The 96,795-nt window shown below is 58.6% G+C and carries 79 protein-coding genes and 1 other RNA gene; 40 read left to right on the top strand and 40 right to left on the bottom strand.

Annotated features, from left to right (window positions below; genetic code table 11):
• A partial coding sequence (locus LAT62_RS01950; protein WP_293378114.1) for an ATP-binding cassette domain-containing protein occupies nt 1-1,549 on the bottom strand: 1,549 nt, incomplete at its 3' end.
• A gap of 108 nt (nt 1,550-1,657) precedes the next feature.
• On the opposite strand from LAT62_RS01950, the gene LAT62_RS01945 reads away from it, so the two are divergent.
• Together LAT62_RS01945 and LAT62_RS01940 are read left to right on the top strand one after the other, a co-directional pair.
• Nucleotides 1,658-2,716 (top strand): efflux RND transporter periplasmic adaptor subunit, encoded by a 1,059-nt coding sequence (locus LAT62_RS01945; RefSeq protein ID WP_293378111.1) that lies wholly within the window; start codon nt 1,658-1,660, stop codon nt 2,714-2,716.
• 2 nt (nt 2,717-2,718) lie between these two features.
• On the top strand, nt 2,719-5,883 hold the full coding sequence (locus tag LAT62_RS01940) for an efflux RND transporter permease subunit (RefSeq protein ID WP_293378108.1): 3,165 nt from the start codon (nt 2,719-2,721) through the stop codon (nt 5,881-5,883).
• On the opposite strand, the gene LAT62_RS01935 is transcribed toward LAT62_RS01940, so the two are convergent.
• From LAT62_RS01935 to LAT62_RS01915, 5 genes are read right to left on the bottom strand one after another with little or no spacing between them, the layout of a single operon-like run.
• Nucleotides 5,837-6,658, bottom strand: coding sequence for an MOSC N-terminal beta barrel domain-containing protein (locus LAT62_RS01935; protein ID WP_293378105.1), 822 nt, complete (start codon nt 6,656-6,658; stop codon nt 5,837-5,839). The genes LAT62_RS01940 and LAT62_RS01935 overlap by 47 nt on opposite strands.
• Nucleotides 6,659-6,694: 36 nt before the next feature.
• The gene (locus LAT62_RS01930) at nt 6,695-7,627 is read right to left on the bottom strand and encodes a chemotaxis protein CheV (protein ID WP_293378103.1); all 933 of its coding nucleotides are present in this window, start codon (nt 7,625-7,627) and stop codon (nt 6,695-6,697) included.
• Between the two features lie 25 nt (nt 7,628-7,652).
• Entirely contained in the window at nt 7,653-8,345 is a 693-nt protein-coding gene (locus LAT62_RS01925; protein ID WP_293378100.1) for a hypothetical protein, read from the bottom strand.
• Between the two features lie 43 nt (nt 8,346-8,388).
• Nucleotides 8,389-8,688 (bottom strand): glutaredoxin family protein, encoded by a 300-nt coding sequence (locus LAT62_RS01920; protein ID WP_293378097.1) that lies wholly within the window; start codon nt 8,686-8,688, stop codon nt 8,389-8,391.
• Nucleotides 8,689-8,746: 58 nt separating this feature from the next.
• Nucleotides 8,747-9,868 (bottom strand): DUF5610 domain-containing protein, encoded by a 1,122-nt coding sequence (locus LAT62_RS01915; RefSeq protein WP_293378094.1) that lies wholly within the window; start codon nt 9,866-9,868, stop codon nt 8,747-8,749.
• 247 nt (nt 9,869-10,115) lie between these two features.
• On the opposite strand from LAT62_RS01915, the gene LAT62_RS01910 reads away from it, so the two are divergent.
• Complete coding sequence (locus LAT62_RS01910) at nt 10,116-11,015, top strand: LysR family transcriptional regulator (RefSeq protein WP_293378091.1); 900 nt, start codon at nt 10,116-10,118, stop codon at nt 11,013-11,015.
• A gap of 80 nt (nt 11,016-11,095) precedes the next feature.
• On the opposite strand, the gene LAT62_RS01905 is transcribed toward LAT62_RS01910, so the two are convergent.
• Together LAT62_RS01905 and yaaA are read right to left on the bottom strand one after the other, a co-directional pair.
• On the bottom strand, nt 11,096-11,671 hold the full coding sequence (locus LAT62_RS01905) for a YajG family lipoprotein (RefSeq protein ID WP_293378088.1): 576 nt from the start codon (nt 11,669-11,671) through the stop codon (nt 11,096-11,098).
• 23 nt (nt 11,672-11,694) lie between these two features.
• Complete coding sequence (gene yaaA, locus LAT62_RS01900; protein WP_293378085.1) at nt 11,695-12,471, bottom strand: peroxide stress protein YaaA; 777 nt, start codon at nt 12,469-12,471, stop codon at nt 11,695-11,697.
• Between the two features lie 77 nt (nt 12,472-12,548).
• Between yaaA and LAT62_RS01895 the strand changes: the two genes are divergently transcribed.
• Nucleotides 12,549-13,301, top strand: a complete 753-nt coding sequence (locus tag LAT62_RS01895; RefSeq protein WP_293378082.1) for a hydroxyacylglutathione hydrolase — start codon at nt 12,549-12,551, stop codon at nt 13,299-13,301.
• Between the two features lie 226 nt (nt 13,302-13,527).
• The gene (locus LAT62_RS01890) at nt 13,528-15,684 is read left to right on the top strand and encodes a methyl-accepting chemotaxis protein (RefSeq protein ID WP_293378080.1); all 2,157 of its coding nucleotides are present in this window, start codon (nt 13,528-13,530) and stop codon (nt 15,682-15,684) included.
• A 1-nt stretch (nt 15,685) separates the two neighbouring features.
• Here LAT62_RS01890 and LAT62_RS01885 read toward each other — a convergent pair whose 3' ends face one another.
• On the bottom strand, nt 15,686-16,723 hold the full coding sequence (locus tag LAT62_RS01885) for an NADP(H)-dependent aldo-keto reductase (protein WP_293378077.1): 1,038 nt from the start codon (nt 16,721-16,723) through the stop codon (nt 15,686-15,688).
• Nucleotides 16,724-16,797: 74 nt separating this feature from the next.
• Between LAT62_RS01885 and LAT62_RS01880 the strand changes: the two genes are divergently transcribed.
• Entirely contained in the window at nt 16,798-17,040 is a 243-nt protein-coding gene (locus tag LAT62_RS01880; RefSeq protein WP_293378074.1) for a hypothetical protein, read from the top strand.
• The gene (locus tag LAT62_RS01875; protein WP_293378071.1) at nt 17,037-17,789 is read left to right on the top strand and encodes a heparan-alpha-glucosaminide N-acetyltransferase; all 753 of its coding nucleotides are present in this window, start codon (nt 17,037-17,039) and stop codon (nt 17,787-17,789) included. The genes LAT62_RS01880 and LAT62_RS01875 overlap by 4 nt, the downstream gene beginning before the upstream one ends.
• On the opposite strand, the gene pepN is transcribed toward LAT62_RS01875, so the two are convergent.
• From pepN to LAT62_RS01855, 4 genes are read right to left on the bottom strand one after another with little or no spacing between them, the layout of a single operon-like run.
• Nucleotides 17,790-20,426 carry an aminopeptidase N gene (gene pepN, locus LAT62_RS01870; protein WP_293378068.1) on the bottom strand — a complete coding sequence of 879 codons (2,637 nt, stop codon included), beginning with the start codon at nt 20,424-20,426 and terminating at the stop codon, nt 17,790-17,792. It abuts the gene before it with no gap.
• A 3-nt stretch (nt 20,427-20,429) separates the two neighbouring features.
• Entirely contained in the window at nt 20,430-21,302 is an 873-nt protein-coding gene (locus tag LAT62_RS01865) for a DUF2797 domain-containing protein (RefSeq protein ID WP_293378065.1), read from the bottom strand.
• Nucleotides 21,292-21,555 (bottom strand): DUF1315 family protein, encoded by a 264-nt coding sequence (locus tag LAT62_RS01860; protein WP_293378062.1) that lies wholly within the window; start codon nt 21,553-21,555, stop codon nt 21,292-21,294. Before LAT62_RS01860 ends, LAT62_RS01865 begins: the two co-directional genes overlap by 11 nt.
• Before the next feature lie 9 nt (nt 21,556-21,564).
• Nucleotides 21,565-22,494 (bottom strand): NAD(+) kinase, encoded by a 930-nt coding sequence (locus tag LAT62_RS01855; RefSeq protein WP_293378059.1) that lies wholly within the window; start codon nt 22,492-22,494, stop codon nt 21,565-21,567.
• Nucleotides 22,495-22,541: 47 nt separating this feature from the next.
• Between LAT62_RS01855 and LAT62_RS01850 the strand changes: the two genes are divergently transcribed.
• Both LAT62_RS01850 and LAT62_RS01845 read left to right on the top strand, forming a co-directional pair.
• Complete coding sequence (locus tag LAT62_RS01850) at nt 22,542-23,450, top strand: DUF1853 family protein (RefSeq protein WP_293378056.1); 909 nt, start codon at nt 22,542-22,544, stop codon at nt 23,448-23,450.
• A complete protein-coding gene (locus LAT62_RS01845) occupies nt 23,450-24,022 on the top strand; it encodes a DNA-J related domain-containing protein (protein WP_293378053.1) in 573 nt (190 codons plus the stop codon). The genes LAT62_RS01850 and LAT62_RS01845 overlap by 1 nt, the downstream gene beginning before the upstream one ends.
• On the opposite strand, the gene ppsA is transcribed toward LAT62_RS01845, so the two are convergent.
• Nucleotides 24,023-26,404, bottom strand: coding sequence for a phosphoenolpyruvate synthase (ppsA, locus tag LAT62_RS01840; protein ID WP_293378050.1), 2,382 nt, complete (start codon nt 26,402-26,404; stop codon nt 24,023-24,025).
• A gap of 295 nt (nt 26,405-26,699) precedes the next feature.
• Between ppsA and LAT62_RS01835 the strand changes: the two genes are divergently transcribed.
• The 4 genes from LAT62_RS01835 to LAT62_RS01820 are packed head-to-tail and all read left to right on the top strand — an operon-like array spanning nt 26,700 to nt 30,762.
• Nucleotides 26,700-27,518, top strand: a complete 819-nt coding sequence (locus LAT62_RS01835) for a pyruvate, water dikinase regulatory protein (RefSeq protein ID WP_293378048.1) — start codon at nt 26,700-26,702, stop codon at nt 27,516-27,518.
• A gap of 51 nt (nt 27,519-27,569) precedes the next feature.
• On the top strand, nt 27,570-28,664 hold the full coding sequence (trmA, locus tag LAT62_RS01830; RefSeq protein ID WP_293378045.1) for a tRNA (uridine(54)-C5)-methyltransferase TrmA: 1,095 nt from the start codon (nt 27,570-27,572) through the stop codon (nt 28,662-28,664).
• Nucleotides 28,665-28,671: 7 nt separating this feature from the next.
• Nucleotides 28,672-29,826, top strand: a complete 1,155-nt coding sequence (locus tag LAT62_RS01825; RefSeq protein ID WP_293378042.1) for a DUF418 domain-containing protein — start codon at nt 28,672-28,674, stop codon at nt 29,824-29,826.
• 33 nt (nt 29,827-29,859) lie between these two features.
• Nucleotides 29,860-30,762, top strand: a complete 903-nt coding sequence (locus tag LAT62_RS01820; protein ID WP_293378039.1) for a YihY/virulence factor BrkB family protein — start codon at nt 29,860-29,862, stop codon at nt 30,760-30,762.
• Here LAT62_RS01820 and LAT62_RS01815 read toward each other — a convergent pair.
• Complete coding sequence (locus tag LAT62_RS01815) at nt 30,747-33,506, bottom strand: EAL domain-containing protein (RefSeq protein ID WP_293378037.1); 2,760 nt, start codon at nt 33,504-33,506, stop codon at nt 30,747-30,749. The genes LAT62_RS01820 and LAT62_RS01815 overlap by 16 nt on opposite strands.
• 121 nt (nt 33,507-33,627) lie before the next feature.
• Nucleotides 33,628-35,793 (bottom strand): bifunctional 23S rRNA (guanine(2069)-N(7))-methyltransferase RlmK/23S rRNA (guanine(2445)-N(2))-methyltransferase RlmL, encoded by a 2,166-nt coding sequence (gene rlmKL / locus LAT62_RS01810; RefSeq protein WP_293378034.1) that lies wholly within the window; start codon nt 35,791-35,793, stop codon nt 33,628-33,630.
• A 397-nt stretch (nt 35,794-36,190) separates the two neighbouring features.
• Between rlmKL and LAT62_RS01805 the strand changes: the two genes are divergently transcribed.
• Complete coding sequence (locus LAT62_RS01805) at nt 36,191-36,418, top strand: ribosome modulation factor (protein ID WP_293378031.1); 228 nt, start codon at nt 36,191-36,193, stop codon at nt 36,416-36,418.
• 108 nt (nt 36,419-36,526) lie between these two features.
• Here the strand turns inward: LAT62_RS01805 and LAT62_RS01800 are convergent, their stop codons facing one another.
• The 7 genes from LAT62_RS01800 to LAT62_RS01770 all read right to left on the bottom strand — a co-directional run bounded on the left by LAT62_RS01800 (nt 36,527) and on the right by LAT62_RS01770 (nt 50,000).
• Nucleotides 36,527-37,567 carry a quinone-dependent dihydroorotate dehydrogenase gene (locus LAT62_RS01800; RefSeq protein WP_293378028.1) on the bottom strand — a complete coding sequence of 347 codons (1,041 nt, stop codon included), beginning with the start codon at nt 37,565-37,567 and terminating at the stop codon, nt 36,527-36,529.
• A 95-nt stretch (nt 37,568-37,662) separates the two neighbouring features.
• Entirely contained in the window at nt 37,663-40,311 is a 2,649-nt protein-coding gene (locus LAT62_RS01795; protein WP_293378025.1) for a nitrate reductase, read from the bottom strand.
• The gene (nirD, locus tag LAT62_RS01790) at nt 40,308-40,730 is read right to left on the bottom strand and encodes a nitrite reductase small subunit NirD (RefSeq protein WP_293378022.1); all 423 of its coding nucleotides are present in this window, start codon (nt 40,728-40,730) and stop codon (nt 40,308-40,310) included. The genes LAT62_RS01795 and nirD overlap by 4 nt, the downstream gene beginning before the upstream one ends.
• Nucleotides 40,731-40,756: 26 nt before the next feature.
• A complete protein-coding gene (gene nirB, locus LAT62_RS01785) occupies nt 40,757-43,294 on the bottom strand; it encodes a nitrite reductase large subunit NirB (protein WP_293378019.1) in 2,538 nt (845 codons plus the stop codon).
• A 27-nt stretch (nt 43,295-43,321) separates the two neighbouring features.
• Nucleotides 43,322-44,581 carry an FAD-dependent oxidoreductase gene (locus tag LAT62_RS01780; protein WP_293378016.1) on the bottom strand — a complete coding sequence of 420 codons (1,260 nt, stop codon included), beginning with the start codon at nt 44,579-44,581 and terminating at the stop codon, nt 43,322-43,324.
• 314 nt (nt 44,582-44,895) lie between these two features.
• Nucleotides 44,896-45,117 (bottom strand): DUF2835 family protein, encoded by a 222-nt coding sequence (locus LAT62_RS01775; RefSeq protein WP_293378013.1) that lies wholly within the window; start codon nt 45,115-45,117, stop codon nt 44,896-44,898.
• Between the two features lie 38 nt (nt 45,118-45,155).
• On the bottom strand, nt 45,156-50,000 hold the full coding sequence (locus LAT62_RS01770; RefSeq protein ID WP_293378009.1) for an NAD-glutamate dehydrogenase: 4,845 nt from the start codon (nt 49,998-50,000) through the stop codon (nt 45,156-45,158).
• Nucleotides 50,001-50,200: 200 nt separating this feature from the next.
• On the opposite strand from LAT62_RS01770, the gene LAT62_RS01765 reads away from it, so the two are divergent.
• The 6 genes from LAT62_RS01765 to LAT62_RS01740 are packed head-to-tail and all read left to right on the top strand — an operon-like array spanning nt 50,201 to nt 56,949.
• Complete coding sequence (locus LAT62_RS01765; RefSeq protein ID WP_293378006.1) at nt 50,201-51,154, top strand: AAA family ATPase; 954 nt, start codon at nt 50,201-50,203, stop codon at nt 51,152-51,154.
• 9 nt (nt 51,155-51,163) lie between these two features.
• Nucleotides 51,164-52,111 carry a DUF58 domain-containing protein gene (locus tag LAT62_RS01760; RefSeq protein ID WP_293378003.1) on the top strand — a complete coding sequence of 316 codons (948 nt, stop codon included), beginning with the start codon at nt 51,164-51,166 and terminating at the stop codon, nt 52,109-52,111.
• 2 nt (nt 52,112-52,113) lie between these two features.
• Nucleotides 52,114-52,599: a DUF4381 domain-containing protein gene (locus LAT62_RS01755; protein ID WP_293378000.1), complete on the top strand. Its 486-nt coding sequence runs from the start codon at nt 52,114-52,116 to the stop codon at nt 52,597-52,599.
• Entirely contained in the window at nt 52,557-53,555 is a 999-nt protein-coding gene (locus LAT62_RS01750; RefSeq protein WP_293377997.1) for a VWA domain-containing protein, read from the top strand. The genes LAT62_RS01755 and LAT62_RS01750 overlap by 43 nt, the downstream gene beginning before the upstream one ends.
• Entirely contained in the window at nt 53,552-55,141 is a 1,590-nt protein-coding gene (locus LAT62_RS01745) for a VWA domain-containing protein (RefSeq protein WP_293377994.1), read from the top strand. The genes LAT62_RS01750 and LAT62_RS01745 overlap by 4 nt, the downstream gene beginning before the upstream one ends.
• The gene (locus LAT62_RS01740; RefSeq protein WP_293377991.1) at nt 55,135-56,949 is read left to right on the top strand and encodes a BatD family protein; all 1,815 of its coding nucleotides are present in this window, start codon (nt 55,135-55,137) and stop codon (nt 56,947-56,949) included. The genes LAT62_RS01745 and LAT62_RS01740 overlap by 7 nt, the downstream gene beginning before the upstream one ends.
• 10 nt (nt 56,950-56,959) lie before the next feature.
• On the opposite strand, the gene LAT62_RS01735 is transcribed toward LAT62_RS01740, so the two are convergent.
• The 3 genes from LAT62_RS01735 to LAT62_RS01725 form a co-directional block, all read right to left on the bottom strand.
• Nucleotides 56,960-57,727 carry a tRNA threonylcarbamoyladenosine dehydratase gene (locus tag LAT62_RS01735; RefSeq protein ID WP_293377988.1) on the bottom strand — a complete coding sequence of 256 codons (768 nt, stop codon included), beginning with the start codon at nt 57,725-57,727 and terminating at the stop codon, nt 56,960-56,962.
• Nucleotides 57,728-57,731: 4 nt separating this feature from the next.
• On the bottom strand, nt 57,732-59,027 hold the full coding sequence (locus LAT62_RS01730) for an HD-GYP domain-containing protein (RefSeq protein WP_293377985.1): 1,296 nt from the start codon (nt 59,025-59,027) through the stop codon (nt 57,732-57,734).
• A 119-nt stretch (nt 59,028-59,146) separates the two neighbouring features.
• Nucleotides 59,147-59,515 (bottom strand): DUF3024 domain-containing protein, encoded by a 369-nt coding sequence (locus LAT62_RS01725; protein WP_293377982.1) that lies wholly within the window; start codon nt 59,513-59,515, stop codon nt 59,147-59,149.
• 62 nt (nt 59,516-59,577) lie between these two features.
• On the opposite strand from LAT62_RS01725, the gene rapA reads away from it, so the two are divergent.
• From rapA to LAT62_RS01705, 4 genes are read left to right on the top strand one after another with little or no spacing between them, the layout of a single operon-like run.
• Nucleotides 59,578-62,448: an RNA polymerase-associated protein RapA gene (gene rapA / locus LAT62_RS01720; RefSeq protein ID WP_293377979.1), complete on the top strand. Its 2,871-nt coding sequence runs from the start codon at nt 59,578-59,580 to the stop codon at nt 62,446-62,448.
• A 1-nt stretch (nt 62,449) separates the two neighbouring features.
• Complete coding sequence (locus LAT62_RS01715) at nt 62,450-63,082, top strand: LysE family translocator (RefSeq protein WP_293377976.1); 633 nt, start codon at nt 62,450-62,452, stop codon at nt 63,080-63,082.
• Between the two features lie 36 nt (nt 63,083-63,118).
• Nucleotides 63,119-63,724, top strand: a complete 606-nt coding sequence (locus LAT62_RS01710) for a hypothetical protein (RefSeq protein WP_293377973.1) — start codon at nt 63,119-63,121, stop codon at nt 63,722-63,724.
• 1 nt (nt 63,725) lies between these two features.
• A complete protein-coding gene (locus LAT62_RS01705; RefSeq protein ID WP_293377970.1) occupies nt 63,726-64,772 on the top strand; it encodes a DUF5924 family protein in 1,047 nt (348 codons plus the stop codon).
• Between the two features lie 18 nt (nt 64,773-64,790).
• Here the strand turns inward: LAT62_RS01705 and LAT62_RS01700 are convergent, their stop codons facing one another.
• From LAT62_RS01700 to ffs, 13 genes are all read right to left on the bottom strand, one after another.
• Nucleotides 64,791-65,273, bottom strand: coding sequence for an N-acetyltransferase (locus tag LAT62_RS01700; RefSeq protein ID WP_293377967.1), 483 nt, complete (start codon nt 65,271-65,273; stop codon nt 64,791-64,793).
• 43 nt (nt 65,274-65,316) lie between these two features.
• Nucleotides 65,317-69,261, bottom strand: a complete 3,945-nt coding sequence (gene hrpA, locus LAT62_RS01695) for an ATP-dependent RNA helicase HrpA (protein ID WP_293377964.1) — start codon at nt 69,259-69,261, stop codon at nt 65,317-65,319.
• Nucleotides 69,262-69,321: 60 nt separating this feature from the next.
• Entirely contained in the window at nt 69,322-70,980 is a 1,659-nt protein-coding gene (locus LAT62_RS01690; protein WP_293377961.1) for an AMP-binding protein, read from the bottom strand.
• A 178-nt stretch (nt 70,981-71,158) separates the two neighbouring features.
• Nucleotides 71,159-73,555 (bottom strand): vWA domain-containing protein, encoded by a 2,397-nt coding sequence (locus LAT62_RS01685; protein WP_293377958.1) that lies wholly within the window; start codon nt 73,553-73,555, stop codon nt 71,159-71,161.
• A 45-nt stretch (nt 73,556-73,600) separates the two neighbouring features.
• Nucleotides 73,601-74,272: a YEATS-associated helix-containing protein gene (locus LAT62_RS01680; RefSeq protein WP_293377955.1), complete on the bottom strand. Its 672-nt coding sequence runs from the start codon at nt 74,270-74,272 to the stop codon at nt 73,601-73,603.
• A gap of 6 nt (nt 74,273-74,278) precedes the next feature.
• Nucleotides 74,279-74,683: a hypothetical protein gene (locus LAT62_RS01675; protein ID WP_293377952.1), complete on the bottom strand. Its 405-nt coding sequence runs from the start codon at nt 74,681-74,683 to the stop codon at nt 74,279-74,281.
• The gene (locus LAT62_RS01670) at nt 74,683-75,120 is read right to left on the bottom strand and encodes a YcgN family cysteine cluster protein (RefSeq protein ID WP_293378120.1); all 438 of its coding nucleotides are present in this window, start codon (nt 75,118-75,120) and stop codon (nt 74,683-74,685) included. The genes LAT62_RS01675 and LAT62_RS01670 overlap by 1 nt, the downstream gene beginning before the upstream one ends.
• Before the next feature lie 5 nt (nt 75,121-75,125).
• Nucleotides 75,126-75,428, bottom strand: a complete 303-nt coding sequence (locus LAT62_RS01665; RefSeq protein WP_293377949.1) for a YcgL domain-containing protein — start codon at nt 75,426-75,428, stop codon at nt 75,126-75,128.
• Nucleotides 75,425-76,585, bottom strand: a complete 1,161-nt coding sequence (locus LAT62_RS01660; RefSeq protein WP_293377946.1) for an HRDC domain-containing protein — start codon at nt 76,583-76,585, stop codon at nt 75,425-75,427. Before LAT62_RS01660 ends, LAT62_RS01665 begins: the two co-directional genes overlap by 4 nt.
• Complete coding sequence (gene recR, locus LAT62_RS01655) at nt 76,582-77,190, bottom strand: recombination mediator RecR (protein ID WP_367120514.1); 609 nt, start codon at nt 77,188-77,190, stop codon at nt 76,582-76,584. The genes LAT62_RS01660 and recR overlap by 4 nt, the downstream gene beginning before the upstream one ends.
• Nucleotides 77,191-77,192: 2 nt before the next feature.
• On the bottom strand, nt 77,193-77,519 hold the full coding sequence (locus LAT62_RS01650; RefSeq protein ID WP_293377943.1) for a YbaB/EbfC family nucleoid-associated protein: 327 nt from the start codon (nt 77,517-77,519) through the stop codon (nt 77,193-77,195).
• A 45-nt stretch (nt 77,520-77,564) separates the two neighbouring features.
• Complete coding sequence (gene dnaX / locus LAT62_RS01645) at nt 77,565-79,496, bottom strand: DNA polymerase III subunit gamma/tau (protein WP_293377940.1); 1,932 nt, start codon at nt 79,494-79,496, stop codon at nt 77,565-77,567.
• A gap of 149 nt (nt 79,497-79,645) precedes the next feature.
• Nucleotides 79,646-79,742: signal recognition particle sRNA small type (ffs, locus tag LAT62_RS01640), an RNA gene on the bottom strand.
• Between the two features lie 210 nt (nt 79,743-79,952).
• Between ffs and LAT62_RS01635 the strand changes: the two genes are divergently transcribed.
• The 16 genes from LAT62_RS01635 to LAT62_RS01560 all read left to right on the top strand — a co-directional run bounded on the left by LAT62_RS01635 (nt 79,953) and on the right by LAT62_RS01560 (nt 96,139).
• Entirely contained in the window at nt 79,953-80,909 is a 957-nt protein-coding gene (locus LAT62_RS01635) for a DUF523 and DUF1722 domain-containing protein (protein WP_293377937.1), read from the top strand.
• The gene (locus LAT62_RS01630) at nt 80,906-82,285 is read left to right on the top strand and encodes a deoxyribodipyrimidine photo-lyase (RefSeq protein ID WP_293377934.1); all 1,380 of its coding nucleotides are present in this window, start codon (nt 80,906-80,908) and stop codon (nt 82,283-82,285) included. The genes LAT62_RS01635 and LAT62_RS01630 overlap by 4 nt, the downstream gene beginning before the upstream one ends.
• Before the next feature lie 25 nt (nt 82,286-82,310).
• A complete protein-coding gene (locus LAT62_RS01625; RefSeq protein ID WP_293377931.1) occupies nt 82,311-82,733 on the top strand; it encodes a nuclear transport factor 2 family protein in 423 nt (140 codons plus the stop codon).
• 11 nt (nt 82,734-82,744) lie between these two features.
• Nucleotides 82,745-83,554, top strand: a complete 810-nt coding sequence (locus tag LAT62_RS01620; RefSeq protein WP_293377928.1) for an SDR family oxidoreductase — start codon at nt 82,745-82,747, stop codon at nt 83,552-83,554.
• Nucleotides 83,555-83,580: 26 nt separating this feature from the next.
• Complete coding sequence (locus tag LAT62_RS01615) at nt 83,581-84,858, top strand: NAD(P)/FAD-dependent oxidoreductase (RefSeq protein WP_293377925.1); 1,278 nt, start codon at nt 83,581-83,583, stop codon at nt 84,856-84,858.
• Complete coding sequence (locus LAT62_RS01610; RefSeq protein WP_293377922.1) at nt 84,858-85,649, top strand: DUF1365 domain-containing protein; 792 nt, start codon at nt 84,858-84,860, stop codon at nt 85,647-85,649. The genes LAT62_RS01615 and LAT62_RS01610 overlap by 1 nt, the downstream gene beginning before the upstream one ends.
• Complete coding sequence (locus LAT62_RS01605) at nt 85,646-86,887, top strand: cyclopropane-fatty-acyl-phospholipid synthase family protein (RefSeq protein ID WP_293377919.1); 1,242 nt, start codon at nt 85,646-85,648, stop codon at nt 86,885-86,887. Before LAT62_RS01610 ends, LAT62_RS01605 begins: the two co-directional genes overlap by 4 nt.
• Before the next feature lie 8 nt (nt 86,888-86,895).
• A complete protein-coding gene (locus LAT62_RS01600; protein ID WP_293377916.1) occupies nt 86,896-87,384 on the top strand; it encodes a DUF2878 family protein in 489 nt (162 codons plus the stop codon).
• Nucleotides 87,385-87,387: 3 nt separating this feature from the next.
• A complete protein-coding gene (locus LAT62_RS01595) occupies nt 87,388-88,104 on the top strand; it encodes a hypothetical protein (RefSeq protein ID WP_293377913.1) in 717 nt (238 codons plus the stop codon).
• Nucleotides 88,101-88,421 carry a hypothetical protein gene (locus LAT62_RS01590; RefSeq protein WP_293377910.1) on the top strand — a complete coding sequence of 107 codons (321 nt, stop codon included), beginning with the start codon at nt 88,101-88,103 and terminating at the stop codon, nt 88,419-88,421. Before LAT62_RS01595 ends, LAT62_RS01590 begins: the two co-directional genes overlap by 4 nt.
• Nucleotides 88,422-88,570: 149 nt before the next feature.
• Nucleotides 88,571-90,661 carry an EAL domain-containing protein gene (locus LAT62_RS01585; RefSeq protein WP_293377907.1) on the top strand — a complete coding sequence of 697 codons (2,091 nt, stop codon included), beginning with the start codon at nt 88,571-88,573 and terminating at the stop codon, nt 90,659-90,661.
• Nucleotides 90,662-90,678: 17 nt separating this feature from the next.
• Nucleotides 90,679-91,326 (top strand): 7-carboxy-7-deazaguanine synthase, encoded by a 648-nt coding sequence (queE, locus tag LAT62_RS01580; RefSeq protein ID WP_293377904.1) that lies wholly within the window; start codon nt 90,679-90,681, stop codon nt 91,324-91,326.
• A 143-nt stretch (nt 91,327-91,469) separates the two neighbouring features.
• Complete coding sequence (gene acnB, locus LAT62_RS01575; protein ID WP_293377901.1) at nt 91,470-94,061, top strand: bifunctional aconitate hydratase 2/2-methylisocitrate dehydratase; 2,592 nt, start codon at nt 91,470-91,472, stop codon at nt 94,059-94,061.
• Nucleotides 94,062-94,180: 119 nt separating this feature from the next.
• Nucleotides 94,181-94,546: a response regulator gene (locus LAT62_RS01570; protein WP_293377898.1), complete on the top strand. Its 366-nt coding sequence runs from the start codon at nt 94,181-94,183 to the stop codon at nt 94,544-94,546.
• Nucleotides 94,543-95,175, top strand: a complete 633-nt coding sequence (locus tag LAT62_RS01565; protein ID WP_293377895.1) for a histidine kinase — start codon at nt 94,543-94,545, stop codon at nt 95,173-95,175. Before LAT62_RS01570 ends, LAT62_RS01565 begins: the two co-directional genes overlap by 4 nt.
• Nucleotide 95,176: 1 nt before the next feature.
• Nucleotides 95,177-96,139, top strand: coding sequence for a diguanylate cyclase (locus tag LAT62_RS01560; protein ID WP_293377892.1), 963 nt, complete (start codon nt 95,177-95,179; stop codon nt 96,137-96,139).
• A 14-nt stretch (nt 96,140-96,153) separates the two neighbouring features.
• On the opposite strand, the gene LAT62_RS01555 is transcribed toward LAT62_RS01560, so the two are convergent.
• The gene (locus tag LAT62_RS01555) at nt 96,154-96,606 is read right to left on the bottom strand and encodes a hypothetical protein (protein WP_293377889.1); all 453 of its coding nucleotides are present in this window, start codon (nt 96,604-96,606) and stop codon (nt 96,154-96,156) included.
• Between the last annotated feature and the right edge of the window lie 189 nt (nt 96,607-96,795).

The raw sequence follows: 96,795 nt of genomic DNA, 5'->3' as shown, positions 1-96,795 counted from the left end.
AGCCACCCACCAGGTTGACCAGCTTACCGCCCCCGCTCATGCCCCAGACACGCGTTGCCACGTGGTCGATGAAGTAGCGATCGTGACTGATAACGATGACCGTTCCGGGAAAATCGACAATCAATTCTTCCAGCAACTCCAGCGTATCCAGGTCCAGATCGTTGGTGGGCTCGTCCATGATCAGCAGGTTGGCGGGCTGGCTGAACAGCTTGGCCAGCAGCAGCCTGTTGGCCTCCCCGCCACTCAGTGTGCGCACCGGACTGCGGGCCTGCTGCGACGTAAACAGAAAACGCTCCAGCCAGCTCACTACGTGGATACGCTGACCATTGATCTCGATAAACTCTCGTCCCTCGGACAGGGTGTCCATGACCGAACGATCCGGGTCCAGTTGATGCCGACCCTGATCAAAATAAGCAGACTGCAGCCGGGTACCCACCCGCACCTCGCCGCCATCCGGCTCAAGTTCTCCCAGCAGCAGACGCACCAGGGTGGTCTTGCCGACACCATTCGGCCCGAGCAGCGCAATAGTGTCACCGCGCAGCACTTCGGTACTGAAGTCCCTGACAATGCAATGTTCTCCATAGTGAAACGTCAGGTTCTGCAACTCGAAAACCAGTTTGCCGCTGCGCTCTGCCGCCTGCAGCTCCATCCGCGCCGAGCCGCCCAGCTCGCGGCGTTCAGCGCGCTGGGCGCGCAAGGCTTCGAGACGTCTGACCCGGCCCTCGTTGCGAGTCCGCCTGGCTTTGATCCCCTGTCGGATCCAAGTTTCTTCCTGGGCCAGTCTGCGATCAAAGCGGGCTTGCTGCTCGGCCTCAATACGCAACCGTTCTTCACGGGCCATCAGGAATGATTCGTAGGGTGCCGGGTAGCGATAGAGGTTGCTGCGGTCCAGTTCGACAATCGTTTCTGCCACTGCATCGATAAACTGCCGGTCATGGCTGACGAAGATCACCAGGCCTCTGAAGCCACGCAGAAACTGCTCCAGCCATTCGATACTGTCGATATCGAGATGGTTGGTTGGCTCATCGAGCAGCAGCACATTGGGCTGCGCAATCAGGGCCCGGGCGACCAGCGCCTTGCGCCGCCAGCCGCCGGACAGGTTGTTCAGTGGTGTCCCCGGTTGCAGATCGAACTGGTTGAGCACCGTGTCGACACGCTGCGCCAGACCCCAGGCCATGTTGTCATCCAGCCATTGCTGAAGGCGCCCCACCGCAGCGGACTGCGGGTCACGCAACAGTTCGTCTTCATAAGCCAAGAGTTTGGTACCCGCCTGGCCACCGCCGGCCAGCACAAAACTGCGGATGGTGCCGCTTTCGTTGGGCGGCAGCGATTGCGGCACATAACCGATCTGCGCATCTTCCGACCAGCCTATGGTGCCCTGGTCCGGTGTCTCCACTCCGGCCAGCAGGCGCAGCAGCGTGCTTTTGCCTTCCCCATTGCGACCTACCAGACAAAGCCGTTCATTCGTATTCAACTGCCATTCGACTGCATCCAGAACCGGCTCGGAGCCATAAGCATGATGCAGGGATTGTAAAGAAAGTGTCGGCATGATAAGTGTCAGAACTCCAGATACTTGCAACCTCATATACTACCGCGACTGGGGCTCCAGTGTCTGTGACAGAGGTACAATGCCCTTCATTTATAACGGACAGATCTCATGAAACGATTCCTCGGCCAGGGCGCGGCCATATTGATCATGCTGTTGCTGACGATCTGGATGTACTCCGGGCTGGATGCCGATCTGGCACCGCGCGACTCTGTACAGGCTCCCGGAGAGGATCAACTGTCACGGGTGCAGACACGAACCCTGCTGGCAGAGGACACGGCGCGCACATTGGTCGTGAATGGGGAGACCCGGGTCAACCGTGAGGTCGTGGTGCGGGCCCAGGTAGCAGGTACCATTGATCAGGTCGCAGTCAGTCAGGGACAACTCGTCAGCAGTGGAGACCTGCTGGTGGTCATTGACGAAGGCGACCTGCCGGACCAACTGATCTCAACGCGGGCACTCGAAAGTCAGCGCGAAGCGGAACTCGACGGGGTTCGCCGACTCGTGGACCGGGGTCTGCAAACGGCCTCCGACCTGCGCGCCGCGCAGGCGCAGTTTGAAGATGCTGCCGCCACTCGGCGCAGCCTTGAACGCCAACTGGAGCGCACCCGGATCCATGCGCCCTTCGGTGGTGTCATCGAGGAGCGGCTCGTTGAACAGGGCTCCTTCGTCAGCACCGGTGGAGAAGTGGTGCGAATTCTCGACTATTCACCCCTAAAGATACGGGCCCAGGTCTCCGAAAACCGGATCGGCAGCCTGGCCGTGGGCAATGATGCCGAAGTGACCCTGGTCACTGGTGACCGTTTCATGGGCAGGATCAGCCATATCGGCAGCCGCGCAAGACCGGAAACCCGCACATTTACCGTGGATATAGAGGCCACCGAGCCAGCCCCGGCGGTGGCGGGTGTGACCGCAGAAATTCGCTTTCCGCTGGCGCCGGTGAGGGCTCATTTTGTCTCCCCCGCCCTGCTCAGTCTGAACGAACAGGGTGAGCTCGCGCTCAAGCACCTCAGCGCAGATGACCGGGTAGTTGCTTCTGCCGTTGAGCTGGTGCGTTCCTCCACGGACGGCATATGGGTGACCGGGCTGCCCCCATCGGCCCGTGTGATCACTGTAGGACAGGGGTTTGTGACCGTTGGCCAGCAGGTTGAACCGGTAGAGGTCAACTGACCATGGGCAGCATCATCAATGCCGCATTGGATCGGGTAAGAACCGTATTCCTGCTGTTCGCCCTGGTCGTGGTGGCGGGCGCCTACGCGTTCAATACGATTCCGCGCGAATCGGAACCGGACATTACCGTACCCTGGATTTATGTCTCGATAGGCCTGGAAGGCATTTCGCCACAGGATGCCGACCGCATGCTGGTCAACCCGATTACCCAGGAGATTCGGGGCCTCGACGGGTTGCGGGAATACACATCGGTAGCAACCGAAGGTCATGCCTCCATCACCATGGAGTTTCGCACCGGTGTCGATATTGACCAGGCGCTGGAAGACGTGCGCCGCAAGGTGGACCGCGCCAAACCCAATCTGCCGAGCGGTGCCGACGACCCTTCAGTGAATGAGATCAATCTGGCCCTGTTCCCGATTCTCAACGTGAACCTGTTCGGCGAGCTTGATGATCGAATACTGTACACCGTTGCCGAGCGGTTGCAGGAAGAACTGGAAGCCCTGACTGGCGTATTGGAAGCCCCCATCATCGGCATTCGTGAAGAGTTGGCTGAAATCATTGTCGACCCGGCCATGATGGCCAGCTACAACCTGTCGAATGATGAACTGGTCGATCAGGTGCGGCGCAACAACCAACTGGTCACTGCCGGCAGCCTTGATACCGGTGCGGGCCGATTCTCGGTCAAGGTGCCCGGCCTGATCGAAACGGAAGATGATATCCTCAATCTGCCCATCCGCTCGACGCAGGATGCAGTGGTCCGCTTCCAGGATATCGCCATCGGGCAGCGCACCTATGCCGACGCCACCCAGTATTCCCGCGTCAACGGACAGCCGGCAGTCACCCTGGAAATCACCAAACGGGTGGGCGAAAACATCATAGAGACGGTACGTGATGTCAAAGCGATTGTAGAAGCACAGCAGAGTGAGTGGCCGGAAGGGTTGCAGGTCAGTTTTACTGCCGATCAGTCCGTCATGATCGAGCAGACTCTGTCAGACCTGTTCAACAGTGTTGGCCTGGCGACCTTGCTGGTGGTCATCGTCATGCTATGGACGCTGGGTATCCGCACATCCATTCTGGTCGGCATCTCCATTCCAGCGTCTTTTCTCTGTGGCATTCTGTTGCTGTCGATCATGGGCCATACCCTGAACATCATTGTCTTGTTCGCACTGATTCTATGCGTCGGGATACTGGTGGATGGCGCCATCGTGGTGACGGAATACGCCGATCGCCGCATGAGCGAAGGCGTGCCTCGCCTGAACGCATTCCGTGAAGCGGCCACTCGCATGTCCTGGCCGGTTATTTCGTCCACGCTGACTACCTTGGCGGTCTTTGCCCCCCTGCTGTTCTGGCCCGGTATTGTCGGCGAATTCATGAGTTTCATGCCGATAACGGTCATCCTTACTCTGGGCAGTGCTCTGGTTGTAGCCCTGATCGTCATGCCGGCTCTGGGTTCGGTTATCGGGAAACCGGCGGCCATTTCGCTGCGCAAGGCCAATAATCTGATTGCTGCAAGCCAGGGCAATGTCGAGCGGATGACCGGCGCTGCCGGCCTGTACATCAGAACCCTCAAACACCTGTTGCGCGTTCCCCTGCTGGTGCTGGCCGGCGTTGTTTTCATCATCGCCTCGCTGGGCTATTTCTATGCACAATATGGCAAAGGGGTTGAGTTTTTCCCGCAGATTGACTCGGATTTTGGCAGCATCGTAGTGCGAGCGCGGGGTAACCTGTCGCTCAATGAAAGAGACGTGCTGGTGCGCCAGGTCGAGCAACATATTCTGCAGATGCCGGAGGTGCGCTCTGTCAATACGCGCACGTCTGCCTCTGAAATGCAGAACCAGTCGGCGGACACGATCGGGGTGTTGCAACTGGAGTTGGTGTCCTGGGAGCATCGCCCAACTGCATTGCAGGTCATGGACCAGATTGTCCGCGAAACCCGGCATATTCCCGGCATTGTCGTCGAACGGCAGGCCTTTGCCATGGGTCCGACCGCAGGTGTCGATATCCAGCTCGACCTGGTTTCCAATGATCTGGCGGCGCTGACCGAGACCACGCGTGAACTGACCCGGCTGTTGCAGAGCGACAGCCGCTATGTCGAAGTGTCCAACAACCTGCCCCTGGAAGGCCTGGAATGGCGGATTGATATCGATCGTCAGGCGGCCAGTCGGTTCGATGCGGACCTGTCGGCAGTCGGTGCCGCCATGCAAATGCTGACGACCGGGCTGACCATTGGCACCTACCGTCCGGCAGATGCCGATGAAGAGCTGGATATCCGCATCCGCTACCCGTTCAGCGGTCGCGATCTGGACATGATAGACCGCCTCACCGTGACCGCCGGAGGTCAGCAGGTCCCGCTGTCCAACTTTATCGAACGACGTGCCCAGAGCCCGGAAGGTGATCTGCGCCGTACCGATGGCAACCTGACCTATCGTATTGAAGCCAATGCGGCACCCGACTATCTGGTGGCGGATCTGGTGGATGACATGGGCCGCCGCTTTGCCGACCTGCGAGCGGCAGGAGAGATTCCGGACAATGTGATCCCCCGCTTCCGGGGTGATCAGGAGGAGCAGGATGAAGCCGCACAGTTCCTGTCCATGGCGTTCATGGTGGCCATCTTCCTGATGTTTGTCATTCTGGTCACTCAGTTCAACAGCCTTTACCAGGCGCTGCTGATCATGAGTGCCATCGTGTTTTCATCGGCGGGTGTGTTACTGGGCCTGCTGTTGACCGGACAGCCCTTCGGCATCGTCATGGTGGGGGTGGCGATCATTGCCCTGGCGGGCATCGTGGTGAACAACAACATCGTCCTGATCGATACCTACAATCTGATTCGGAAACAGGGTGACAACCCCGTTGATGCTGCCATCAAGACAGCGGCACAGCGTCTGCGCCCAGTCCTGCTGACGTCCGTAACGACTGTGCTGGGACTGCTGCCGATGGCGCTGCAACTGAATATCAATCTGGTCACCCGCACAATCACGGTCGGGGCTCCGGCTTCTCAATGGTGGGCACAGTTGTCAACGGCCATTGTTGGTGGCCTTACCTTTGCGACGGTGCTGACGCTGGTGCTGACGCCCTGCCTGCTGGTGGGCGGTGATCATCTGATGGCTCGCGTGCGCACTTTCAGGTTTCGGAAACCCGTTGCGACGACCGCGACACCGGACGCATGATCTCCCCGAGCACCAGAGGTGACTCGGTCAGTTCGGCAATCGCATTGATGCCGAATACCGGATTGCCATTGACCGCATTGGTGGAGACCAGATGCTTGAGTACGGCAGGCGTACTGTCAGCGGTTCCAGGCCGAAGTGTTATGACCTTGCAGCGCACACAGGGTTTGACCAGGCGCAGCCGATGCTGTGCGCTGACCAGATACTGCCAGTCACCTTCCGCCCAGGGATCACCGCCACTGACCACAACATTGGGTCGAAAGCGCGACATTTCGAGGGGAACCGGAGCACCATTGTTGAGCGCCTGCAATGACTCCTCGTGACAGATCAGCAAGGGAAATCCATCGGCGAAACCGACATTGGCTTCGACATAACGCGGGTCAACCGCACGCGGTCTTTCCTTGCGATAACGCACCAGGCGCACCGGTTGGTCGAGGTAGTGTGATAGCCAGTTGTTGGCGTGACGGGGAGCCACCAGAACATTGACCACATCCTTCCACAGGGTGACGTCTGTGTCCTCGATGCAATCGGCCGCGTTGATATCAAGTTGTTCGCCATCAGGTGCAGTCAGTCGCAGTTGCTGTCCAAGCAGGCCTGAGCGAAAGGCGCCCAGCCGCGGCACGTTGCGCTGCGACAGAAAATGACCCTCGGCATCAACCACCATCCAGCGTCGATCATCCGTAGGCCCACACTCATCAAGTCGTAATGATGCAACCGGGTTGCCTGCCATCCCTTTGACCGGGTAGGTCCACAACCCCGTCACCAGCAACTCTCCCACCGTTGATTCCTCCGGCTTTCAACTGGCGTCAGAGTATCATAAATCGGTGACTGCGCGAATGCGCTCCTGCACCAGGTTGGCCAGATCTTCCGGCCGGAATTTGGACAAAAAGGCATCACAACCCACCTTTTTGACCATGGCCTCATTGAAGCTGCCGCTCAAGGACGTGTGCAGCACAATGAAGAGGTCCTGCAAGGCTGGATCCCGCCTGATTTCAGTGGTCAGCATATAGCCATCCATCACCGGCATCTCGGCGTCGGTGATCAACATCAGCAGCTTTTCCGATACCTTCTCGCCCGCCAGACTCCAGGACTTGAGCTTCTCGAGACCCTTGGCCCCGTCAGTCGCCTGGTGCACCACGATCCCGATACTCTCCAGAGTGGTTCGCGCCTGCGACAGCGCCGTCAGGGAGTCATCCACCATCAGAACTTCACGCCCGGCTGCCTGCGCCACTACCTCATCAGCCAGAATGCCGGAAGGAATCTCGGTCGGAGCGGGCTGCACCTCGGACAGTACCTTTTCCACATCGATGATTTCTACAATTCGACCTTCATTGTGTGTGATGGCAGTCAGAAAGTGATGCCTGCCGGAGCCGCTGGGTGGCGGCTTTATGTCTTCCCAGTTCATGTTCACGATGCGGTCAACACTGCCCACCACAAAGGCCTGAACACTGCTGTTGTATTCAGTCACGATGATGGTCGACTCTTCGGTGATGTCCAATGGACGCATGCCAATGGATCGCGACAGGTCATACACCGGAATCGACATGCCACGCAAATGGACCACACCATGAATGTTGGGATGCTGGTGAGGCAACACGGTCACCTTGGGCAATGCCAGTACTTCACGCACCTTGAACACATTGATGGCGTAGGCCTGCTGACCGCGCAGATTGAACAGCAGGAGTTCGAGACGATTCTGTCCAACCAGGTTGGTGCGGCTGTCGACACTGCTCATGAGATTGGACATAGGGTGACTCCCGATGTGCTAATGGCTAAAATATGTCGCAGCGGTTCCACTCACAGCTGACCAGTTGATAACGCCGATCGGAACATTGGGCCTCATAAATCTCCCTGGGCCAGTCCGCTTTCAGCAGCTGTATTTCAGGTTGCTGACACCCCTGTCTGCCCAGTGCCTCTTCTGCCTGGAAATAGGACCGTCCGTAGTTGTCGGACGGCAATTGCGGCTGGCGACTGCGCTCTGCGGGCTCGAGATCCAGCCCGCCTTCATTGGCCAGAGCTACCAGGGCGCTGTAATGGTCGCGATCCTGGCTGAGATCGCGGTCTCCGGCTTCGAAATCGGCCAGGTGTCGCACACAGGTGCGCTCGGCATTGCGTCCCTCCAGGCGCTCTGCTACGGCCTCCTTCTGCTGCCGATCCAGGGCGTCTCCGGCGCGCATGGTGAACAGTGCAAGCGATTCTTCACGACGTTCGTCACCGAAACTCTGCAGTTCACGGGTGAAGCCGTAATCAGCCGCACGCAACAGTTGCTCATTACGTTCCCACCAGACTCTGTCTGCATTGCGTGCCGCTGCCGCCGCTTCACCACTGACTTCGGTGCAGGCCGCCACCCAGGCGCGCAATTCGGCTTCTGTGGACAGGGCACTGGCAACAGCCTGATTGCGATACTCAGCAGTCGATGTCGCACAGCCGACCAGGGCCAGGCCTGCCAGACTCATAGCAAACATGTTGATTATTCTGCGCACAATTTACTCCAGAGTGGAAAAATGCTCATGCCAGGCTCTCGACCCGCTGTTGCAGCCAGTGATCCAGCGTCTCTGCATCGAAAGGCCAGCCGAGTTCGGTAGCGCTCTGCTCATGTCGCAAAACCGGAATGCGTTCCGCGTAGTTCGCCAGCAAACGATCTTCTTCTGCTATATCGACGAGCTCCACCTGGCAAATGCCAGCCTCGACATAGGGCAAAAGCAACTCTACCGCCGTCTCGCAGAGATGACAGTGTGACGTTTCCATCAGCTGCAGTTGAAGCGGCAAAGCCTCGGTAACAGCGTTAACATCTATCCGAACCGACAAGGGCGCGTACCTGCAGGGCTAGACTACCCTGCAAGTATAGCGCGCTACCCGGTGCGGGTCAGCCATTCAGGCGTTCCAGCATGGATTGCGCAAACTCCAGCATGCTGGATTTCTGTTTTGGATGTGCGCTCAACGTGTCCAGCAATGCGGAAGGATCAAGCAGATCGGATTGGTTGCGCTGCAGATCGCCCAGAGCCTGAGCGTATTGTTTGATCGGCATGATCCAGTCTGCCGCACCTCTGCCCTGGTCACCTGATGCCATGGCACTGTATTCTGCAACAGCCACTGTCTTCTGCGTCATGTTGAGACTCATCGATACCAGCGTACTTCCGTCGACATCAAGTCGCTCTGCTTTATCGAAGGCCGCTTCATAATTGCCGCTGTAGAATTTGTCGGCCACCTTGCCCACGTCCTTCAACAGGGCTTCAATCGCAGCCGTTTCTTCATCGTTCAGGTCGCCATCCACCGTGAAAGTGAACTGCTCACCCTGTTCATCAAGCCACTGGGCTGCCAATTGCTGTCCGTTTTCATTCTGGTTCTTGACCAGTTCCAGCGCCTGCGAGTCCCGCCGCGCCGCGTTGATGGTTACTACATCCCCTTCCGCAGTGGTTACGGAGAAGGAAAAACTGTTCTGTTGAGTCTGACTGGCCGCTATGCGACTGCTTTGCACATTGGACGCCGCCTGATTGCTGACCAGATCAGCCAGCCCCTGGGAGAAGTCATCAAGTCGGGTGCGAATGCCCTCACGGGCCTCACCGATGACGGTACCCAGTTCATCCGACATCAGACCCAGGCCCTTGATGATGTCCTGTGCGTCACTGAACCCTTTATCGATACCCTTCTGCGCAGCCTCCATCATGGACTGCAGCTCGGCCTCACTGGCACCCTGAGATGCCGCCCGCTGCATGGCGCGCTCGAGCACACTGCTGACATTATCGACCACAGCCTGTGGGTCAAAGTTTTTCAGCACCTGCTCCGGGGAATCGTACTTCGACTGTACACTGCTGCCGAGCGAAACCCGGTCTGCACTGCCTTTGCCTTCAGCCCGGTTCTGACCAGGCGCCGCTTCCCGACCTTTACCGGGTTCCGGTGAACCCTTTGCTACCTCGGGCAGCCCGCTGCCCTTGGGACCGAGTCCGGGGACACTTGCCCCCGGATTCATTGAATTGATACCCATCATGTCATTGCGCTCCGCTAATGTTCTCCTCATGCGGGTTAACGGCGGTCGCAGCAGATTCTTTAATGTTGTTTCCGGTTTTCGCACAGTGTTTTTGTTACAAACTGTTTGCCGGATAGCGGGAAATAAATTCATAACTGTATGTAGATAACCGGACACAACTGCTAACATGCCGCTTAAAATATTGTGACAACCCGTGTGCCTGCTGCCGGCAGGTGCGGACACTATTCATCAGCAGACAGAGAGTGCTATGGCCCGATTGGATTCACTGGTCATTTTTACGACCGTTGTCAAAGCCAATAATTTCACCAATGCGGCTCATTCCCTGGGGCTGACCCCTTCCGCGGTTAGCAAGCAGATCAGCCTGCTTGAAGACCGACTGGGTGTTCGCCTGCTCAATCGTACGACCCGCAGTGTCAGCCCGACAGAAGCTGGCCAGCTCTTTTTCAATCGATGCAATCGGATTCTGGAAGATCTGGAAGAAGCCGAGCACATGGTCAAGGATCTGGATACCAGCCCCAAGGGAACGCTGAAGATAACGGCCACTCCGACCTTCGGGCGTGCAATGCTGATGAAGATATTCAGTGAATTCTTGCACGAATATCCTGAGGTGAATTTTGATCTGATACTGGCCGACAAGAGCCTTGACCTCGTTCGTGAAGGCATCGACCTGTCCATTCATCTGGGCTCGCTGCAGGACAGCAGACTGGTCGCCCGCCCGGTAGCCAAGCAGAATGTGATCATGGTGGCTACCCGGCGCTACATCGAGCGACATGGTCAGCCGGCAACACTCGAGGAGCTGAACCATCATCACATGCTGATGGTCTCGGGCATCGACTATGCCGAACCACGCTGGATCAAGCGTTTCATCAAGGAGGCCAACCTGCAGGACAAGGAACGCCGCTTTACCGTGAATGATCTGGATACCATGTGTGAAGCCTGTCTGCATGATATGGGCGTTGCTGCCCTGCCCATCTACATGGTCCAGAAGGAACTCGACAACGGCACCCTGATCCATGTACTGCCGGATGTGGTCTTTCCCAAGCGGACCATCCACATCGTCTATCCGGAGAATCGTTATCTGTCCGCCAAAAGCCGCGCTTTCATAGATTTCATGGCCGACTATTTCGAGAAGAATGCGCTTCGCTGATTATTGAAAAACCGGGCAATAAAAAACCCGCCGAGCCGAGCTCGAGCGGGTTTTTTATTTCGCCAGGAGCGGAAGACTTGCTAGCGACGCAGGAAGGTGTGCACCCGATTGTCACGAATCAGACGATCCACACTGCTGTTGAGGGCCTCTTCGAGGAACATCTTGTTGTCTTCTGCAGATGGCCGGGTCACACGGGTCTGGTTGCTGGCCGAGCGATAACTGCGCTCCAGATTGCCGCGGGAATCCGAAATGCGCAAAGCCAGTTCGGCAACTACTTGCACTTCAGAGCTCATGGTTCCGGATTCGCGCGCGTAGCGCAGCTCTGACAACTGAACCGCCATGGTGAAGTCGGCACCTGACTCGGATACCGTATAGCCCGCATCCTCGAGTTTACCGCGCAACAGTGCGCGGAGATCTGCCGCAATATCATTGCTGGCGGTCAGGGTTGCCGACTCATCGTAGGTGCCGCCCAGAGTTCCGAAAGCAGATTCCGAGCGGGTATCCGTAACGCTCAGGTTGACGACAATACCGCTGCGGTCAGCCGAGGGAAATGTTTCATCTGACGCCGGATCAATGGCCACTTGCTGGGGCGAAATGGCACAAGCCGCCAGTAGGACCAGGGTGGCCAGCGAAGGCAGTATGCGTTGCAGGAACATTTATCGTTCTCCCGATAATCAAATCATGCTTCCTGCTTGCGCAGGAAGACCCATTCATCCGCTGTTGAGGATGATTCGTCGTAAGTGTAGCCACCGAAATCGAACCGTTTCAAATTTTCCACCGATTCAATTTTGTGTTCAGCCATATACCGCACCATCATGCCACGTGCCTTCTTGGCGAAAAAGCTGATTATCTTGTAGCGCCCGTTTTTCCAGTCCTTGAACACCGGTGTGACCACGGACACGTCTTTCAGATGTGGCTTGAGACTGCGGAAATATTCTTCTGAAGCGAGGTTGACGACTGTGCTGTCCCGGTGCCCTGCAGCAGCCTGCTGCACGTGCTCTGCCAAGCGGGCACCCCAGAACTGATAGAGATCATCGCCCTTTCCGGTTGTCACCTTTTTGCCCATTTCAAGCCTGTAAGGCAGCATTTCGTCGGTTGGCCGCAATACACCATACAAGCCGGACAGGATACGCAAATGGTCTTCCAGGTAGGCTATGGACTCCCGGTCCAGATTGTAGGCGTCGAGGCCAGCGTAGACATCGCCCTTGAAAGCGAACAGCGCAGCCCGTGCCTCACCTTCCGGAAACGGCCATTGCCAGTGGCTGAAACGTTCGGCATTCTGCACAGCCAGTTTCTCCGAAATACCCATCAGGGCCTGCAGATCGGAGGGGCTGTAGCGGCGCATGGTGTCGACCAGTTCAGCCGCAGCCTCCGGGAACAGCGGCTCTGAAAGTTTTACAGCAGGGGGTGTTGTCTCGTAGTCCAGCGTTTTGGCCGGAGAAATAACAGCAAGCATGAATACTCCTGAAAAAGACCGTCCTGAGAAGTTAAGCTATTATCGGGGCAAATCAAAACACCACAAGGGGCAGCCGAATGAAACATCATGTCCATCGCTATTTCGTACCGGACAGTTTGCAGAACTACAATCACCTGGTGGTGGCGGGTGATAAGGCCGCATCCATTGACCCGTTCAACTGGGACCTGGCCCTTGCCGAAGCAGAACGTCTGGGGGTTACCCTGACCGAAATCTGGTTGACGCATGGCCACGGCGACCATGTTGCGGGGGTGCCGAAGCACTTTGCCGGACCTGTGCGGGGGCATCCCGATACGGCCAGCAGGGTTAACCTGACCGATCCGCTCACCGGTGGCGAAAAACTGGCATTCAACGGCTGCCCCGTCGAAGTGCTCGCCACGCCGGGACATACCTTTGATCACCTGTGCTTTTTCCTGCCACGGATTCCCGCCCTGATCGCTGGCGACACCCTGTTCAATGCCGGTGTCGGCAATACCCGCAGCGGTGATACCGACACCCTGTTCTGCAGCATCCAGGCATTGCGCCAACTGCCGGGCGATACGCACCTGTACAACGGTCATGACTACATGCCAACCAATGTACGCTTTACCGAATCCATCATCGGGGAAACCGCGACGACTCAAGCCTGGGCAGAAGCCTGCACCACGACAGACGAGTCCACCCGACCCGTCACCACACTGGCCCAGGAAGCGGAGCTGAATCTGTTTCTGCGCACTGATGATGCGAATCTGATCAAGGCCCTTGAGTTGCCCGATGATGCGCCAGAGCAGCAGGTGTTCCGAAAATTGCGTGAACGACGGGATCAATGGTGAGCGGATCTCAACTGGCTGCCCGGTGACTCCTGTATTAAAGTTGTATCATCGATACCCGATAACAAAAAAATAACAGCGTTACATGACAGAGTGGTTGCGACCACTCGAAATCCAGGGATGGTCATTCAGTTCAGTGCCTCTGGCAGGGCAACCTGGCTGTGCTCGCCGGACGGCGAACCTGTAGCGCAATAACGCTAATTGGCCGCAAGGTAGTCCAGTGATGAAGATGACTGTTGTTCAACGCACAGGGCTTGGCTTCCTGTTGATTCTGTCCCTGATGACCGTGATTGCGGGCGCCGCTCTGCAAACCCAGCAGGCGACTGAACGCAGCATGGCCGAGATGGCCGATGAGGTGCTGCCCCTGCTGCAATCCGGCTACAGCCTGCTGATCAGCGCCCAGAATACCAACAAAGCCATCTCCCAGCATGCGGCAGAGACCAGCTCCGACACTCTGGATTCTTACGAATCGGAGTTCGAACTTGAGGTGCAGCGCTATCAGGCCCTGCTGGCAGAGGTCGAAAGTCAGCTTTCGGATATGCCTGAACTGCTCGCAACGCTGCAGGATGCTGACCGCTTTGTGCAGGAAATGATCGCTGACGGCGCCGAGCACCTGAGTGTGCATCGCGACATACTCGAGGCGCGCAGCATGTATCAGGAGGAGGTTCAGGGAGAGGCCTCCCGTTGGCTGCAGTTCCCCAATGACATGCAGATTGTGGATCGAGTTATCGAGGTGCTTGGGCAGCAGCAGGACCCGATGGCCAGCCTGATTGGTGGTGACACGAATTACGTCCGCGAGCGCCTCGACAGGATTCGCACCGATATGTCACGACTGGCCCTCGAAGATGATGTGGCAGAAGTGGAACGAATGACCGAACGCTTGCAGCGCGATGTCGCCAACAGTCAGGAACGTATCGAGCGGCTGCAGGAGAACAACCAGATCATTCACCAGCGACTGTCACCCTACGTGGGTGTCCTGGAGCGTGCCGTCAATGCCTCTGATGGCACGCTCGCGTTGCAGTTGAACCTGCTGCGCCTGGAAAATCGAAGCCGGGAACTGCTCAACCGCATCGCCAATGACATCAACGACGGTGTCGAGGGCCTGCAGATCATGACCGACTCGGTGGCCAGTCAGTCTGATCGGCTGCAGGCTGAAATGCAGACACGCAGCCAGACAGCGTCCATGACCATCATCGCCGTCTATGTGGTGTCACTGGGCTTGGCCATTCTGATTGTCATGGGGCTGATCCGCAGTATTCGCAGGCCGCTGAACCGGATCGTCAGGGCGCTGGATAATGTATCTGAAGGCGACCTGACCCAGGTTATCCACCTCCAGGGCCGGGATGAGTTTTCGGCCATTGCTGACGGCATCAACCACCTCACCCGACGGCTGGGAGAAATACTGCATAACATTGCCGATACGTCTTCCCGTGTATCCGGAGTCACCGAGCAGGTGACCGCGACTACCGAAAGCAACCGGGAACGACTTCGAGCACAGAAAGATCAGACCGACACGGTCGCCACCGCCGTCACCGAAATGGAGTCAGCCGCGACCGAAGTGGCCGCCAGTGCAGACCATACACTGGAGGAAGTGGGCAAGGTCCATGAGGAAGCGATCGGCGGGCAAAACAACATGGCGTCCAGTATTGAGGCGATCAAGGCACTGGAAAGCGACCTTGAACGGGCCAGTAAGGTCATCAATGAACTCAACCGGGAATCCGACAATATCGGCAGTATTCTCAGTGTTATCAAGGGCATCGCCGAGCAGACCAATCTGCTGGCGCTGAATGCTGCGATCGAGGCGGCCCGTGCCGGGGAACAGGGTCGCGGCTTCGCTGTGGTGGCTGATGAGGTGCGGGATCTCGCCAGCAAGACCCAGAAATCTACCGAAGAAATCTATGGCATGATCGACGCCCTGCAAAGCCGCTCCCAGGAGGCGGTCAAGATCACCGAGGCAAGCCGCCAGCAATCGCAGTCGGTGGTCAGCAAGTCGGAAGATACGCGCCAGTCCATCGAGGCCATTCTCGCGGCACTGAGTCGCATAAACGACATGACCAGTCAGATTGCCACGGCCGCTGCCGAGCAGAAAAAGGTCGCCGGAGACGTATCGGCCAACACCATCCTGATTGCGGACATGGCTGATGAAGTGGTCAGCAATGCCTCGCGCAACTCGGAAGCCTTCCAAACGCTGGCGGAACTGACACGCGAACAGGAAACTCTGGTGGCGCAATTCCGTTTTGAAGCCCCGGATGCTGACTACCCGGAGCCGGTTGAAGACGCTGAAACCGAGCCCTTCCCCGATGAAGACGGTGAAGAGCTCGACGTTTCAGACAATGAAGACGACAACGCAGAGGACGGCACAGACCACGAGCCTCAACAGCGCTGACTCAGGGACAGGGATTGGGGTGCGCCAGGTGGATCGCCTCAATGCCTGCCCGCACCTCATCGCTCAACTGCAACGAGGCCGAAGCAATATTGGCCTCCAGTTGCTCCAGTGACGTTGCCCCAATGATGTTGGCCGTTACAAAGGGCTGATCATTGACGAACGCCAGCGCCATTTGCGCGGGGTCCAGCCCATGCTCCTGCGCCAGTGCCACATACTCTGCGGAAGCCTTGTCAGCGATCGGTGAAGTATAGCGCTGAAACCGTTCAAACAGCGTCAGGCGGGCGCCCGAGGGCCGCTGTCCGTTGAGATATTTACCACTGAGCACACCGAAGGCCAGGGGTGAATAGGCCAGCAGGCCAGCCTGTTCACGGATCGACATTTCCGCCAGACCCACTTCATAGGACCGGTTCAGCAGATTGTAGGGGTTCTGAATCGATACGATACGCGGCCCCTCCCCCGCGGCGCTCAGGCGCAGGTATTCATGCACGCCCCAGGGGGTTTCATTCGACAGGCCAATATGACGGACCTTGCCGCTGCGCACCAGGTCAGCGAGTGCCGCCAGTGTTTCACTGATCGAGATGGTGTCCTCTTCCGGCTGATGCTGATAGCCCAGTTGACCAAAAAAATTGGTTTTGCGCTCCGGCCAGTGAATCTGATAGAGATCCACATAATCGGTTTGCAGACGCCTGAGGCTGGCATCCAGCGCCTCGCGCAGATGGGCCAGATTCAGACGCGGCCCCTCTCTCAGATAGGGAAAGCTGGCAGATCGCCCTGTGACCTTGGTTGCCAATACCACCTTGTCACGCTGTCCTCTGCCATGCAGCCAGGAGCCCAGATACTGCTCCGTTCTACCCTGCGTCTCTTCCCGCGGCGGTACCGGATACATTTCAGCCGCATCAATGAAGTTGACCCCCTGGTCCAGGGCACAATCGAGTTGCTGGTGGGCTTCAGCTTCGGAGTTCTGTTCTCCCCAGGTCATGGTGCCGAGGCAGATTTTTGATACGCTGATGTCAGTATTGCCCAGTGTTCTGTATTCCATACCTACTCCGGTCTCGTATTGAAATGGTACTATAATGCAGCCATTGGCCTGATAACAGGAACTGCCAGACCCCTATGTCGAGAAAAAAGAAAACACGACGCCTGAAAGATCGCCTCAGCGTCAAAACCGGCTCCAAGAAGAATTTCCTCAAGGACGGTCAGAAGGGCCAGATTCCCTCCAAGAATCGACTGGCCAAACACTCGCGTCAGAAGTCGGCTTACGAGAAACACCTGGCCGGCGAAAGCGGCAAGGAAAAAGCGGAAGAAGTCACCGAGATTGTCGAAGAGCCTGAAGAGGGAGACGATAAGGAAGAATGACCACCTTGGATTGGCGCCAGGCCGGACGCGATTACTTCACTCTGGACACACGCAGTCGTTTGCCGCTGCCGGATGCCCTGCGCGGGCTGGCCATCGTGTTGATGGCCATATTCCACGGTTGGTATGACCTGTCGGTGTTCGGCTTTGTGGAGATGGATTTTGACGACCCGTTTGTGCGCGGTTTTCGCGGCATCATCGTGGGTCTGTTTTGCCTGATGGCCGGTGCCAGTCTGTACTGGACCCACCAGCGAGGCATTCGCTGGCAATCGCTTAAAAAGCGCCAGGGACAGCTCATTGCCAGTGCCGCCCTGCTCTCCGTTTTCAGCCTGCTCGCCTACCCGGAAGCCTGGATCTATTTCGGTATACTGCACTTTTTTGTCATTGCGCTGCTGATCTCGCTGCCCATGGTCCGGATGCCGGTGGTGGCCGGGGTTCTGGGCGCCACTCTGGTTCTTGCGGAACGTCTGGGCCTGCCCTGGACCGACCCCTGGCTGCACGATTATCTGCACCCGATTCTCGGCCTGCCCGACGGCACCATCGACAGGATGTACCTGCTGCCCTGGCTGGGTGTGGTCTGGGTGGGCATCTGGCTGGCCCGGCAGCCCATCATGGCCATTTCGTTCAGCAATTCTCTAAACCGAAGCACCCACTGGCTGCGCTGGATGGGTCAGCGGCCACTGAGCCTCTACCTGATCCACCAGCCTATCCTGTTCGGACTGGCCGCTCTGCTCTGGCTGGCCTTCGGCTGACTACTGACTGCCCTGCAGCGTCTTGGACACCACCTCGTAGACGCCATCCGACAGACCCTCGTGGCTCAGGATGCGCTCGAGGTCTGCCTGCATGGCTTCCTGTACTGGTTTGGTATAGCGTCGCCACTGGGTAAATGGCGTGCACAGGCGGGCCGCAATTTGTGGGTTCTTGCTGTCCAGACGCAGTATGGTCTCGGCCAGAAAGCGATACCCGCCAAAATCGGCGGCATGAAACCCGGCTGAATTGTGTGTGCAGAATACCGAGACCACGCTGCGTATCCGATTGGGGTTCTGCCAACTGAAAGCAGGGTGTTCACAAAGCGCTTCGATATCAGCAACCGTAACGTCGGCCGCATTGGCCTGCAAGGCGAGCCACTGCTCGGTCACCTGAGCGTCTGACTGCCAGCGCTTGTAGAAAGTCTCCATGGCCGACTGCCAGGCTTCATTGGGCACTTGCGACCAGGCTTGCAAGGCCCCGTGCTGTTCTGTCATGTTGTCGGCATTTTCCCAGAGCTGAGCCGCTTCACGCCACCCTTCTCCATCGAGCACCAGATACTGCAAGGCACACAGATGCAGCGCTCTGCAGCCCGCCTGGATGTGATCAAAGCGATAGGCTTCGGTGGCGCGGGTTTCGGTAAAGAGGCTTTGCCAGTGCGGTGACAGTTCATGCGCCAGATGCCGTTTGAGGTCTCCATGGGCACTGTCCAGCGCCAGTGGATCAACGGGCGTGTACTGCTCTGCGAGATAAGCCTGAGCAGGCAACTTCAGGAGGCGGGCCTTGACCGCCGGGTCGAGCAGATTGTCCTGCAGCACCGAGCGGAACGCCTTCAGCAACAGGTTGCGCAGCTTGTCCGCGTTGTCCTGCTGCTGAACGTCTGCCAGCAGCGTGCGCGTGGCCAGCGCCTGCATGGCACTCCAGCGGTTGAAGCTGTTGTCATCGGCGACAATCAGCAGTTGCAGCTCGTCTTCCGAATAGGGGTATTCGCAAACCACGGGCGCGGAGAAGTCACGCAACAGAGATGGCACCGCCGCTTCGCTGACGCCGCTCAGCAGTAGAGTATCTTCCTCTTCACGCAGGCTAAAAACACCTGTTTCAGCATCGAAACCAGAGTGATCAGTGCTGAAACTCAAGGCGCTGCGGCTCTCCCTGCCGATCAGCCCCAAGCGAATGGGGATGTGGAAAGGCGCCTTCTGATCCTGTCCCGGAGTCGCCGGGCAGGATTGCGCAAAACGCAGCGTCAATAGCTGCCCCGAGGGATCATATTCGGAGGTGACATCAACTCTGGGTGTTCCGGCCTGCTCGTACCAGCGCTTGAACTGGGTCAGATCGATACCGGACTTTTCTTCCATGCAGGTCACAAAATCTTCCACGGTGACGGCCTGTCCGTCGAAACGGGAAAAGTACAGGTCACTGGCAGCACGAAAACGCTCCGGGCCGAGCAAGGTGTGCAGCATGCGCACGACTTCCGCCCCTTTCTCGTAGACGGTCAGGGTGTAGAAGTTGTTGATCTCGATATACCGGTCCGGGCGCACCGGATGCGCCATTGGGCCGGCGTCTTCGGCAAACTGGCGGGCCCGCAACTGGGTGACATCGTCCACGCGCTTGACTGCCCGGGAATGCATGTCGGCGGTAAACTCGCAGTCGCGGAACACGGTAAAGCCTTCCTTGAGGCTCAATTGAAACCAGTCTCGGCAGGTGACCCGATTGCCACTCCAGTTGTGAAAGTACTCGTGGGCCACGATGGCTTCAATCAGTTCAAAGCCGGCATCCGTCGTACTGCTCTCGTCGGCCAGTACACAGGCCGAATTGAAAATATTGAGGCCCTTGTTTTCCATGGCCCCCATATTGAAATGATCCACGGCGACAATCATGAACAGGTCGAGATCGTATTCGCGTCCATAAACCTGTTCATCCCAGCGCATGGATCGTTTCAGCGCCTCCAGGGCAAACCTTGTCTTGTGTGTGTTGTGTGCCTCGGTGAACAACTGCAGCGTCACGTCCCGACCGGACTGGGTGGTAAATTTATCCTCGGTACAGGCCAGATCACCCGCCACCAGGGCAAACAGATAGCTGGGTTTGGGAAAGGGATCATGCCATTCTGCAAAGTGGCGGCCCTCTTCCAGCGGCCCCTTGGCAACCGGATTACCATTGGACAGCAGGCACGGATAGTCTTCCGGCGCTTCGATACGGGTAGTAAACACGGATAGCACATCCGGGCGGTCCGGATAAGGGGTGATCCGTCGAAACCCTTCTGCCTCACATTGGGTGCAATACATCCCACCCGATCGGTAAAGCCCTTCGAGCGATGTGTTGTTGTTCGGGTCGATACGGACCCGCGTTCGTACCTCGAAACTGGGCTCGCCGATAGCGGGCAGGATGAGGTCTTCGTTTTCTCTGACGGGATCCACAACCGCAGCACCATCTATCTCCAGTGATTCCAGGGTCATGGGTTCGCCGGCATTGAGAATCAGCGCGCCGTGGCTTCCCAGTTCGGGATTCGGCCGCATCTGAAGTCGAGCCTCTACAATCGTGTAGTCGGCATGGATCTGCACAGTCAGGTGCGTTTCATCAACCAGATAGGCAGGTGGCGTATAGTCCTCGAGATAAACGGTTTGATGAGCCTCGTCGGTACGCATGATTCAGTGTGGGGCCTCTGTCTGTTCGATGATGACTTCGTAGCCGGTATGGCGCCGGATATTGATAACGCCAGTATCCAGAATAAGATACTGACCCTTGATGCCTTGCAGCACCCCTTCAACCTGGGTGGTTTTGTCGAAAGTGCAGGATTTTAGAGTGGTCGGGAAGGTGAGCACAGGATAGGTAACCGTATAAACTTCAGCCTGTTGAATCAGCTGAATCGCCTGCACTCCGTATTGGTTTTGCAGATCCTGCAATTCCTGTCGGCATTTTGCAAACAAATTGTCGCGGCAAGCCGCCAGATCAATCGACTCTGCCTTGCCTTTCAGCATCTGCCGCCAGTTGGTCTTGTCCGAGACATGCTGAGCCAGCAACACTTCCAGCAGACCCGCCAGGTATCGTGATCGCACCCTGGCAACCGGTAGTGCCTCTTCGGCGCCCTGGTCCAGCCAGCGGACAGGAATCTGCGTGCCCCGGGTAATGCCCACCTTGACCTGACCAGTATTGGCCAGATACACAAAATGGGTCTGGAAACAGTGCCGCTCACCCCACTCCGGCTCGCGACAGGTACCCTGCTCGAAATGGCACTTCTCGGGGCTCATGATGCAGCTGTCAGCCTGCGCCAGGCTCATGAAGTGCTCGTAGCAGAACCCCTGAAAGCTCTTCCGGGTTTCTGTGCCGCAATGCTGACAGAAGATCTTGCCGGTATGCTGCAGGCGCACAGGCTTGCCCAGCAATGGCGACAGTGCCACGGACTGGTCACCGGCCTGCAGCCAATAGTCCACACCAGCCTCTGTTGGCCGAGCACGCATCTTGCTCAGTGGCCCCTGCAGCACAGTATGCCAGTCATGCTGACTGAACAGATCAGTGGTCATGTCGTGTCACCGCCGGGATTCTCGAAGCTGAATCGGACTCACTGGAGCCGCAACCGGATCGGTCTATGTGGCCGGTTCTCTGCTCGGGCGGCAGATGCACCGCTTCCCAGGTCAGAACCGCTTCCATGGTGGTTTTCTTCTGGTCGGCGGTGAGTTCCCGGCCATCAGGCCAACGGCCCAGAGCCAGAGCTTCACGCATGCGATCAATCACATCGCGCGGCAGTTGCGCCGCTGTTTCATCAAAGGACGCCATGTCTTCTGTTTACTCCTCATCCTGGCCCAGCCGAGATCCCCAGCCCAGCTTGGTACGGCATATTTCGAAATAGTTGTGCTGCCGGGGATGCAGCAGGTGAAGTCTGTGTTCATGCTTGCAGATATGCAAACGGTCTCCCGGGCAGGTGGGCATATGGGTCTGCGCGTCACAGGACAGATGCGGGGGCTCCTGGTTGTCAGAGCCCAGCTCTATCCTGATCAGGCTGTTGCCATCCACCAGCAATGGGCGACTGCTGAGGCTGTGCGGAAACATGGGAACCAGTGAAATGGCATCCAGCCCCGGCTGCATGATGGGGCCACCCGCCGACAGCGCATACGCCGTCGAGCCGGTGGGTGTGGAGACAATCAAACCGTCCGAACGCTGGCGATACACAAACTGATTGTCGACATACAGATCGAATTCGATCATCCGTATCGCTTCACCCGGGTGCAGCACCACATCATTGAGCGCCGTGGCCGAACGCACCGTCTCGCCATTGCGTTCCAGGCGGGCCTGTAGCAGAAACCGATGCTCTAGCAAGTAGTCTCCCGCCAGCACCGCGCCGACCTGCGCCTCCAGATCACCGGGCATGATGTCGGTCAGAAAGCCCAGCCGCCCGCGGTTGATGCCCAGAACCGGCTTTTCGTATTGCGCCATGTCGCGGGCTGCTGCCAACAGGGTGCCGTCACCGCCGACCACAACAACAAGATCTGCCCAGCGACCCAACTGTACCTTGTCGGCAAACACCGGTTGAGGGTCATTGCCCGGCCCTGCGCTGTCCCGGCCGATGTCATTCAGCATAGGCGCCAGAGACGCCTCAAACTTGCACTCCAGCCCCTGCTCGAACAACCAGTGATGCAGTCGGTGCAGCGTCGCACGCACATTGTCGCTACCCTGACGACCCAGTACCGCTATTTTGTTAAATGCCCTGTCGGTCAATACAATGCTCCTCAGACACTGGGCGATAAGGGCTCAAGCATAGCAGAATGAGCGAAGCCACCGATAGACTGCACCCTATACTGCGCGACCTCTGGTGGGCAGTGACCAGCCCGTGTCCGCTCATCCCGGATCGCCCCGAACTGATGCACTGGCCTGACGATCGGGAAGCGCTGTACGCCTGGCTGACCACACCCCAGGTCGCCACCCGGCTGATTGCGCGGTTGCAGCCGATGCGTCACCGTCGACTGGGGCAGTATTTCGAGGCGCTTTGGCTGTCCTGGTTGGCCGAGCATCCGCACTGGACAGTCGGCCTGTCCCATTTTCCGGTACGCCAGCAGGGCCGCACTCTGGGCGAGATCGATGTAATTGTCAGAAACCAGGACTCTGCTGACTGGCTTCACCTTGAACTCGCGGTCAAATTCTATCTGCGCATCAACCTGCCGGGGGTACCTTCCGACGCCCACTGGTTGGGCCCCGGACTGCAAGACAGCCTGCAGCGCAAATTCCGGCACATGACGAACCGACAATTACCACTCGGCCGCCATGAGCTGGTCAGTGCTGAGCTCGGCCAGGCCGTTGCACGGCACAGAATACTGTTGCGGGGGCGCTTTTTTGAGCCGCTCCCGACAGACACTGAGCAGATCCGAGGCTCACCTGTCAGCGACCAGCAAGCGCACTGGTGCACGTTGAGTGCCTGCCGGGCACTTCCCGAGCGCACTCGGTTCCTGACACTGCAGCGCAGCCAGTGGCTGACCGGACCCTCAGCGCTCCAATGGACCCACAGAGACCATTGGTGCAGCGCACATGCAGATCTGCAGCGCCCGGTTCAGGTCTGGGTGGACTATCCGGACAGCGGCGTGCCATGCTGGATGTTCGTGGTGCCGGATGAATGGCCCGAGTGGGCGAGTACCGCATTGGCGGATACCACCGAATCAACTGAAACTGAGGGGCAGTGATGGCGGACACCCAGCTACTGGATCGCCTCGAGGTCGCGGTACGACAGCATCGTTCCGGTATCAGCGAATATGCGCTGATGCAGTGGCTGGACCAGGATGAGCAGGCGCCTTTCAGCAAACCCGACATGCTCAACAGTTGGCAGCTGTTTCGCAGCCATTTCTGGCTGTTCCATCATCTGTATCTGCTGCGCCTGTATCTGGCCAACGAGCATGAAACACTGGACATAGTCGCTACCCGCATATTCCTGTACCAAACGGATGCCGGCAACAGCGGAGGCAGAACACTGGCGCGAACTGACCCCATGCAGAGTTACTACCTGGACCTGGATAATCTCGAGCGGGAAACGCCGGACAGCCTGCAGGAGAAGTTGAACGCCTTCTGGCTGCGTCTGCAGGATCCAGAGAAGGTTGCGGCTGACTGGGCTCTGTTTGAGCTGCAGCCGCCGGTCAGCAAAGACCGCTTGCGCAATCGTTATCGACAACTCTGTCAACGTCACCACCCCGACCGGGGTGGCGACGCCAGACAGTTTCAGCGCATTCAGGCGGCGTATGCTCGCCTCAAAGGCACCTGATCAATCGGCCTTCTGCTCTTCAGCGAGATACAGCCAGGTTTCCAGCACCGAATCAGGATTGAGCGACACACTGTCGATACCCTGCTCCATCAGCCAGCGGGCCAGATCAGGATGGTCTGAGGGCCCCTGTCCACAGATGCCGACATATTTTCCGGCCTCCTTGCAGGCACCAATAGCCATGGCCAGCAGTTTTTTCACCGCCGGGTTGCGCTCGTCGAACAGGTGTGCAACCAGACCAGAGTCACGATCCAGACCCAGAGTCAACTGTGTCAGGTCATTGGACCCGATGGAAAATCCATCGAAGTACTGCAGGAACTCTTCTGCCAGCAGCGCATTGGACGGCAGCTCACACATCATGATGACACGAAGACCCTGATCACCTCGCCGCAGGCCGTTCTCTGCCAGCAGGTCAATAACCCCCGAGGCTTCCTCCGGCGTGCGCACAAAGGGAATCATGATTTCGACATTGGTGAGCTTCATCTCTTCCCGAACCCGTTTCAGGGCCCGGCACTCCAGTTCGAAACAACTTTTAAAGCTGTCTGCCACGTAACGTGAAGCGCCCCGGAAACCCAGCATCGGATTTTCTTCATCCGGTTCATAGGCAGCGCCGCCAAGCAGGTGGGCATATTCGTTGGACTTGAAGTCCGACATGCGCACGATCACCTTTTTCGGGAAGAAGGCCGCCGCCAGCGTGGCGACACCCTCGGTCAGCTTGTCGACAAAAAAGTCGACCGGTGAGGCGTAACCTGCGATGCGCTCGCGAATCTGCTGCTGCAACTCAGCCGGTTGCTGGTCAAACTCCAGCAGCGCCTTGGGGTGCACACCGATCATCCGGTTGATGATGAATTCCAGGCGCGCCAGGCCGACACCGGCATTGGGCAGAAACTGGAAATCGAAAGCCCGGTCCGGATTGCCCACATTCATCATGATGTCAAAGGGCAATGACGGCAGATGCTCGAGGTTGTCGCTCTTGTGTTCAAACTTGAGCAAGCCGGTGTATATCTTGCCGGTGTCGCCTTCGGCACAACTGGCAGTTACTTCCTGGCCGCTCTGCAGCTTGGCCGTCACATCGCCACAACCCACAATGGCCGGAATGCCCAGCTCACGGGCAATGATGGCCGCATGACAGGTACGACCGCCGCGATTGGTAATGATGGCGGCCGCGCGCTTCATGACGGGCTCCCAGTCGGGGTCCGTCATGTCGGTGACCAGCACATCGCCCTTGCGCACTTCATGCATGTCTTCGAGTCCGGCAACAACGCGGACCACGCCGGCACCGATCCGGTGACCAATGGCCCGGCCCTCTGCCAGTACTTCACTGTGTTCCTGCAGGCGATAGCTTTCCACCGAGGCCGCCGTGTCCTGCTGGCTTTTCACTGTTTCCGGGCGAGCCTGAACGATGTAGAGCTGCTGGTCATCGCCATCTTTGGCCCACTCGATATCCATCGGGCGGCCGTAGTGTTTCTCGATGGTGATGGCAATACGTGCGAGCTCCTCTGCCTCGGCATCGGTGATACAGAACCGCTGCTGATCTTCAGGAGACACATCAACGGTCGCCACGGCGTTACCGGCACTGCCCTCGCCCGTACAGACCATCTTGATCGCTTTGGAGCCCAGATTGCGCCGCAGAACCGCAGGCACGCCCTGCCTGACCGTCGGCTTGTACACATAGAATTCATCCGGGTTGACCGCACCCTGCACCACGGTTTCGCCCAGGCCGTAAGCGGCCGTAATGAACACCGCCTGATTGAATCCAGACTCGGTATCCAGCGTAAACATCACCCCTGAGGCGCCGGTTTCGCTGCGCACCATTCGCTGGATGCCGGCAGACAGGGCCACCACGTCGTGGGCAAAGCCCTTGTGTACACGATAGGAGATGGCCCTGTCGTTATACAGTGAGGCGAACACTTCCTTGATGGCTTGCTTGATATTGGCAAGGCCCTGAATGTTGAGAAAAGTTTCCTGCTGGCCGGCAAATGACGCATCGGGCAGGTCTTCCGCCGTGGCCGAGGAGCGCACTGCAACCGGGATAGAGGGGTCAGCGCCAGCCATCCGGGCAAAGGCGTCTTCAATCGCAGCGTCCAGCTCCGGATTGAAGTCAGCGTCCATGATCCACTTGCGAATGGTACCGCCGGTTTCGAGAAGCGCTCGGGTATCATCGACATCCAGAGCATCCAGCCGGGCATTGATACGATCAGCCAGACCGTCATGACGCAGGAAATCGCGATAGGCTTCTGCCGTGGTGGCAAACCCGCCCGGCACACGAACACCGGCATCACTCAGTTGATGAATCATTTCACCCAGCGACGCATTTTTGCCACCCACCTGGTCGACATCCGTCATGCGAGCCTGTTCAAGGGGGATGATATATCTATGTTGCAAGGTAGTGTCTCCGTTGTGAGGTCGATTGAGTAGCCCGGTTTCATAACCGGGTCGCTGCATGCTTCATACATGTCTGATTATGGTTTTGCGGGTCCGCCTTTGGGCTTCGCCTTCCATGACGCTGCAGGACTGCCAACGAACTACACCACCCGACCCTGCCTGTTGCGGAAAATGGAAAGTCGGACTTTCACAGGCCCTGCAGAGCAGATGATAAAGGACGCAGCGCAAAAAATACATTGACTCAGCGCAGTTGTATGAAAATATAGGCAGCAAATTCGCAACCTGTCAGAACTTCATGCGCCGAACTGCTTTTTTTCTTTCCGATGGCACAGGGATCACTGCCGAAACACTGGGTAACAGTCTGCTGACCCAGTTCGAAGGCATTACCATCGAACGAGTGACCATTCCCTATGTCGACAGCCCCGAAAAAGCCACCAGTGCGGTTACCCGCATCAATGATGCAACAAGTCGGGATGGAGCGCCCGCCATCGTGTTCGACACCATCGTCAAACAGGATATCCGCGATATCATCATGAGTTCCCGCGGGGTAATGTTTGATGTGTTTGATACCTTTCTGAAGCCACTGGAAGAGCAGTTCGGTATCAGTTCGTCGTATACGTCCGGCAAATGCCATTCCATCAATGAGTTCAGCACCTATCACAAGCGCATCGAGTCGGTCAATTTTGCCCTGGAGAATGACGACGGTGGACGCCAGCAGGACTACAGCAAGGCAGACATCATCCTGATCGGAGTGTCCCGTTGTGGCAAAACACCGACCTGTCTGTACATGGCATTGCAGTTCGGTGTGCGGGCTGCCAACTACCCCCTGACGCCCGAAGACCTGGCGCTTCCAGGCCTGCCTGACACTCTGATGGCCCATCGCGAGAAGCTTTACGGGCTAACCATTGATCCCTTTCAATTGGCTTCAATCCGCCATGAGCGGCGCAACAACAGCCGCTACGGTTCGTTGGATCAGTGCGAGTGGGAAGTGGACGAGGTGGAAAAACGGTTTCGCCAGAATGGCATCATGTGTATCAACACCACCCACTTTTCCATCGAGGAAATTGCCACCCGAATCATGGACGATGTTGGGCTGGCCCGCGGCGTCGCTTGAGCGTAGAATGCCGCCCCCGAATGCATGGCAGTTCCGGGAGCACAGCAGCGCATGTTCAATCGACCAGGACAGGTTTACCCAGAGACTTATCAGGCCCAACTGGCGGCCAAGGCCGAGCAGCTGCGAGCTGAATTCAGCCCTTTCTTCAAGGGCTCACCCACTGTCCATGCCTCACCGCCAACGCATTTTCGTATGCGCGCCGAGTTCCGCCTATGGCATGAAGGTGAGCGTTCCTTTTTTGCCATGTTTGACCCGGAAAACCCGAAAGTTCCCATTGAGGTCTCCGAGTTTCCGATAGGCTCGGAACGCATCAATGCTTTGATGCCCGCTTTGCTGGACGCCATTCACGATCATCCGGAATTGCGCTCCCGGCTGTTCCAGGTTGAATTCCTGACGACCCTGTCCGGCGAGGCTCTGGTTACCCTCATCTATCACCGCAAGCTGGACGAAAAGTGGGATCAACTGGCTCGGGAGCTTGAACAGGCGCTCGATATTGCGATCATCGGCCGCAGTCGAAAGCAGCGCTGCGTATTGAGCCGCGACCATGTCGATGAAGTTCTGACCGTTCAGGGCCAAGACTGGACTTTCCGCCAGATCGAAAACAGCTTCACCCAGCCCAATGCAGTGGTCTGCCAGCATATGCTCGAGTGGGCCTGCAGGCAGGCTGAAACCATTGGGGGTGGCGACCTGCTCGAACTCTACTGTGGTCTGGGCACCTTCACACTGCCTCTGTCACGGCACTTTCGACAGGTTCTGGCGACCGAAATATCCAAGGTATCCGTGCGTGCCGCGCAGCACAACAAGGCCGTCAATAACATAGACAACGTTACCATTGGACGGATGTCCGCCGAAGACTTCAGCCGCGGTTGGCAGACCGGCGAGGGACGGCGCATCAGCGAGTACAATCTTCCCGGGTACGATTTCTCCACGGTGTTTGTTGACCCACCACGGGCCGGGTTGGATCCGGATACAGTCGAACTGGTTCGACAGTTCGACCACATACTGTACATTTCCTGCAACCCGGAGACGTTGCGCGACAATGCTGCGGCGCTGGATTCATCCCACCGTCTGGTTTCACTCGCCCTGTTTGACCAGTTTCCCTACACCCGTCACCGGGAGGCTGGCGCCCTGCTCCAAAGGCGCTGAACAGGCAATGGGCAATCAGCGCCAAACGCATCTCGACCAACTGCGCGGCCTGGCTGTTCTGGGCATTTTCCCTGTCAATATTTTCCTCTTCGGCTGGCCCAAGACGGCCCTGTCCGACCCAATAGCCAGTGGCTTTTTGCTGTCCACTGCTGATGTCTTGGCCTGGAGCCTGATGCACCTGCTGTTTGAGCAGAAATTCATCAACCTGCTGGCCCTGATGTTCGGTGTCGGTATAGGCCTGTTCGCTCAGCGCCAGTCCGCCAGAGGGCATGACCCCGGGCCTCTTCATGTCAGACGCATGCTGACCCTGGCTTCTATCGGCCTGCTGCATGCCTACCTGATCTGGTGGGGAGACATCCTCTTTGTCTACTCACTGGCCGGACTGTTGGCCTGGACCGTGCGCACCCTTGGCCCTGGCGCGCTTATTCAAGCCGGGTTGGTGATCTACGCGGTACCTTCCCTATTGCTGGTGCTGTGGCAACTGGGTGGGCTCGCGCCAGATCTCGCGGACAACCTGAGTGCACCTTCTATGGAACAAATATTCGCCGAGATACAGCAGTATCGGGGTGGCTGGCGGGAACAGATGTCCCACAGGGCAGCGACCGCCCTGACGCTTCAGACCAGCACGATGATCTCGGCCACGCTTTGGCATGCCCTAGGACTGATCCTGGCCGGTATGGGACTGCAGCGCCTGCCGCAATTCCTGTCCGGTCAGTGGATTCATTCTGCGATTATCCGCTGGTACTTGCTGGGAGCCTTGATAACAGGGGCCCTGCTGATGACGGTATCACTCGGCATTCGGCTTGCCGGTGGTGACTTGCTGTGGGCTTTCCACAGCCAATACTGGGGCAGTCTGGGTATGAGTGTCGCCTATGGAGGTGGCCTGTTGCTCTGGTCACATCACCATGATGTATCCGGGATTGGCCGGCATCTGGCTGCAACCGGCAGATTGGCACTCAGTGTCTATATTCTGCAATCACTGATCGCCGCTCTGCTTTTCTATGGCAACGGTCTCGGTTTTTTCGGACAATTCAACGCGTTGCAACTGTTATTGTGTGCCGGCCTGACTATACTGCTGCTATTGTGGCTCTGCCCCTGCTGGGAGCGTCATTTGGGTGCCGGTCCGCTGGAGCGGTTGTGGCGCCGCATCGCCTATCCCTGACCATTATGCACGGCTGACTGGAATCCAATCCGAATGAAGTTGCCGCCTTTGCTGCCCATCTCGGTTGTAGCCATTCTGCTGCGGATATTCCGCTTCAGTTGGCGGGTACTGCGCAATTTTCTGAACAATCACGGCCTGCTGTTGGCGGGTGGGGTTGGCTACAATGTGCTCTTGTCGATAATACCCATGCTGGGTCTGATGGCTGTCATGATTACCCAGCTCTTGCCGGAGCGTGAACTGTTTGCAGTGCTGCGAACCCAAACACGTCATGTCGCCCCAGCTCACTCCGAGTTGATTCTGGATGCCGTCAGGGCATTCGTCGATGCCCGGGAACTGATCGGCATCTTCGGCTTCCTGTTGCTGATGTTTTTCAGCACCTTCGCCTTTCGCATGCTGGAAAGCGCGATTTCCGTCATTTTTGATGCACCGCGAGCCCAGCATCAGCGCAGAAGCTTCTGGGTATCCGTCGCCCTGCCCTATGCCTTCATCCTGCTGGCCGGAGCCGGTCTGATGGCACTGACCATGATGTTTACTCTGCTCAATACTCTGGCAGATCAGGTACAGACCTGGCTGAATGTGGAACTGCCGCTGGCCCAGGCAACGGACGGCTTCGTCAATCTAGTCAGTGCGGTGGGTATGGCACTGTTGTTCAGTGCCATCTACAAGGTGCTGCCGGAAATCAAGGTCGCCTGGCGACGGGCGTTGATTGGCGGAGTGGTTGCCGCCTTGCTCTGGGAGGCCGTGCGCATGACACTGGTCTTCTATTTCACCCAGATTTCATTTGTCAGCGTGATCTACGGCTCCGTGACCGCGCTGATTATCATCCTGCTCAGCCTTGAAATAGCTGCAGTCATTCTATTGCTGGGAGCTCAGGTCATTGCCGAACTGGAACGCAGTGACCGTGCCGGAGTGCCTTGGCATCAGGAACCGGACTGACCCTGACCCCGTGAATCAATGACCAGGTTGTTGGCATCCAGGTCCTCTATCGGCACCGGACGCCCAAAGAAATAACCCTGGTAAGCTTCGCAGCCATACCCTGCCAGGCAGTCCCGCTGTTCGCGTGTTTCCACGCCTTCGGCAATCACTTCCAGCCCGAGACCACGTGCCAGGGAAACAATGGTACGGGCAATATCCGCATCGTACGGATCGGTGAGCAGATCCCGCACAAAAGACTTGTCAATCTTCAACTGGTCCAGCGGCAGCCTTTTGAGATAACTGAGTGACGAATAGCCGGTACCGAAATCGTCCAGCGAAAAGCGCACACCCAAAGATCTCAGCCGTCTCATCTTGTGGATGCTTTCGTCCACATCCTCCAGCAGCATGCTTTCTGTAAGCTCAAGCTTCAACAGGCTGGCATTGATCTGGTAACGCCGCAGTACGCGACTGACTTCTTCGACAAAATCGGGTTGGTGCAGTTGTCGCGCACTGATGTTCACGGCCAGGCTCAGTGCACTGAGCTCCGGACTTCTGGCCCACTTGGCCAACTGGGCGCCGGCCATGTCCAGAACCTGGTTGCCCAGTTGAATGATCAGTCCGTTCTCTTCCGCAACCGGAATAAAGTCGGCCGGCGTTATTACGCCCTTGCGACTGTGGTGCCAGCGAATCAGCAGCTCAAACCCGACCACCTTGCCTTCACCATCGACCTGGGGCTGGTAGAAGGGAACGAACTCACCACTGTCGAGGCCTTTGCGCATATCACTGGCCAACGCCACGTATTCCAGCACTCGAGCCTGCATGCGCGGGTTGAAAAAGCGACGGCCATTGCGTGCTTCCTGCTTGGCCTGGTACATGGCCAGTTCGGCCTGCTGCAGGAGGTCATCCAGGGGTATGGTATCCCCCTGAAACAGGGTGATGCCCAGGCTCGCATGCACAAAGTGCTCGATGCCCTCGATACTCAGAGGCCGGTTGATTGCTTTGAGTATCAGGTTGACGATCCATTCCGCCTGCTGCAGTGCAGCCGTGTCACTGCTGCCAAGATCTTCCAGAATCAGGCAGAACTCATCTCCACCAATGCGCGACACCGTATCATTGCGCTTGACACACTCACTGAGGCGAGAGCTGATATCCTTCAGCAACTGGTCGCCCAGTTCATGACCCCGCGTGTCATTGACCGTTTTGAAGTCGTCCAGATCAATGTAAATCAGGGCGCCATATTGCTCGCTTTCTGCACTGCCCAGCATAGCCTGCTCAAGTCTTTCGCGCAGCAGTTGCCGGTTGGGTAGCCCCGTCAACTGATCATAAAAGGCCAACTGCTCTATCCGGCGTTCTGCCTCCCGGCTCTCTGAAATATCGATCATGGTAGCCACATAATTGGTGATCGTGTGACCACTGCTGGACATGACCGCCGTTACCGTCGCCCACAAGGGGAAAGGCTCGCCGTTGCGGCGCCGACTCCATACTTCACCCTGCCAGGAGTATTCGCTCGCGAGTTCATGCGCAATTTCATCCTGCAGACTGTTGTCCTGATCATAGAGCTCGATCATCGACAGAGGTTGTCCGATCACCCCCTCCGGCTGATAACCGGTCATCTCCAGAAAGGCATGATTGACGCGCAGGATTGTCTGGCTGGCATCCGTCACGACCATGCCATCGGCGGATTCAAACACGGTCGCCGCAATATTCAGGTCTTCGACCATGTCCTGCATGGCGAAACCGACCTGGTTGTATTCAAAGACGCCGCCTGGCTCGTACCGGGCATCCCGCCGACCGGTCTGAATGGCATGAATAAACCGCATAAGGTTGTTGATGGCCTTGGAATGATTCAGGTTCAGCAACATGGCAGCCAGAAACAGCAGCAAAAGGAAGCCACCGGACAACAGCAGGAATATGCGCCAATAGTTGTCGAACAGGGAGGTAAACCGGTTTTCCGCCAGCCCGACCGTTACCCAGATGGTGTCATCCAGTTCGTCTATGACCAGTGGGCTGCGCATGAAATAGTGACCATTGGCATGCACCACTTCGCCGCCCTGAAGGTCACTTAATCGGCCTTCGGGCAAGAGCCCGTTACCGAAGGAATTGATCGCTGATTCACCCAGATCGAAGCTCAATTGATTGACGTCCGATCGATCGGCCAGGAAGTTGATGAAAGATCGATTTTCGCCCAGCGCCAATCCGACGAAAAGATACCCGCGCAGACGTATAGTGGCCGGATCAAAAATAGGTACGGCTCGCACCAGCATGGTCAGCTCTGGGGTTTCGGCGACGCGCCAATGGTTGGTGTAGGCGATGGGCGAGCGCAGTTCCTGAAGAAACGGAGCAATGTTGTAAAGCGGCAGGCCGGCATCAATCATCAAACGGTTCTGCAGGTCCAGCAGGAACATGATATCCAGTTGGGCGCCCATCGCAGAGTCCTGAAACAGGAACGCCAACTCCGACGCAAACTGCTCGAAGTCCATCTGCTCCGTTTCGACCAGGTCGGCGAATATGCGATTGGCAGAGGCGCTTTGCAGATAAACATCCAGCAGATTCAGGCGGGTTTCGAGCAGACTCTCGAGTGACCGATGGTGTTGCTGCAGGCTGTTTTCTATCTCCGCATCAAGCCCGACCTGGGCGGTGCGCAGCGACCAGGCCATAGTCGCCCCCAGCGCCAGCAAACTCAAGGCCCCAAACAACAGACCAATGCGGGTCGTAAAGCGCAGTTCCCACTTGGGGCGCGGAGCCTTGGGCATCGACTCTGTCATCTGGACTCTGTCATATTGTTGATCGCCATGCTCTCTGAGGGTCGCTGCAAAATGCGTTGCGACAGGGGTGAACCCGCATCAGACCTTCAATCAGTTTAGAAGGCACCACCTGCTCTGTCTACTAGGTGACATGCCTGATCAACCAGCATTGATGGATCCTGGGGTTGCGCTGAAAGTCAGTGGGCAGAGATTCACGATGCCAATCCGTTATCCGGTAGCGCTCGCTCAACTGTGGCGCGAGTCGAAATCGCCGGAAATTATTGGAAAACAACAGCACACCCTTTGGATTGAGGCGGCTCATGGCCAGCTCGAGCAAAGCCTCGTGATCTCGCTGGATATCGAAATCCCGGTCGAGACGCGAGGAATTGCTGAATGTGGGTGGGTCAAGAAAAATCAGGTCCCAGCGCTTGTTGGTGTCAGCCAGCCAGGCCATGACATCGGCCCGGTAAAATCCATGCCGACTCTCTTCGATCGCATTGTGCTGAAAGTTTCGTTGCGCCCAGGCCAGATAGGTTGGAGACAGATCAACACTGTCCACGCACTTTGCTCCGCCCAGCGCCGCGTGCACGCTGGCGACGCCGGTGTAGCAGAAGAGATTGAGCACACGCTTGCCACGGGCCTGCTGTTGCAACCAGAAACGAGCCGGGCGGTGGTCAAGAAACAGCCCGGTATCCAGATAGTCCAGCATGTTGACTTCCACCTTTGCCCCATGCTCGAACACCAGCATCTGGTGACCGCTCTCGTCGAGTCGGCTGTATTGATTGCGACCTTTCTGCTGGCGGCGCTGTTTGACCGCAATGCGCTCCGGCGGCACAGCCAGTGTCTCACTGGCCGTGGCTACCGCTTCCTCGAGCCGGCGTGCGGCGACTGCAGGCTCTATGGTGGCCGGTGGTGCATACTCCTGAATATGGAGCCAATCGCCGTAGCGGTCTATGGCAACTGCATACTCCGGCAGGTCTGCATCATAGACACGATAGGCGTTGGTCAGTTCCTGGCGCACGAAGGATTTCAGTCGACGTAGGTTTTTGCGCAGGCGGTTGGTCAGGTCCGGAACGGCAACCGGCCTGAATACTTCACGCGCCTGCAGTCGATCAAACCGGTACAGGTGACAGAGCAACTGGCCATTCAACAAGGCATGTTTCTTGTTGAAGAACAGGCCTGTAGTGCGGATATCCCGCTCATCCGGCAACAAAACAGCACCCTGCCAATTATCCGGTGCACTGCGCATCCAGGCACCCAATTCCCGATACAGATCTTCCACTTCAGACGGGTCGGAAAGCCGCTGTCCATAGGGCGGATTGACGGTAATCAGCCCTTGGTCAATTTCCGGAAAAGCAGGCATCTGGTCAATTCTTGCCTGCGTCCAGCGGGCATCAGGAAGCCCCAGTTGGCGCCAGGCTTCCCGGGCCTGTGAGTACACTACTTCGGTGGCATCATTGCCCCAGAACACAAAACGCGGGGCTTCCAATACACCCTTGCTCTGACGCTCTCGTGCGTCAGCAAAAAGCGCCTCCCACAGATCCAGATCATGGCCGGGCCAGGCGAGATTGAGGCTGTCCTTGCGCACCAGGCCGGGCGCCCAGTCATAGGCCATCAGGGCGGCTTCTATCAAAATGGTTCCCGAACCACACATCGGATCGACACAGGCACAAGGCGACTCTGTCGTGGCTTCTGCCAGCTTTCTCGGCCAACCTGCGCGCCACAATACCGCCGCCGCCAGTGATTCACGCAAGGGTGCCGATGCCTCAGGTGAACGATAATCCCGCGCATGAAGGCTGCGACTGTTGAGCTCAATACCGATGGTTGCCTGGCCCTTGTGCAGATTGACCACAATGGTCAGGTCCGGATCCTCGCTGACTGACGGCCGAGCCCCCTGGTGGCGCTGGAAATAGTCAACGATCTGGTCCTTGACCCATTGTGCCCCGAACAGCGTGTTGCGAAAGGCATCTGTGCGTCCGCTGAACCGGACACGCAGAGTGCCGGAAGCCGACATGTGGTCAGTCCAGTTCACCTCCGCCAGCAGCGCGCCCAAGGCCGCCATTTCCTGTTCCGGCGTGCGGCGCTCGGTGCGGGTCGAGGTGCCGAGCGACCCGGAGGTCAGTTGCAAGGTCACCCGACTGGCCAACCGGCTCCAGAGGATGGCTCTATAGGCGAAGGCAAGGTCACCACTGACCTGAACGCCGGCGTGACCGACGCGAACTGCCTCCGCTCCTAGAACGGTCAATTCATCTGCCAACAGTGGTTCGATATAGCGCGGGCAGGCCAGAAACCAGTCGAAACTATTCAATTTTAGACTCATTTGAAATCAAAATAATTTTTTTATTACTAAAGGTTATATAAATGTCGGCGAACCTGAGGCAACGATCAACTGCGAGGCCCGCATGCACAGGATTCGTCTTACAGTCATCACTGCTTAAAATAACAGGCCATGTGCTTATAACAATTCGTTTCTCGACAGCCGGAGCCACTCGGTTGATTATTGATGCGTCGGTCATTGAATCTGGCCGACCAGGCAGCCTGCCGTTCCGGCTGACCTGCCATCAACATAGCTGTACCTCAGGGTACAGTCCATTGTGTAAGGAAGCAGGAGGAGTATACAGGAAAGTCATGTTCCGACTGACAGCAATGACTCTAATGTGCATCAGTCACCCAACCTGTTTTCGAAAAGTGAAGAGGTCGACCCTATGAAGCGACAGAAACGGAACCCGATGGAACGAGCCTATCAGCGTGGATACCTTGCCGGACTGGAGGGGCGCTCGAAGACCCTCTGTCCCAAGGCCGAAGGCGCTGAACATCAGGAATGGATGAATGGCTGGCGTGAAGGCAGAGAAGATAATTGGAGTGGTTATCAAGGTGCCAGCGCGGTCCATAAGGTGAACCGAGTCGTGTACCATCAGATACATGATGGCTAAAGCCGTGGAGTCTTACTCAGGCCGCTCTCAAGCGGCCTGATCAAAATCCCTTCCTTCTACTTCTGGCGCAAAACCACAAAACGCAGCGAGTACACCAGACCAATAACATCAGGCAGGATTGCCGGGCCGATGCTGGGCACCGAGCATCGCAACCTGAGCTTCTCTAATCAGTTCAGGGCCACGATATATCAAGCCGGAATAGATTTGCACCAGATCGGCACCTGCCTTGATCTTGCTCCGTGCATCCTCCCCCTCGGTGACGCCACCGACTCCAATGACAGGAATGCGGCCACCCAGAGAGTCAGCAAGCACCGACAGGGTATGGTTGGCCAGCGCCAGCAGAGGAGCGCCGCTTAGGCCTCCCGCCTCTTCAGCTCCTGAGATGCCGCTTACCACACTGCGCTCGACTGTGGTATTGGTGGCGATCGCCCCGTCAATACCGCTCTGGAGCAGTGCCTTCCCTACAGACCTGGTTTCTTCATCCGTCATGTCGGGAGCGATCTTGACCAGCAGCGCAACATGCCGCCCCTGTTGCCGACCGAGTTGATCCCGCCTGCCTACCAACTGCTGCAACAATGACTCCAGCGCATCACCAAACTGCAGGGTGCGCAGTCCGGGGGTATTGGGAGATGAGAGATTTACGGTCACGTAGTCGGCATGTGCATAGACCGCATCCAGACAGGCAAGATAGTCTTCGCTGGCCGCCTCTACCGGCGTATCAAAGTTTTTCCCGATATTGACGCCAACAACGCCACCAAAGCTTCGCCGCTCCAGATTGGCCACCAGGTACGCCAGCCCTTTGTTGTTGAATCCCATTCGGTTGATCAGCGCCTGCACTTCGGGCAGCCGGAACAGGCGGGGAGACGGATTTCCCGGTTGCGGCCTGGGGGTCACGGTACCTACCTCGATATGGCCGAAGCCCAGGGCTCCGAACGCGTCAATGTAGTCGCCATTTTTGTCCAGCCCGGCCGCTAGCCCGATCCTGTTGGGGAATGACAACCCCCACAAGGATACCGGGTCGACCGGTACTGCATCGGCAATCAGTCCCGTGAGACGAAGCCGATGCAATGCCCCCAGCCATTCCAGAGTCAGTTCATGAGCGGTTTCGGCAGACAGTTGGAATAAAAGCGGGCGCAATAGGGCGTACATTATCATCAATTCCTTTCTCAGTGCGGGCATTATAGTGCCTGCAGCCGACTCCGTCATGGCCTGTGACCGGGAACTGCCCTATTCCTTTGCACCAGTTACGCTTCACCCTCAGCGTTGGCCTGCAACAGGTCGCGTAAATCAGGTATACAGCTGCCACACTGAGTACCACAACGCAGTTCGCGACCCAGCGCTTCGACGGAGCAACAGCCCTCTGCCAGGATGGCGTGCTCGATCTGGAAACGCCCGATCTGATGACAACTACAGATCATGGGTCCGACATCCGGCACACCACTGCTGCGGCCTGCGAGAAGATCCCGCCGCGTTGCCGCATCAATAGTCTCTGAGCTAAACTGCTCCGCGATCCATTCCGGAGCGATATCCGGCAATGCCTGCCCCAGCCAGATGACGGCTTTCAGCTGCCCTTGAACAAAAGCCGCTACCCGCTCGGCACCGCTCCCCGCGTCGCTGTAAATCTGAAAATCGGCCTCCGGCGAGCGTGCCTCCAGCCATTGTCGCGCTGAAAACCGATTACCCGCCCACTGATACAGGGTGCCACCCTCCAGGTCACGCCTGAACCAAGCCGCCCATGGAGGACCCTGCAAGGGCTCCGGCAACCAGCAATACCCCTGCACTTCAGGCTGCCAGGGTTCCAGTTGAATCACCGCATGCTTGAGTTCCGGCTGCCCGGATATCGGATCAATCCGCGTTGGCACCAGGCTGCTGGCAACCGCCTGACTGGCGTATTGCCGGGTCCAATGGATAGGCAGAAAGACGTCACCCCGGCGCTGGTCCTTTGTAATCTCGATGCGCACCCGCGCTGCCTGCCCGGCACTGCGCAGACAGACCCAGTCTCTGTCTTGCAGCCCTTCCCGGCCAGCATCCTCCGGGTGCATGGCCAGGCGCGGCTCTGAAACATGGCTGGTCAGTCTGGCTGCCAGACCGGTGCGCGTCATGGTATGCCATTGATCGCGCAAACGTCCGGTATTGAAGCGATACCGCTGCACGGAGTCTGGTGCGGACTGGGGTGGTCTGGGCTGCACAGGAAACAGACGGCCCCGGCGAGAGGGGGTATTGAATCGACCATCCTGAAACCACCGGGTGCGTCCCATAGGCCACTGATCATTGACAGGCCATTGCAGTGGCGTCAGTGCCTGATACTCAGCCGCTGTGATATCGGCCCAGACCGCCAGATCCAGATCACGGGTTCCGTTGTTTTCATAGGCAGTCAGCTGCGCATGTTCACGAAAGATATCGACCGGCGCCTGGTAACCGAAGGCCTCATCGAAGCCCATGGCCTGAGCCACCCGCGAGATGATCCACCAGTCATGGCGTGCCTCACCGGCCGGCTTGACCAGGGCTCTCTGCCGGGAGATGCGTCGCTCGCTGTTGGTGACAGTGCCGTCTTTCTCGCTCCATCCGGTGGCAGGCAGCCGGATATGAGCCAGGTCCATGGTATCGGTGTGCGCCATGCAGTCCGACACCACCACCAGATCGCATTGGGCCAAGGCTTCGCGCACCCGGGCAGCCTCGGGCATGCTGACCACCGGATTGGTGGCCATGATCCAGACCGCCCGAATTGCGCCACTGTGAACCCGTTCAAACAGTTCCGTAGCCATGGCACCCGGCTCCTGTGCCATATTGGCCGCGTTCCAGAAACGGGCTACCCGATCAATAGCCTCGGGGTCATCCCAATCCATATGGGCAGCCAGTTGATTGGACAACCCGCCGACTTCACGGCCGCCCATCGCATTGGGCTGGCCGGTAATGGAAAACGGTGATGCACCGGGCTGACCCACGCGGCCGGTTGCCAGGTGCACATTGATAATGGCGTTCGACTTGTCGACGCCACTGGTGGACTGATTGATGCCCATTGAATAGAAGCTGACCGTGCGCGGTGTTCGGGCAAACCACTGATAAAACGTATGCACGTCAGACACCGCAAGGCCACACTCATCCGCTAACTCCTCCAGTGATCCTGCGGCACGGCGGGCAGTGGCCAGCGCAGCACCCAGCCCCTCGGTATGAGCTTCGACATAACCAGTGTCCAGCCCGCCATGATCGGCCAGCCATACCAGAAGGCCATTGAACAGCAGTGCATCCGTGCCCGGACGCAGGGGCAGGTGCAGGTCTGCACTGCCGGCGGTCGCAGTGCGGCGTGGATCGATCACCACCATTCTGCGGTTCTCGCCTTTCTGGCGGGCCGCCTGCATGCGCTGAAACAGCACAGGATGCGTCCAGGCTGCATTGGAGCCAATCAGCACCATCAGATCTGCCGAATCGATATCCTCGTAGCTGCCGGGCACCGTATCGCTGCCAAAGGCCCTCTTGTAGCCTGCGACAGCGGAAGACATGCACAGACGAGAGTTGGTATCGATATTACCGCTGCCGATAAACCCCTTCATGAGCTTGTTGGCCACATAGTAGTCTTCGGTCAGTAACTGACCGGAGACATAAAACGCCACACTGTCAGGGCCATAGAGACGGATGGTTTCCTTTAGCCCCTCGGCTACAGCAGCGATGGCGGCGTCCCAGTCAGCGCGCTGGCCCTGAATCTCCGGATGGAGAAGACGCGCCTCGTGGCTTAGGGTTTCGTGCAGGGCGGATCCCTTCACGCACAGTCGTCCCCTATTGGCCGGATGCCTTTCATCACCGGACACTGCAAGTACCCGATCATCCTGCACGGTAGCCTGCACGCCGCAGCCCACGCCGCAATAGGGGCAGGTGGTTTCACACACCCGCTTCATGCCGCAGCCCGGGCCTTTTTTCCTGAGGCTCTGCGCTGCAGAACCTGAATCTCATCGCGGTAAAAGCGGGCCTGAAAGACCTGCAGTTTCTGCTCCGGGTCTTCCAGACAGCGACCATCCAGCAGCGAAAAATGCTGCTTGTAGAGTGGCGATGCCACCACTGGTTCGCCCCCGACATCTCCGACAATGCCCCTGGCAATCAGATGAACACCGGAGAAGGGGCAATAATTGGTGACGGCATACAGGGTGTCGTACAACTCGGGCAGCCAGAACAAGGCAATCTGCAGTTCTCCTGCCAGCGCTCCCACACCACTGCCCGGTATCAGGTCAGACCGGCGACCGATGGTCACCCACTCTTCGTGTGCAGCGAACTGATCTGCGCGGTTCTGCTGAGCCTTCGAAATAGTTTCTGTCATCATCTTGTCTCCTTTGCTCGGCCTGTGGCTCACAGGTTGGACGCCGGGATGAGCTTCGCCCGCTCCTGCTGATTCGCGGGGCGAATCTGGCCGCGTTCCTCGACAAACACTACATTGGGGTCATCACTGTCATCATTGATCAACTGCCGGAAGCGCTTCAGTCGCTCCGGACTCTCCAGCGTCGTCTTCCACTCGCACTGGTAGTGTTCGATCAGGCGGGCCATTTGCTGATCAAGATCTTTATTGATGCCCAAGGCGTCATTCAGTATCACGTCCTGGACATACTCCAGACCACCATCAAGGTTTTCCAACCAGCGCGCCGTGCGCTGCAGCCGGTCGGCAGTGCGGATATAGAACATGAGGAACCGGTCAATGGTGCGGATCAGCGTCTGGGTATCGAGATCAGTTGCGAAAAGGTCCGCATGCCGCGGGCGCATGCCACCGTTACCGGCAACAAAGAGATTCCAGCCGTTCTCGGTCGCGATCACGCCCACATCCTTGCTCTGTGCCTCGGCGCATTCGCGCGTACAGCCACTGACGGCTAACTTCAGCTTGTGCGGGGCGCGCACACCCTTGTAACGGTTTTCCAGATCGATCGCGAGCTGCACACTGTCCTGCACGCCATAGCGGCACCAGGTGCTGCCCACGCAGCTTTTCACCGTGCGCACCGATTTGCCATAGGCATGGCCGGTTTCAAAGCCGGCATCCACCAGACGCTGCCAGATTACCGGGAGTTCGTTCAGTTTGGCGCCGAACAAGTCGATTCTCTGACCGCCAGTGATCTTGGTGTAGAGATTGAAATCGCGAGCCACTTCGCCCAGCACGATCAACCGGTCCGGGGTGATTTCACCACCGGCAACACGAGGTACGACGGAAAAGGTACCGTCTTTCTGCATGTTGGCCAGAAAGGTGTCATTGGTGTCCTGCAGGCCGACATGCTGATCTTCCAGCACATAGTCATTCCACACGGACGCCAGAATGGAGGCCACTGCCGGCTTACAGATATCACACCCCAGCCCCTTGCCATAGCGCTCGCGCAACGTATGGAAATCGCGGATCCCCTCGACCCGGACAAGGTGCTCCAGTTCCTGGCGGGAGTACGCAAAATGCTCACAGATATCGTTGCTGACCTCCATCCCCAGAGCCGCCATTTCATGGTCAACGACATCTTTCAACTGGGCAGCACAGCCACCGCAGCCGCTGGCGGCGCGCGTCGCGTCCTTGACCTCACCAAGAGAGGCCTTGCCATCATGGATACACTGGACGATATCGCCCTTGCTCACATTGTGGCAGGAGCAGATGGTGGCGGTTTCGGGCAGCGCATCGATACCCAGTGCTGGTGACCCACCCTCACTGGCTGGGAGGATCAGACTCTCGGGCTTGCTCGGCAGGTCGAGATCATTGCTGTAGTACTGCATCAGAGTGTCGTAGTAGCTGTTATCACCGACCAGCATGGCGCCCAGCAGTCGTCTCCCGTCTGCCGACACCACCAGTTTGCGATATTGCTGCGACACCTCATCAAGATAACGGTATAACTTTGCACCCGGTTTCTGGTCGCCATGGGCGTCGCCGATACTGCCGACATCCACACCAAGCAATTTCAACTTGGTACTCATGTCGGCCCCTGCAAAAGCAAGATTGTCGCCAGTCAGCGTGGCCAGAGCCGCCTTGGCCATCTGGTAGCCTGGGCCAACCAGGCCGAAAATGCTGTTCTTCCACAGAGCCACTTCGCCAATGGCCAGGATGGACGGGTCACTGGTCCGGCACTGGTCGTCAATGACTACCCCACCGCGCTCACCCACTTCGAGCCCGGCTTCCCTGGCCAGTTCATCGCGCGGCCGAATGCCGGCAGAAAACACGATCAGATCGGTTTCAAGAACCCGGTCGTCCTGAAACACCATACGGTGACGGCTGGCCTCCCCGTCTTCGATACGCTGGGTAGCCCGATCGGTCAGCACCTGCACGCCCAGAGCTTCGATTTTCTGGCGCAGCAGAAGTCCCCCTTCGGCATCGACCTGCATCGGCATCAGGCGAGGCGCAAATTCGACCACGGCAGTATCCAGATCCAGACCTTTCAGCGCATTGGCGGCTTCCAGCCCCAGCAGGCCTCCTCCCACCACTACGCCGGTCGTGGCGTCTTGCGCAGATTGCCGAATGGCATCCAGGTCATCCAGTGTGCGATAGACCAGACAGTGTTCCCGGTCATTCCCGGGAATGGGCGGCACAAACGGATAGGAGCCGGTCGCCAGTACCAGTTGATCCCACTGCAACTCCGTGCCGTCCGCCAGCATCAGCGTCTGCCGGTCACGGTCCAGGCTGACCGCCTGGGCATTGAGGCGCAGATCAACCCCCCAGGCGGCGTATTGCTCCGTCGTTCCCAGCGCCAGATCGGCTGCATTGGAGCCTTGAAAATACTCGGACAAATGGACCCGGTCGTAGGCGGCATGGCGCTCTTCACCCAGCACAATGACCTCGTAACAGTCCCGGTCCGGATGATCGGCCAACTGCTCGAGAAAATGGTGGCCTACCATGCCATTGCCAATAACGATCAGTGTCTGTTTGCTCATTGCACTCGCTCTCCCGGGTGGTTACCTTCAGGCCGCAGCCCTGTTGTTCTCGGTGTCTTTCTCAGTATTCTGCAGGCTGTCCGACGGTTGGGCGCCACAGAAAGCAGCGCCAAATACCAGTGACTCGCGCACTGAGGTAATATCGGCTGCCCGCTCAATCAGATCGTGATAAAAGCTGCCGTCACGGATATCGCCGAACAGCACTGCACCTATCAGGCACCCAGAGCGGATGACCAGTTTGCGATATTCACGGTGTGACTCATCCTGCCAGACAATGACGTGATCTCCGGTCTCTCCCTCGGTGACCCCGGCTGAAAAGACCGGCAGCCCGCTGACTTTCAATTGGGTGGACACGGCTGAACCCTGATAGGCCGCCGGCAGTCCACCAAGATGGGCGGCCAGTTGGTGCGCCTGCTCGTAGAGCGGTGCCACCAGACCGTAGGAAACGCCCCGATGCTCGGCGCACTCGCCCAAGGCATGGATACAGGGATCCGAGGTGCGCAGTTGATCATCCACCTGAATGCCGCGGTCGACGCTTAATCCGCATTCCCGTGCCAGTTCGATACGCGGCATGATGCCGATGGCAGGAACCACCGCAGAGGCCTGAAGCGCCTCTCCGGATTTCAGAACGGCGTGCAGACCACCATTTTCGCGAGCACTGATGGCCTCCACCTCCTCACCCGTGCGAACAGCAATGCCTTGTTGACGCAGCGCCTCTTCCAGCCAACCAGCGGCAAACGAATCCAGTTGCCGGTTCATCAACCAGTCATCACGGTGCACGACGGTAACGTCGACACCCCGGCCGGCCAGACCTGTAGCCGCCTCGAGGCCCAGCAGTCCACCGCCCAGAACCAGGGCTCTGGCACCTGCCGGCACTGACAGCAACTGCTCCACATCTGCAACGGTTCGGAAAGGGCGCACACCCGGCAGGTCAATACCCGGCACATCCGGAAGTCGTGGGCTGGAACCGGTTGCCAGTATCAGGCGGTCATAACGCAGACGTTCACCGCTCTTCAACATCACGTGTCGGGCCTTGCGGTCGATCCGGCATACCCAGTCGTGAACACAGGAAACGCCATGCTTCTCGAACCAGTCTGGGGCTACCGTGGCAAGGCTCTCAAGTTCGCGCACCCCTGCCAGCACATCAGACAGCCCGATCCGGTTGTAGCCCTGCCAGGATTCTTCACCGATAACAGTAATCTGCGCGTCCCATCGTGCCAGCAGCATTAAATCCTGCAGCAGCCGCATCGCCGCCATACCATGCCCCACAATGATCCACTGCTGCATCAGTTGCCCCCGGTTGAATCCAAAAAAAAACGCCCGACCAGTCGCATCTGTTGATGGACTCGTCGAGCGCCTTTGCTCGCGGAGAGGGGTACCCGTCAGGCACCCGACTCCAATCAATTTGTTGTTACTTGCTGTGGCTGCTGACTGCACAGCCCGTGCCAGGACACTGTTTTTGCGAAGGAATACCGCAATGGAGGGGTTTCAGGAGGTTCTACGGATATGCGGGCGACTTGCCAAGTCGTGCCCAGACGGCCCGAGGTGCCTTTTCATGTGCCATCAGAGTGCAGAATGCACTCTATTGGCGCACGATAAGATCATCGTAAGCGCTCGATCGACTGGAAGTGGCCGCCTTCGTACCAGATACGAAACGCGCCGCGAATGCCGTCACGGGTAATGAAGGGTTGCAGTATACGCAACGGGAAAGACACACTGCGCCCGTCTGATGCAATGGTATAGACACTGCGTGCCGAACCGTCATACAGGCGCTGGAGTTCTTCCGGGGTGATCTCGAAACTGACTACAATGGATTCTTTCATGGGTGCCGATCCGGTGACCGGCACCCATGATGCGACATTCAGCCGATTTTTTCCATGGTGCCGATGGCCGTGGACTGGGAAAGGTCCAGCAGCTCCCGGGTGGCGACGCTGTACATACTGAACTCCGGCTCACTGGTAGCCAGGATTTCGCGCACAATGCGCACCCAGCGATCCACCAGTGGCTGGTGACGCTGTATCCAGCGCTCCAGATTGGCCTCCAGATCCCCTCCGTCGTCCTCGCTGAGCACGCTCCAGGTCAGGCGCTGTTGCTGCTGCTCCAGATCGTCACGCAAGGCCTCTCGGGCCATCGCCTGCCAGTGGGTACCGACGGGCATGGCACTCAGAGCTCCGCCAAACTGGTTCAGTGAAAGCTTCTCACCCAACAGGAAGAACGTCTGCGCCGCCCGCTCCAGTGACACATTCAACTGAGTGGCCACACCGATTATCGCAATACCGTGATACAGATGATCACAGACCGCGAGTCTCGGTGCTACCGTTTTGCTCACTCCCGCGGAGGTAAAGGCATCCACGGCCTCTGTATGGCGCGTAGCCATCTGACCATGCAGGAAGCGGGGAATGGTATCCGCCAGTTCGTTGATCGAGCCCTGATAGCGCTTGACCAGGTCGGCCACATCCAGGTTCAGTCGATTGCTCTTGATAAGTGTTCGGGTAGCACGGCGCACCATACGCGACAGGCGGGTCATCATGTCCATCTGCAGGCTGCTGGAGACCTGGTAATCCATCGACTCCACGGCCGACCAGAGCTCCGGCATACCAAAGATATCGCGCGCTGCTGCATAACCTTTGACAATATCCAGCTCGCTTGCCCCGGTGCTTTCCTGCAGTCGGTGCACGAACACGATACCCATATGGTTGAACAGGTCGTTGGCCAACTGGGTGGCCACAATTTCCCGCTTCAACCGGTGCTGTTGAATATTGTCACCAAACTGCTCCACAAGCGTCCGCGGGAAAGCGGTATAGACTTCCCGCGCCAGGTAGTTGTCGTCACCTGCGGCCTGGTTGATCAGCGCTTCCTTGAGATCCCCCTTGCTGTAGGAGATAAGCACGCTGAGTTCCGGTTTTACCAGCCCCTGACCCAACGCCTTGCGTTCGGAAATCTGCTCGTCATCAGGCAGAAATTCCAGCGCCCGGTCAAGCTTGCCGGCCGTCTCGAAGGACGCAATATGACGGCGATACTCTTCGACCCGCTGGGCTGCCTCGGCAGAAGCAATACTGATGGCCTGGGTCTGACGATAGTTGTTGCTCAGCACCAGTTGAGATACCTCATCGGTCATCTTGACCAACCACTGGTTGCGGTGCTTGACGGTCAGATCGCCACTCTTGACCAGTTCATCAAGCAATATCTTGATATTGACCTCATGGTCAGAGCAGTCAACGCCACCGGCATTGTCGATAAAGTCCGTATAGCAGCGGCCACCATGGCGGGCAAATTCGATGCGCGCCAATTGGGTAAAGCCGAGGTTGCCTCCCTCACCCAGCACCTTGGCGCGCAGCTCGGAGGCATCAACCCGCAGGTTGTCATTGGCCTTGTCGCCGACATCGGCATGGGACTCTGTACTGGCTTTGACGTAGGTCCCGATGCCACCGTTCCAGATCAGGTCCACCTGCGCCTTGAGAATATGACTGATCAACTCGATCGGGGTCAGTTTCTCATGACGTACACCCAGTAGTTTGCGTATTTCCGGAGTCAGGGTGATGGACTTGGCGTGCCGGCTGAATATCCCACCACCCTTGGAAATCAGCTTGCTGTTGTAGTCTTCCCAGCTTGAACGGGGCAGCTTGAACAGCCGTTCACGCTCCTTGTAGGACTTTTCCGGGTCCGGATCCGGATCCAGGAAAATGTGCATATGGTTGAATGCTGCCACCAGCTTCAGGCAGCGTGAAGACAGCAGCCCGTTGCCGAAGACATCACCGGCCATATCACCAATACCGACCACGGTAATCGGTGATTCCTGCACGTTGATGTCCATCTCACGGAAGTGCCGCTGCACACTGACCCAGGCACCGCGTGCGGTAATACCCATTTTCTTGTGGTCATAGCCGTTGGAGCCGCCTGAGGCAAAGGCATCACCCAGCCAGAAATCATAGCCATTGGCCACTTCATTGGCTATGTCGGAGAAAGTCGCGGTACCCTTGTCGGCGGCCACCACCAGATAGGGGTCGTCACCGTCATGGCGCACCACGTCCGATGGCGGCGTCACGGCACCGCCGACCAGATTGTCACTGATGTCCAGCAAGCCCTGAATAAAGGTGCGATAGCAGGATATACCCTCGGCGAGGAAGGCTTCCCGGTCTGAAGGGTCCGGCAGCTTCTTGGCGACAAATCCGCCCTTCGCGCCCACCGGAACAATCACTGCATTCTTGACCTGCTGCGCCTTGACCAGCCCCAGCACCTCGGTGCGGAAATCTTCAAGACGGTCGGACCAGCGCAAGCCACCCCGGGCCACCTTGCCACCGCGCAGATGAACCCCTTCGACACGCGGCGAATAGACAAAGATCTCGAACTCGGGGCGCGGTTTGGGCACATCGGCAATGGCCCTCGGGTTGAGCTTGAAGCTGATGTAGGATTTGCGCCGACTGCCGCCTTCCTGCTGATAGAAGTTGGTGCGCAACGTGGCCTGCATCAGTTCCATGTATTTGCGCAGAATGCGGTCTTCGTTCAGGTTTTCCACCTGCTCTAGGCCGGCTTCCAGCTTGGCCGTGTACTTGTCCTGCAGCTCCTTGCGCTTCTTGCGCACCGGGTTGAACCGGGCGGAAAACAGGTAGGACAGCATTTCGGTCAGTTCAGGGTGCCGAATCAGAGTTGTGGCAATGTATTCCTGGCTGATACCGAAGCGGATCTGCTTCATGTATTTGGCGTAGCCTCGCAGCATGGCCACTTCACGCCAGGTCAGCCTGGAGCCCAGTATCAACTGGTTGTAGTGGTCATTCTCGGCGCGCCCGTACCAGATATTGATAAAGGCATCATGGAAAATCTCCCGCAACTGGGCAGGCTCCAGATCAGGATCGGCCTGATAGAGCAGCGTAAAATCGTAAATGTAGATGCGCTGCCCGTCTGCCCGCTCAACCGGATAGGGAATTTCATCCACCACCCGTAGTCCGAAGTTCTCCAGCACCGGCACAAGGTCGGACAGCATCAGCTCCGAATCCTGATGGAATATCTTCAGCTTGAGGTTGGTCTCCGAAGGTTCCTGACTGAGATAGAAGCTCAGCGTCAGTTGCTCTTCGGGATTGGCGAACAGGGATTCCATGCGCTGCACGTCAGTAACGGCCACGCGCGCGGAATAGCTCTCCCGATAGCCTGAAGGAAACGCAGCATGGTAGGCATTGTAGAGATCAATGCCCTGCTCTTCACCGAGTTGTTCGCACAGGGCTTCGCTGAGTTCATCTTCCCAGCGGCGCGCCATCTGGCGAATGGTGCGTTCGAGATCCTGCACATCCAACCCTTCGGTCAGCGGGCCGGACAGCTTGAATACGAAACGGATGCGCGCCAGCACCGACTCGCTGAGGTAGATACTGAAGTCGGAGCCTTCCACATCCAGTCGACTGGCAATCAGTCTCTGGATCTGCATGCGGATTTCCGTGTTGAAAATTTCCCGCGGCAGGTAGACCAATGCGGTTACAAACTGCCCGTAGGGATCACGCCGGGAGAACACCCGGATTTGTTTGCGTTCCTGGATCGACAGCACAGAGAGTGCTGTGTTCAGCAGCTCATCAACCGTTGACAGGATGAGCTCGTCGCGCGGAAAGGTGTACAGAATCTGCGCCAGTTCCTTGCTGTTATGACTGGACTCGGAGAAACCCGCACGCCGAACCACTTCGCTAATCTTGCGCCGCACAATGGGGATGCTGCGCGGTGAGTCGTTGTAGACGGCAGAGGTATAGAGACCGAGGATCCGGTAGCCTCCGGTAACCTCACCCTTGCTGTTGAATTCCTTGATGATCACATAATCGCTGTAGGCCGGGCGATGCACCGAAGACCGACGACCGGATTTGGCAAAGGTCACGATACGCGGATCATGGGCTGAAGCCGACATCTGATCGCCGGAAAGGTCGATATGCTCTGCGGCAGAGCGACTGGGTTTGCGAAACAGACCGAGCTCCGACTTGGCTACCGTTTTGATTTTGCCCGCCTTGATCTCGTAGCGATCAAAGGCCAGGAAGGTGAAATGGTCATCGAGCAACCACTCCAGAAAAATACGGCTTTCGGCAACTTCTTCTCCCGGAAGGTTGCTCTTCTCGAGCTTGCGTACATCCTCTACGGCAGTACGCACCAGATCAGTGATCGCCGGGTAGTCATCAACCACCATGCCCACATCACTGATCACGGACTGAAGCTCGCGCTCCATTTGCCGACGAGCTCGGGCTTCCGAGACATGGTCAATCTCGAAGTACACCAGCAACTCGTTGTTGGTCTCGGCCTCTTCGCGGAAAGCCTTCAACTGGCCACCGGCACTGCGCTCGCTGTGGAAGTCACCATAGAACAGCCGGTGGATATTGGCCCCGAGGCGATTGAGCGCCATGCGCACCGAATCGACAACGAATGGCACATCACGCGCCAGCACGACTACACTGGTGTGACCGCTCTGCCATTCATGTTCTTCCACATTAGGATTGAACACCTGAACCTTGGGCGTCTTGCCAGCATCGGGCCATTTGTCGATATGGCGCCACAGACTGACCGTCAGTCCGGCCAGATCCTCCATATCATAGGTAGTCAGATCACTGTCTGCGGCATGAGCAAACAGTCGGTTAATCAGTAAGGACAGGGGTTTCTTTTTGTCGTCTTTGACATTTTTGTGCAGTCTGGTTTCGAGCGTCTCGACTATATCCGCCTTTACAGGCAGCTTCTTACCGGGCATGAGCAAGTGTCCCTTTATACTTTATATTTTCAGCCATATTTCGGGGCCCTATAAACCCCTTAGTGATAAGGTAACGTACTGAACGAATTTCTCCAGTCATTTCGGTGACTTGTCGCAATTGCAATAGCACTGGCGCGCTTGATTAACCGGTCCAATAGACGGGGCCACGCGGCGCGGCGGGCGAGAACAGGAATTGACGTATGATTCTGGACCGATTTCAGGCTCTGCAAGACTACCTTGGCAGTGCAGTACTGGGTCAAAAACCGTTGACTGAGGCCCTCTTGCTGGGTTTGCTGACCGATGGGCATGTGCTGCTGGAAGGCACGCCCGGGCTGGCCAAAACCCGAGCCGTAAAAGCACTTGCACTGGGTGTTCAGGGCGATTTTCAGCGCATTCAGTTTACCCCCGACCTGTTACCCACCGACATTACCGGCGCCGAGATCTATCGGGCCGATCAGCAGGCGTTCGAATTTCAGCCCGGACCGGTGTTCACCAACCTGCTGCTGGCAGATGAAATCAATCGGTCACCGGCCAAGGTCCAGGCCGCACTGCTCGAGGCCATGTCGGAACGCCAGGTGTCGGCGGGTCGCGCTACCCGCCCGCTGCCGGAACTGTTCATGGTGGTCGCTACCCAGAACCCGTTGGAGCAGGAAGGCACCTATCCGTTACCGGAAGCCCAGTTGGACCGCTTCCTGCTGCATGTGCGCATAGAACATCCGGATGCTGAAACCGAGCGCCAGATTCTCCGCCTGACCCGCCATGGTGATCGCCTGCAACCGCCCGAACGGCCACCGCTGGCCTGGGAAGACATTCGTCAGGCGCGGGAAGAGGTGGCGACCATCCATGTGGCGCCGGCGATCGAAGACTATCTGGTACACCTGGCCGATGCGACCCGCCGCCCCGGCGCCTACAGCAATGAACTGGCCGAGTGGCTGGCGGCCGGGGTCAGCCCTCGGGCCACCATCGGTCTGGAGCAGGTCTGCCGGGCCAGAGCCTGGCTGGACGGCATGACGTTTGTTACCCCTGATCTGGTGCAACGCCTGCTGCCGCTGGTCTATCGGCACCGTCTGAGCATCGATTTCCGGGCCCAGGCACGGGGCGTCACCGCAGATCACGCGATGGATGCGCTGCTGCATGCGGTCCCCGTCAGTTGAGAGGTTGATATGCTCGAAGGCACACAGGTGTCCGTGGAACAACTGGCCGCCCTGCGCCAGCCCTCGGCACGCGGCAGTCAGCAGAGCTTCGCCCGGCTGATTGGTGCGCGTGAGAGCCATATGGCCGGATCAGGGTTGCAGATGCGCGAGCTGCGGGCCTATGAACCCGGCGATGACCTGCGTCATCTGCACTGGCGGGCGACTGCCCGCCTCGGCGAGCCCATGACCCGAGTGTTTGACCAGGAAAATGAACTGTCCTGGCTGCTGGTGATTCTGCTGACCCCGGAGATGTATTTCGGCAGCCGCCATGCCTACAAGTCCGTGCGTGCCCTGGAAACCGCTGCCCTGCTCGGCTGGTCGCGACTGGACGCCGGCGATGCCGTGGGCAGTGTCGTACTGTCACCCCATGGACAATCACTTAGCCGTCCTGCGCGCACGCGCAACCGATGGTTGCAGCAACTCAACGATTGGTCAGAACACAGCGCGCCACCCACCGGACAGCAGGCACTGACGCCCGCGGCCTTGTCCGAGCTGCAGGTTGAACTGCGCCGCCTGGCCCAGCCCGGACGCCCTGTCGTGATCTTTTCAGACCTGCTGCCGCCCCACGACTGGAGTGGCCTGCTGCAGAGCCTGTCGCGCAGCGCGGTGACTCTGGTGCAGCTTTATGATCCGCTGGAGGAAAGTCTGCCCGACGGGGGCGCTTTCCCCGTGCAGGGATCAGGGCGCCCGCTCTGGATTCAGGGGTCACGCAGGGCCAGTCAACGGTATCGCTCAGCGCGTGAAAGCTGGTTTGCCAATCTGCGCTCCGCACTGGCCGGGCAGCGCCTGCACTGGGTGGGCATGAGTACCGCCGATGATCCGCAGCAGAACCACTGGCTGACGGATGCGGCCCAGATGTCCAATGCCGAAGATTCAGACCTTGCAGCAAACGATACTGCACAGACCTGGGAGCCCTGACCATGTCATTTCAGGAACTGCAGGCGCAGATGGCCCCCAACCTGGCACCGGACCACCTGTCCTGGTGGCCACCAGCTACCGGCTGGGTACTGTTGGCTGTAGTGCTGACGGTCACGTTCGGGGGTTGGCTGATCTGGTACAGCCGCGACACGCCCTGGTGGCGCTGGCCGACGGTGCACCGTCTGCGCCGGGCTTATCTGCAGGACCTGGAGCGCATTCTGACCGCCACAGAGCCCGACCGGGAAATCAGCCAATGGCTGCGCCGACTGGCACGGGACGGCCTGGGTGTACCCTCTCACCTGCCGCCTGATCTGTTTCTGCGCGCTCTGCAACGGGCGGCACCTGAACCTTTGCCCGAGGTGGTCCCGCAATTGCTGCGCGACATCTATTCACAGCGCGATGTCGAACCCCTGCTGACGACGTATAAACCTGAACTGGAACAGCTATGCCTGACCTGTCTGCACTTACATTCGCCCGGCCGTGGCTGATCCTGCTGTTGCCACTGGCCCTGCTGGTCTGGTGGCGACTGCCGGCCGGTGTACGCAGCGCTCCTCGGGTGCCTTTTGCCGACGCCTGGCGGGCCGCGGCGGACACGCGTGTGCTGAGCGGCCTGCTGCACTGGCGCGGGGTACTGATGTTGCTGGCCTGGCTGCTGCTGGTGCTGGCTGTCATGCGCCCGCAAGTGCCCGGTGATCGCGACAACATACTGCTCACCGGGCGGCAGATGATGTTGCTGGTGGATCTGTCACTCAGCATGTCCATTCCCGATATGCGCGTGGACGGCCAGGAAACGGATCGCCTGACTGCGGTGAAAGCCATTCTCGAGGACTTCATTCCCGACCGTGAAGGGGACCAGATCGGCCTGATCGTGTTCGGCAGCCAGGCCTATGTGCATGTGCCGGTCACCCCGGACCTGGCCACCGTGGCGCGACTCGCCGATGAAATGGAGATTGGCATGGCCGGGCCGCGCACCGCACTGGGCGAGGCTCTGGCTCTTGGCGTCATTCATCTGGCGGAAACGAGAACCGCCCGCGCGGGCGACGAACAGGTCATGATATTGCTGTCCGATGGCGCACAGACCATCGGCAGTGTGTTTCCCCGCGAAGCCGGTATTCTGGCCCGTGATCGCAACATCACCATCCATACCATCGGTTTTGGTACCGAGGATGGCGGCCCACTGGGCAGCCCCTCCGACATCGACGAGCCGGCGCTGATTGCCATCGCCGAAACCACCGGCGGTGAGTACTTCAGGGCTCAAAGCAGCGAAGATCTGCTCGCCATCTATCGCACCATTGATCAATTGGAACCGGTGGAGGCCAACGAGCGATATATTCGCCATGCGCGTGATGTCTGGCACTGGCCGGCCGGGCTTGCCCTGATGCTGATCCTCGTCAGTGCCCTGCCTGCTGCCCTGGTTATTCGGCGGCCGGGAGTTCGATCATGACTCTGCTGCGTCCCGAATGGCTGCTCGCCTGGCCACTGGTCGGACTGTTGATCTGGAGTCTGCGCCGTGAAGCCAGCGCACGCTGGCAGTCGCATATCGATCCACAACTGTTGCAACCACTGCTGCAGGGTGGAAAGGACCGTTACAACCAACTGGTGCGCTATGTCGGTCTGATCTCGCTGCTGCTACTGCCCCTGGCGCTGGCGGGTCCCGCCATCGAAGTGGAGGCCGAGGACGCCCTGCAGGAACGGCCCATGGTCATCATCATCGACCAGTCCCCCAGTATGCTCGCCACAGACGTGTCGCCGAATCGCTATACACGGGCACGGCAGAAAGTTCAGGACTGGCTGGCAGCGCATCCGGGCAGACCCACCGCACTGGTCGCCTATTCCGGTACTGCACATGTCGTCACTCCCCTCAGTTTTGACCACAACACCATCACCCTCATGCTGCGCCAACTGCACCCGGAGATGATGCCGCGCCCCGGCAGTCATCCGGTTGCGGCATTGGCGCTGGCCGCTGATCTGCTCAACGAGCAGTCTGGGGATGTGCTGTGGCTGACCGACAGTCTGACGACAGAACAGCGTATTCGCCTGCAGGACCAATTGGATGACCGGGTGGCTCGACTGGGCATCATAGCGCTGGGTACCGATATCGGCGGACCGGCCATACGCCGCGACGGCACACCGGTTCGGGACACCTCGGGCAATCCGCTTCAGCCGGTGCTGGACAGCAGCGAACTGAATATTCTGGCAGACAGCAATCAGGTGAGCTGGCATCCGTTGACGCCAGACGATACCGACTGGCAATCTGTTTTGACAGACGGTCAACTTTTGGGCAGCCAGGCGGCGCTGGACAGCAACACCGTGACCCGGGATCTGGGACTCTGGCTGCTGGTTGCGCTGCTGCCCGGCCTGCTGTTGCTCTATGGTCGCGGACAACTGATGGTCTTACCCTTGGCTCTGTCACTGACTCTGCTGACACCGCGTGCCGAGGCATCGGCGCTCGACTGGTTCCGCAGTCCGGATCAACAGGGTGCCGCCATGCTGGAGGAGGATCCGCGTGCCGCCATGGATATCTTCAGCAGTCAGCAGTGGCGAATTCATGCCGCCCTTGAAGCCGGTGAATACCGACAGGCATTGCAGTGGCTGGAGTCCCCCGACTCGGCGCGCGACCATTATCACCGGGGCAATGCTCTGGTACATCTGCAACGGTTTGAAGAAGCCCTTGAGGCCTATGACGAAGCCCTGCGGCGGCGCGAGGACTTCTCCGAAGCCAGGCACAACAAAGAGTTGGTGGAACAGTTCCTGGAGCGCATGGCCGAAAATGAAGGACAGTCTGAAGAGCAGGAGGCTGCACCCGGACCGGCCAATCCTGGGGGTGGCAGTCAGCGCGGTGAAGGCAGCCCCGCCCTGCCCGGCGATGGCAGTGGTCAGGGCGACCTGACCGACTCCGGCGCTGAGGCCCTGGAAAGCAGCATCCGCCAGCGCATGCCGGAACAGGACGCCAGCTTTCTCGAACGCAAATTCCGCTTCCAGTACGAAGCGGAACCTGACAACTACGATGCTACGGGTCCCACATGGTAAGGCGCAGTAAAGGACACTGTTGTTACGGGCTGTTGATGCTGTGCACCCTGATTCTGTTGCTGGGGGCAAGCAGTTCGGTGTGGGCTGCCACCGAGGCGCTGGCCAGTGTCAGTCGAACCACCCTGGTTGACGGCGATGCTTTCACTCTCAGAATCCGTGTGCGACCCGCTGACCAGACGCCTGATCTGGCGCCGTTGCGTCGCGACTTCGAGATTCTGGAACAACGGCAATCCACCAATAATCCGGCGCTGCAGGAAGAGCTCGGACGCAGCTTCACCGAGTGGGAAATCACACTGTTACCCCGGCACAGCGGAGAACTGACCATCCCAGCCTTGACCGTCGGCAATGCGACCACGCGCCCGATTGATATCCGTGTATTGCAGATATCTCCCGAGCAACGGGCCATCCGCGACAGAAATGTCGAGCTGGAAGTGACCGCCAGTACCACCTCTCCCTATGTCGATGAATCCATCCTGGTCACGCTGACCCTGTATTACAACGTCAACATCAGTGGTCAGTTCGCCGATGTATCCCCACAGGACAGTGAGTGGACCGCACTGGGCGATGCCATTGAAGGGACCACCCGCCGGGACGATGGCCGAAACTACAGCTATACGCGGTTTCACTATCTTTATACGCCTCTGACTCCCGGGCAGCGCGATTTGCCGGCATTCTCCTTCGAGGGTGACTACCGGACGCACAGCCTTGCGCCTCGCCAGACGCTGCGTGATGTGCGCAGCGAGGCCATCGCGCTGGACGTCAAGCCGATCCCGAGTGACTTCCCGGCCGGTCAGACCTGGCTGCCGGCGCGGGATGTTACGCTCGAGGACACCTGGGCCGGCAACCTTGAGGCACCGGAAGTCGGAGATCAGATCACGCGCCAGACCACCCTGAGCGCCACCGGTCCTCCCGCGTCAAGGCTAAGCCGACCGCAACACGAGAGCGACCCGCCCGCTGAAGTGCGTCAATATGAGGGCCAGGTGCAGTCGGATGAGCAACTGCAACCCCAGCAGCGCGTCAGCGTTCGTCAGGATGAGGTGGCTTACCTGCTGACCGGCGCCGGCGAGGTCACCGTGCCGGCCCTGCGGGTCCCCTGGTGGGATCTGGAGGAAGACACACTGCGCTGGGCAGAAGCCCCTGCGCGCACTGTCAATGTGGCTGCCGGAGCCTTGGTACCGGCTCCAGAGCCTGAACCCGAAGCGATGGCTCCGGAAGAGGCGGCGAAAGTGCCCGAGGCACCCACCGAAAGTCGTGCCCTGACCTTCGCCGGTGCCGTGATGGTGCTGGCGTTGTTGCTCGGACTGGGCTGGCTGCTCAAGCGCCGTCGGATCCGGCCTGGCGCCCTGCTATGGCAGGTCATCAACCGGGGTTGGCTGCGTCTGGCAAAATTCTGGTGGCGACCGGCGCAGGATCACCCGAGGAAATCCCGATCAGTTCCGGGGAACGGCGCAGTGAGACCAAGGAAAGAGCCTGGCCATAAGCAGAAACGGGCCGACAAACCATCCGTGTGGCTGCAACAGGCCCGGGCACAGGCTGCCGCGCAGGACTGGCAATCTCTGTTGGCGACCTTGAGCACGAATCTGGGTCCCTGGGGTTGGCCTGACCTGGCCCGTGTTGCCAGCCGCTCTGGCCAGGCCGAATTTCCCGATCTGGTGCGCGCCACGCAGGCCCTGTTGTATGGCGCCGCCAATCAGCAACCGGATCCGGGACAGTTGGCGGAGCGCTGGGAACAGTGCCTGCAGAACTGGCCCGGTCATCCTCAGGCAGAAAGCGACTCCGGTGGCCCGGACGGTCTCTATCCGGATTGAAGCAGGCACTTCAGGCTGACAGGGCTTCAAGTGCTGCGGCCACTGCCACCATGCCAAAGGTGGCGGTGACCGCCATGGAGGCGCCAAACCCGCCGGCACAGTTCAGATTGTTCCCTGCGTCCGGATGGCGGGTTGCGCAAACGGTGCCGTCAGGCTGGGGATATACCAGGGGTTCTTGGGAATAGATGCACGGCACCTTCATGCGGCGGCCGCCGCCCGGAAAGCCATGCTCGCGGCGCAGCATCTGGCGCACGCGCGCTGCCAGCGGATCCTGCACGGCAGCACTCAGATCGGCGCGGCGAATTTGTGTCGGGTCGGTCTGCCCGCCTGCGCCACCGGTCAGCACATAGGGCACTCCGGCTTCGCGCAAGGCAAGCACCAGGGCGACCTTGACCGGCACGCTGTCAATCGCATCAATAACGAAATCATGATCAGCCAGGGTCGAATCGTCCAGATTTCCGGGCGTCAGGAACTGCTGACGGGGCGCCACTTCAATGTCAGGATTGATCGCCCGGCAGCGCTCGGCCAGCACATCAACCTTGAACTGACCCAAAGTGTCTGTCGTGGTATGAGACTGTCGGTTGGTATTGGAGACACAGACATCATCCAGATCCCAGAAGGTCAGCGACCCGACACCGGAGCGCGCCAGCGCCTCAACTGCCCAGGACCCCACGCCGCCAACCCCGACGACAGCGACCCGGGCCGACTGGAAGCGCGCCAGGGCTTCTGTGCCGTAGAGGCGGGCGATGCCACCAAAGCGATCAAGATAGGCCGTCATGGTCTCAGAAGAAATCCATCATATTGACATGGGCAGGCAGGGCGGAGGGTTCCAGTGGTCGGTCGATGGTATCTTCTTCCAGCGGGCGGGACAGATCAACATCCTCGACCTCGAGAAAACGCTCTTTTTGCAGGTGATAGACCACCCGCACCACAGGCGAGGCCTGCTTGACTCTATTGGGCTGCACGACGATCCCGGCACGACCGGATTTGAGCGCGACCATGGTGCCTACCGGGTAGATGCTCATGCACCTGATGAACTGATAGACCATGGCCCGATCAAGTTCCTTGCTGCTCGATTCCACCAGTCGTTTCATGGCAACGGAAGGCGAAATACCCTTGTGATAGACGCGATCGGCGGTAATCGCATCATAGACATCGCAAATGGCGCCCATACGGCCGAACCGATCCAGCTGCATGCCCGCCAGGCCAGCCGGGTAGCCACTGCCATCCAATCGCTCATGATGCTGCCGGCAGATGCTCATGACTATTGGGTCGACACCGGACAACGACTTCAGATACTCATAGCCATATTCCACATGGCGCTTCATCTCTTCCCACTCATCGGGCTCCAGTCTGCCCGGCTTGTGCAGAATTTCATCCGGTACACTGATCTTGCCGATGTCGTGCAGAATGCCCCCGGCAATGAGCTTGCGGATGACATCATTCTCATAATTCAGCGATTTGGCGAGCAGACCCATCAGCACGCCTACATTCAGGCTGTGCTCCAGCAGGTATGTGTCTTTTTCTCGAATTCGGGTCAGGCAGGCAAAGCCGTTTTCGTTGCGAAACAATGAGCCCAGAATGCTGTCGGCTACGCCGTCGACTTCCTTGACGTCAAAGCTCTGCCCCATTTTGACCCGAGACATGACGGTATCGACCAGCTCCAGACCCCGCTCATGAATGGCAGACGCTCTTTGACGCTCGACTTCCAGCGGTACCTTGGGGGCTTTGGCTTTTGTGCTGGCAGAGCCGGACGATGCCACTTCAGCAGTAGCTGGTGCGCCTGGCGCACTGGTCTTGCCTGCATGCCGATTCTCCGTGCGCATCCGACGGGCTTCCCTGTCGCGCTTGATACGGTCCAACTGGTCATCTGTCAGGCGACGCGCCTCGGGCGCATCCAGGCCCTTGCCGGTGTCGATATACACTTCGGCCACACCCAGTTGGCGAATCCGCTCAATGGTCGACTGCTGGCTCAGCATGCCGGCACGGGAACGGTTCTTGCTCGGAATCCAGTATGCATTTTCCTCAGCAATGTACATGCCTATGCGAAGTGCGGACACCGGAATGACTTTTATCAAACTACACCTTCCTCATCAGTCCCAACCATTCCTGTCCCTGGACACGGCACCCAGTGTCCTGTCTGATTAATTCGACACTTCACTGAGCCGCCCTTCAGGCTCGAACAGTGTAGTAGAATTTACCAGAAAACGCCCTGTTCATCCTGCTCGATCAACGACAGGACACTGCCCAGACGCAGGCCTGAGCCCTCCGGATAAGCGACCCAGTGACCGCTGGAGCCTCGGAAATAGAGCGTCCACAGACCATCCGAGGCCCCTTTGATCAGCGCCACAGGCAGTCGTACCAGCCGATCGGCATGCACGGGATGCGGCTGGGCCTCGTAAAACTCTATGGTTCTTTCCCGAACCTGCTGGCGCACCTCTCCCGGACCGCGATAATGTTGCGGCACAACCGACGTCAGGAATTCCTGGACGACCTGCTCGATGCGCCGCTGCTCGAATTCGCTGGGCCTGTGGGAAATTCGTTTGAAGTCACCGTTTTCGATCACTACACTTCCGCCTCATTGCTGACTGCTGCAATCATAGATGAAATCCCGGAGTGATAGTACTGATGACCTTTAAAGCCGGCCAACGCTGGTTCTCGCAAACCGAACCGGAACTGGGCTTGGGGCTTATTGAATCAGTCTCTGGTCGACGGATCCAGATCCTGTTTCCTGCCACTGGTGATACCCGCGTTTACGCAGAAGACAAGGCCCCGTTGCAGCGTCATGTGCTGAAGCCCGGCCAATTGCTGGTGACCCGGGATGGCGAGCAGGCCACCGTGGCAGGCAGCGAAGAGCAGCAAGGCATTCTCATCTATCAGGTGACTCAACCGGATGGTGGGCTGGAGCCGATTCCTGAAATGCTGTTGGCCCCGGAATTGAACCTCAACAGTGCCGAGAGTCGACTCCTTTCGGCCCAGGTCAACCATTTGCACTGGTACCTGCTGCGTCGCCGGTTTCGGGAGCAGTATGCAGAATACCAGCGGCAGCCGGCCAGAGGGCTGCTGGGCGGCCGCCTGCAGCTCAACCCTCATCAGTACTATATCGCCGCAACCGCCACGCGCACCGGCCCACCCAGGCTGCTGCTCAGTGATGAAGTCGGCCTCGGCAAGACCATAGAAGCCGGGTTGATTCTGCATCGCCTGCTGGTCACCGGACAAGCTTCACGCGCTCTGATCATTGTTCCCGACCACCTGCTGCATCAGTGGCTGGTGGAATTGATTCGCAAATTTGATCTGCATTGTCCGATTTTCGACCCGAGCCGCCTGGCAGCGCTGGCCGAGGAGGACCCGGACAGCAACCCGTTTCTCAGTGCGCAACTGGCGCTGACGCCCTATTCTCTTTGGCATCAATCAGGATGCACCGAGATGGCCCTCGAAGCCGGCTGGGATTGTCTTGTCGTGGATGAAGCCCACCACCTGGATTTCAGCCAGGATACCGCCACACCCACGGCACAGGCCGTACAGCAACTGGCCGCCGCTACCGCGGGCGTTTTGCTGCTCACTGCCACGCCGGAGCAGGATGGCACTGCCGCCCATTTCGCCCGCTTGCATGTTCTGGACCCGGAGCGGTTCAGTGATTTCGGTCAGTTCGAACAGGACAATCTGCTATTGGCAGAGCTGGGCGAGGCGCTGGACGCTTTTCTCGCATCAGTCGGCAAGGGCTCAGCGAATCACGACCTGCTGAGCGCCTGGTGTACAGATCAGGAGGCACAGCAGCGTCTGCAGAAGGTCAGTGCTGCTGATACCGCTGAGGCGCAGGATGCCGCCATCGAAGCATTGGTGGCTCACCTGATCGATATCAGAGGCACCGGGCGCCTGCAGTTTCGCAACTCGCGCCGGCGCATCGACGACTTTCCCGAACGCCGCCTGCACAAGCACCTGCTGGACGCGCCACCTGACTATGACCCGGCAACTCCCTGGCCGGAAGCCTCCGTGACCGATTGGACCCGCGAAGACCCGCGTATCGACTGGTTGCTGGCCCTGTTGCGCGGCCAGTTGCCCGGTCACGAGCGGCCGGCCAAGGTACTGGTGATCTGCCATCTGCAAACCACCGCCAGCGCGCTGGAGCAGCATCTGCGCTTGCGCGAAGGTATTCTCACCGCGCTGTTTCACGAAGATATGGACCTGATCGAGCGCGACCGGTCAGCCGCCTGGTTTGCCCAACTCGAAGGCGGTGCACAGGTGATGATCTGCTCGGAGATTGGCAGCGAAGGCCGGAACTTCCAGTTTGCCCACACCCTGGTCTGTTTCGACCTGCCCCCGCACCCGGATCAACTTGAACAGCGCATCGGTCGACTGGACCGTATCGGCCAGACCCACGCCATCGATATCCATGTACCCGTGCTGGAAGATCTCCTGCAGGCCCAGTGGTTTCGCTGGTATGACGAAGCGCTGGCGGCCTTCACCCAAACCTGTGACATCGGCGACCGGGTGTTGCGCCAGGTCGCAGAGGCCGAAGCGGTGTCACTGCTGCCGGATCAGTCGCCCGCGCTGACCGATCTGGTGCCAGTGACCGGCGAGGCGCTGGACGCTCGCCTGCAGCTCAGTCGCAGTCTGGCTGATAAGGCGCGTCATCAAGCCGATCAGGGGCGCAACAGGCTGCTGGAGTGGCACTCTTTCAGGCGTGAAGCCGCCCAGGAACTGGTTGATGACATTGCCCGCTTCGAGTCTGCCCAGTCACCGGAGAACATTGTGCTGGAATTGCTGGACCACCTGGGTATAGATACGACCGATGAAGGCCAGGGCCTCTACCACCTGCAGCCCGGCGAACGTGTCATTCCCGACACACTCCCGGAAATGATCGAATCCGGCTGCCTGATCACCTTTCGCCGTTCGGTGGCCGTTAGCCGGGATGATGTGCGTTTTATCACCTGGGAACATGAACTGGTCGACTTTCTGCGCGAAACACTGGAACAGACCTGGCTAGGCAGCGCCGGGGTGACGCTGATCAAGGTACGCAGCCTGCCCAAGGGCAGTCTGTACCTGGAGACTGCCTGGCGACCACTGCTGCAGCATGCGAAGGCGATTCAGGCCAGTCGCTTTCTGCCGGAGGGACTGTTCCGCTGCGTGGTGGATACTCAGGGGCAGGATGTGACTCAGCCCTTCACCCAGATTGACCTGCGGGATCTGGAGCAGCGCCTGGACAAGACAACCCTGGTGGCCATTCTGCGCACCCAGGAGACCGTTATCGAGGAATTGGTGCAAACAGCTCGCACACTGGCAGCACCACGACTGGACGACGAGCGAGCGCAGGCAGCGCAGGCGGCGGCGGACCACTACGATCATGAACTGGCACGCCTGCAGGCCTTGCATGAGCGCAATGGCTTGGCAGAGGGACCACTGCTTCGTCACCTGGAGGAAGAAAAGCAGGCTGTACTGGCGGCCATTGCGCAGGCTGATCTGCACCTCGACAGCCTGCGCCTGATAGTGAGCGGCTGAGATGACGCTGGCACAATGGCTGTCGCTGGCCCTGATCTGTTTTCTCGGCGCGGCCACACCGGGCCCCAGCCTGATCGTGATGATGCGCATCGCCCTGGTCAGCGGCCGCATGCAGGCGCTGCTGGCCGCCTGGAGTCACGCCGCAGCCATCGGTTTCTATGCCGCCCTGTCGCTGCTGTTCTTCAGCAGTGCCCAGGCACTCGGCGGCCCCTGGTTTTGGAGTGTGGTCATTGCCGGCCAGTGCTGGTTGCTTTATCTCGGCATCAGCATGCTGCGCAGCGCCCTGGTTCCGGTGCACAACCCCGACGGAGAGGCCGCGGCCCCGGCATCGGCCCGGTGGTATCAGGGGCTGATTATCGGCCTGTTCAATCCCAAGATATGGCTGTTCTTTACCGCCGTTTTCAGCCCCTTTGTCGGTGATATTGACGTACACTGGTGGCTGCTGGCGCTATTGCCCTTTGTCATCGACGGAGCCTGGTACAGTCTGGTCGCCTGGGGCGTCAGCCGAGGTCCGCTGGCAGCAGGACTACAGCGCATCCAGCGCGGCTTTGAAGCGCTCATGGGGCTTTTGCTGACCGGCATCGCCGGCATGGCTCTGCTGGACTCGGTACCGCAACTCATGGGTACACTGTAATGCCCCACGAGCTCACAACAGATATGCCGCTGATTGATGATGACTGAACGACAACCCGTCCATGTGGTACGCCGCCTCAGTGTTGCGCTGGCAGCCCTGGTGTCCGCCGTTTTTGCAACGGTCGGCTTTCAGGTTCTGGGTCTCGACTTTCTGATCTTCCCTGGGGTCGTGCTGGGGCTGCATGTGTTTATGCTGTCCGCTTTCTGGCTGGACCTGCCCCGCTGGCGCGCCACCCTGCATCTGCTCATCAGTGTCAGCATTGTAACCGGTGGCTGGTATTTTGCCGTGCGTCTGTTTCTGGCGGCTTTTCAATTTCTCAACGCTCAAATCGCGGTGCCGGTGCGTCTGACCGACGTATCGGTCAACACCATCAGCATCGCCGCCATTGCCGGTTTCCCTGCGGGCTTGCTGGGCGGCCTGTCCGTGGGTCTGGCCTTGAGCAGCGCAACCTCCGACCGGATGCTGTGGCCGGTACTCGGGCGCAGCCTGCTGATGGGAGCGGTGGCTGGTTCCCTCTCGATGGTGGCCTACTATGCGGTCATGGGTGTGAGTTGGGGCAGATTTGCCGAAGCTGTGGCCCTGTTCTTTGTCTGGCAACTGCTGGTGCTGACCACGCTGTACAGTCTCTTCTGGAAGCGCTGATATGGGCAACATGAAGTCGGGCTGGCTGTACGGCCCCGTGCAGGCAATGCGCGGTCTGGTCTCTCTGATCATCAGGCTCTTGCGCCGCCACTCAGGGTTTATGGCGCTGCTCGGTTTCACCGCCGGCCTGCTCAGCTTCATTCTGGTGCAGCGGCAGGCGGATGCGTCTCGAATCATCGCCATCCTGATGCTGCTGACCTGGGTCTGGCTGCTGCTGGAAAAGCCCATCCGCCACCTGCTGGTGGTGCGTCTCGGCTTCAAGCTGTCGCCCTATGCCCTCAAGTTCGCGACCCAGATGGTGCACCAGGAAAGCCTGTTTTTTGCCCTGCCCTTTTTCTTCATCACCACCACCTGGGCCGATCCGCAAATGCTGTTCACGCTGTTGCTGATGACTGCAGCAGGGGTGTCCATCATCGATCCCATTTATCATCGCAAGATCGCCAGCAACCGCTGGTTGTTTCCGCTGTTCCATGGTTTCTCCATCTTTGCCCTGCTGCTTACTGCCCTGCCGATTGTGCTCAACCTGCCGACCTCGGACAGCTTTCTGCTCGCCCTGATCATTGCCGGGCTGGTGTCCACGCCCTCCATTACCCGCATGATTCAGAGCAGACGCTGGTGGGCCTGGCCGGGCAGACTGATCCTGCTGGGCACACTGGGTGCCTGGGGCTGGTTGCTGCAGCCCTGGGTGCCCCCCGCCACACTCTGGGTGACGGACATGACTTTCACACATCAAATCACCCCGGAGCGTGAGCCCGAAGACCGGCTGTTCAATGTGTCCGCTACTGCCATGCGTGCTGATGGCCTCTACGCGTTTACCGCTGTGCGGGCCCCTTTGGGGCTGCAGGAGACCATCTATCATGAGTGGCGCTACGACGGAGAAGTGATCGATGTGATTGCGCTGCAGATCAGTGGCGGACGTGAAGCCGGCTATCGTTCCTGGTCACGCAAACAGCACTTCCCTGAACCGTTGAAAGGCCGGTGGGACATCAGAGTCGTAACCGAGGGGGGTCAGCTCATTGGCCGCAGAACCTTTGTCGCCGGGCCGTGAAGACAATGGAACGGGACGCTACAGGGTCTGAAACATGACGTAGGCGTCGACATCCCCCTGCTGGGGATGACAGAAGGCACCGGGCAGAGTCCCGACAATGGCGAAGCCCAGCGACTCCCAGAGCCTGACGGCACCGCTATTGGTGGAGGCGACAAAGTTGTACTGCATGGCGCGATAACCCAGATCACGCGCCAGGTCCAGACTGTGCCGGCACAGCGTCGTGGCCAGGCCCTGGCCCCGCGCCGCAGGGGCCACAATATAGCCGCAGTTGCACACATGACTGCCCGGACCCGGCTGATTGGTTTTCAGGTAATAGGTCCCGAGGAGACCTCCCCCCTCCCCCTCAAAAACCAGTGTTTTTAGGGGGGTCTGAGTCCAGTATGCCCGGGCCTGGACTTCACTGATGGCGGGGTCCACGGCATAGGTGTCCCCGGTGCGAAACACCTCGTGCAACAGGGGCCACAGGGAAGGCCAGTCGGTGTCGCGGTAGTCACGTATCATCAATATGGTCCCCTTGGTCACGGCATCTGAGCTGGCGCCAGGCCTACAGTCTTTTCAGATCACTCCAGTAGTTCTCAAGCCGCTTGGCCGAAATGGTCTCGACGGTACCCAACTGCTGGGCAAACAGGGACACCCTGTATTCTTCAATGCGCCAGCGAAAATCTTCCAGTTCCGGACTGTACCGCTGCTCCTTGCGCAGCTTCTCTGCCTTGGCCTGGTAGCGGGTCCAGAAACTGTTCAGCTCATCGATAAACATCTGCTCGCGCGGCGACACGCCGGATGACCGGTCAAGGCGCACCAGCATGCCTTCCAGATAACGTTTCAGTTCATGGCGCCAGCGGCGCGGGGTCTGGCTGAAAAAACCCGTATAAACAACAGCTTCCAGCTGACTCTTGATGTCCGCATACATGAACGCCAGGGCAAAGTTCACCTTGCCCTTGAGCCGTTTGCTGACCTGATGCTTCAAGTGCAGAATCTCGTACAGCTCCAGCGCCAGCCGGTCACCGTGCTGGCTCAACTCGCCGCGCCCCGACTCCAGCACCTCGACAAACTGCTCTGGAGTACGAATGTCACAGTTGCCCTTGGCATCTTCAGCGACGGATTCCAGAACAATGGCCGTCAGCAGATCGTCTTTCAGGTCCCGCGCCTGGCCCTGGGGGGCAAAATACAGGGCTGTTTCCTTGAACTTTGGCAAGCGCTCGGCCAACCAGTCCAGTGGGTCGGCCAACCGAAAGCGCGCCAGCCTGGCCACGCCGAACACATGCTGACGGCGGGCATAGGTGGCATCCAGACACAACTCCACCGAGACCGAGTTCACCTTGTCGATCAGCGCTGGCCAGGTGGTGACGGTCATGCCCGCCTGCTTGACCCCCTGGGTTTCGGGCAGGGGACCGCAGGTCCAGTCCGTCATGCCGCTCTGCTCTACTTCACTGGTCTCTCGTTTGACCGGTTTCACCTCGACATGCGCCAACTGCTCACGCAACCGATCCAGATCACGGCCTTCGGCCAGGGTCTTGCCGGTTTCGTCGACCACCCGCACATTGAACTGGAGGTGCGGCTCCAGATGATCGCGCCGCCAGTCGTCAGGATCAATGCGCACCCCCTTGAGGCGGAAAATACGCTGGGAAAGCGCTTCTGTCAGGCCCATGTCACTGGCTTCCAGCCCTTCAAGAGCCCGGCGCACCGTGTCGGGCACCGGTACCAGCTGGCGCCGCACCGACTTGGGCAGCCCGCGCACCAGTGCAATGGCCTTCTCTTCCAGCAGCCCCGGCACCAGCCAGTCGAGCCGATCCTCCGTCAGTTGCCCCAGGGCTGCCAGCGGCACTCTGGCAGTCACACCGTCTTCCTGCTGACCCGGTGCAAACCGGTAGTCCAACGGGATGGCCAGGCCGTTATGGCGAAATTCGTCCGGATAGTCCTGCTCTACCGCGCCCGGTTCATTCTGCCAGACGATGGATTCGTCGAAATACAGGACATCGGGCTGCTCCCGCTCCGCATCGCGACGCCATTTCTCGAAGCCCTTGCCGTTGACGATGTGGTCCGGAAGCCGGGCATCGTAGAAACTGAACAGGGCCTCGTCGTCGACCTTGAGGTCACGCCGTCGCGTCTTGTCTTCGACCGTCTCCACCGTTTCCAGCAGCGTTTGATTGTGCTGAAAAAACGGGGCCTGAGTCTGATACTGTGCCTCGACCAGGCCCTGACGAATAAACAGCTCTCGTGCTTCCTGCGGATTGATGGCGCCATAGTTGACCTTGCGGCGGGCGACAATCACCAGGCCATACAGCGTGACCTGCTCCCAGGCCATAACCTGCGCCCGCTTGGCGACAAAGTGCGGCTCGGCCCAGGTGCGCTTGACCAGATGCGGGGCCAGTGCCTCGCACCAGGCCGGATCAATACGGGCTGCCATACGGGCGTACAACTGGGTGGTCTCCACCAGTTCCGCTGCCATCAGCCATTTCGGCGGCTTTCGATACAGCGGTGAGCCCGGAAAAAGAATGGCCCGCCGACCCCGCGCGGCAGTATATTCCTTGCCCTCCTTCCACTGGGCGATCTGGCTCAGCAGACCCGCCAACAGCGCCTGGTGCAAGGCATCAAAGTCAGCCGCAGTGCTGTTGAATGTCAGGCCGATGTCACGACACATCAGGCGCAGTTGTCGATGCACTTCACGCCATTCGCGCATGCGCAACGCATTCAGATACTCGCGCTTGCAGAACTGGCGCAACTGGTTGCTGCCCAGCGCCTGCCGCTGCTCCTCGTAGCGGTGCCACAGGTGAATCACGGTAGCAAAATCGGAATCCTTGTCGTTGTCCTGCGCATGTTTCTGCTGCGCCTGGGTCTGCTTGCCTTCCGGACGTTCGCGCGGATCCTGTATGGCCAGAAAGGAGACCGCAATCAGCGCCTCTTCCAGGCTGCCATACTCGTGGGCCGCCAGCAGCATGCGCCCCAGTCTCGGGTCGACCGGCAGCCGCGCCAGTTGCCTGCCCAGCGGCGTAATGCGCTGCTCGTCATCCACCGCCTGCAGTTCGTGCAGCAGCGTATAGCCGTCCTTGATCTGCCGACTGTCGGGCGGGTCGATAAACGGGAACGCATCAACCTGACCCAGCCGGAGATTGAGCATCTGCAGAATCACCGCCGCCAGATTGGTACGCAGTATTTCGGCATCGGTGAACTCCGGGCGCTGTGCGAAGTCTTCCTCGCTGTAGAGGCGCACGCAGACGCCGGGCGCAATACGCCCGCAGCGACCGGCCCGCTGATTGGCCGAGGCCTGAGAGATGCCTTCTATGGGCAGTCGCTGCACCTTGGAGCGCGGGCTGTAGCGACTGATGCGGGCCACCCCGGTATCAATGACATAGTGAATGCCCGGCACGGTAATCGAGGTTTCCGCCACATTGGTCGACAGCACCACCCGCCGGCCCTTGCCGGGCTGGAACACGCGCTGCTGCTCGCCGGCGCTGAGACGAGCATAGAGCGGCACGACATCCAGATGGGGCACGTTGGCATGCCGCAGAGCCTGAGCGGTTTCACGGATATCCCGTTCGCCGGGGAGAAACACCAGAATGTCGCCCCCCTTCTGCGGGGTGGCTCCGGCACGCTCCAGTTCGGCAATCTCTTCCACCGCGGCCACAATCGCCTCGGGCCCACCTGCCGCATAGTCCTCATGCTCGACGGGCGGGCGATACAATACATCTACCGGATAGGTTCGGCCGGTGACCTCAAAGACCGGTGCGCCGCCAAAGTGCTGCGAAAACCGCTCGACGTCGATGGTCGCCGAGGTAATGATCACCTTGAGGTCCGGCCGCTTGGGCAGCAATTGCTTCAGGTAGCCGAGCAGGAAGTCGATGTTCAGCGAGCGCTCATGGGCCTCGTCGATAATCAGGGTGTCGTAACGATTGAGAAAACGGTCATGCTGCGTCTCGGCCAGCAGAATGCCGTCGGTCATCAATTTGATCTGCGTCGTCGGGCCTGTGTCGTCGGTAAAGCGAACCTGATAGCCCACCTGCTCACCCAGCGGTACTTTCAACTCTTCGGCAATACGGGTAGCGACCGAGCGGGCAGCCAGCCGTCGGGGCTGGGTATGGCCGATCAGGCCCCGCTGACCGAGTCCGGCCTGCAGACAGATCTTGGGCAGTTGGGTGGTCTTGCCCGAGCCGGTTTCGCCGGCCACGATGACCACCTGATGCTGCTCGATGGCAGTACGGATGGCTGCGGCCTCGGCACCGACCGGAAGTGTCTCGTCCACCTTTGCCTGTGGCGTGTTATCGCGTCGACGCGCCACGGCCTGCAGGCTTTGCTCGGTAGCGTCCAGCCAACGCTCGAAATCGGCACGAATATCCCTGCCCTGACGGGCCTCCTTTTCCAGTCGCGCCAGACCACGTTCCGTCTGATGACGATCTCGTGACTGCACCAGGTGGATCAGTTGGCGGGCCTGTACCCAATCGGGGCGAAAAGTGGACGCAGAGGATTCGGAGGATGCGGATGATTCAGACATGCGGGGGATTATAGGACACCGGCCCCTGCAGGGGCCAGGTATCCTGTCTGGTTAATGTGGCTACTGCGGACGCAATTCGCGGCGCAGCACCTTGCCCACCGGTGTTTTCGGCAGCTCATCACGACGCTCGAACTGACGCGGCACCTTGTAGGCCGTCAGCTCGGCGCGACAGTGCTCGGTCAGTTCCTTGTCGGAGACTTCCTTGTTGGTCACCACAAAGGCCTTGACCGCTTCTCCGGACTTTTCATCAGGTACGCCGATCACGGCGCATTCAACCACCGCCTCGTGGCGCACCAGGGCATCCTCGACCTCATTGGGGTACACATTGAAACCGGATACGACCACCATGTCCTTCTTGCGGTCCACGATGCGCATGTAGCCGTCTTCCTGAATCACGGCGATATCACCGGTCATGAACCAGCCATCCTTGTCGATCGACTTGGCGGTTTCCTCCGGACGATTCCAGTAGCCCCGCATGACCTGGGGGCCGCGCACGCACAGTTCGCCCGGCTCGCCCAGCGGTTGCGGCTCTCCAGTTTCATTAATGACCTGGACTGCGGTAGACGGTGCCGGGATACCGATGGTACCCAGTTGCGCATGCCCGGGCGGATTGAACGACACCACCGGTGATGTCTCGGTCAGCCCATACCCTTCACTGATACCGCACCCGGTCATTGTCTGCCAGCGTTCGGCCGCATTGCGGGTCAGCGCCATACCGCCCGAGATGGTCAGTTTCAGGGGGCTGAAGTCGAGCTTCTGAAAATCTTCATTGTTCATAAGTGCGACAAACAGGGTGTTCAGACCCGCAAACCCGGTGAAGCGCCACTTGCCCAGTTCCTTGACGAAACCGGGAATGTCCCGCGGGTTGGGAATCAGCACATTGTGGTTGCCTGTCTCCAGCACCACCAGACAGTGCACCGTGAAGGCATAGATATGATAGAGCGGCAGCGGCGCGACAAAAGTTTCCTTGCCAGGCACCAGTGCCAACTTGAAAAACTCGTGACACTGCAACATGTTGGCGATCAGGTTGCGGTGGGTCAGTTCGGCGCCCTTGGCCACCCCCGTCGTACCACCGGTATATTGCAGTACCGCCGTATCCTCGATAGAGCGGGTGACCGGCTTCCAGGTGCTTCGCGCACCGGCGGCCAGGGCCTCGCGCAGCGGCTTGACCTGACCTGCATCATAGGCGGGCACCATCTTCTTCACCTTCTTGACCACGGTATTGACCAGCAGTCTTTTCAGCGGCGGATGGAAATCCGCAATCTCGGTACACAGTATCTGCTCGATGGGTGTCTTGGGTTTGACCCGGATCGCCTTGTCGGCCATACCCGCATACACCACCAGCAGGCGCGCACCGGAATCATTGAACTGGTGCTCCATCTCGCGTTCTGTATACAGCGGATTGGTATTAACCACGACCAGGCCGGCGCGCATGGCACCGAAAACAACCACCGGGTACTGCAGAATATTGGGCAGTTGTACGGCGATCCGCTCACCGGGTTCAAGGTCTGTATGGTTCTGCAGCCAGGCGGCGAAATCACCGCTCATGGCATCCAGTTCGCCGTAGGTCAGGGTTTTTCCCATGCAACTGAAGGCGGGCATGTCTGCGAACTCACGCAGGCTCTTGTCCAGCAGTTGTGTGACTGACTGATAGTTGCCGAGGTCAATGGTTGCACTCATACCCTCGGGATAGCTCACGTCAGGCTGTGTACTGGCCATGGTGTCTCCTGTTGTTATCGGTTGAAGCGGTTACATTGCGCTCCAGTCTAGGGGGTTCGCGCCGACAGGTGAACCCTGTGGGCACTCTGACCGAATATTCAGTGCCGTAAAACAACAATGCAGGCCTGTAGCCTGCATTGTTGAATCCGAGTCGGGACAATGGTCAATCGGTAGCGGGTCAGTTCTTGTCCTTGTCGCCTTTTCCTTTCTGATCGGAATCGTCTTCATCGACAAGGGTGTCATCCAGCATGTCGTCAATTTCGTCATCACTGAGATCAAACTCATCGTCGGCAAACGGATCATCCTGATCAAGTGGATCCACCTGGTCCGGTTCACTGGAGCCTTCGGGAGCCGGAGGTGGTTTTTTCTCACCTTCATCCGCTTCATCATAGGCCTGCTCCATCTCGGCCCAGTCGGCTTCCGAATCCTTTTCCTTTGCCGCGTCGTCCAGCGAGTCGTCACTGGTGATGCCCAGTGACTGCAAATCAAAATCTTCATCCAGCACGGAGATGTCATCTTCTTCCCCGGCCGGCTCACTCACCGTCGGAATGTCTTCGGCTTTTGCCGCGGCGGTTTTTTCCTTTTTCTGCAGCTCCTTCTCCAGTTGCTCATCGGCCGAGCCCTTGCCATCCGTCTCGGCAAGCATAGCCTGCTCGGCTTTCGACAACTGGTCATGAAGGCGCGGATCATCGCCCGTTCGTCCGCCGCCGAAGCGCCGATAGAGGGCATAGAAGATCAGCACGAAGGCCAGACCACTGCCCGCGGCAATGGCATACGGCAGCCAATCAAACGGATCCGAGGCCGGGCCTGCAGGTTCATCAAGATCAGGAACGGTTGCCGGCTCCTGTGTTGGAGCAACAGGCTCGGGCTCGGGTTCGGGTTCCGGTGCCGGAGCAGGCTCGGGCGCAGGTTCGGGCTCGGGCTCAAGCGCCACCTCCGGCTCTGTGGGCTCTGTCAGATCATCCAGTGCAGGTACCGGTGCCAGTTCGGGTACGGGTTCAGGCTCGGGAACGGGCGCCGTGGTGGCGACCGAAACCGGCATGCCCGCCTCACCGGGGAAGGTCAGATTCACCGGCGCCACATTGACGCCACCCGTCCAGCGGGTTGAGCCGGTGAACTGGATGTCGATGTCGGCCTCGTACTGTCCTTCACCGGCAAAGGGTTCCACTATGAGCGACCAATGGCCGGCCTCATCCCGGGTAAAGGTCTGCAACCGGCTCTCGCCGCCCGGTCCCGTGACCTCGGCGATAATTCGGGCAACCTCCTGTGGCAGGTCAGGTACATTGGGGTACAGCCTGATCTCATATTCATTCTGCTCTGCAGACACTTCCGCGCTGACCGGCTGGCGCACATTCAGCGTGAATACCCGCCGCCGCTCAAAGCTCTGGCCGTCAACCGTTACCGCCAGTTGATAGGTACCCGCCTCGGCCGGCATGGTCAGCACGCCCGAAAATTCAGGGGAATTGCGCAGCAGTGGGGTCTCCGCCACGACCTCATTGTTCTTGCGCAACTGTGCATTCATGGTCAGCAGATCAAGAAAATCGCTGTCGGTGACCTGCCCTTCCGCGTCATTGAGAATGGCGCGCAACGGGACCTCTTCGCCCGGACTGACATTCAAGGGTACAGAATCGACCTGCAAACTCAGCTCACTGACCACCGTCACCCGGGACTGGGGCGTCAGGTCGCCTTCAATACGCCATTCGCCGGCAGAGGGGGTACGAATGGTGATCACATCATAGTGTTCCGCTTCTACCCACTGACTGTGCGGCGGCGGATTTTGAGCGTCGTAGGTCTCACCGGAAGGGCTGATCAGACGCAATGGGGAATCACCGCGATGGAAGATGGCAGCGGTCATTTCACTGATGGTGCTGTCGATCAGAAAGGTCTGGTCTTCAGCTATACCGACTTCTTCCTGGGCCCCCAGTGAGATGTTGAGAATCTGCATGAACAAACCGAGCAGATCCTCCGGACGCTGGGCTACCGCACTGATGCCGCCGGTCTGGCTGGCCAGTTGCTCCATGAAGGTGTGATCCATCGAATCCGACAGGGCAATGGTATGGATGGTGCTGTTGTGTTCGCGCAGGCGGGGAACGATTTCCTGCAGTATGCGGGCTCTTTCGGCGCGGCTGGCGGCGGCATCGGGCTCAATGTCGACGCGACCATCACTGAGTAGGATATAGGTCTTGGGACGATAGCCGGTGCTCCACTCCAGATCAAAACTGGCCGTTTCAAAGGCGCCACCGATGTTGGAATTGAAACCCGGGTTCCCGATTTCAAGCGCCCGGGAGCGAGCGACCTGCCGCCAACCCTGATTGACGGTGCCATAGGGCACCAGCATGTTGACGTAGCGACCAAAGGTCCACAGCCCTGATCGACTGCCCTCCGGTATCAGTTCAAACAGCAGATGAGCGGCAGGAAGGCGCAAATTGCCCGGGTCATTGTCAGCCATGTCACTGGAGACATCGACCAGTATGCGCATATCGAGCGGCGGGTCCTGAGTCTGCGCCAGCAGCGCCCCAGGCAGGGCCAGGGGCAGCACCAGGCAAAACAGCACCAGTATCCGGACTGCCTTCATCTGCGTCTAAACTCCTTTCTGGCGGGCAACTGCCCGAACAAGCTATCAGATAATCTGCTGCAGGAACCGGCGGCCCTGCTCTGTCACATACCAGCGCACACCCTTGACCCCATTGACTCGCCCCGCCATACCGCGGGAGACCAGTACATTGAGGGTTTTGGTGACCGTACCTTCGTCATGGTCGGTGTCCACGCAGAGACCGCGCAGCGAACGGAATATATATCGGCCACTGCCCAGACTCTTGAGCACATTGGTGCCGGTCACATCCACTTCATCGGCATCCGGTACGACGCCGTGATTGTCATCTTCCAGCGATTCATTCTCTGTCTCACTCTCGATCAGTGGACTCATCTGCAACTGGAAGTTGTGCATGTCCAGTTCCAGTTGCTCGGAGCGCTGCCGCGCATCGCGTGCCACCTGCATGATGCGGTCTGTGGTACTGATGATAAAAATCCGGGAGGCCAGTGCGGCGATCAGACAGAAGCCGGCAAACAACACCAGTTGCCCCGGGTCACCCTGACTCTGGTTGACCAGATCGCTGCCCAGCAGGCTGAGAATGACCGGCATCAGAAACGAGGCCGCGCCGCCCACCACCAGGCTGCGCGGCAGGCTGACAATTTCCGGGTCATGCTGGCCGTGCAGATAATAGTTAACCAGACCGCCAAACACGCCCGCCATCAGCATGACTGCAATCAGGACCAATACATGACTTGCCATTGTGCTCTACTCCTTAACCTCTGCGTTATTCTGTTGCTGCTCTGCTGTTGCAGGTTCTTTGTCTGTGTGACGCCTTGTCCAGCGCCAGCCAAACTCCAGTATTTCCTTGACCAACGTCACCACGGCGATGACCAGGATAACGGCCAGCAGTTGTTGCAGCTCCAGTAATGCATCATTCAGGCCAGTATCCATGAAGGCAAAAGCCCCCACAATGATAACCGGCGCGTAATAGACCTCGGGATCCGTGCCCTGCCATGGGACCACCAGTATTGCCAGGATAGTGGCGCGCAGGAAAAAGCGCATGTTGCGCCCCGGAACCCAGCGAATACCGATCCAGAGCAGCACATAGAGCAGCGTTCCGACTGCGGCGTAAACGCCCCATGCCAACAGGTAGCTTGTGTAATCTTCCATCAGTTCACCTTGAAAATGATGTGCTCTTCCCAGTCGTCTTCCGGCACGCTGTCATCCGGAAGGATAGGCCACTGCTGAACGGATTTCCCCTTTTTCAGCGTGGACAGCGGTTTTCCTGTACGCAGCGGATGCCATGACGGCAAGGGTTTGCCTTCATGCAGCACTCTATAGGCACAGGTATCCGGCAACCATTGCAGCTTGTCCAGATCATCCGGTGTCAGCCATATGCAACTCGGCACCTTCTGCTGGCGTTCACTGTATACCCGACATTGGCAGCGTTCGTCCAGATAGCGACAGACCAGACGCGTGTAGTATATGTCGCCAGTTTCGTCGTCTTCCAGTTTCTGCAGACAGCATTTGGCGCAACCGTCACACAGACTTTCCCATTCCTGGGCGGTCATTTCACGCAAGGTCTTGCGCTGCCAGAAAGGTCGCATATCAGTCACTGCAAATCCCGGTACCGATCCGACGTGTCCCGGTAGAGGTCCAGCATGTAGTCATCGCGACCCGGTGGCATCTGCAAGTAGAACCCCCGCTCAGCCAGTTCGGACAGGACCTTGGCAGCCTCGACACGAGCCAGTTTGCGCTCTGGCGTCAGCAGCATGCCCATGACCAGTTTCGGCTCACCGAAAAGCTTCTGCAGTTCATCCGGCACATCTGCAAGGCCGCGCGCCTTGATCACATAAAGGTACATATCAGCCTGTCGGGATGAGCGGTATATGCGCACCATCTGTCGTTCTGTCATGGCGCATGACCTGTCGCAGCAGAAGCTTGATGCAGTCGGTCTTCCAGGCGCTGTTCAAGCAGGCTGCCAAACAAGGCCCAGCGCCACCCCTGCCAGGCAGCGGGAACAAACTGCTCATTACCTTCAACCCGTTCCAACAGAAACCGCTCCAGGTCCCGTTTGCGCATCAGATATTCCCGTGGCAGACCCTGCTCGCGAGCCAGGTCCGTCAACACTGCCCGCAGTGACTGGAAATCATCCTGTCGATCACGGGGCAAGGGGCCCTGGATGGCTTCAGGGTAACGGCTCTTGTCGACGGTATGAGAAGCGCCAATCAGGTCCAGTATCCAGTCTGCTTCACGACGCAGTACACCAGGTCGAATTTCGGTCAGTTCGCTGATGCCCGCCACCGAATCTGGCCGCTTGCGCGCCAGCATGATCAGGTCCGGATCGCTGACCAGAGCTTTTCGGTTGACGTCCAGTTCCTGACACCGCGTTTCCCGACGCAATGCGAGTTGCTGCAGCAGCCAGAGCCGGTTGCCGGTCAGATCATAGCCCTGGCGCAAGTTGAGATAATACTGGTCGTCCGCACGGCTCAGTACCTTGCCGGCCAGCCAGGCACACTCAGCCTGCACCCAGTCGAGACGCTGCTGTTGGACCACTTCGTCGCGCAAGGCCGGATAGAGCTGGTGCAACCAACGCACGTCATTGGCCGCATAATCGCACTGACGATCGGTCAGCGGGCGCTGCAACCAGTTGCTGCGTGTCTGGTCCTTGGGGACATGCTCACCCAGGCGCGCCTCGACCAGGCGGGCATAGCCGACCGAGGCCTCGCCAGTGGTAAAGCCGAGCATCAGTTGGGTATCCATGACACCCCGTATCGGCTCACCGAGCAACCGGCCGAAAATCTCCAGATCTTCTTCGCCCGAGTGAAACACCTTTTCGGTTGTCGTGCTGAGCAGCAGCGGACGGAGGATGCTGGCCAGATCAGTCATCTCCAACGGATCCACCAGATAGATACCGGCAGTATCGGCAACCTGAATCAGCCCCAGCGCGGGATAATAGGTTCGTTCACGAAAAAACTCGGTGTCGATGGCAATGAAGGACTGCTGCTGCCAGCGCGCCACAGAGGCTGCCAGTTCCTGCTGATTGTCAATCCACTGGTAATCCCGACTCACTGATCACTCCCCTGTACCGGCGCTCTGCTGACGCGACTGGTCAGAGCAACAGCCAGTGTGGCCGGGTCGAGCCGGCTGAGATCATGGCCCATGGGAACCCCCTGAGCCAGCGTGGACAGCGCCACCTGATCACCCAGTTGGTCGGCGATATACTGGGCGGTTGCCTCGCCTTCCACCTGAGTACTGAGCGCCAGAATCACTTCACGGACATCGGGCCCGCGAGCTTGCTCGGTCAACTGCGGAATACCCAGTTCTTCCGGGCCAACACCTTCAAGGGGCGACAGGTGACCATTGAGCACGAAATAACGACCGGTATAACTGCCAGCCTGCTCTATGCGGTACAGATCATCCAGTGACTCCACCACACAGACTGTGGCCTGATCGCGCTCGCTGTCGGCACAGATGCCGCAGAGATCGTCAGCCGCCAGTTGGCGACACTGGCGACAGGGGCGCAACCGGGCAAGGGCCTCAGTGAGGCTGGTCGCCAGGGCATCGCCGGCCTGCCGGTCGCGCTGCAACAGATGCAGGGCCAGGCGGCGCGCGGTTTTTGGCCCGATGGTGGGCAGGCGGCGCAGGGCCGCTATCAACTGTTCAAGCGATTCCATTGTCAGAAAGGCATCTTGAAGCCGGGTGGCAGGTTCATGCCGGCTGTCATGCCGGACATCTTTGCCTGGGACTGCGTCTCGACCTTGCGCACCGCATCATTGACAGCGGCGGCGATCAGATCTTCCAGCATTTCCTTGTCATCACTCATCAGGGAATCATCAATTTCGACCTTGCGCACATCATGACGGCCGGTCATGGTCACCTTAACCATGCCCGCGCCTGACTCGCCGGACACTTCCATGTTGGCGATCTCTTCCTGCGCTTTCTGCATCTGCTCCTGCATCTGCTGGGCCTGCTTCATCAGGTCACCCATTCCACCTTTCATCATAATCGGCTCTCTCTCTGCTCGGCTGCGCCAAAGGTTGTCATGATCTCAACTGCGTTGCGCCGGTTCAATGGTATCCGCAAGCAACTCGGCATCAAATTCCCGCACCAGCGTCTGTACCACCTGATCCTGCTCGAGCGACTGTCTGGCCGCCGCATGGGCCTCTCGCCGCTCGCGCTGTTCCCGCTGATACAGGGTTTCTTCGAGCATATCACCAAATTCGATGTCCACCTGCACCACGGCGACATCCAGCGCCTGCAGCGCCTCTTCCACCCGGTGCCGGTAATTGTCCTCGTAGAGCTGCTGATAGTCGCCATCCACGCGCAGCATCAGATGGCCGTCGGCCATGTCGCGCACCACCGCATGACGCATCATGTTTTCTATCACGCCGGTCAATTCCAGCGCCGGGATCAGGTCGAGCCAGCAATCAGGCAGCGTATCCGGGTCCGCGACGACACTGTCCAGGGCTTTCAGGGTGGCGGCGGAAAACCGGGTTTCTGTTCCGTCCTGCCCTGAAGGGTCGCTGTCGCCACCTGTCCCGACAGGTTCCGACGGCCCAGGGTGCTGCTCTTCCAGCCAGGGTGGCGGTTCGGGTAAATCAGAGTGCTGTGGTGGCTCGCTGGCCACGGGTGCCGGTTCAGGCTCCAGGCCTGCTTCGGGTTCAATTGAATCGGTTTCCTGAGACGCTTCGGAAGCCGGTATTTCGCTGTCTTGCTGCTCAAGTTCTACAGCAGCCTGCTCGGGTGCCGCGGGCGCTCCGCCTCCCGGCTCAGGCTCCGCCTCAGCGGTCTCTGGCTGTTTTGGCACCTCCGCTGAGGGCTCTTCCTGCAAGCCCGCCGAAGGCTCCTGTGACGGTTCATCCTGTCCGTGGTCGGGTAACGGCGGTGGTGTCGATGTGGGCTTGTCCGGCGAGAAGGCCAGCATACGCAACAACGCCATTTCGAAGCCCTGCCGCGGTTCGGGGGCCGCATCGAGGTCCCGGTGGGCCTGCAGGCCCAACTGATAATAAAGCTGTATGTCTTCGGGGGCGAAAGCTTCAGCCAGCGTCTGCAGCGCCTCATGGTGGGTCGGAGCCTGATAGCTCGGCGCCAGCTGCAGAACAGTCAGACGATGCAGCATGGCCAGAAGGTCGGCCATCATGGCCTGCCAGTCCGGCGTATACTCCGCCATTCTGTCCACCGCTGCCAGCAGGCTCTGCGCATCCTGCCGACACAGTGCTTCGATCAACGACAGCACCTGGCGGGTATCCACTGTACCGAGCATTTCCGCTACTTCCGTTTCCCGAATCCGGCCCTGGCCATAAGCCACAGCCTGATCGGTCAGGCTCAGCGCATCACGCATGCTGCCCTGGGCCGCTTTGCCCAGGTGCAGCAGCGCCGCTGGTTCGAAGTCCACCTGTTCCCGTCGCAACACCTCTTCGAGGTGGCCAACCACCATATCCGGAGTCATGCTTTTCAGGTTGAACTGCAGACAGCGGGACAGGACTGTTACCGGGAGCTTTTGCGGGTCAGTGGTCGCGAGCAGAAACTTGACGTGCGGTGGGGGTTCTTCGAGCGTCTTCAACAGCGCATTGAAGCTGTGATTGGACAGCATGTGCACCTCATCGATCAGGTACACCTTGAAGCGACCGCGAGTCGGCGCATATTGCACATTGTCTAGCAGTTCGCGGGTATCTTCGACCTTGGTGCGCGACGCGGCGTCCACTTCAATCAAGTCGATAAAGCGGTTTTCGGCAATCTCTCGACAAGAGGAGCAAACACCGCAGGGTGTCGAGCTGACACCCTCTTCACAATTGAGGCTTTTGGCGAACAGGCGGGCAATGGTGGTTTTGCCTACACCCCGGGTGCCGGTAAACAGATAGGCATGATGCAGGCGGTCTTGATCCAGCGCGTTGACCAGTGCCTTGAGCACATGCCGTTGCCCCACCATTTCATTGAACTGCTGTGGCCGCCATTTTCGGGCCAGAACCTGATAGCTCATGCGTATCCGCTATAACCTGTACATAGTCCCGATATGCTAACCGCTCCACGCAACCAGTACCAGACAAACAGCCCGGTGTCCCTGGAGACCGTCACGACTTCGCGACAGAGGGTCAAAGCGCAATTTTCGGGGGCTGGAAATGGAGATGGCCCACTCAGCCACACTCCGGCACATGACGTCACCACTACCGTTGCTCCCTTCCGGGCCTGGCGGGGTTCGTGGATAGTCATTGCGGAGGGACCAAGCGGGCCACCACAACAGGGCGCGAATCATAACCGCTGGGGCCGACCGGCTCAAGGGGGGGCGATAGAAATCACTGCGTCAATACAACTTCATTGCGACCCGTCCGTCCGAACCGGAAAACCGGTACAACTCGCTGAACCAGCCGCAGCCCTCTGACGTATATTCCGGATATGCTTCAAGTACAGACTGACTGCACAGACAGGGAGATTCTAGATGACCGGGAATGCCGACCGTCCCCGCGTGGCAATCAGCGCTTGCCTGATGGGGGAGGAGGTTCGCTACAACGGGGGCCACAAACGTCACCGCTGGGTTACCGATGTCCTGGGCGAGTTCGTTGACCTGCGCCCACTCTGCCCGGAATTCGAAATCGGTATGGGGGTACCCAGAGAGCCGATACGCCTGGTCAACCATGACGGCGCCGTGCACGCCGAGACTCAGGATGGCGAGAATGACTATACCGCCCCGTTGGCTGCGCTCGCTGACGACTATCGGACGGAGGCGGCCCGGTGGGACGGCATCATACTGATGCAGGGGTCTCCCAGTTGCGGGCTCTTTCGCGTCAAGCTCTACAATGAGCGGGGCTTTCCGACTGACAGCACTGCCGGTATTTTTGCCGGCCGCCTGCGTAAACAGACGCCCCTGTTGCCCATGGAGGAGGCCGGGAGGCTGAATGACAGTCATCTGCGGGAAAACTTCCTGACCCGTGTGTTCATGCAACAAAGGTGGCGACAGGCCGATCCCGGTCAGTCAGCCGCGGCACTTGTCGACTTTCACAGTCGGAGCAAATACCTGATCATGGCGCACTCCTATCCGACTTATCAGGCGTTGGGCAAACTGCTCTCTGATCTCTCGAACAAGGATATCCGTAAGGTTGCCAGTGATTATCAGCATCAGGTCGCGGAGGCACTGGCCCGGCCAGCCTCGCGCGGCCAGGTTGCCAACGCGCTGCAGCACCTGCAGGGTTATGTCAGGGACAGGGTGAGCAGTGACCACCGACAGTCCCTGCGGGCCGTGATCGACAAATACCAGGACGGTCTGGTGCCCATGATCGTGCCCCTCACACTGCTGCAGCATCACATTGACACCGCATGGGAAGAAGACAGCTATGTGCGTCGGCAATTTTTCCTCACGCCTTATCCCGAAGCACTCGGACTGAGGAACCAGATATGACACTGATATGGTTACGCACCAGCCTGCGGGTTCTGGACAACCCGATATGGCAGTACTCGGGTGCTCTTGATCAGGGTGCTGCCGATACAACCCTGATTTTGACCCCCGCGCTTGAGCAATACCGACAGCATGGGTATGGCGAGCGCAAGCTGGACCTGCTACGCACTCAGCAGAAGGCCTTCGCGGAATGGGCCAGGGCTTCCGGTATCCGGGTGCATTGGCTAGAGGCGGACACCTACCGGGCCGCCGCTGAACAGGTGCTGCAGGTCGCCCATGACAAAGGGGCCGCTGTGTTGCTTGCCGATCGCGAATATGGCCTCAATGAACGACGGCGCGACGCCTGGCTGGGCAAGCGGCTGAATGCACAAGGCATTGACTTCACTCTGGTCGATGACCGGCTGACCTACCCACCTGAAACGGTGCTCAACGGCCAGGGGCAGCCCTATCGCGTGTTCACCGCCTTCAAGAAGGCATGGCGCCAGCGCTGGTCGGAACACCCAGTGCCGCCTTTTGCGAGCCCTGCCTGGGCAGGGCCGCTGCCGGAACCGGAGCAGGAAGCCATTGCGGCGCTGCAACGCTATGTGGCGTCGGAGCAACAGCGCTATGAAGAGGTCAGAAATGACCTCGGACGACCCGTTGTCAGCGGCCTCTCCCCCGCCATTGCCAATGGTCTGCTGACTACCCGCCAGGCCTTTGCAGAGACAGCAGCCCAGGCCACAGGTTCAGGGGAACAGCCTGGTGCCGACAAGTGGCTCGACGAGTGGATCTGGCGCGAGTTCTTCTATGCAGTCGGCTACCACTTTCCAGATGTCTATCTCCATCGAGGCCTGCAGGCCTGGACGGATCTAGTACGCTGGGACAAGGATCACAAGAAGCTGCAGGCCTGGCAGCAGGGCCGCACAGGCTATCCTGTGGTGGATGCCGCCATGCGCCAACTCGCCGCCACCGGGCGCATGCCCAATAGGGCCCGGATGTTCACTGCCGCCTTCCTTAGCAAGGACCTGTTGCTCGACTGGCGGCTGGGCGAGGCCTGGTTTCTGGACCAGTTGCTGGATGCCGACTTTGCGGTCAATAACGGCAACTGGCAGTGGGGTGCCAGTACCGGTGTCGATGCGGCGCCCTATTTCCGCATTTTCAATCCACTGCGCCAGGCCCAGCGCTTCGATCCTGATGGCGACTATGTCAGGCAATGGGTGCCTGAGCTGGCCCACCTCGAAGGGGCTGCCATCCTGGATCCTTCACCCCTGGAGCGCGAGGCGGCGGGTTATCCTCCGCCCCTGGTGATCCACAAGGAAGCTGCCGAACGTACCAAAGCGGCCTTCAAAGCGGCGAAAGAGCAGAATGCTCATCTGCCGGAAGACGCGGACTATTCCTGACACCGTTATGGAGCCACCAGCTGACATGATCGAACATATCCAGAACACCTATCAGTCGATCAATGCCGACAGTCTGAAGGCCGGTATTCTGCGTGAATTGTATACCGAAGATGCCGAATTCATTGATCCGTTTCACCACATGCAGGGGCTGCCAACCCTGGAGGCCTATTTCACCCGCCTCTATCGCAATGTCCGTAAGATCGAATTCAGTTATGGCGATGCGGTGTCCGAAGGGTCGCATATCTTCATGGCGTGGAGCATGACGGTCGAGCATCCCAGGCTGAAAAATGGCCGTCCCGTTCAAGTAGAGGGCACCACCCATTTCATAACCCGAGATGGCCTGGTGTGTCTGCACCGTGACTATTTCGACGCCGGTGAAATGCTGTACGAAAACCTGCCGTTGATCGGTCGCCTGGTCAATGCCATCAAACAACGCATGGGACAATAGGAGCGGCAAGCATGGGATTATCTGTCTGGCTGGTCGGCGCTTCCACCGGCATCGGGTACCATCTGGCCCGGGAACTGGCAGCAGAGCTGGCACCGGAAGCGGGCCACCTCTTCATCAGTGCCCGCTCTGCCGACAAGCTGCAGGCGCTGGCCGACGACATCAACAAGAGCTTCCCCAAGGTCAGCGTGACGGTGCTGCCTCTGGACATTACCGATGCCCCGGCGCGTGATTCGGCATTGCAGCAGATTGCCGACACCACCGGCAGTCTCGACTGGTTGGTGCTCAATGCAGGCACCTGCGAATACATAGACATGGACCGCGACGACAACGACCTGGACATGTATGACCGTGTTCTGGACACCAACTTTCACGGTCCGGTCCGGCTTTTTCATGCCGCTCTGCCTCTGCTGCGCAAGGGACGAGACCCCAGGCTGGTCGGCATCAGCTCCAGTGTGACCTTCTCGCCCCTGCCCAGAGCCCAGGCTTACGGCGCCTCAAAGGCGGCCTTCACCTATTGGCTGGGCACCATGGCCGCTGATCTGAAACCTTTGGGGATAAGAGTGCAGGTAGTGTCACCCGGCTTTGTCGACACGCCGCTGACTCGGCGCAACGACTTCAAGATGCCCTTCCTGCTGTCCGCAGAAGACGCGGGCAAACGTATTCGTAAAGGCATCCGACGCCAACAGGCCCATATTCACTTTCCCAAACGGTTTACTCTGGGCCTGCGCCTGTTCGGGCTTCTGCCGTTGGGCTGGCAATACGCCCTGAACAGCAAGCTCAGCCGAAATGCAGCCAAAGCCAAAAGCCGCAGCGCTGACTAAATCAACCCGGGCTCAAAGGAGACAGTATGCGGCAGAAGGTCGCCATTATCGGCAGTGGTATTTCAGGACTGACAACAGCCTGGCTGTTGCACAAGGACCATGACATCACTGTGTATGAAGCCAACGATTACATCGGCGGCCACACCAATACTGAAGACGTGGAAGCGGGCGGTCGGAGCTGGCCCGTCAATACCGGCTTCATCGTGTTCAATGACTGGACCTATCCCAATTTTCAGCGCCTGATCGCCCAGTTGGGCGATGTTGAAGACCAGAAGACCCGCATGAGTTTCTCAGTGAAATGTGAACAGACCGGTCTCGAATACTGCGGCAGTTCGATCGGTGCCCTGTTTGCGCAGAAGCGCAACTGGTTCAACCCCAGATTCTATCGCATGGTCCGGCAGATTCTTCGCTTCAACCGTCATTGTCTGGAGCTGGTCGATCGGGGCGATGTGCCACCGGACATGACTCTGGGCGAGTTCTTCCAGCGCCATGGCTACAGCGACTGGTTTGTGAGCAAATATATCGTACCCATGGGTGCTGCCATCTGGTCATCCGGAGAAGAGGACATGATGCGCTTCCCGGCGTTGTTCTTTATCCGCTTTTTCCGCAATCACGGGCTGCTGTCGGTCAAGAACCGTCCGCAGTGGCGCACCTTGGTTGGCGGGTCACGCAGCTATGTCGAACCCATTACCCGTGGCTTCGCCGACCGTATCCGCTTGAGCACGCCGGTGCAGCGCGTAGAGCGCACCTCGGCGGATCAGGGGGGCGTGACCATCGTGACGGAAAGCGGGCAGGAGGTTCACGACCGTGTGGTGTTCGCCTGCCACTCGGACCAGGCCCTGGCCCTGCTGGCCGAGCCCACCAAAAACGAGCAGGCTGTACTGGGCGCCCTGCCCTACACAGAGAACGATGTCGTTCTGCATACCGACGCCCGGCTGTTGCCCAAACGACACAAGGCCTGGGCGGCCTGGAACTACCACATTCCGACAGCGGCGCAGAGCCCTGTCTCGGTGACCTACAACATGAACATATTACAGAATTTCGACGATGCGCCGGAAACCTTCTGTGTTACGCTGAATTACACAGGTGCAATTGCAGAGGACCGCATCATCAAACGCTTCCGGTATAGCCACCCGGTGTTCACGCCCGAGGGCATGCAGGCCCAGGCCAGGTTCCACGAAATCAGCAATCAGAACAACACCCACTACTGTGGGGCCTACTGGTTCAACGGCTTTCATGAGGATGGTGTAAACAGCGCGCTGCGGGTCGGCCGGGATTTCGGTATTGACTGGCAGGCCACCTGATGTCCCTGAAAAGTGGTCTCTACACAGGCACTGTCACCCATCGCCGCTGGCGCCCCAAGGCGCATCAGTTGAGTTACCGCGTCTACATGGTCTATACCGACCTGGCAGAATTGGATGACATTGCAGCCATGCATCCGCTGTGGAGCCATGGCCGGCGCAATCTCTCCTGGTTCCGTCGCGCCGACTACCTTGGTGACCCGAATGTACCGCTGCGTGAAGCCCTGTTGGACCTGATGGAAACACGCACCGGCTACAGACCTGCCGGTGCGGTTCGCATGCTGACCCAATGGCGCACCTGGGGTGTCGGCTTCAGTCCTGTGACCTTCTATTATCTGTTCGACTCCGATGATGATGAAATCCCGCTGGCCATCATCCCCGAAGTGACCAACACCCCCTGGAAAGACCGCTATCAGTACATTCTGACTACCCGACCGTTGACGGGTGCTGTGGCGACGCAAGGCTATGAAAAGTCGATGTGGCAGTTCGAGCTGGAAAAGCAGTTTCATGTCAGCCCCTTCTTTCCGATGGACCACCATTACCGCTGGCAATTCGGAGTGCCTGGAGAGTCCCTGCGTATGCATTTGCAAAATGACGACGCTGAGGGCCGTATTTTCGTCGCATCCATGGCCCTTGAGCGCCTGGAGGTGAACCGGAGAAACCTCAGCCGCGTACTTCGACAATACCCCCTGATGACCTGGACAGTGGTCTGGGGAATCCACCTCAATGCATTAAAGCTGTGGTTGAAACGGGTGCCCTACTTTCCGCACCCCCCTGGAGGAGTTAAAAAATGAGAATGACTGGAGACCGGGCAGTTGCTGCCGAATCAGTCCCCGGCCTTTGGCGACGGCTCATGTTCAGGGCCCTGAATCATATTCAGGATGGCTATCTGGTGATCGAAGAAAACGGAGAAACCTGGGGCTTCGGTGACCCTGCCAGCGACTGCAGGGCTACCGTCGAAATTCGCGACCCTGCTGTGTACAAGGAATTTGTACTGGGCGGCGGCATTGGCGCTGCCGAGGCCTATGTGCTCAAGCTCTGGGATTCCCATGACCTGACCCGAGTGGTGCAGGTGTTCGCGCGCAATCTCAAGACTCTGGAGCGCAAAGGCCCACTGTCTGCCATGCGACGCCTGATGTCTTTGCTGGACCACCGGTTCAACCGCAACACCATCAATCAGGCGCGCGAGAACATCTCGTCGCATTACGATCTGGGCAACGAACTGTTCGAACGCTTCCTCGACGCCAGCATGATGTACTCCTCGGCTATGTACCCCAGCCCTGAAGCGACGCTGGAAGACGCTCAGACATTCCGCCTGCACCGCATCTGTCAGAAACTGGACCTGAAACCGGGTGATCACCTGCTGGAAATAGGTACCGGTTGGGGTGGCATGGCCGAATTTGCAGCTCGCCACTATGGCTGCAGGGTGACCACCACCACGATTTCAAGCGAACAGTTCAACTATGCCCAGGAGCGCATCAGGGAAGCCGGTCTCGAAGACAGGGTTACCCTGCTGATGCAGGACTATCGCAAACTGGATGGCCAGTACGACAAGATTGTCTCTCTTGAGATGATCGAGGCTGTTGGACACGAGTATCTGTCGACCTACTTCGCCAAGTGCAACGACCTGCTGCGCCCGGAAGGTGCCATGCTGCTGCAGGCGATCACCATCGCCGATCAGCGCTACGACTACTACCGCAAGCATGTCGACTTTATCCAGAAATACATTTTTCCGGGCGGCCATCTGCCCAGCGTGGCTCGCATCACGCAGGAAGTGAGCCGTGTGACAGACATGACAGTCCGCCACCTGGAAGACTTCGGCGATCACTATGCGCGCACGCTGCGTGACTGGCAGACACGCTTCAATCGGAGCTCGGAACAACTGATGGCCCAGGGCTATGATGAAACTTTTCAGCGCCTGTGGCAGTACTACTTCGCTTACTGCGAGGGCGGGTTCAGGGAATGCAACATCGGTGTGGCGCAGTTGATCCTGTCAAAACCACAGAATCGCCGGTCATCGATCCTGCCATGAAGCCCTGGATGCACGCTGTCATCTATCAGACCACCTGGTTCATCACTGTACTGGCGGGCAACCTCTGGTCCCTGCTTTGGGCGCTGCCTTTGCTGAGTACCATTGTCTGGCGGCAGGCACCCATGGCGCTTGCTTTCATCGGCCTGGTCACGGTATTGGGTTATGGCGCCGACCTGACACTGCAGGCGGTGGGCCTGGTGACCTTCAATGAGAATTCACTGCTGGGACCACTCTGGCTGCTGGTGCTCTGGGTGTCATTCGCCAATGTGATCTGGCATCTGCTGCACAAGATTCCAGGACTCTTGCTGCCCGCCCTGCTGGGCGCCATCTCCGGTCCGCTTTCATATTATGGCGGCGCTGTGCTCGGCGCTGCAGAACCCCTTTCGACAGCGGGCATCATAGCGTTTTCTATCTGGTGGGCCGTTGCATTCCCGGCCTTCATTACCCTGCGCCGACACTGGCCTCCAAACCTGAGACGGCAGATCAAAAGGATTTGAATCATGCGTTTTATCACAGCCACTCTGCTTGCCACCTGCCTGCTGCTGGTCGCTGGGCCTGTCTTTGCCAACTGGACCATCCGCGGTGAAGCCTTCGACCCGGACACCGGCGACCTCGACTATATCGAACTGCACTACCTGACCTTCGAAGACGATCGTATCGTAGAGCGCCGGGTTGATTATGAACGCCCGGATGGCGAGCGGTTTGCACGCAAGGTGCTGCGCTATGACACCGGCTTGCCTTATGTGCCCTCACTCGACTGGGAGGATCTGGAAGCAGACACCCGGATTACGGGAAGACTGAACGGGGGACGTTATGAACAGCGCATCCTGGATCCGCAGCGCGACGAGACAGAAAGGGCACGACTGTCCAATCCGGAACAGGTGGTGTTTGACGCCGCGTTCGACCAGTATATCGCAGACAATTTCGACCAGTTGCTTGAACAGGGCCGGCTGGACTTTGATTTTCTGTCACTGAGTGCCGGGCGCACCTACAGTTTCCGCATTGAAGAGTCGGCTCAGGAAGACGGCAGGCTGGTGTTGGACGTCGGACTGTCGTCGGCGTTGCTGCGCTGGTTTGTCGACGATCTTGAACTGGAGTATGACCTGGAGTCCCGGCGCCTGCTGCGCTTCTCGGGCATTACCAACTTCCGGCGCGACGGCGACCTGGTGAACTCCGACATCTTCTATGAGTATGCCAACGATCCGGAGGAGCGATGACCCGTCAATCCCGCCACACCGCCGTCAGAGTTTTTCTGCTGGTTGCCGGCCTCGCCTTCCTCGGGCAGATTATCTATGCCTCGCTGCAAGTCAGTCTGTTTGAACAGGGGCCGTTGCTGACCGGTCTTGTCTGGGGGCAGGTCACACTGGTCGACCTGTATCTGGGCTTTATTGTAGCGCTGCTTCTGCTCTGGCACCTGGAGCCGAAGCGCCTCTATGTGTTGGTATTCGGACTGCTCTTCCTGTTTCTCGGCAACTGGCTACTGTGCTGGTATTTGGCCTGGCGTTGGCCACAGTTGCGCGGGCTGAGTCGATAAAATTTGTCACAAAAAGCATTTCATCTTGGTGCAGTCCCCTTCGTGAGCATAATTTGAACAGCGTTCCAAACAAGCAAAGAGGTTGCACCACTTGCCAAGGGTCTTCTAAAGTACAAGACAACTTGTAGTAAAGGCCCTTGTGCCCACTCATGATTTTCCGCCATCGCATAGCGTTCAAACTGGCTGTCAGCGCCGTCGCTATAGCGCTCCTTGTGAGTGCCCTCTTTGGTGTGGTTCAGGTCTGGTCTGACTACAGCAGTGAACGGGACAACACCCATTCAGTGGTAGAACAACTGCTCAATGCCTATGAGCCGGCGGCTCAACGGGCCATTCACAACCTGGATGAACGGCTCGCCAGCGAAGTGACCAGTGGGCTGCTCACCTATCCCTTTCTGGTCAGTGCGGAAATACAGGACGAACTGGGCAACCAATTGGGCTACTCCGAACGTGTACCCGGAAAAATTCGTTCCAGTTGGGCTCTGGAGCGGCTCACTGACAGGCTTTCCGAAACCCGCTACCCCATTGCCATAACCGGTGCTGCAGAACAGGGCTATCTGATCCTTGAAGTGGATCACCACAAGGCTCTGCAGCCGGTTGTCGATCGTACCGGCGAAACCCTCACCATCGCGACTTTGCGCGCCATCACTCTGGTGGGGCTCTTTTTCCTGGTCTATCACTGGCAGGTCACTCGCCCCCTGATTGCGCTGAGCCAGCAGTTCCGAGATATGGACCCGTCCAAACCGACAGGCATCAAACTTCAAGCGGGCCGCTCGCATCAGGAAGATGAGCTGGGTGACCTGGCCAACAGCGCGCAACGATTTGTCGTTACCGTACAGCGGCTCCTGCTGGAGCGCGACGTGGCCGAACAGGAACTGCGCCGATCCTCGGAACGCATTCAATACCTGGCTTTTCATGACCCGTTGACGGACCTGCCCAACCGCAACCGAATGCTGGAAAACCTGGACGCTGCGATTGTGTCGGCGCGCGAGCAAGACCAATTCTGTGTCTTGATGTTCGTGGATCTGGATAACTTCAAGACCATCAATGATTCGCTCGGACACCCTGCCGGCGATCACATCCTGCGCCAGGTTGCTGCGCGTCTGCAGCGGCAGGTCGGCGAAAAAGACAGCCTGGCCCGCATGGGCGGAGATGAATTCGTGCTCTGCCTGTGCAACATTGCCAGCAGCCAGAAAGAGGCGTTGCAGGTAGCAGAAGCCCGGGCCGTCTTCGTCCGCCAGGCGCTGTCGGTGCCAATCTGGTTTCAGGGACATCGCCTGACGCTGTCGGCCAGTGTGGGCATTGCGCTGTTCCCGGATGGCAATCTGCAGCCCTCCGACCTGATCCGCAATGCAGATATCGCCATGTATGCGGCCAAAACCCAGGGCAAGAACACACATGAGCTGTTCCAGCAACACATGACGGATGAAGCCAGTCGGCGCATGCTGCTGGAAAATGATCTGCGCACAGCGCTTGATGAAGAGCAGTTTTTTCTGGTCTATCAACCTCAGATAGAGATGGAAACCGGTGCACTGATGGGTGTCGAAGCATTGATTCGCTGGCGCCACCCGACGCGCGGTACCGTGTCACCCATGGCCTTTATTCCGGCCCTCGAAGCGACCGGCCTGATCAAGGGCGTTGGTGAATGGGTGCTGCAGGAGGCCTGCAAGACAGTGCGTTACTGGAAAGACCATGGGCTCTGGCAGGATCACATGCAGATCGGCATCAATGTCAGTGCCAATCAGTTCCAGGATGCCAATCTGATTCACAGTGTTGATGCGGCACTGCAGAGAGCGGGAATTCCCGGGCGATCCGTCGACCTGGAAATTACGGAAAGCATGCTGATCGAATCCATTGACGATACCATCGAGCGCATGCGCAGTATGCGGGAACTGGGTATCACCTTCTCGATTGACGATTTCGGCACCGGATATTCCTCGCTGGCCTACCTCAAGCAGCTGCCGGTCGATGTGATCAAGATCGACCAGAGCTTTATACAGGACATCATCAATGACCCCAGCGATGCGGCCATAGTGGAGGCAATCATTGCAGTCGCCGGACACCTCGGACTGACCACGATTGCCGAAGGTGTGGAAAAGCAGGACCAACTCGAATTCCTCAGCAAGGCAGGCTGCCAGCGCTATCAGGGATATCTGTACTCCCCTCCCCTGGTGCGTGATGATATCAACGACATGCTGGCCAGCCACAAGACCGGATCCGGCAGTTCTTCAGGTTCGGCTTAAGCGAGCGGCACTCACCCATGTACCATATCAAGGAAATGTTCTACACCCTGCAGGGCGAAGGCGCACACAGCGGCCGTCCGGCCGTCTTCTGTCGCTTTACCGGCTGCAACCTCTGGTCTGGTCGCGAAGCTGATCGTGCCACAGCAGTCTGTACCTTCTGCGATACCGATTTTGTCGGCACTGACGGGCAAAACGGAGGTCGTTTCAAGGCCGCCGACCTATTGGCAGACCGCATCGCCAGCCTATGGCCCGATGCCGTCAAGGGGGAGCCCTATGTGGTCTGTACCGGCGGAGAGCCACTGCTGCAACTGGATGCACCGCTGATTCAGGCTCTGCATGACAGACACTTCTCGGTTGGGGTAGAAACCAATGGCACTGTGCCGGCGCCTGAGGGTGTCGACTGGCTCTGTCTGTCACCCAAGGGCAACAGCCGGATCGTTCTGACGCACTGTGACGAACTCAAACTGGTGTTTCCACAGCCGGAAGCACCACCGGAGCGGTTTGCCGCACTGCCTGCAACCCACTACTACCTGTCGCCAATGAACCCGGTCGACGGTACGATAGCCACAGACTCGAATGCTGTGCAGGCTGCCGTGCGCTACTGCCTGGATAATCCGCAATGGCGGTTGACCCTGCAGAGCCACAAGTTGCTTGGCATTGACTGACCCGACAGACCCTTTATTCATCCAGGCTATAATGACCATTCACGGCGCTTATACCCTTTGTGGGTTAACTTGAGGGCGCGAATCCACTACACTTGCGCCGATTTTCGCCTGCGAATCAACGCATCGACAGTGGAGAGATCATCGTGCTGCAAGCCTACCGCAATCACGTCGCCGAACGTGAACAACTCGGCATTCCCGCCAAGCCCCTCACCCCGGAACAGGTCACCGAACTGGTTGAACTGTTGCGTAATCCGCCGGCCGGCGAAGAAGATTTTCTCCTCGAACTGCTGACCGAGCGCGTGCCTCCGGGCGTTGACGAGTCTGCCTACGTCAAGGCCGGCTTTCTATCGGCTCTGGCACGCGGCGAGACCAACTGTCCCCTGATCGACCGCCGACGCGCTGTTGAGCTTCTGGGCACCATGGTCGGCGGTTACAATATCGCCACACTGGTGGAGTTGCTCGATGACGACACACTGGGCGAACTGGCCGCCAAGCAACTGAAAAGCACACTGCTGGTTTTTGATGCGTTCCATGATGTGGCCGAAAAAGCCGATGCCGGCAATGCCAATGCAAAAGCAGTGATGCAGAGCTGGGCTGATGCGGAATGGTTTCTCAACAGAAAGGCACTGCCGGAAAAGGTTACCGTCACCGCATTCAAGGTCACCGGCGAAACCAATACTGACGACCTGTCCCCTGCCCAAGACGCCTGGTCACGCCCGGACATCCCCTTGCACGCCCTGGCCATGTACAAGATGGCCCGTGATGGCGTGGCACCCGACAAGGCCGGAGAGATCGGGCCCTTGTCCACCATCGAAAAGCTGAAAGAGAAAGGCCACCCCGTGGCCCTGGTCGGTGACGTGGTCGGCACCGGCTCCTCGCGCAAGTCCGCCACCAACTCGGTACTGTGGCACACCGGCGACGACATCCCCTTTGTACCCAACAAGCGCAGCGGCGGATTTGTTCTGGGCAGCAAGATTGCCCCCATCTTCTTCAACACCATGGAAGACGCCGGCGCCCTGCCCATCGAAGTGGATGTCGACGGCATTGAAACGGGTGATGTGATCGACGTCTATCCCTATGCCGGCAAGGTCGAGAAGAATGGCGAAGTCATTGCCGAGTTCAGTCTCAAGACGGATGTGCTGCTGGACGAAGTGCGTGCCGGTGGCCGCATTCCGCTGATCATCGGTCGTGGACTGACCGACCGCGCCCGCGAACATATGGGCCTGCCTGTCTCAGACGTCTTCCGTCGTCCGGCGGCGATCCAGGACAGCTCTGCCGGCTATACGCTGGCACAGAAGATGGTCGGCAAGGCCTGTGGTCTGGAGGGCGTACGTCCGAACCAGTACTGCGAACCGCGCATGACCACAGTGGGTTCGCAGGACACCACCGGCCCCATGACCCGGGACGAACTGAAAGACCTCGCCTGCCTGGGCTTCTCGACTGACCTGGTCATGCAGTCGTTCTGTCATACCGCGGCCTACCCCAAGCCGGTCGATATCGACACCCAGCACAGCCTGCCGGATTTCATTATGAACCGCGGCGGTGTCTCTTTGCGTCCGGGTGACGGCATCATCCATTCCTGGCTCAATCGCATGCTGCTGCCCGATACGGTAGGCACCGGTGGTGATTCCCACACACGTTTCCCGATGGGCATTTCCTTCCCTGCGGGTTCCGGCCTGGTGGCCTTCGCGGCCGCGACCGGTGTCATGCCGCTGGATATGCCGGAAAGCGTTCTGGTGCGGTTCACCGGCAAGCGCCAGCCCGGCGTGACCTTGCGTGATCTGGTCCATGCCATCCCCTACTACGGCATTCAGAACAAACTGCTGACCGTCGAGAAGAAAGGCAAGATCAACGAATTCTCCGGCCGCATTCTCGAGATAGAAGGTCTGGAAGAACTGACTGTCGAGCAGGCCTTCGAACTGTCCGATGCGTCTGCCGAGCGCTCTGCTGCCGGCTGTACCATTACCCTGAGCGAAGACTCTGTTGCCGAGTATCTGCGTTCCAACATCGTCATGCTGCGCTGGATGATTTCCAACGGCTATGGTGACTCACGTACCCTGGAGCGCCGCGCCAAGGCGATGGAAGAGTGGCTGGCCAATCCGCATCTGATGCGGGCCGACAAGGATGCCCAGTATGCCCACGTGCTGGAGATCGACATGTCGGAGATCAAGGAGCCCATCCTGTGTGCGCCGAATGATCCGGATGACGCCCGCCTGCTGTCTGACGTTCAGGGCGATAACATTGACGAGGTGTTTATCGGCTCCTGCATGACCAACATTGGTCATTTCCGCGCTGCCGGCAAGTTGCTGGAGCAGCACAATGGCACGCTGAATACCCGTCTCTGGGTGTCACCACCCACCAAGATGGATCAGCACCTGCTGATGGAAGAAGGCTACTACAACATCTACGGGCGAGCCGGTGCGCGCACCGAAATGCCGGGCTGCTCTCTGTGCATGGGCAACCAGGCGCGGGTAGCGGCCAACTCGACTGTGGTCTCCACCTCCACGCGGAACTTCCCGAACCGTCTGGGTGATGGGGCTGATGTGTATCTGGCCTCTGCCGAACTGGCCGCCATCGCTTCCATTCTTGGTAAACTGCCCTCTCCGACGGAATACCTTGAATATGCAGGTCGCATCGACAGCATGGCCGGCGAGATCTATCGGTACATGAACTTCGACCAGATGCCGGAGTTTGTTGATGCCGCGTCTTCCGTGATTGCGACGGATGCGGCCTGAGAACCGCTGTTTATCGGGTCTGAAAGCGTGACCTCCAAAAAAAGCCCTGCACAAGCAGGGCTTTTTTGTGCACAATGGTTGTGTGATCAGCAGTAATAAAAAAAGAAGACCAACACATTATGGCCATTCCTGTACTCATTTGTGACGACTCAAGTTTTGCGCGCAAGCAGATGGCTCGAGCTCTGCCCAAAGACTGGGACACTGAAATCACCTACGCGGCCAACGGCGAAGAAGCGCTGACTGCCATTCGGGCCGGTAAAGGTGAAGTCACTTTTCTCGACCTGACCATGCCAGTGATGGACGGATATGCCGTTCTGGAAACAATTCGCAAGGAAGATCTGCCCACCGTCACCATAGTCGTGTCCGGCGATGTGCAGCCTGAAGCCCTGGCACGAGTGCAGAAACTGGGGGCCATTGAATTCATAAAAAAACCAATTGATCCGGATAAGACCCGGACTGTACTCACACAGTATGGCTTGCTATGAAACCGGAAGCGATCAGGGCTGAGCCGATTGTGCTCAGTGACATTCAGCGCGACTGCTATCAGGAGATAGCCAACGTCGCCATGGGTCAGGCTGCCGACCTGCTGGCTCGCCTGCTCAATGTCTTTGTGGAACTGCCCATACCCCAGGTCAACCTGTTCGAGATCACAGACCTGCATATGGCGCTGCAGTCACTTGATCAAGAAGAAGCTGCTTCAGCGGTTTGCCAGGGCTTTGCCGGTGATGGCATCACCGGAGAAGCCCTGATCATCTTCAATGACTCCAACTTCGACGATATTGCCCGGTTGATGAATTACACCGGAGAGCATTCGGAGGCCATGCATGTCGAGTTGCTGATGGATGTGGCGAACATTCTCATTGGTGCCTTTCTCAAAGGCCTGGCGGAGCAATTGGACCTGGCTTTCAGCCAGGGACACCCCGCGGTATTGGGTCAGCACAAACCCATTCGCGATCTGCTGCGCCCGACCCATCAGTCATGGCACCAGACACTGGCTATCGAAATCATCTATGCACTGGAGAACCACCCGGTCAATTGCGACCTGTTGCTGCTCTTTACCGAAGATTCCATAGAAGTTATGAACAAAAAAATCGCCTACCTGTTGGAAGATTGATATGACGGATCCACAGACGCTGCGCGACTTTCACTGGATGCTGGAGATACTACAGACCATTGATGTGGGTCTGGTCGTCATCGACGATGAATACCGTATTCAGTCTTGGAATGCGTTTATGGAGAATCATTCCGGCAGACGGGCTCATACGGTCAAGGCAAAGAACCTGTACGACGTGTTTCCCGAGCTCCCCAAAGAATGGTTCAGCCAGAAGGTGGAAACCGTCAGGCAGTTGAACATTCGCGCCTTCACCACCTGGGAGCAACGCCCCTATCTGGTTCGCTTTCGCACCTACCATCCGATCACCAGTACCGCGGAACACATGTATCAGAACAGCATGCTGTACCCGCTTATGGATACCAAGGGCAGCGTCAGTTTTGTGGCCATAGTGATCTTCGATGTGACCGATATTGCCACCAGCAAGCTAGCGCTGCAACAGGCCAACAGTGAACTCGCCCGCCTGAGCAGAACCGATGCGCTGACCCAGTTGTTCAACAGAGGTTTCTGGCAGGAATGCCTGTATCGCGAAATGCAGCGCTCCCGCCGTCACGGCCACACCGCAAGCCTGATCATATTCGATGTCGATCACTTCAAGCCGGTCAATGATACACATGGCCATACTGTCGGCGATGAAGTGCTGCGACACCTGGGTCGCGAAACCCGGAAGAATGTGCGCGAAACCGACATTGCGGGCCGCTATGGGGGTGAAGAATTCGGGGTTATCCTGCCGGAAACCAGTGCCGCCGAAGCTCTGGTTTTTGCCGAGCGTTTCCGCAAGCTCATAGCCAGCCAGACCATTCAGGCTGAAGGGGTAGAGCTGTCCATTACGCTCAGCCTCGGTATTGCCGAAATCGACGAGAACATGAAGCAGGTGGAAGAGTGGATTTCAGCCGCCGATGCCGCCCTCTATGTATCCAAAGATGAAGGCCGAAACCGCGTGACGGTCAGCAGCCAAAACAGATAGAACAACCTTGCCCCCTACCTCACCTGCCCGAGCCAACACTCAACCTCGGATTCCGACAGAACTTCCTGCGTCACCAGTACCAGCCTGGAGGGCGCAAACTTCAGCACGTAATCCGCCTGCTCGACCAGCCCCTCGAAACATTCTTCAAACAGGTCTTCAGAATAGCCCTGAGGGCGCTGCCTGCTCAGTTCCAGGGCCAGGTTGCGGCATTCGGATTGCAAAGGGTCTGGTTTTCCGTCAATACAAGCCTGTGACGACGCGGGGAACGGATACACCAGACGCAGACCGTCGGGAATATCCTCCTGCAGCTTGCCCGCCTGATCGTGGCAGATATCAACAAACGGCATCCGGTGCTCGACATCAGGCGCACTGTTCAGATAGCCGCTGAGATACGTGCGCACACGAAACCGCTGCAGAAGATCCAGAACACTGGCTAATTCAGGTACAGGCAGGCTGGGGTACGTCATTCTCACCCGGAACCGACTACGATAGACAGACTTCAAGCATAGCAGCCAGAAGCCGTCTGGGTATCGAATCGATCAAAAAAGGTGACGACTGTGACACACTTCAAGAAAATGAGTGCGTTTGTAACTGGAAGGAAATTGGTCGGGCATGCAGGATTTGAACCTGCGACCCTCGCCACCCCATGACGATGC

Origin of the sequence: Natronospirillum sp., from assembly GCF_022565775.1 — a bacterium.
GTDB lineage: Bacteria > Pseudomonadota > Gammaproteobacteria > Pseudomonadales > Natronospirillaceae > Natronospirillum.
Note: the sequence above shows the minus strand (reverse complement) of the source record. Positions and strands in the feature narration are given on the sequence as shown.

Excerpts from the sequence above, each read along its gene's own strand:
- LAT62_RS01945 (WP_293378111.1), top strand. The coding sequence starts at position 1,658 with ATGAAACGATTCCTCGGCCAGGGCGCGGCCATATTGATCATGCTGTTG.
- LAT62_RS01940 (WP_293378108.1), top strand. The coding sequence starts at position 2,719 with ATGGGCAGCATCATCAATGCCGCATTGGATCGGGTAAGAACCGTATTC.
- LAT62_RS01930 (WP_293378103.1), bottom strand. The coding sequence starts at position 7,627 with ATGTCCAATCTCATGAGCAGTGTCGACAGCCGCACCAACCTGGTTGGA.
- LAT62_RS01925 (WP_293378100.1), bottom strand. The coding sequence starts at position 8,345 with ATGTTTGCTATGAGTCTGGCAGGCCTGGCCCTGGTCGGCTGTGCGACA.
- LAT62_RS01915 (WP_293378094.1), bottom strand. The coding sequence starts at position 9,868 with ATGATGGGTATCAATTCAATGAATCCGGGGGCAAGTGTCCCCGGACTC.
- LAT62_RS01910 (WP_293378091.1), top strand. The coding sequence starts at position 10,116 with ATGGCCCGATTGGATTCACTGGTCATTTTTACGACCGTTGTCAAAGCC.
- LAT62_RS01905 (WP_293378088.1), bottom strand. The coding sequence starts at position 11,671 with ATGTTCCTGCAACGCATACTGCCTTCGCTGGCCACCCTGGTCCTACTG.
- yaaA (WP_293378085.1), bottom strand. The coding sequence starts at position 12,471 with ATGCTTGCTGTTATTTCTCCGGCCAAAACGCTGGACTACGAGACAACA.
- LAT62_RS01895 (WP_293378082.1), top strand. The coding sequence starts at position 12,549 with ATGAAACATCATGTCCATCGCTATTTCGTACCGGACAGTTTGCAGAAC.
- LAT62_RS01890 (WP_293378080.1), top strand. The coding sequence starts at position 13,528 with ATGACTGTTGTTCAACGCACAGGGCTTGGCTTCCTGTTGATTCTGTCC.
- LAT62_RS01885 (WP_293378077.1), bottom strand. The coding sequence starts at position 16,723 with ATGGAATACAGAACACTGGGCAATACTGACATCAGCGTATCAAAAATC.
- LAT62_RS01880 (WP_293378074.1), top strand. The coding sequence starts at position 16,798 with ATGTCGAGAAAAAAGAAAACACGACGCCTGAAAGATCGCCTCAGCGTC.
- LAT62_RS01875 (WP_293378071.1), top strand. The coding sequence starts at position 17,037 with ATGACCACCTTGGATTGGCGCCAGGCCGGACGCGATTACTTCACTCTG.
- pepN (WP_293378068.1), bottom strand. The coding sequence starts at position 20,426 with ATGCGTACCGACGAGGCTCATCAAACCGTTTATCTCGAGGACTATACG.
- LAT62_RS01865 (WP_293378065.1), bottom strand. The coding sequence starts at position 21,302 with ATGACCACTGATCTGTTCAGTCAGCATGACTGGCATACTGTGCTGCAG.
- LAT62_RS01860 (WP_293378062.1), bottom strand. The coding sequence starts at position 21,555 with ATGGCGTCCTTTGATGAAACAGCGGCGCAACTGCCGCGCGATGTGATT.
- LAT62_RS01850 (WP_293378056.1), top strand. The coding sequence starts at position 22,542 with ATGAGCGAAGCCACCGATAGACTGCACCCTATACTGCGCGACCTCTGG.
- LAT62_RS01845 (WP_293378053.1), top strand. The coding sequence starts at position 23,450 with ATGGCGGACACCCAGCTACTGGATCGCCTCGAGGTCGCGGTACGACAG.
- LAT62_RS01835 (WP_293378048.1), top strand. The coding sequence starts at position 26,700 with ATGCGCCGAACTGCTTTTTTTCTTTCCGATGGCACAGGGATCACTGCC.
- trmA (WP_293378045.1), top strand. The coding sequence starts at position 27,570 with ATGTTCAATCGACCAGGACAGGTTTACCCAGAGACTTATCAGGCCCAA.
- LAT62_RS01825 (WP_293378042.1), top strand. The coding sequence starts at position 28,672 with ATGGGCAATCAGCGCCAAACGCATCTCGACCAACTGCGCGGCCTGGCT.
- LAT62_RS01820 (WP_293378039.1), top strand. The coding sequence starts at position 29,860 with ATGAAGTTGCCGCCTTTGCTGCCCATCTCGGTTGTAGCCATTCTGCTG.
- LAT62_RS01815 (WP_293378037.1), bottom strand. The coding sequence starts at position 33,506 with ATGACAGAGTCGATGCCCAAGGCTCCGCGCCCCAAGTGGGAACTGCGC.
- LAT62_RS01805 (WP_293378031.1), top strand. The coding sequence starts at position 36,191 with ATGAAGCGACAGAAACGGAACCCGATGGAACGAGCCTATCAGCGTGGA.
- LAT62_RS01800 (WP_293378028.1), bottom strand. The coding sequence starts at position 37,567 with ATGTACGCCCTATTGCGCCCGCTTTTATTCCAACTGTCTGCCGAAACC.
- LAT62_RS01795 (WP_293378025.1), bottom strand. The coding sequence starts at position 40,311 with ATGAAGCGGGTGTGTGAAACCACCTGCCCCTATTGCGGCGTGGGCTGC.
- nirD (WP_293378022.1), bottom strand. The coding sequence starts at position 40,730 with ATGATGACAGAAACTATTTCGAAGGCTCAGCAGAACCGCGCAGATCAG.
- nirB (WP_293378019.1), bottom strand. The coding sequence starts at position 43,294 with ATGAGCAAACAGACACTGATCGTTATTGGCAATGGCATGGTAGGCCAC.
- LAT62_RS01780 (WP_293378016.1), bottom strand. The coding sequence starts at position 44,581 with ATGCAGCAGTGGATCATTGTGGGGCATGGTATGGCGGCGATGCGGCTG.
- LAT62_RS01775 (WP_293378013.1), bottom strand. The coding sequence starts at position 45,117 with ATGAAAGAATCCATTGTAGTCAGTTTCGAGATCACCCCGGAAGAACTC.
- LAT62_RS01770 (WP_293378009.1), bottom strand. The coding sequence starts at position 50,000 with ATGCCCGGTAAGAAGCTGCCTGTAAAGGCGGATATAGTCGAGACGCTC.
- LAT62_RS01765 (WP_293378006.1), top strand. The coding sequence starts at position 50,201 with ATGATTCTGGACCGATTTCAGGCTCTGCAAGACTACCTTGGCAGTGCA.
- LAT62_RS01760 (WP_293378003.1), top strand. The coding sequence starts at position 51,164 with ATGCTCGAAGGCACACAGGTGTCCGTGGAACAACTGGCCGCCCTGCGC.
- LAT62_RS01755 (WP_293378000.1), top strand. The coding sequence starts at position 52,114 with ATGTCATTTCAGGAACTGCAGGCGCAGATGGCCCCCAACCTGGCACCG.
- LAT62_RS01750 (WP_293377997.1), top strand. The coding sequence starts at position 52,557 with ATGCCTGACCTGTCTGCACTTACATTCGCCCGGCCGTGGCTGATCCTG.
- LAT62_RS01745 (WP_293377994.1), top strand. The coding sequence starts at position 53,552 with ATGACTCTGCTGCGTCCCGAATGGCTGCTCGCCTGGCCACTGGTCGGA.
- LAT62_RS01740 (WP_293377991.1), top strand. The coding sequence starts at position 55,135 with ATGGTAAGGCGCAGTAAAGGACACTGTTGTTACGGGCTGTTGATGCTG.
- LAT62_RS01735 (WP_293377988.1), bottom strand. The coding sequence starts at position 57,727 with ATGACGGCCTATCTTGATCGCTTTGGTGGCATCGCCCGCCTCTACGGC.
- rapA (WP_293377979.1), top strand. The coding sequence starts at position 59,578 with ATGACCTTTAAAGCCGGCCAACGCTGGTTCTCGCAAACCGAACCGGAA.
- LAT62_RS01715 (WP_293377976.1), top strand. The coding sequence starts at position 62,450 with ATGACGCTGGCACAATGGCTGTCGCTGGCCCTGATCTGTTTTCTCGGC.
- LAT62_RS01710 (WP_293377973.1), top strand. The coding sequence starts at position 63,119 with ATGATGACTGAACGACAACCCGTCCATGTGGTACGCCGCCTCAGTGTT.
- LAT62_RS01705 (WP_293377970.1), top strand. The coding sequence starts at position 63,726 with ATGGGCAACATGAAGTCGGGCTGGCTGTACGGCCCCGTGCAGGCAATG.
- LAT62_RS01700 (WP_293377967.1), bottom strand. The coding sequence starts at position 65,273 with ATGATACGTGACTACCGCGACACCGACTGGCCTTCCCTGTGGCCCCTG.
- hrpA (WP_293377964.1), bottom strand. The coding sequence starts at position 69,261 with ATGTCTGAATCATCCGCATCCTCCGAATCCTCTGCGTCCACTTTTCGC.
- LAT62_RS01690 (WP_293377961.1), bottom strand. The coding sequence starts at position 70,980 with ATGGCCAGTACACAGCCTGACGTGAGCTATCCCGAGGGTATGAGTGCA.
- LAT62_RS01685 (WP_293377958.1), bottom strand. The coding sequence starts at position 73,555 with ATGAAGGCAGTCCGGATACTGGTGCTGTTTTGCCTGGTGCTGCCCCTG.
- LAT62_RS01680 (WP_293377955.1), bottom strand. The coding sequence starts at position 74,272 with ATGGCAAGTCATGTATTGGTCCTGATTGCAGTCATGCTGATGGCGGGC.
- LAT62_RS01675 (WP_293377952.1), bottom strand. The coding sequence starts at position 74,683 with ATGGAAGATTACACAAGCTACCTGTTGGCATGGGGCGTTTACGCCGCA.
- LAT62_RS01670 (WP_293378120.1), bottom strand. The coding sequence starts at position 75,120 with ATGCGACCTTTCTGGCAGCGCAAGACCTTGCGTGAAATGACCGCCCAG.
- LAT62_RS01665 (WP_293377949.1), bottom strand. The coding sequence starts at position 75,428 with ATGACAGAACGACAGATGGTGCGCATATACCGCTCATCCCGACAGGCT.
- recR (WP_367120514.1), bottom strand. The coding sequence starts at position 77,190 with ATGGAATCGCTTGAACAGTTGATAGCGGCCCTGCGCCGCCTGCCCACC.
- LAT62_RS01650 (WP_293377943.1), bottom strand. The coding sequence starts at position 77,519 with ATGATGAAAGGTGGAATGGGTGACCTGATGAAGCAGGCCCAGCAGATG.
- dnaX (WP_293377940.1), bottom strand. The coding sequence starts at position 79,496 with ATGAGCTATCAGGTTCTGGCCCGAAAATGGCGGCCACAGCAGTTCAAT.
- LAT62_RS01635 (WP_293377937.1), top strand. The coding sequence starts at position 79,953 with ATGACCGGGAATGCCGACCGTCCCCGCGTGGCAATCAGCGCTTGCCTG.
- LAT62_RS01630 (WP_293377934.1), top strand. The coding sequence starts at position 80,906 with ATGACACTGATATGGTTACGCACCAGCCTGCGGGTTCTGGACAACCCG.
- LAT62_RS01625 (WP_293377931.1), top strand. The coding sequence starts at position 82,311 with ATGATCGAACATATCCAGAACACCTATCAGTCGATCAATGCCGACAGT.
- LAT62_RS01620 (WP_293377928.1), top strand. The coding sequence starts at position 82,745 with ATGGGATTATCTGTCTGGCTGGTCGGCGCTTCCACCGGCATCGGGTAC.
- LAT62_RS01615 (WP_293377925.1), top strand. The coding sequence starts at position 83,581 with ATGCGGCAGAAGGTCGCCATTATCGGCAGTGGTATTTCAGGACTGACA.
- LAT62_RS01610 (WP_293377922.1), top strand. The coding sequence starts at position 84,858 with ATGTCCCTGAAAAGTGGTCTCTACACAGGCACTGTCACCCATCGCCGC.
- LAT62_RS01605 (WP_293377919.1), top strand. The coding sequence starts at position 85,646 with ATGAGAATGACTGGAGACCGGGCAGTTGCTGCCGAATCAGTCCCCGGC.
- LAT62_RS01600 (WP_293377916.1), top strand. The coding sequence starts at position 86,896 with ATGCACGCTGTCATCTATCAGACCACCTGGTTCATCACTGTACTGGCG.
- LAT62_RS01595 (WP_293377913.1), top strand. The coding sequence starts at position 87,388 with ATGCGTTTTATCACAGCCACTCTGCTTGCCACCTGCCTGCTGCTGGTC.
- LAT62_RS01590 (WP_293377910.1), top strand. The coding sequence starts at position 88,101 with ATGACCCGTCAATCCCGCCACACCGCCGTCAGAGTTTTTCTGCTGGTT.
- LAT62_RS01585 (WP_293377907.1), top strand. The coding sequence starts at position 88,571 with ATGATTTTCCGCCATCGCATAGCGTTCAAACTGGCTGTCAGCGCCGTC.
- queE (WP_293377904.1), top strand. The coding sequence starts at position 90,679 with ATGTACCATATCAAGGAAATGTTCTACACCCTGCAGGGCGAAGGCGCA.
- LAT62_RS01570 (WP_293377898.1), top strand. The coding sequence starts at position 94,181 with ATGGCCATTCCTGTACTCATTTGTGACGACTCAAGTTTTGCGCGCAAG.
- LAT62_RS01565 (WP_293377895.1), top strand. The coding sequence starts at position 94,543 with ATGAAACCGGAAGCGATCAGGGCTGAGCCGATTGTGCTCAGTGACATT.
- LAT62_RS01560 (WP_293377892.1), top strand. The coding sequence starts at position 95,177 with ATGACGGATCCACAGACGCTGCGCGACTTTCACTGGATGCTGGAGATA.
- LAT62_RS01555 (WP_293377889.1), bottom strand. The coding sequence starts at position 96,606 with ATGACGTACCCCAGCCTGCCTGTACCTGAATTAGCCAGTGTTCTGGAT.